The sequence below is a fragment of the Gemmatimonas sp. genome (genome assembly GCF_027531815.1).
Taxonomy (GTDB): domain Bacteria; phylum Gemmatimonadota; class Gemmatimonadetes; order Gemmatimonadales; family Gemmatimonadaceae; genus Gemmatimonas.
In genome coordinates, this window is record NZ_JAPZSK010000002.1 from 57,672 (window position 1) to 173,014 (window position 115,343).

100 protein-coding genes (2 of these 100 cut by a window edge) are annotated in these 115,343 nt (G+C 67.8%); 48 read left to right on the forward strand and 52 right to left on the reverse strand.

What is annotated here, in order from left to right; genetic code table 11:
* The 4 genes in view from dacB to gpmI are tightly spaced (at most 8 nt apart) and all read right to left on the reverse strand, a layout consistent with a single transcriptional unit that may run on beyond the window.
* Positions 1-1,155 carry the 5' portion of a D-alanyl-D-alanine carboxypeptidase/D-alanyl-D-alanine-endopeptidase gene (dacB, locus tag O9271_RS01490; protein ID WP_298265514.1) on the reverse strand. The gene continues 426 nt to the left of window position 1, outside the view, so 1,155 of the gene's 1,581 nt are visible here — the first part of the coding sequence; it begins with the start codon at positions 1,153-1,155; its stop codon lies beyond the left edge, outside the window.
* Positions 1,152-1,580 (reverse strand): 6-carboxytetrahydropterin synthase, encoded by a 429-nt coding sequence (locus O9271_RS01495; RefSeq protein WP_291260749.1) that lies wholly within the window; start codon positions 1,578-1,580, stop codon positions 1,152-1,154. The genes dacB and O9271_RS01495 overlap by 4 nt, the downstream gene beginning before the upstream one ends.
* 6 nt (positions 1,581-1,586) lie before the next feature.
* Positions 1,587-2,294, reverse strand: coding sequence for a hypothetical protein (locus tag O9271_RS01500; protein ID WP_298265516.1), 708 nt, complete (start codon positions 2,292-2,294; stop codon positions 1,587-1,589).
* An 8-nt stretch (positions 2,295-2,302) separates the two neighbouring features.
* Positions 2,303-3,862 (reverse strand): 2,3-bisphosphoglycerate-independent phosphoglycerate mutase, encoded by a 1,560-nt coding sequence (gene gpmI, locus O9271_RS01505; protein ID WP_298265518.1) that lies wholly within the window; start codon positions 3,860-3,862, stop codon positions 2,303-2,305.
* Positions 3,863-3,991: 129 nt separating this feature from the next.
* Here gpmI and O9271_RS01510 point away from each other — a divergent pair, with 129 nt between their 5' ends.
* The 12 genes from O9271_RS01510 (at position 3,992) to O9271_RS01565 (ending at position 16,363) form a co-directional block, all read left to right on the forward strand.
* Positions 3,992-4,651 (forward strand): L,D-transpeptidase, encoded by a 660-nt coding sequence (locus tag O9271_RS01510; RefSeq protein WP_298265520.1) that lies wholly within the window; start codon positions 3,992-3,994, stop codon positions 4,649-4,651.
* Position 4,652: 1 nt separating this feature from the next.
* Positions 4,653-5,546: a L,D-transpeptidase gene (locus O9271_RS01515; RefSeq protein ID WP_298265521.1), complete on the forward strand. Its 894-nt coding sequence runs from the start codon at positions 4,653-4,655 to the stop codon at positions 5,544-5,546.
* A gap of 293 nt (positions 5,547-5,839) precedes the next feature.
* Positions 5,840-6,697, forward strand: a complete 858-nt coding sequence (locus O9271_RS01520; RefSeq protein WP_298265522.1) for a D-Ala-D-Ala carboxypeptidase family metallohydrolase — start codon at positions 5,840-5,842, stop codon at positions 6,695-6,697.
* Between the two features lie 25 nt (positions 6,698-6,722).
* Positions 6,723-7,715: a D-Ala-D-Ala carboxypeptidase family metallohydrolase gene (locus O9271_RS01525; RefSeq protein WP_298265524.1), complete on the forward strand. Its 993-nt coding sequence runs from the start codon at positions 6,723-6,725 to the stop codon at positions 7,713-7,715.
* Positions 7,716-7,754: 39 nt separating this feature from the next.
* Complete coding sequence (locus O9271_RS01530; protein ID WP_298265527.1) at positions 7,755-8,156, forward strand: hypothetical protein; 402 nt, start codon at positions 7,755-7,757, stop codon at positions 8,154-8,156.
* Complete coding sequence (locus O9271_RS01535) at positions 8,153-8,557, forward strand: DUF1232 domain-containing protein (RefSeq protein WP_298265529.1); 405 nt, start codon at positions 8,153-8,155, stop codon at positions 8,555-8,557. Before O9271_RS01530 ends, O9271_RS01535 begins: the two co-directional genes overlap by 4 nt.
* A gap of 94 nt (positions 8,558-8,651) precedes the next feature.
* Positions 8,652-10,127, forward strand: coding sequence for an IMP dehydrogenase (guaB, locus tag O9271_RS01540; RefSeq protein ID WP_298265531.1), 1,476 nt, complete (start codon positions 8,652-8,654; stop codon positions 10,125-10,127).
* Between the two features lie 287 nt (positions 10,128-10,414).
* Positions 10,415-11,983 carry an amino acid permease gene (locus O9271_RS01545; protein WP_298265533.1) on the forward strand — a complete coding sequence of 523 codons (1,569 nt, stop codon included), beginning with the start codon at positions 10,415-10,417 and terminating at the stop codon, positions 11,981-11,983.
* Positions 11,980-13,023 (forward strand): bifunctional oligoribonuclease/PAP phosphatase NrnA, encoded by a 1,044-nt coding sequence (locus tag O9271_RS01550; protein WP_298265534.1) that lies wholly within the window; start codon positions 11,980-11,982, stop codon positions 13,021-13,023. Before O9271_RS01545 ends, O9271_RS01550 begins: the two co-directional genes overlap by 4 nt.
* Before the next feature lie 73 nt (positions 13,024-13,096).
* Complete coding sequence (locus tag O9271_RS01555) at positions 13,097-14,257, forward strand: Mrp/NBP35 family ATP-binding protein (RefSeq protein ID WP_298265536.1); 1,161 nt, start codon at positions 13,097-13,099, stop codon at positions 14,255-14,257.
* A 67-nt stretch (positions 14,258-14,324) separates the two neighbouring features.
* Positions 14,325-15,599, forward strand: coding sequence for an MATE family efflux transporter (locus tag O9271_RS01560; protein ID WP_298265538.1), 1,275 nt, complete (start codon positions 14,325-14,327; stop codon positions 15,597-15,599).
* A gap of 14 nt (positions 15,600-15,613) precedes the next feature.
* Positions 15,614-16,363 carry an SAM-dependent chlorinase/fluorinase gene (locus tag O9271_RS01565; protein ID WP_298265540.1) on the forward strand — a complete coding sequence of 250 codons (750 nt, stop codon included), beginning with the start codon at positions 15,614-15,616 and terminating at the stop codon, positions 16,361-16,363.
* Between the two features lie 242 nt (positions 16,364-16,605).
* On the opposite strand, the gene O9271_RS01570 is transcribed toward O9271_RS01565, so the two are convergent.
* The 3 genes from O9271_RS01570 to O9271_RS01580 form a co-directional block, all read right to left on the reverse strand.
* Positions 16,606-17,334, reverse strand: coding sequence for a hypothetical protein (locus tag O9271_RS01570; RefSeq protein WP_298265542.1), 729 nt, complete (start codon positions 17,332-17,334; stop codon positions 16,606-16,608).
* A gap of 16 nt (positions 17,335-17,350) precedes the next feature.
* Positions 17,351-17,935 carry a hypothetical protein gene (locus O9271_RS01575; protein WP_298265544.1) on the reverse strand — a complete coding sequence of 195 codons (585 nt, stop codon included), beginning with the start codon at positions 17,933-17,935 and terminating at the stop codon, positions 17,351-17,353.
* 130 nt (positions 17,936-18,065) lie between these two features.
* Complete coding sequence (locus tag O9271_RS01580; protein WP_298265546.1) at positions 18,066-18,668, reverse strand: sigma-70 family RNA polymerase sigma factor; 603 nt, start codon at positions 18,666-18,668, stop codon at positions 18,066-18,068.
* A gap of 142 nt (positions 18,669-18,810) precedes the next feature.
* Between O9271_RS01580 and O9271_RS01585 the strand changes: the two genes are divergently transcribed.
* The 6 genes from O9271_RS01585 to O9271_RS01610 are packed head-to-tail and all read left to right on the forward strand — an operon-like array spanning position 18,811 to position 23,865.
* Positions 18,811-19,587, forward strand: a complete 777-nt coding sequence (locus O9271_RS01585) for a ubiquinone/menaquinone biosynthesis methyltransferase (RefSeq protein WP_298265548.1) — start codon at positions 18,811-18,813, stop codon at positions 19,585-19,587.
* A gap of 30 nt (positions 19,588-19,617) precedes the next feature.
* Complete coding sequence (locus O9271_RS01590; RefSeq protein ID WP_298265549.1) at positions 19,618-21,102, forward strand: menaquinone biosynthesis decarboxylase; 1,485 nt, start codon at positions 19,618-19,620, stop codon at positions 21,100-21,102.
* A gap of 7 nt (positions 21,103-21,109) precedes the next feature.
* The gene (locus O9271_RS01595) at positions 21,110-22,069 is read left to right on the forward strand and encodes a UbiA-like polyprenyltransferase (protein ID WP_298265551.1); all 960 of its coding nucleotides are present in this window, start codon (positions 21,110-21,112) and stop codon (positions 22,067-22,069) included.
* Entirely contained in the window at positions 22,066-22,674 is a 609-nt protein-coding gene (locus tag O9271_RS01600; RefSeq protein ID WP_298265553.1) for a flavin prenyltransferase UbiX, read from the forward strand. The genes O9271_RS01595 and O9271_RS01600 overlap by 4 nt, the downstream gene beginning before the upstream one ends.
* A gap of 4 nt (positions 22,675-22,678) precedes the next feature.
* Entirely contained in the window at positions 22,679-23,359 is a 681-nt protein-coding gene (locus tag O9271_RS01605; RefSeq protein WP_298265555.1) for a hypothetical protein, read from the forward strand.
* Between the two features lie 8 nt (positions 23,360-23,367).
* Positions 23,368-23,865, forward strand: a complete 498-nt coding sequence (locus O9271_RS01610) for a metallophosphoesterase family protein (protein WP_298265557.1) — start codon at positions 23,368-23,370, stop codon at positions 23,863-23,865.
* 72 nt (positions 23,866-23,937) lie between these two features.
* Here the strand turns inward: O9271_RS01610 and O9271_RS01615 are convergent, their stop codons facing one another.
* The 3 genes from O9271_RS01615 to purD all read right to left on the reverse strand — a co-directional run bounded on the left by O9271_RS01615 (position 23,938) and on the right by purD (position 27,498).
* Positions 23,938-25,272, reverse strand: coding sequence for a GIY-YIG nuclease family protein (locus tag O9271_RS01615; RefSeq protein WP_298265559.1), 1,335 nt, complete (start codon positions 25,270-25,272; stop codon positions 23,938-23,940).
* The gene (gene mutM / locus O9271_RS01620) at positions 25,199-26,053 is read right to left on the reverse strand and encodes a bifunctional DNA-formamidopyrimidine glycosylase/DNA-(apurinic or apyrimidinic site) lyase (protein ID WP_298265561.1); all 855 of its coding nucleotides are present in this window, start codon (positions 26,051-26,053) and stop codon (positions 25,199-25,201) included. Before mutM ends, O9271_RS01615 begins: the two co-directional genes overlap by 74 nt.
* 164 nt (positions 26,054-26,217) lie before the next feature.
* Positions 26,218-27,498 carry a phosphoribosylamine--glycine ligase gene (purD, locus tag O9271_RS01625; RefSeq protein ID WP_298265563.1) on the reverse strand — a complete coding sequence of 427 codons (1,281 nt, stop codon included), beginning with the start codon at positions 27,496-27,498 and terminating at the stop codon, positions 26,218-26,220.
* 121 nt (positions 27,499-27,619) lie between these two features.
* On the opposite strand from purD, the gene O9271_RS01630 reads away from it, so the two are divergent.
* A complete protein-coding gene (locus O9271_RS01630) occupies positions 27,620-30,850 on the forward strand; it encodes a serine/threonine protein kinase (RefSeq protein ID WP_298265565.1) in 3,231 nt (1,076 codons plus the stop codon).
* 34 nt (positions 30,851-30,884) lie between these two features.
* On the opposite strand, the gene O9271_RS01635 is transcribed toward O9271_RS01630, so the two are convergent.
* From O9271_RS01635 to O9271_RS01645, 3 genes are all read right to left on the reverse strand, one after another.
* Positions 30,885-31,943 (reverse strand): M48 family metallopeptidase, encoded by a 1,059-nt coding sequence (locus tag O9271_RS01635; protein WP_298265567.1) that lies wholly within the window; start codon positions 31,941-31,943, stop codon positions 30,885-30,887.
* Between the two features lie 152 nt (positions 31,944-32,095).
* Positions 32,096-33,265: an aminotransferase class I/II-fold pyridoxal phosphate-dependent enzyme gene (locus O9271_RS01640; protein WP_298265569.1), complete on the reverse strand. Its 1,170-nt coding sequence runs from the start codon at positions 33,263-33,265 to the stop codon at positions 32,096-32,098.
* Between the two features lie 232 nt (positions 33,266-33,497).
* Positions 33,498-34,184, reverse strand: a complete 687-nt coding sequence (locus O9271_RS01645) for a hypothetical protein (RefSeq protein ID WP_298265571.1) — start codon at positions 34,182-34,184, stop codon at positions 33,498-33,500.
* A 199-nt stretch (positions 34,185-34,383) separates the two neighbouring features.
* Between O9271_RS01645 and glmM the strand changes: the two genes are divergently transcribed.
* From glmM to O9271_RS01660, 3 genes are read left to right on the forward strand one after another with little or no spacing between them, the layout of a single operon-like run.
* Positions 34,384-35,748, forward strand: a complete 1,365-nt coding sequence (glmM, locus tag O9271_RS01650) for a phosphoglucosamine mutase (protein ID WP_298265573.1) — start codon at positions 34,384-34,386, stop codon at positions 35,746-35,748.
* 32 nt (positions 35,749-35,780) lie between these two features.
* Complete coding sequence (gene glmS / locus O9271_RS01655) at positions 35,781-37,607, forward strand: glutamine--fructose-6-phosphate transaminase (isomerizing) (RefSeq protein WP_298265575.1); 1,827 nt, start codon at positions 35,781-35,783, stop codon at positions 37,605-37,607.
* Between the two features lie 40 nt (positions 37,608-37,647).
* Positions 37,648-39,294 carry a peptide chain release factor 3 gene (locus O9271_RS01660; RefSeq protein ID WP_298265577.1) on the forward strand — a complete coding sequence of 549 codons (1,647 nt, stop codon included), beginning with the start codon at positions 37,648-37,650 and terminating at the stop codon, positions 39,292-39,294.
* A 290-nt stretch (positions 39,295-39,584) separates the two neighbouring features.
* Here the strand turns inward: O9271_RS01660 and O9271_RS01665 are convergent, their stop codons facing one another.
* On the reverse strand, positions 39,585-41,135 hold the full coding sequence (locus O9271_RS01665) for a hypothetical protein (protein WP_298265579.1): 1,551 nt from the start codon (positions 41,133-41,135) through the stop codon (positions 39,585-39,587).
* A 91-nt stretch (positions 41,136-41,226) separates the two neighbouring features.
* Between O9271_RS01665 and dtd the strand changes: the two genes are divergently transcribed.
* Complete coding sequence (dtd, locus tag O9271_RS01670; protein WP_298265581.1) at positions 41,227-41,706, forward strand: D-aminoacyl-tRNA deacylase; 480 nt, start codon at positions 41,227-41,229, stop codon at positions 41,704-41,706.
* Between the two features lie 96 nt (positions 41,707-41,802).
* On the opposite strand, the gene O9271_RS01675 is transcribed toward dtd, so the two are convergent.
* Complete coding sequence (locus tag O9271_RS01675; protein WP_298265583.1) at positions 41,803-43,005, reverse strand: aminotransferase class I/II-fold pyridoxal phosphate-dependent enzyme; 1,203 nt, start codon at positions 43,003-43,005, stop codon at positions 41,803-41,805.
* 35 nt (positions 43,006-43,040) lie between these two features.
* Here O9271_RS01675 and O9271_RS01680 point away from each other — a divergent pair, with 35 nt between their 5' ends.
* Positions 43,041-43,652 carry a Maf family protein gene (locus O9271_RS01680; RefSeq protein WP_298265585.1) on the forward strand — a complete coding sequence of 204 codons (612 nt, stop codon included), beginning with the start codon at positions 43,041-43,043 and terminating at the stop codon, positions 43,650-43,652.
* 21 nt (positions 43,653-43,673) lie between these two features.
* On the opposite strand, the gene O9271_RS01685 is transcribed toward O9271_RS01680, so the two are convergent.
* From O9271_RS01685 to O9271_RS01700, 4 genes are read right to left on the reverse strand one after another with little or no spacing between them, the layout of a single operon-like run.
* A complete protein-coding gene (locus O9271_RS01685) occupies positions 43,674-44,762 on the reverse strand; it encodes a glycosyltransferase family 9 protein (protein ID WP_298265587.1) in 1,089 nt (362 codons plus the stop codon).
* Between the two features lie 20 nt (positions 44,763-44,782).
* Positions 44,783-45,559 (reverse strand): lipopolysaccharide kinase InaA family protein, encoded by a 777-nt coding sequence (locus O9271_RS01690; RefSeq protein ID WP_298265589.1) that lies wholly within the window; start codon positions 45,557-45,559, stop codon positions 44,783-44,785.
* The gene (locus O9271_RS01695; protein ID WP_298265591.1) at positions 45,556-47,139 is read right to left on the reverse strand and encodes an adenylate/guanylate cyclase domain-containing protein; all 1,584 of its coding nucleotides are present in this window, start codon (positions 47,137-47,139) and stop codon (positions 45,556-45,558) included. The genes O9271_RS01690 and O9271_RS01695 overlap by 4 nt, the downstream gene beginning before the upstream one ends.
* 2 nt (positions 47,140-47,141) lie before the next feature.
* Positions 47,142-48,653 carry a chorismate-binding protein gene (locus O9271_RS01700; protein WP_298265593.1) on the reverse strand — a complete coding sequence of 504 codons (1,512 nt, stop codon included), beginning with the start codon at positions 48,651-48,653 and terminating at the stop codon, positions 47,142-47,144.
* 58 nt (positions 48,654-48,711) lie between these two features.
* Between O9271_RS01700 and O9271_RS01705 the strand changes: the two genes are divergently transcribed.
* Positions 48,712-49,239 (forward strand): NUDIX domain-containing protein, encoded by a 528-nt coding sequence (locus tag O9271_RS01705; RefSeq protein WP_298265595.1) that lies wholly within the window; start codon positions 48,712-48,714, stop codon positions 49,237-49,239.
* Positions 49,240-49,298: 59 nt separating this feature from the next.
* On the opposite strand, the gene O9271_RS01710 is transcribed toward O9271_RS01705, so the two are convergent.
* The 4 genes from O9271_RS01710 to clpX are packed head-to-tail and all read right to left on the reverse strand — an operon-like array spanning position 49,299 to position 54,305.
* Complete coding sequence (locus O9271_RS01710; RefSeq protein WP_298265597.1) at positions 49,299-49,967, reverse strand: hypothetical protein; 669 nt, start codon at positions 49,965-49,967, stop codon at positions 49,299-49,301.
* Positions 49,964-50,617, reverse strand: coding sequence for a ribosome biogenesis GTP-binding protein YihA/YsxC (gene yihA / locus O9271_RS01715; RefSeq protein WP_298265599.1), 654 nt, complete (start codon positions 50,615-50,617; stop codon positions 49,964-49,966). Before yihA ends, O9271_RS01710 begins: the two co-directional genes overlap by 4 nt.
* The gene (gene lon, locus O9271_RS01720) at positions 50,614-53,046 is read right to left on the reverse strand and encodes an endopeptidase La (protein WP_298266280.1); all 2,433 of its coding nucleotides are present in this window, start codon (positions 53,044-53,046) and stop codon (positions 50,614-50,616) included. Before lon ends, yihA begins: the two co-directional genes overlap by 4 nt.
* Positions 53,043-54,305: an ATP-dependent Clp protease ATP-binding subunit ClpX gene (gene clpX / locus O9271_RS01725; RefSeq protein ID WP_298265601.1), complete on the reverse strand. Its 1,263-nt coding sequence runs from the start codon at positions 54,303-54,305 to the stop codon at positions 53,043-53,045. Before clpX ends, lon begins: the two co-directional genes overlap by 4 nt.
* A 263-nt stretch (positions 54,306-54,568) precedes the next feature.
* Between clpX and O9271_RS01730 the strand changes: the two genes are divergently transcribed.
* Both O9271_RS01730 and O9271_RS01735 read left to right on the forward strand, forming a co-directional pair.
* A complete protein-coding gene (locus O9271_RS01730; RefSeq protein WP_298265603.1) occupies positions 54,569-55,327 on the forward strand; it encodes a hypothetical protein in 759 nt (252 codons plus the stop codon).
* On the forward strand, positions 55,324-56,709 hold the full coding sequence (locus tag O9271_RS01735; RefSeq protein WP_298265604.1) for a cytochrome P450: 1,386 nt from the start codon (positions 55,324-55,326) through the stop codon (positions 56,707-56,709). Before O9271_RS01730 ends, O9271_RS01735 begins: the two co-directional genes overlap by 4 nt.
* Before the next feature lie 178 nt (positions 56,710-56,887).
* Here the strand turns inward: O9271_RS01735 and O9271_RS01740 are convergent, their stop codons facing one another.
* From O9271_RS01740 to O9271_RS01775, 8 genes are all read right to left on the reverse strand, one after another.
* Positions 56,888-57,499, reverse strand: a complete 612-nt coding sequence (locus O9271_RS01740; protein WP_291260796.1) for an ATP-dependent Clp protease proteolytic subunit — start codon at positions 57,497-57,499, stop codon at positions 56,888-56,890.
* A 35-nt stretch (positions 57,500-57,534) separates the two neighbouring features.
* Positions 57,535-58,779: a trigger factor gene (tig, locus tag O9271_RS01745; protein WP_298265605.1), complete on the reverse strand. Its 1,245-nt coding sequence runs from the start codon at positions 58,777-58,779 to the stop codon at positions 57,535-57,537.
* 258 nt (positions 58,780-59,037) lie between these two features.
* On the reverse strand, positions 59,038-60,552 hold the full coding sequence (locus O9271_RS01750) for a phytoene desaturase (protein WP_298265606.1): 1,515 nt from the start codon (positions 60,550-60,552) through the stop codon (positions 59,038-59,040).
* A 41-nt stretch (positions 60,553-60,593) separates the two neighbouring features.
* Positions 60,594-60,884 (reverse strand): hypothetical protein, encoded by a 291-nt coding sequence (locus O9271_RS01755; RefSeq protein ID WP_298265607.1) that lies wholly within the window; start codon positions 60,882-60,884, stop codon positions 60,594-60,596.
* A gap of 152 nt (positions 60,885-61,036) precedes the next feature.
* The gene (locus O9271_RS01760; RefSeq protein WP_298265608.1) at positions 61,037-61,999 is read right to left on the reverse strand and encodes a carotenoid biosynthesis protein; all 963 of its coding nucleotides are present in this window, start codon (positions 61,997-61,999) and stop codon (positions 61,037-61,039) included.
* Between the two features lie 12 nt (positions 62,000-62,011).
* Positions 62,012-63,007 (reverse strand): phytoene/squalene synthase family protein, encoded by a 996-nt coding sequence (locus O9271_RS01765; RefSeq protein ID WP_298265609.1) that lies wholly within the window; start codon positions 63,005-63,007, stop codon positions 62,012-62,014.
* 316 nt (positions 63,008-63,323) lie between these two features.
* Positions 63,324-64,583 carry a hypothetical protein gene (locus O9271_RS01770; protein ID WP_298265611.1) on the reverse strand — a complete coding sequence of 420 codons (1,260 nt, stop codon included), beginning with the start codon at positions 64,581-64,583 and terminating at the stop codon, positions 63,324-63,326.
* 13 nt (positions 64,584-64,596) lie between these two features.
* The gene (locus tag O9271_RS01775; RefSeq protein ID WP_298265613.1) at positions 64,597-67,605 is read right to left on the reverse strand and encodes a SusC/RagA family TonB-linked outer membrane protein; all 3,009 of its coding nucleotides are present in this window, start codon (positions 67,603-67,605) and stop codon (positions 64,597-64,599) included.
* A 428-nt stretch (positions 67,606-68,033) separates the two neighbouring features.
* Here O9271_RS01775 and O9271_RS01780 point away from each other — a divergent pair, with 428 nt between their 5' ends.
* The 15 genes from O9271_RS01780 (at position 68,034) to O9271_RS01850 (ending at position 83,330) form a co-directional block, all read left to right on the forward strand.
* The gene (locus O9271_RS01780) at positions 68,034-68,399 is read left to right on the forward strand and encodes an NADH-quinone oxidoreductase subunit A (protein ID WP_291260804.1); all 366 of its coding nucleotides are present in this window, start codon (positions 68,034-68,036) and stop codon (positions 68,397-68,399) included.
* Between the two features lie 3 nt (positions 68,400-68,402).
* On the forward strand, positions 68,403-68,957 hold the full coding sequence (nuoB, locus tag O9271_RS01785; protein WP_298265615.1) for an NADH-quinone oxidoreductase subunit NuoB: 555 nt from the start codon (positions 68,403-68,405) through the stop codon (positions 68,955-68,957).
* Between the two features lies 1 nt (position 68,958).
* Positions 68,959-69,492: an NADH-quinone oxidoreductase subunit C gene (locus tag O9271_RS01790; RefSeq protein WP_298265617.1), complete on the forward strand. Its 534-nt coding sequence runs from the start codon at positions 68,959-68,961 to the stop codon at positions 69,490-69,492.
* Positions 69,476-70,714, forward strand: coding sequence for an NADH-quinone oxidoreductase subunit D (locus O9271_RS01795; RefSeq protein WP_298265619.1), 1,239 nt, complete (start codon positions 69,476-69,478; stop codon positions 70,712-70,714). Before O9271_RS01790 ends, O9271_RS01795 begins: the two co-directional genes overlap by 17 nt.
* Positions 70,711-71,199: an NADH-quinone oxidoreductase subunit NuoE gene (nuoE, locus tag O9271_RS01800; protein WP_298265621.1), complete on the forward strand. Its 489-nt coding sequence runs from the start codon at positions 70,711-70,713 to the stop codon at positions 71,197-71,199. The genes O9271_RS01795 and nuoE overlap by 4 nt, the downstream gene beginning before the upstream one ends.
* Entirely contained in the window at positions 71,196-72,566 is a 1,371-nt protein-coding gene (gene nuoF, locus O9271_RS01805; RefSeq protein WP_298265623.1) for an NADH-quinone oxidoreductase subunit NuoF, read from the forward strand. The genes nuoE and nuoF overlap by 4 nt, the downstream gene beginning before the upstream one ends.
* Positions 72,563-74,098 (forward strand): 2Fe-2S iron-sulfur cluster-binding protein, encoded by a 1,536-nt coding sequence (locus tag O9271_RS01810; protein WP_298265625.1) that lies wholly within the window; start codon positions 72,563-72,565, stop codon positions 74,096-74,098. Before nuoF ends, O9271_RS01810 begins: the two co-directional genes overlap by 4 nt.
* Positions 74,095-75,255 (forward strand): complex I subunit 1 family protein, encoded by a 1,161-nt coding sequence (locus tag O9271_RS01815; protein ID WP_298265627.1) that lies wholly within the window; start codon positions 74,095-74,097, stop codon positions 75,253-75,255. The genes O9271_RS01810 and O9271_RS01815 overlap by 4 nt, the downstream gene beginning before the upstream one ends.
* Positions 75,256-75,260: 5 nt before the next feature.
* A complete protein-coding gene (locus tag O9271_RS01820; RefSeq protein WP_298266281.1) occupies positions 75,261-75,992 on the forward strand; it encodes an NADH-quinone oxidoreductase subunit I in 732 nt (243 codons plus the stop codon).
* Positions 75,993-75,997: 5 nt separating this feature from the next.
* The gene (locus tag O9271_RS01825; RefSeq protein WP_298265629.1) at positions 75,998-76,492 is read left to right on the forward strand and encodes an NADH-quinone oxidoreductase subunit J; all 495 of its coding nucleotides are present in this window, start codon (positions 75,998-76,000) and stop codon (positions 76,490-76,492) included.
* A gap of 2 nt (positions 76,493-76,494) precedes the next feature.
* A complete protein-coding gene (gene nuoK, locus O9271_RS01830) occupies positions 76,495-76,797 on the forward strand; it encodes an NADH-quinone oxidoreductase subunit NuoK (RefSeq protein ID WP_291268461.1) in 303 nt (100 codons plus the stop codon).
* Between the two features lie 6 nt (positions 76,798-76,803).
* On the forward strand, positions 76,804-78,699 hold the full coding sequence (gene nuoL, locus O9271_RS01835) for an NADH-quinone oxidoreductase subunit L (protein ID WP_298265631.1): 1,896 nt from the start codon (positions 76,804-76,806) through the stop codon (positions 78,697-78,699).
* Positions 78,692-80,227: an NADH-quinone oxidoreductase subunit M gene (locus O9271_RS01840; RefSeq protein WP_298265633.1), complete on the forward strand. Its 1,536-nt coding sequence runs from the start codon at positions 78,692-78,694 to the stop codon at positions 80,225-80,227. Before nuoL ends, O9271_RS01840 begins: the two co-directional genes overlap by 8 nt.
* 16 nt (positions 80,228-80,243) lie before the next feature.
* Positions 80,244-81,617, forward strand: a complete 1,374-nt coding sequence (locus O9271_RS01845; protein WP_298265635.1) for an NADH-quinone oxidoreductase subunit N — start codon at positions 80,244-80,246, stop codon at positions 81,615-81,617.
* Positions 81,618-81,689: 72 nt separating this feature from the next.
* The gene (locus O9271_RS01850; RefSeq protein ID WP_298265636.1) at positions 81,690-83,330 is read left to right on the forward strand and encodes an NAD-dependent malic enzyme; all 1,641 of its coding nucleotides are present in this window, start codon (positions 81,690-81,692) and stop codon (positions 83,328-83,330) included.
* Here the strand turns inward: O9271_RS01850 and mobA are convergent.
* From mobA to O9271_RS01930, 16 genes are all read right to left on the reverse strand, one after another.
* A complete protein-coding gene (gene mobA, locus O9271_RS01855; protein WP_298265638.1) occupies positions 83,272-83,919 on the reverse strand; it encodes a molybdenum cofactor guanylyltransferase MobA in 648 nt (215 codons plus the stop codon). The genes O9271_RS01850 and mobA overlap by 59 nt on opposite strands.
* Before the next feature lie 21 nt (positions 83,920-83,940).
* Positions 83,941-84,186: a formate dehydrogenase subunit delta gene (locus O9271_RS01860; protein ID WP_298265640.1), complete on the reverse strand. Its 246-nt coding sequence runs from the start codon at positions 84,184-84,186 to the stop codon at positions 83,941-83,943.
* A complete protein-coding gene (locus O9271_RS01865) occupies positions 84,183-84,974 on the reverse strand; it encodes a formate dehydrogenase accessory sulfurtransferase FdhD (protein ID WP_298265641.1) in 792 nt (263 codons plus the stop codon). The genes O9271_RS01860 and O9271_RS01865 overlap by 4 nt, the downstream gene beginning before the upstream one ends.
* 31 nt (positions 84,975-85,005) lie before the next feature.
* On the reverse strand, positions 85,006-87,717 hold the full coding sequence (gene fdhF, locus O9271_RS01870) for a formate dehydrogenase subunit alpha (protein WP_298265642.1): 2,712 nt from the start codon (positions 87,715-87,717) through the stop codon (positions 85,006-85,008).
* Complete coding sequence (locus O9271_RS01875) at positions 87,714-89,264, reverse strand: formate dehydrogenase beta subunit (RefSeq protein ID WP_298265643.1); 1,551 nt, start codon at positions 89,262-89,264, stop codon at positions 87,714-87,716. The genes fdhF and O9271_RS01875 overlap by 4 nt, the downstream gene beginning before the upstream one ends.
* Positions 89,261-89,758, reverse strand: a complete 498-nt coding sequence (locus O9271_RS01880) for an NAD(P)H-dependent oxidoreductase subunit E (RefSeq protein ID WP_298265645.1) — start codon at positions 89,756-89,758, stop codon at positions 89,261-89,263. Before O9271_RS01880 ends, O9271_RS01875 begins: the two co-directional genes overlap by 4 nt.
* A gap of 58 nt (positions 89,759-89,816) precedes the next feature.
* The gene (locus tag O9271_RS01885) at positions 89,817-90,872 is read right to left on the reverse strand and encodes a 2-oxoacid:ferredoxin oxidoreductase subunit beta (RefSeq protein ID WP_298265647.1); all 1,056 of its coding nucleotides are present in this window, start codon (positions 90,870-90,872) and stop codon (positions 89,817-89,819) included.
* Entirely contained in the window at positions 90,869-92,677 is a 1,809-nt protein-coding gene (locus tag O9271_RS01890) for a 2-oxoacid:acceptor oxidoreductase subunit alpha (RefSeq protein ID WP_298265649.1), read from the reverse strand. The genes O9271_RS01885 and O9271_RS01890 overlap by 4 nt, the downstream gene beginning before the upstream one ends.
* The gene (locus O9271_RS01895) at positions 92,674-94,470 is read right to left on the reverse strand and encodes an FAD-dependent oxidoreductase (RefSeq protein WP_298265651.1); all 1,797 of its coding nucleotides are present in this window, start codon (positions 94,468-94,470) and stop codon (positions 92,674-92,676) included. The genes O9271_RS01890 and O9271_RS01895 overlap by 4 nt, the downstream gene beginning before the upstream one ends.
* A gap of 432 nt (positions 94,471-94,902) precedes the next feature.
* Positions 94,903-95,433 carry a GNAT family N-acetyltransferase gene (locus O9271_RS01900; protein ID WP_298265653.1) on the reverse strand — a complete coding sequence of 177 codons (531 nt, stop codon included), beginning with the start codon at positions 95,431-95,433 and terminating at the stop codon, positions 94,903-94,905.
* Positions 95,434-95,492: 59 nt separating this feature from the next.
* Positions 95,493-97,109, reverse strand: a complete 1,617-nt coding sequence (locus tag O9271_RS01905) for an SDR family oxidoreductase (protein ID WP_298265655.1) — start codon at positions 97,107-97,109, stop codon at positions 95,493-95,495.
* Between the two features lie 13 nt (positions 97,110-97,122).
* Positions 97,123-99,330 carry a prolyl oligopeptidase family serine peptidase gene (locus O9271_RS01910; RefSeq protein WP_298265656.1) on the reverse strand — a complete coding sequence of 736 codons (2,208 nt, stop codon included), beginning with the start codon at positions 99,328-99,330 and terminating at the stop codon, positions 97,123-97,125.
* A gap of 241 nt (positions 99,331-99,571) precedes the next feature.
* Positions 99,572-100,711 carry a serine hydrolase domain-containing protein gene (locus O9271_RS01915; RefSeq protein ID WP_298265657.1) on the reverse strand — a complete coding sequence of 380 codons (1,140 nt, stop codon included), beginning with the start codon at positions 100,709-100,711 and terminating at the stop codon, positions 99,572-99,574.
* Between the two features lie 401 nt (positions 100,712-101,112).
* Complete coding sequence (locus tag O9271_RS01920) at positions 101,113-102,264, reverse strand: patatin-like phospholipase family protein (RefSeq protein ID WP_298265659.1); 1,152 nt, start codon at positions 102,262-102,264, stop codon at positions 101,113-101,115.
* A gap of 311 nt (positions 102,265-102,575) precedes the next feature.
* Positions 102,576-103,778, reverse strand: coding sequence for a DUF1566 domain-containing protein (locus tag O9271_RS01925; protein ID WP_298265661.1), 1,203 nt, complete (start codon positions 103,776-103,778; stop codon positions 102,576-102,578).
* Between the two features lie 162 nt (positions 103,779-103,940).
* A complete protein-coding gene (locus O9271_RS01930) occupies positions 103,941-104,654 on the reverse strand; it encodes a hypothetical protein (RefSeq protein WP_298265663.1) in 714 nt (237 codons plus the stop codon).
* A 296-nt stretch (positions 104,655-104,950) separates the two neighbouring features.
* On the opposite strand from O9271_RS01930, the gene O9271_RS01935 reads away from it, so the two are divergent.
* A complete protein-coding gene (locus O9271_RS01935; RefSeq protein WP_298265665.1) occupies positions 104,951-105,769 on the forward strand; it encodes a hypothetical protein in 819 nt (272 codons plus the stop codon).
* Between the two features lie 40 nt (positions 105,770-105,809).
* On the opposite strand, the gene O9271_RS01940 is transcribed toward O9271_RS01935, so the two are convergent.
* Positions 105,810-108,197 carry a ShlB/FhaC/HecB family hemolysin secretion/activation protein gene (locus O9271_RS01940; protein ID WP_298265667.1) on the reverse strand — a complete coding sequence of 796 codons (2,388 nt, stop codon included), beginning with the start codon at positions 108,195-108,197 and terminating at the stop codon, positions 105,810-105,812.
* Between the two features lie 227 nt (positions 108,198-108,424).
* Here O9271_RS01940 and O9271_RS01945 point away from each other — a divergent pair, with 227 nt between their 5' ends.
* On the forward strand, positions 108,425-108,913 hold the full coding sequence (locus tag O9271_RS01945) for a hypothetical protein (RefSeq protein WP_298265669.1): 489 nt from the start codon (positions 108,425-108,427) through the stop codon (positions 108,911-108,913).
* Positions 108,914-108,977: 64 nt separating this feature from the next.
* Here the strand turns inward: O9271_RS01945 and O9271_RS01950 are convergent, their stop codons facing one another.
* The 4 genes from O9271_RS01950 to O9271_RS01965 form a co-directional block, all read right to left on the reverse strand.
* On the reverse strand, positions 108,978-110,414 hold the full coding sequence (locus tag O9271_RS01950; RefSeq protein ID WP_298265671.1) for a cytochrome c peroxidase: 1,437 nt from the start codon (positions 110,412-110,414) through the stop codon (positions 108,978-108,980).
* Between the two features lie 412 nt (positions 110,415-110,826).
* The gene (locus O9271_RS01955) at positions 110,827-111,246 is read right to left on the reverse strand and encodes a hypothetical protein (protein ID WP_298265673.1); all 420 of its coding nucleotides are present in this window, start codon (positions 111,244-111,246) and stop codon (positions 110,827-110,829) included.
* On the reverse strand, positions 111,243-112,073 hold the full coding sequence (locus tag O9271_RS01960) for an SDR family NAD(P)-dependent oxidoreductase (RefSeq protein WP_298265675.1): 831 nt from the start codon (positions 112,071-112,073) through the stop codon (positions 111,243-111,245). The genes O9271_RS01955 and O9271_RS01960 overlap by 4 nt, the downstream gene beginning before the upstream one ends.
* Complete coding sequence (locus O9271_RS01965) at positions 112,070-112,636, reverse strand: DUF2147 domain-containing protein (RefSeq protein WP_298265677.1); 567 nt, start codon at positions 112,634-112,636, stop codon at positions 112,070-112,072. The genes O9271_RS01960 and O9271_RS01965 overlap by 4 nt, the downstream gene beginning before the upstream one ends.
* A 106-nt stretch (positions 112,637-112,742) precedes the next feature.
* Here O9271_RS01965 and O9271_RS01970 point away from each other — a divergent pair, with 106 nt between their 5' ends.
* The 4 genes from O9271_RS01970 to O9271_RS01985 all read left to right on the forward strand — a co-directional run.
* Positions 112,743-113,315, forward strand: coding sequence for a TetR/AcrR family transcriptional regulator (locus O9271_RS01970; protein ID WP_298265679.1), 573 nt, complete (start codon positions 112,743-112,745; stop codon positions 113,313-113,315).
* A 4-nt stretch (positions 113,316-113,319) separates the two neighbouring features.
* Positions 113,320-113,715 carry a hypothetical protein gene (locus tag O9271_RS01975; protein WP_298265681.1) on the forward strand — a complete coding sequence of 132 codons (396 nt, stop codon included), beginning with the start codon at positions 113,320-113,322 and terminating at the stop codon, positions 113,713-113,715.
* Positions 113,716-113,849: 134 nt separating this feature from the next.
* Positions 113,850-114,581, forward strand: a complete 732-nt coding sequence (locus O9271_RS01980) for a hypothetical protein (RefSeq protein WP_298265683.1) — start codon at positions 113,850-113,852, stop codon at positions 114,579-114,581.
* Between the two features lie 114 nt (positions 114,582-114,695).
* On the forward strand, positions 114,696-115,343 hold the start of the coding sequence (locus O9271_RS01985) for a prolyl oligopeptidase family serine peptidase (protein ID WP_298265684.1). 1,803 nt of this gene lie beyond the right edge of the window; 648 of the gene's 2,451 nt are visible here — the first part of the coding sequence; it begins with the start codon at positions 114,696-114,698; the stop codon falls past the right edge of the window.

A 115,343-nucleotide genomic window follows, 5' to 3' on the forward strand; every position in this document is an offset into this window, starting at 1 on the left:
CTGCGCACTGTCGGCCGACCCGTTGCCCGTCTGCTGCAGGGCCACCGTCCGGAAGAACAGTTCGGCCATCTGGTTCTGCGACGGTTTCTCCATGCGCCGCAGCACGTCGGCAAAGGGCGGCGAGGTGATCACGGCCAGCGTGTCGATGGCCCGCGCCGCGGTGTCGCGCCTGGCCAGCCGCTTCTGCTGCACCGTGATGCCGCGTTCGGCCAGCGACTCGGTGAAGGCCGCCACGAAGGCATCGTTGGGGTGCCGATACGCCACCGTGAATCGCGCGCTGTCGCCAAGCGCGAGCGTCCCCGACACGATCAGCGCCCGTCCGATACTGTCGTACGCCGCCTGCAGGCGCGGCGGGCGGGTGCCGGCGGGGAGCGGTGTGCTGTCGCGTGTCACGGCATCCACCACCACCGACGGATAGCGCCGGGTGGGCGCGGTCTGCACCCGTACCGGAGCACCCACGCGACGACCGGCGTGCACGGTGACGTACAGCTCCCCCTCGTTGTACATCAGCTCGTCGATCGCCGCACTGTAAGCCGCATCGAAATCGTCCCAGGCCCACCCGTAGCCTGTGCTCAGCCCGGGCAGCGCATCACCGACGGGGAGTACGCGTCCGGCAATGCGGCGTACGCCGCGGGCCGAGAGTGCCTCCACGGCCGCGTCGAACGCCGAACTGGCACGACCACCGCGCAGTGCGTCGCTGATGCTCGGATCGCCGCTCCCCTGCAGGTACACATTGCCGTGCCACGTGGAGCCGCGCTGCACGCCGTGCAGCAGCACCGGCGTGCGCCACCGGAAGTCGGGCCCCAGCAGCGTCGTCGCAATCGCGCCGGTCAGCAGCTTCTGGTTGGAGGCCGGCATGAACAACCGGTCGGCATCGTGACTGGCGAGCGTGTCCCCCGACTCGGGGTCGACGATCAGGATGCCCAGGCGGGCGTTGCGCCACATGGGAGCAGCCACGACGGAGTCCACGGTGTAGCGGATCCGGTCGCGCAGGGTGGGGGCCGGCACCGTGGCCACGGGCATCATGTAGGGAGCCACCGGCTCCGGCTGATGCGGCTGGAGCACCGCCTGCGGCGGTCGCGCCTGCGGCGGTCGCGCCGCACAGGCCGTAGTGGCACCGACGCCCAGCGTCACGGCGAGCAGGCGCCGCATCATGCGTCCACCTCGTAGCAGCTGCTCAAGGTGGCATCCTCCGCCAGGTGCACCTTGATCACCCGGGCGGTGGTGTGCGCCAGCGCGGCCTGCACCCGCTCGCAGATGAAGCGCGACAGCAGCTCACCCGTGGGGATCATCTTGCCGTCGGCAAACTCCGGTACATCGAGATTGATGTTGCGATGATCGAACCGGTCGCGCACCTCCCGCTGCAGCACGTGGTCGAGGAAGCCGAGATCCACGAGAAATCCTGTTTCCTCGTCTACCGGACCGGCGACCGTCACATCACACACGTACGTGTGCCCATGGTAGTGCGGGTGGGCACAGGCGCCAAACACCTCGGCGTTCTCCTGGTCGCTCCAGTCGGGGCGACGGTACCGATGGGCGGCGGCGAAGGTCACGCGACGGGTGAGCGACGTGCGGGGCATGCCAAACTACCGGAACAGGGGGAACGTGACACCGGCCGTGAGCGCCCAATTGGCACGCCAGGCTTCGCGTCGGCGGGTGTCGGTGAGAATGCTCGTGGTGTCGGCCGCCTTCACGAAGTAGCGGTCGGGATACTGGTACTGCCAGAGGTAGTTCACGGCATCGATGCGCAGCTGCGGTCCGCGGCGGGGCAGGTACCGCAGGCTGAAGCCGTAGTTGAAGGCGAACTTGGTGCCGAACTGGTAGCCGCCCGTATCGGCGCGGGCGAAGTCGCTGGCCAGTCCCGCGCCCACGTTCACCGACGGCATCAGATGCCGCCACGTCTTGCGTCCCGTGAGCGACACGTCGAGCCCCGCATCGACCAGGTGCGTCGTGGCCCCCGGCGTGGCGATCACGCGCGTGGCGCGCGGGTTGCCGGGTGCCAACACGTTCCGTTCACTCGGCGAGAGCACGTAGCGCGCAAAGAGCGAGGCCGGACCGCCCACGCCGATGTCGTAGCGCAGGCCGGCCAGCCAGCTCGCCACCGGCGCCACGTCGGCCAGATCGCGCTTCACGGCCAGCCAGCCACCCAGCACCGTCGCCGACTGGCCGATCTTGAAGTCTTCATAGGGGCTCTTGTCGGGCAGGTATCCCACCTGCGCCCTCCCCGCGACGGGCAGCATGAAGGCGAGGGCGGCCGCCAGTGCCGCACCGGAACGAAAAGGAAGAACACGCATGGAGCGCATCAGGACGGAGAATCGGAAGGACGGACGCGAAGATCGCGCCCGGTGATGTCGGAAGGCAGGGGAAGCCCGAGCAGCGCCAGCGCCGTGGGCCCCACGTCGCACAGCGCGCCGCCGCTGCGCAGCGGCGCGGTCTCGTCGGGATCGAGGATGACCAGAGGGACCGGATTGGTGGTGTGTGCCGTGTGCGGCTGGTGCGTGTCCGGATCGATCATGAGATCGGCGTTGCCATGATCGGCCGTGATGATGAGCCGCGCGCCACCGGCGGCCGCGGCCTCCAACACCCGACCAAGGCAGGCATCCACGGCTTCCGCGGCCTTGATGGCGGCAGCGAGCGACCCGGTGTGCCCCACCATATCCGTGTTGGCGAAGTTGCACAGCATGAAGTCATGCGTGCGGTGTGCCAGCGCATCACAGAGCACGTCGCACACCGCCCCGGCACTCATCTCCGGCTGCAGGTCGTACGTGGCCACTTTGGGACTCGGCACCACCCGCCGGTCTTCGCCGGGGAGCGGCTGCTCGTGGCCGCCGTTGAAGAAGAACGTCACGTGCGGGTACTTCTCCGTCTCCGCCGTGCGCAGCTGCGTCAGCCCCGCCTTGGCAATCACTTCGCCCACCAGGTTGTTCATCGATTGGGGGCCGAACGCCACCGGAAACGGAAACGTATCGTCGTACTGCGTCATCGTGACGATCTGCACCAGCGGGCGAGACCCCGTGTCGAACCCGTCGAAGTCGGGAAACGCGAGCGCGCGCATGGGCTGGCGCATGCGGTCGCTGCGGAAATTGAAGCTCACGACGGCATCGCCATCCACCATCGGAGCCAGCGCGGCACCGTCCGGCCCCGGCATGACCCACGGCTTCACGAACTCGTCGTGCACCCCCGCCGCATACGAGCGCTCGAGGGCGGCCAGCGCGTCCGGCTCCACCGGGGCCTGGCCACGCACCGCCGCGTCGTACCAGAGCTGCGTGCGCTCCCACCGGTTGTCGCGGTCCATGCCGTAGTAGCGACCGCACACACTGGCCAGCTGCGCCTTGCCCGCGATCGTGGCGAGCGTCTCACGCAGGAAGCCCAGGGCGCTCTGCGGCGGGGTATCGCGTCCGTCGAGCAGGGCGTGCAGCACCACGCGCGGCACCTGCTGCTGCACCGCCAGCTCCACGAGCGCATACAGGTGCGCCTGGAACGCATGCACGCCGCCGTCGCCCAGCAGGCCCAGCAGATGCAGGGTGCCGTGGTTGAAGCGCACATGCGCGCACGCCTGGAGCAGCGCGGGATTCTCGAAGAAGCGGCCGGTGTCGATGGCGCTGCCGATGCGCACCAGATCCTGCATGACCACGCGCCCGGCCCCGAGGTTGAGGTGCCCCACTTCACTGTTGCCCATCTGTCCTTCGGGCAACCCCACCGCCGTTCCCGATGCGGTGAGCAGCGTGCGGGACCCGTGCGACCAGATACGGTCCCAGTTGGGCGTGTCGGCGAGGCAGATCGCGTTCGCCTCACACTCTTCGCGGTACCCCCACCCATCCAAAATGATGAGCGCCACCGCGCGATCTACGCGTGCAGGCATCGGTCTCCGGGATATGCTTCAGGATGACCGCTCAGGCCGCATGCCGGCCGTGGCGGAACGTATGTGGGGCATCGGGGGCCACCGCGCGGGCGGTGGGGTCAGCCGGTGGAATCTAAACCTTGCCGTATCATGCGTGTTCGTCGTCGGACGCTGGTGTTGGTCCTGTCATTGGTGGCGTTGCTCCTCGTGGATGGTTTGCTGCTGCGGCGGCGCGCGCGCTACCGGGAGGAGACGGCGCGGTTGCGGGCCGGTATGTCCGAACTCGAGCAGAAGCGGGCCGACGCCATCATGGCGGCGAATGTCGACAAGGCCACCCTCATGCTCGAACTCATGCGGCGGCAGGCCCGGGGCGACGCCGCTCTCCACCTCGCGGTGAACACCGATTCGGGGTACGTGGCCCTCGACCGGGGGGGCGCACGGCTGCGCACGATGCCCGCCCGCATCGGCCCCGAGCGGCGGGTTGGAAGCGGCGCCGATACGGCGCACGTGGTCATTCCCCGGGGGGTACGCAGCATCGAGCGCCTGCTCGGCGCGTCCGACGCGTGGCCGCTCCCCGACTGGCTCTGGGCCGACCGCGGCCTGCCCCCCGTGGCCAAGCATGCGACGCCTGGGTGGACTGGGACGCACGCGATCGTGACCACAGGGGGAACCCTGCTGTACGCCGTGCCCGGCAGCGGCCCGCTCGCCGACAGCAGTTATGTGATGCCCGGCTCCGTGCGCCTCGACGCCGGCGACTTGCGGGCCATACGCGAGAACCTCACCCCGGGTACCCGGGTGTACTTCTACTGACATGACCCTGCACGCGGTACCCCCGGCGCCCGGCAAGGCCCGGTCACGCGCGCCGCGACGTGGCTGGCGCGGCGCGCCCCTCTGGCTCCTGGCGCTCACCATCCTGGCACTCGGGTTCACCGGCTGGCTGACCGTGGTCACCTTGCGCGCGCGCTTCGAGCGCGACGTGGCGCGGCTGGTGTTCAATGACAATTCCGAGGCGCTCGAACAGATCACCCTGCAGGCCGGCCTCGGCGCCGACAGCCTGCGCGCCGAGCTGGCCGCCACCCCCCAGGCGCCGGCGGACTCCTCGTACATCGTGGTGTCCATCACCGACCGCCGCCTGTGGTACAAGCGCGGCGACAGCGTGCTCTTCACGGCGCCCGTGGCGACCGGCTCGGGGAAGCAGCTGGTCGTGAAGGGCGGCGCCAAGGTCCTGCGCTTCGAAACGCCCCGCGGCCGGCTGGCGGTGCAGCGTCGGGACTCCGCGCCCGCATGGATTCCGCCCGACTGGCACTATCAGGAACAGGCCAACAAGCGACGGCTCGGCCTCACCCAGCTGGTGCGCGGCAAGCCTCTGCCATTACGCGACGGCGGGCAGATCACCGTGAAAGGGAACGATGTCGTGCGCGTGACCCCCGATGGCGCGGTCCGGCCGCTGGCGGCCACGGACGGCCGGGAGATCGTGGCCGATGGCACGATTATCATTCCGCCATTCGGAACAAATCAGCGCAAGTATCCAGACGTGCTCGGCAGCTACCGACTCTATCTGGGGGATGGCTACGCCCTGCACGGCACCAACAACCCGGCGTCGGTGGGGCAGGCGGTGAGCCACGGATGCGTGCGGCTGCGGAACGAAGACATCGCGGCGCTGTACCACCGCGTGGCCGTTGGCACCCCGGTCTTCATCTACTGAAGTCACACGCACTTACAGATGAGATTCCCATAGGCGTTCATCACCGTCGGGTGAACGTGCGGACCAGGGTCGACTATATTTCCCGAACGGGCGCCGGGTCGTCTGCCGTCAGGCAGCCGTGTCCTTGACCGTGCGCCACTACCAAACTCGTGATTCAGACACCTTCCGACGCCCAGGCGTCTTCAGCCAACTCCGCCGTACCGGTCGGGCGGCGCGCACGTACGCGCCGCCGCGGGGCGGTGGTTGTTGCCCTGTCCGTCGCTGCGCTTGCGGTCGTCGTGCGCCCGACCGGCATGTCGGCCACAACGGTACGGGCCCTGACGCCCGACACCCGTGCGGCCGCGCCGCGCACCGCGTCGCTGCCGGGGCTCGACTCCCTCCGTGGCGTGAGTCGCAAGCTTCGGGCCCGATTTCTCGCCCCGCACCGCGCCGCCACCATCCCGGTCCTGCGCCTGCTCTTCGGGGACTCGGCCGCCACGCGGCCTGGGGTGTACGCCGCCAACGATTCAGCGGGCGCGTTTCATTTCATCACCATGCGCCCCTTCGCCGACAAGGTGCGCGGGCGCATTGGTGCCTATCGCATTGGCTTCTTTCCGGCCGAAAGGCGGGCGCGTGGCGGCAGCTACGGCAATCCCGAGGGCTTCCTGGAAGTCACGGCCGGCAATGCCGATACGCCCATTTCCGAGCATTTCCGCCTGCGCGACTTCCTGACCAAGGATCAGACGAGCGTGTGGCCCAAGTACCTCGTGCTGCGCGAGCCGCTCGTGGACAAGCTCGAGCTGGTCTTGCAGGAGCTGCGCACCATGGGCGTGCACGCGGCCACCTTGCGCGTCATGTCCGGCTTCCGCACGCCGCAGTACAACCAGCAGGGCGTGGGTAGCGGCGGGCGGGCCAACGACAGTCGCCACCAGTACGGGGATGCCGCCGACGTGTACGTCGTGAATGGCGCGCGCGACTGGATGAGCGATCTCAATGCCGACGGCCGTGTCGATACGCGCGACGCGCGCCTGCTGGCCCAGGCCGCCGAGCGGGTGGAGCGCGAGCATCCGGAGCTGGTGGGCGGCATTGGCGTGTACAAGGCCACGAGTGCGCATGGCCCGTTCGTGCACATCGATGTGCGTGGGACCCGCGCGCGGTGGGGGGAGCTGTGATAAGCGCCGGGCAGGGAGGCGCGCCATGATACAGCGTCGTACGGCGCTCGTGCTGAGCGGCCTCATTGCCATCACGGCGGCGGTGCTCTATCAGCCGCCCGGTGAGCTCTTTGCCGACTCGTCCGCCGAGAGCTTCCGCCGTGCCGTGCCCCGCGTGGACGTGGGCGCCGCGGCCCGGGGGGCCAGTGGCGAAATCAAGATGCATTTCGTGCGCGCCGGCGAGCGGGTTGCGCTGCCGCTCGAGATCCGCGGGGCGTCGGGGTCGCTCGGGTTCCGGTATCAGTGGGTGGCCGTCGGCAGCGGCGAGTCGGGTGACGTCGTGCGTCCCCTCGAGGGCGACACGCTGCTCGCTCCGCTCACCCCCGGGTTTTACGAGCTCGAGGTCACGCGCCACGGCGTTACGCAACGTCTTGAGGAGCCGCGGCTGGCGGTGATGGTGCCCTTCGAACTCAAGCTGGGGAGCACCCTCAACGGCTACCAGATCGGACGCTACCCCGCCGAGTGGTCGCGCGATGACGCGGCGGAAAAGCCGCTGGGCTTCGCCGAAGTGCACGAGGAACACCTCGACCTGCCGCTCACCAAGCACCTGCGCGTGCGCGACTTCATCACCCACGACCGGCAGACCATGTGGCCGAAGTACGTGGCCGTCGATCCGCGCGTGCTCGACAAGATCGAGCTGGTGCTGCGCGAATTGGCCCGCCGTCGCGGCGAGGAGAGTGCCTCGTTCATGCTGGAAGTGCACAGCGGCTTCCGCACGCCGCTGCACAACGCCGGGGTGGAAGGCTCCGCGCGCGACTCGCGCCACCTGTATGGAGACGCCGCCGATGTGGCCATTGATGCCGACGGCGACGGGCAGCTCACCCTGTTCGATGCGTACCGGGTGGAGCAGGCGGTGGATTGGGTCGAACGGGCGCACCCCGAGCTCGCCGGCGGCCTGGGCGTCTACAGCAGTCGCCGGTATGCCACGCCCTACTGCCACATCGACGCGCGCGGCGAACGGAAACGTTGGCGTGGATGACCACGTAGGGCACGCCACACGGCACGCCACGAGGAGCCCATGAATCCGTACGTTCGCGATCGCATCAATCGCAAGCTCGAGACCCTGTCCGATGAGCGCCTGTATCAGGTGCTCGATTACGTGGAGTTTCTCGAGTCGAAGTACGCGGAGAAGCCCGCCGCGGTCACCAACGTATTCCAGAAATTCACCGACGGCGTGGAAGACACGTTGCGTGCCGGCGGACTCGCGGCCAGTACCGTGACCGAGGCCGTCGGATTCCTCAACAAGGCCATGGGCGTGCTCAACAACGTGGCGCAGACCACGAAAACGGTCGCCACCGACGTGGTCTCCACCGCGCGCACGGTCGCCGATCAGATCGGGGCACCGCCGCCCCCCGGCACCACGACCGGGGCGGCCGCCGCGCCGCCTGCGCCCCCCACTCCAGCGCCCCCCACGTCATGAGCGACTTGCGCGGTCCGCGCACCGGCATGAAGCGCTCCGTCATGCGCGTCGTGCGGCAGATCCCCTCGTATCTTCGGCTGCTGGTCGGGCTGGTGGGGGATCGTCGCGTATCGCGTCTCGACCGCTTCTTCGTCGTCGCGGCACTCGCGTACATCGTGTCGCCGCTCGACTTCATCCCCGACGTGATCCCGTTTCTGGGGCAGGTCGACGACGTCTTCCTGCTCATGACGGCCCTGCAGCGCATGGTGGAGCACGCCGGCCGCGGGGTGCTGCGTGACCATTGGCGGGGCGCACCGGAAGAGCTCGACGATCTCGATGTGGTCCGGGTGCTGCAGGCCGCGGCATTCTTCCTGCCCGTGGGGATGCGCCGGCGGTTGCGGCGCGTGGTCGGCCGCCGCTGACGTCCGGCCGCTGACGCCAGGCCGCTGACGCCAGGCCGCTTTCGGTACGCCGGACGAGACTGGAATCGCCCTCTCCGCCGCTGTAGTTTTGGAGATGGCACCCTCAACTCGCTCCGCTCGTGTTCGCGACGACGTCGCGCTGACCTTCGATGACGTCCTCCTCGCCCCCCGGCACTCGCTCACGCATCCGCGTGAGGTGAGTCTCGTGTCCCGCTTCACGCGAGGCATCGCGCTCAATGTGCCGCTGGTGTCAGCGGCCATGGATACGGTCACCGAAAGCGAAATGGCGATCGCCATGGCCCGCTACGGTGCGATCGGCGTGCTGCACAAGAACATGTCGGTCGACCGGCAGGCGGCCGAGGTCGATCGCGTCAAGCGCAGCGAGAGCGGGATGATCCTCAACCCGATCACGCTCTCCCCCACGGCGTCGCTCCGTGAGGCCGTGGCGCTCATGATGCGCTTCAAGATCTCGGGGGTGCCCATCGTCGATGGATCGGGCAAGCTGGTGGGTATTCTCACCAACCGCGACCTGCAGTTCGAGCGCGATCTCGACCGTCCGCTCGCCGAGGTCATGACCAGCGAGGACCTGGTGACGGCGCCCATGGGGACCGGGCTCGATGAGGCCGAAAAGATTCTGGCCCGTCACCGCATCGAGAAGCTGCCGGTCACCGACGCGCACGGCAACCTGAAGGGGCTGATTACCGTCAAGGACATCCACAAGCGCCGCCAGTACCCCGATGCCAACAAGGATCAGTACGGGCGGCTTCGTGTAGCGGCGGCCATCGGGGCGGGCGGGGATTACCTCGACCGGGCCCGGGCGCTCATCCAGGCGGGCGTGGATGTGCTCATCATCGATACGGCCCACGGGCACAGCGAAGGGGTGCTGCAGGCCACGGCGCGAGTTCGCGAGGCCTTCCCCGATGTGCAGCTCGTTGCGGGCAACGTGGCCACGAAGGCCGGGGCGGCGGCGCTGGTGGATCGTGGCGTGGACGCCGTGAAGGTGGGCGTTGGCCCCGGCTCCATCTGTACCACCCGCGTGGTCACCGGGGTGGGCGTACCGCAAATCGCCGCCATCATGGATGCCGTCGAAGGGGCCGGTGACGTCCCGGTCATTGCCGATGGCGGCATCAAGTACTCGGGGGACATCGTCAAGGCGCTGGCCGCCGGCGCCTCGAGCGTCATGATGGGCAGCATGCTCGCCGGTACCGAGGAAAGCCCGGGGGAATCGTTCCTCCTCGAGGGGCGCCGCTTCAAGATGATTCGCGGCATGGGGTCGCTCTCCGCGATGCAGGATGGCTCCGCCGACCGTTACTTCCAGGATGGGGAAATGTCCCCCAAGAAGTTGGTCCCGGAGGGGATCGAGGGGCGCGTCCCCTACAAGGGCCCGGTAGGCGACGTGCTCTTCCAGATGATCGGGGGGCTGCGCAGCGGGATGGGCTACGTCGGGTGCGGCACCATCGAGGCGTTGCGTACGGAGGCGGAGTTCGTGCGCATCACCACGGCGGGGCTCCGGGAATCGCATCCGCACGATGTGACGATCACGCGAGAGGCGCCGAACTACTCGCTGTAACCGGCACCCGGTACCCGAAACCCATACTCACGACCCGGAACTGATCAGTTCCGGGTTTTGAGTTTGGGTGATGGGTTTCGGGCGCGAGTTCAACCCCACCAGCTCCCTGTACGTAGCCCGGGGGCAACCCAAGTCGCACGCCCTACTGTCCTAATGGCGCGCGCGCATCCACATTTGGCGCCGTACTGTCCCGCCGCACGTTCACCCGCGGCGGGACGGGATGCAGCCGATCCTCCGCGGGCCACCCCACCTCCCTCCCGGCCCGTTCCACCCAGACCACACCGCTGATGGGCATCTGGTCCAAGAAATCGATCACGGCGCTCCGCGCCGAGGCCGCCAGCTCGGAGGGCGGCCTCAAGCGCACGCTCGGCGCGCTCAACCTCACCATGCTTGGGATCGGTGCCATCATCGGCGCCGGCATCTTCGTGCTCACCGGAACGGCGGCGGCCAACTTCGCCGGCCCCGGTGTGTCGCTCTCCTTCGTGCTCGCCGGCCTGGCCTGCCTCTTCGCCGGCCTGTGCTACGCCGAGTTCGCGTCGATGATTCCCATCGCCGGTTCCGCGTACACCTACAGCTACGCCACCATGGGTGAAGGCGTGGCGTGGTTCATCGGCTGGAATCTGGTCCTCGAGTACCTGTTTGCCGCCGCCACGGTGTCGGTGGGGTGGTCGGGCTACTTCAGCGCCATGCTGAACGAAGTGGGCGTGCACATCCCGGCCGCCTTCGCCTCGGCACCGCTCACGGTGGTCAACGGGCATGAAGTCGTTCGCGCCTTCACCTGCGTCGACGGCACCGGCGCCACCCTGATGGACGCGACCACCTCGGCTGCCTTCGTGGTGCGTGAAGCGTGCACCGCGGCCGGCGGCACACCGGTCGAAGGGCTCATCAACCTTCCGGCCGTGCTGCTCATCCTCGCCCTCACGTTCCTGCTGGTGCGTGGCGTGCAGGAATCGGCGACGTTCAACAACATCGTCGTGGCCATCAAGATGGTCATCGTGCTGCTCGTCATCGGCTTCGGCTTCATGTACGTGAACACCGACAACTGGTCGCCGTTCATTCCGGAGATGGTCACCAACCCCGATGGCAGCACGAAGTACGGCATGTCCGGTGTGCTGCGCGCCGCACCGGTGGTGTTCTTCTCCTACATCGGCTTCGACGCCGTCTCCACCGCCGCGCAGGAAGCCAAGAACCCGCAGCGCGACCTGCCCATCGGCATGATCGCGTCGCTGCTCATCTGCACGGTGCTGTACATCCTCATGTCGCTGGTCATGACCGGTCTGGCGCCCTACACGGCGCTGGGCGTGCCGCACCCGGTCTCGGCCGCGCTCGAAGCCGTGCCGCAGCTCAAGTGGCTCGAGTACCTCGTGAACATCGGCGCCGTGGCCGGTCTGTCGTCGGTCGTGCTGGTCATGCTCATGGGGCAGCCGCGCATCTTCTACACCATGTCGCGCGACGGTCTGCTCCCCAAGATCTTTGCCAAGGTGCATCCGGTGTACCAGACGCCGGCCGCCTCCACCTGGATCGTGGGCATCATCGCCATCGTCATCGCCGGCTTCTTCCCCCTCGGCCTGCTCGGTGAGCTGGTGTCGGGTGGCACGCTCGCGGCATTCGCCACGGTGTGCATTGGCGTGTGGGTGCTGCGCGCGCGTTCCCCCGAACTCGAGCGGCCGTTCAAGACGCCGCTGGTGCCCCTGGTGCCCCTGCTCGGGGCCGGTGCCACGATCTACATGATGCTGCAGCTTCCCGGGCTGACCTGGGCCCTGCTTGGCGCGTGGACCGCGATCGGCATGACCACGTATTTCCTGTACGGCATGCGCAACTCCACGATTGGCAAGCAGGAAGCCGGACAGAAATGACCGACGCTGTGGCCGATGGGCTGCTGAGTGCGTCCGAGGCGCGACAGGCGGCGATCCACGAGTGGTTCGCCGCCCTCCGCCCGGGTTCCACCGTGGCTCTGTCCACGCACATCAATGCCGATGGTGACGGGTGCGGCAGCGAAACCGCGCTGGCGAGATTGCTCGCCCAGCGCGGCATTCGCTGCCGCATCGTCAATCCCACCCCGTGGCCGTCCATGTTCGGCTTCCTGCTCGGTGACGATGTGGAGGAGGCGAGTGCACACGGTGCTGCCGCGCTCGCCGACGTCGATGCCCTGGTCGTGCTCGACATCAACGACGTGCGGCGCCTGGGCCAGCTGGCCGATGCGGTGCGGGCGCTCACGGTGCCCATTTCCGTGATCGACCACCATGTGGCCGGCGACGAACCGGTGGGTACGCTGGCGGTCGCTGACACGACGGCCTGTGCAACTGCCGAGCTGGTGTACGACATCGCCGTGACGCTCGGGCTGGAGATCACCCCAGCCATTGCCCAGTCGCTGTACGCCGCCATCCTCACCGACACCGGCAGCTTTCGCTACAGCAACACCTCGCCGCGCGCGCATGGCATCGCCGCGGCGCTGCTGGCCGCTGGGGTGAATCCGGAAGAGATGTACCGGCGCATCTATGCGCAGGTGAGCCTTGGCCGGTTGCAGCTGTTGCGCGAGGCGCTCGGAACGCTGGTCAGCGAGCCCGATCTTGGCCTTTCGCACATTTCGGTGGATGCCGGGGTCACCGAGCGCTACGACGTGACCAGCGAGGAGCTCGACGGCATCGTGGAGCATCCGCGCAGCATTACGGGCACGCGCATGGCGCTTTTCTTCCGCGACCTGGGCTATGGCAAGGTCAAGGTGAGCTTGCGCAGCACCGGCGATGTCGACGTGCAGCGGTTCGCGCGTCGGTACGGCGGTGGTGGTCACCGCAAGGCGTCGGGAGCCATGATGACCGGGTCGCTCGATCAGGTGCGCACCCAGGTGGTGGCCGAGGCACGCGCGTACCTGCGCGGTGAGCTCACGGACGAGTAGCGGCCGCGCAGTTCCGCCGCCGCCCAGGTGGCTCTAGCTTACGGGATCGCAATTCCGAACCCGTTACTTCCCTATGCAGCCACTCATGGAACGGATCACCGGCGCTCTTGCCGCGGTCCGTAATCCGCGTACCGGCGCCGATGTCATGGCCGCCGAGCAAGTGCGCGATATCGCCACCACCCGCGACGGCAAGGTCCGCCTCACGCTGCTGCTGGCCCCGGAAGACGATGCCACGCTCGTGCGTGATGTCCGGCAGGCCATCGAAGCGCTCGAGGGAGTGAGCGATGTACGTGTGGATGTGCGCGATCCCGCCCAGAGCGACCCCACTCCGGCGCGACGTGCGCCGGCGACACCAGCTCCCAACATGAATCAACCCAAGGCTCCCGCCGCGGGCGGCATGGGCCGCGCGCTTCCGGTCATGGATGCGACGCCGCAGAAGGCCCCGCCCAAAGTGCCCGATCCCGTGCAGTATCCCAACCTGGGGCGCATCATCGCCATCTCCTCGGGGAAGGGCGGGGTGGGCAAGAGCACGGTCGCGGTGAACCTCGCCATCTCGCTGGCGAAGGCCGGCAAGCGGGTCGGCATCATGGACGCCGACATCTATGGTCCCAACATGCCCCTCATGCTGGGCGTGGATGCGGCGCCGGCGGTACGCGACGAAAAGATCATCCCGCTCGAAGCGCACGGCATCAAGGTCATCTCGCTGGGCTTCCTCATCGAGAAGGATCAGCCGGCGATCTGGCGCGGCCCCATCGTGATGAAGATCATCACGCAGTTTCTGCGCGACGTGAACTGGGGGCAGCTGGATTACTTCCTCGTGGACATGCCGCCGGGCACCGGTGACGCGCAGCTCTCGCTCGTGCAGGCCACGCAGGTGCACGGTGCCGTGGTCGTGACCACGCCGCAGCAGGTGGCGGTGGGCGACGCCCTGCGCGGCGTGAAGATGTTCGAGCGCACCGCGGTGCCCGTGCTCGGCATCGTCGAGAACATGTCGTACTTCGAGAACCCCGAGACCGGCAAGCCCATCGCGCTCTTCGGTACCGGCGGCGGCGAACGGTTGGCCAAGGAGTGCGACCTGCCGCTGCTGGGGCAGGTGCCCATCGACCCGCGCATTCAGGAGGGCGGCGATACGGGTCGGCCCATCGTGTCGGCCGAACCGGAATCGAAGGCGGCCAAGGCGTTCAGCGCCATTGCCGACCGTGTAATGCAGCGCGTTGCCGAACGCTACGGCTGACGCCACGTCAGCAGAGTCGCCCCGCGGCGAACTCGTCGGCGAACCCCTGTCGCTGACGATTCGCCGCGTGGCGCTTCCGGCCGTCATCGCGAACCTGCTGATGACGGCCTTTCACAACGTCGACACCTTCTGGATCGGGCGCTCGCTCGGGGCGGAATCGCTGGCGGCCGTCACGGGCGCGGTGTTCTGGGTGTGGCTGGTGATCTCCGTGGGGGAGATGGTGAGCATCGGTCTCGACGCCATCGCCGCGCGCCGGCATGGTGAGCGACGGCCACAGGACGCGGCGCGTACGGTGGGCGATGGGTTCGTGCTGGCCTTGCTGCTTGGCGCCGCCATCGCCGTGGCTACGCCGTTCGTGCTCGGCGGACTCTTCGATCTGTTGGGGACCACCGACCGCGTCAGTGCGATTGGCCGGTCGTATCTGGGCATGTACTTCCTTGGCATGCCGCTGATCTTCGGCTTCTTCGCCGTCGATGCGGCCTTTCGCGCCCGGGGCGATACCCGTACGCCGCTCTGGATTCTGGCGGCGACCACGGTGCTGGGACTGGCGCTTGACCCGCTCCTCATTCGCGGCCTCGGTCCGTTTCCGGCGCTTGGGGTACGCGGCGCCGCGTTGGCTACGCTGGTGCCGCGCGGACTCGCGTGCCTTGCCGGGGTGCTCATCCTGCAACGTCGCGGGATGCTGACGTGGGGATGGCCACGTTGGCCGGTGCTGGGCACGATCGTGCGCGTCGGGGCACCCGCTGCGGCAACGGGCGTGGTGTTCAGCTTCATCTACGTGCTGCTCACGCGCATCACCACGCAGTTCGGTACGCCCGCACTGGCTGCACTGGGCCTCGGTTTTCGCATGGAGAGCGTGGTGTACGTGGCCAGTGTCGGCATGGGCGCGGCCGTGGCGGCCATCGTGGGGCAGAGCCTCGGTGCCGGCGATGTTGCGCGTGCCGCGCGCGCCGGGTGGATGTCCACCGCCATCGTGAGTGTGGTGGGGGTGGCCATGGCGGTGGCCAGTCTGCTCTTCGCCGAGGAGTTTGCGGGTATCTTCTCCGACGATCCGGCCGTCATAGCGGAGGCGGCGCGCTATCTGCGCATCTCCGCGTTTTCGCAGCTGTTTCTCGGCGCCGAGGTGGTGCTCGAAAGTGCCATGGCCGGCGCGGGGTGGACGCTGGTGCCGATGCTGCTCAGCACGAGCATTACGGCGCTGCGACTACCGCTGGGCGCGTGGGCGGCCGGCGTGTGGGGTACGTCGGGGCTGTGGTGGACCATTGCCCTCACCGCTGCGGCGCGTGGCGTGCTCATGGTGCTGCTCTGGGGGTCGGGGCGGTGGCGCGGCGTGCGCGTTTAGCGCACGTTTGGCGTATGTCCACGCCGGCCATCACCCTCCTCACCGACTTCGGTACCGCCGACGGCTACGTCGCCGAACTGAAAGGGGTGCTGGTATCGCTGGCGCCCTCGGTGCCCATTGTGGATCTGTCGCACGACATCCCGCCGCAGGACATTGCCTTCGGCAGGCTGACCGTGGCGCGCTACTGGCGGCGCTTCCCGGTGGGGACGGTGCATCTGGTGGTGGTCGATCCCGGTGTGGGCACGGCACGCGCGGCCATCGCGATTGCCAGCGAGGGACGCTATCTCGTGGGTCCCGATAACGGCGTGCTCTCCCCGGCACTCTTTTCGCTCGACGCGCGCGTGGTGCAGCTCCCCGTGGACCCGGCGGCATCGGCGACCTTTCACGGACGCGATGTGTTTGCCCCGGTGGCCGCGCGGCTGGCGCTGGGCGCGTCGTTGGAGGAGCTCGGCGAGTCGTATACGAGCCCCGTGCGCCTGCGCACGCCACCTCCCCATCGCGACGCCCACGGCCTGCTGCACGGCGAGGTGCTCACCATTGATCGCTTCGGCAACATCATTACCAACCTGCTCACGCGCGACAGCAGCGGGATGGTGAAGATCGGCGGTCGCGCCGCCCGGCTCGTGCGCACCTACGGCGAAGCAGCGCGCGGCGAGCTGGTGGCCCTCATCGGGTCGAGCGGCTTTGTGGAGGTGGCGGTGCGGGAGGGGAACGCGGCCGCGGCGCTTGGCATCGAGCGCGGGGCGGCGGTGGTGCTGGGGTGACGGCGTGGGACACTGCGGCGTTCCTGCAGACGGCAGACGGCAGGAAGTACAGTGGGCAGACGGCAGGCATTCGGTAGAACCACACGGCGTCGTGCGCTGCGCGCCGCCGCCGATGCCCCTCCCGCAAAGGAAATCGGGCGCGCCGCGAAGCGGCTGCGCCCGTTTTGTTCTACCGCGTCCCTGCCGCCTGCTCACTGTAGCTCCTGCCGTCTGCCGTCTGCCTTTCGGCAACCACGCCAGACCTACCGCCCACTCGCCCCCGATTGCCCATCGGCCTTGGGCTTCGGCGCCGCCACCACACCCTGCACGGGCGTGGGCGTCTGCCAGCTCACCGGCACCTGCACTTCGTTCACGCCAGTGCTGCTGGACGGGCTCCACGTGCCGGTAAAGCGTTCTCCCGTTTCGGCGTCGAAACGGCTGAACTTGACGCTGAGGTGGGACACCCCGATGCGGCTCTTGACCACGGCGCCCAGCCCCACGGTGGCTACGGCCCAGGTGAAGGCGACCGCCACGAGCCGGGTGATGGCCCCGAGTACCGCAACGTTCGAGGCCAAGGCCGCGCCGAACCACACCAGCGATAGCGTCACCAGCCCAACCGTGAGGCCACGCAGCGCGGCGCTGCGCTCGGAGGTGGCACCGCCACGCCCCGCGATGGCGCGGCCGATGACCATGGCGACGGCGAGGATACCCAATGTGACGGCGCCAGAGAGCGCCAACGCCCAGGCCAACGCGGCTACCGGAATGACCAGAATGCCGATGATGGTGACCGCACAGGCGATGACCAGCACCGCCAGCACAGGCACGGCCAGCAGTTGCGTGAGTACCCCCGCCCAGAAGCTGCCGCTTACATCGCGCGCCGCACTCTTGGCCACGGCCAGCAGCGCCTCCTCGGCAGTCATGAGCACCACCAGCCCGATGATCAGGCCAATGCCGAAGGTCCCGGCGACGGCGGCGAGCGTGGTGGAGAGCATGGCCGGTTCCCGTGCGTCAGCGGGTGCGTGACGACGAGGCGAGCGCCCGGATGCCCACCACGCCCATGCCGGCCGCGGCCACGAATCCACCCAGCGCCACGGCCATGACTTCGGGTGAGCTACCGCGCAGGGCGTCGAGCCCGGGCTGCCCAAGGATGGTTGACGCCAGATCGCTGCCCGCAGCCACCACCTGCTCCCGGAAGCGCTCCAGCCCCAGCTGGGCCAGCAGCAATCCCATGTCGGCCCGGGCCACGGCCCAGGTTGCCCCTGCCGTGGCCAGCCCTGCTCCTACCGCAGCCGCGAGGCCGGCCGCCAGACGGGCCGGACGGCTGGCAGGGATGAACTGTTCCACCGTGCGGGTGGCCGCCGCATGCCACGGCTCGAAGACCTGCACCTGACTCATGACCCGGTCGGCAAACGCCGGCGAGGGGGCGAAGTCGGGGAGGGCGTCGAGCGCCAGCATGATCTCCTGCGCACTGGCCATTTCGGCCTGGCATACCGAACACGAAGCGGCGTGGGCCCGCAACTGGGCCACGCCGAAGCCCTCTTCCCCGTCGAGAAGGAGCTCGATTTCGTCTGGTCTGAGGTGGCGATCGATCATTGAGGTACCTCCATGCGGGGCCTACGGGCAGGAGTGGGACGAGGTTTCAGGGAGATACAGCGGATTTCGGTACAGGGAAGGGCACGCCGGCTGAAGCCCGCCTCATCTGCCGGGAAGTCGGTGGGGCAGGTCACTGACGCAGGGGTTCGAGGGCCTTGCGGAGCTCGTGCCGGGCACGGTGGATGTACGTCTTCACCGTCCCGAGCGGGAGGTCCAGCGTGGCCGCGATTTCCTCGTAGGCGCGCCCCTCCACATGACGCAGCATGATGCAGGCGCGATACTCGGGGCGCAGGGAGGCGATGGCCCGTTCGATGGCCGAGCCCAGCTCTTTCGCCTCCATCTCGTCCAGCGCGCTTTCCTGCTCCGACACCAGCTCCAGCGACGACGCTTCCACCTCCGACGCCGTCGTCGCGTGCGGGCTGCCGTCCATGCTGATCGTGTCCAGCTTGCGCCGCCGCAGGTGATCGATGGCGACGTTGTTGGCGATCTTGAACAGCCAGCTCGAGAACTTGAACTCGGGGCTGTACTTGTCGATGTGATTGAGGACCTTCACGAAGGCGTCCTGCGCCAGGTCCTCGGCGGTTTCCCGGTCGCGCACCATGCGGAAGACGAGAGAAAACACGGGCCGCTCGTAGCGGCGCACGAGTTCGCGAAACGCGAGCTCGCGCCCCTGCTGGGCGAGGCGGACCACATCGGCGTCGGGGAGTGTTCCCAGCTCGTCGGGCATTGGCATGCGCAGGGGCCAAAGCTAGTCCAGCATTCGCGGTGGGACCAGCCACAAGGCCAATGATTCCGGACCGGCCCCTCGTCCCATCGCCGCGCGAAAGCCGCATCCCTGCGCTTGCTCGGCTTGCCTCGTCCCTCGATGTTTCGGGATGCCACGCATTTTGGACGCTTCTTCCGCCGCGTCGAGCCACTCGGGGGATGGCCTGCAGGTCGCCGCCAGCGCCGCCCAGGGCGAAGGGAAGCGCGAGTACGTACAGCGCATGTTCTCCGACATTGCGCCGCGCTACGACCTGCTCAACCACGTACTCTCCCTCAACATCGACAAGCGCTGGCGCAAGCGGGCGCTGCGCGCGCTCGACTGGGATGCGCGTCCTGCCGGCACGTACCTCGACCTGTGCGCCGGCACCCTCGATGTGGGGGCGCTGCTGGTTCGCCAGCCCGGCTTTCAAGGGTTCGTGGCCGGAGCCGACTTCGCGGTGCCCATGCTGCAGCATGGCAAGGGGAAGGCGCCGTATGCGGTGCTCACGCCCGTGGGTGCCGATGCCCTGCAACTGCCCTTCGCTGCAGCCAGCATCGATGGGGCCATCGTGGCCTTCGGCATCCGGAATGTGGCCGATCTCGACGCCGGCCTGCGTGAAGTCCGCAGGGTGCTGCGCCCGGGGGCGCGCTTCGTCATTCTCGAATTCTCCACGCCGCGCTTCGCGCTGGTCCGAGCGGCGTACCTCGCCTACTTCCACCACGTGCTCCCGTTCGTCGGACGCCTCGTCAGTGGACACCGGTCGGCGTATACGTACCTCCCCATGTCGGTGGCGAACTTCCCCACGGAGGAGACGTTGGCCGAGCGCATGCGCGCCGCCGGGTTCTCCACCGTGACGTGGGAGCGACTCACGCTCGGCATCGCGGCCATCCACACGGGCACCGTGTAACCAGCCCGTTCGCGGGCGACTCCTTCACGCATGGCACTCGATACCCTTTCCGAATTCATCGACGCGATCGATCGCATCGGCGAACTGCACCGCATCACCCAGCCTGTGAAGGTGCATCTCGAACTCACCGAAATCGCCGACCGGGTCTCCAAGATGCCGGGGGGCGGCAAGGCGCTGCTCTTCGAGAAGCCGGTGCTGCGCGATGGCACCATCTCGCAGTATCCGGTGGCCATCAACTTGTTCGGCTCCATGAAGCGCATGTCGCTCGCCCTCGGCGTCGAGAACCTCGACGACATTGGCGCGCGCATCACACAGCTCATGGACCTCAAGGTCCCCGACGGGTTCCTCGGCAAGCTGTCGTTGTTGCCACGGCTGCTGGAGGTGTCGAAGTTTCCGCCGCGCGTGAAGGGCGGGTCGCCGTCGTGCCAGGAGATCGTGTGGCAGGGCGACGAGATCGATCTCGACCGGATTCCGGTGCTGCACTGCTGGCCGGAAGACGGTGGCCCGTACATCACCATGACCGCGGTGATCTCCAAGGACCCCGTGCGCGGCATTCGCAATGTGGGCATGTACCGCGTGCAGCAGCTGGGCAAGAAGCATGTGGCCATGCACTGGCAGCGCCACAAGACGGGCGCCGAGCACATGCGGCAGATGGCGGAGCGCGGTGAGAAGATGCCGGTGTGCATCGTGGTGGGGAGCGATCCCGCCAGCATGTTCAGCGCCAGCGCGCCGCTCCCGCCCAACATCGACGAGTTTCTTTTCGCCGGCTTCCTGCGCCGTGATCCGGTGCGGCTCACCAAGGCGGTGACCAACGATCTCGAAGTACCCGCCGATGCGGAGTTCGTGATCGAGGGGTACATCGACCCGGCTGAAGAGCTGGTCGTGGAAGGGCCGTTCGGCGACCACACGGGCTTCTACAGCGAAGCCGACCTGTATCCGCGCGTGCACGTGACGGCGGTGACGATGCGACGCAACGCCGTGTACTCCACGACCATCGTGGGGCGCCCGCCCATGGAAGACTTCTATCTCGGGCACGCCACCGAGCGCATCTTCCTGCCGTTGCTCAAGCTTACCACGCCGGAAGTCGTGGACTACCACATGCCGGCCGAGGGCGGGTTTCACAACCTCGTGTTCGTGAGCATCGACAAGAAGTATCCCGGCCATGCCGACAAGGTGATGCACGCCTTGTGGGGGCAGGGGCTCATGTCGCTGGCCAAGGTGCTGGTGGTGGTGGACAAGGAGATCAATGTGCGCAACCCGGTGGAAGCCTGGTGGGTGGCGCTCAACAACATGGACCCGCAGCGCGACGTGCGCTTCACCATGGGGCCGGTGGACGTGCTCGATCATGCCAGCCGCGCCTTCACGTACGGCAGCAAGATGGGGATCGACGCCACACGCAAATGGCCGGAGGAAGGCTTCACACGGGCGTGGCCCAAGGTAATCGAGATGGACGCGGCCACGAAGCAGGCGGTCGATGCCAAGTGGGCGAGTCTCGGGTTGGGCCCGAGGCCGTGAGCCGCTCGTGAGCACGCCGTCGAACATCGTGCCCCCCAAGGGCGCGCGGGATGGGCAGCTCATGCGCGGGCAGTCGCTTCCCGTGCGTCTGGCCAACTTCGTGAAGCTGCCGCACACCGTGTTCGCGATGCCCTTCTCGCTGGTCGGCGTGATCTTCGCCAGCGTGGTGGCACCGGTAACGCCAGCCATCGTCGGGTGGGTGCTGCTGGCGTTCACGAGCGCGCGCTTCGCCGCCATGGCGTTCAACCGGCTCGTCGACCGTGATGTGGATGCGCTCAACCCGCGCACGGCCATGCGCGAACTGCCGGCCGGCACGCTCACGGTGGGACAGGCGAAGCTGAGTATCGTGGTGAGCAGCACCCTGTTCATTTTCGCCAGCTTCATGCTCAACCCGCTCTGCCTGGCCCTGTCGCCCGTGGCGCTGCTGTGGGTGCTGGGCTACAGCTACACCAAGCGATTCACCCGCTGGTCGCACCTCTGGTTGGGGCTCGGGCTGTCCATTGCCCCGGTGGGTGGCTATCTCGCCGTCACCGGCGCGTGGAGTGAGCCGGTGTGGCTGCTGCTGGTTCTGGCCGCCGCGGTGGTGTGCTGGAGCGGTGGCTTCGACATGATCTATGCCCTGCAGGATGCGGCGTTCGACACCCGGCACGGCCTGCACAGTGTGCCCAGCACGTTCGGGGTGCACCGCGCGGTGGGCATTGCGCGCCTGCTCCACGTGCTGGCCGTAGGCGGCTTCGCCGCCGTGGTGGCGGCGCAGCCGCTTGGCAACGCGACGCCACTCGTGCAGGGCATCCTGTGGGTCGCCGTGGCGGGAATTGCCCTCATGCTGCTGTGGGAGCATCGGCTCGTGAAGGCCGACGACCTGAGTCGCATCGATGCCGCATTCTTCACCATGAACGGACTCATTTCCCTCGGTTTTCTGGCGTTCGTGCTGACCGCCCGCCTCCTGCTGCCGGAGACTCCATGAGCGCCATGTCCGTCCGTCATCCGGTCGTGTTGGCCATTACCGGGGCGTCGGGCGCTCCCTACGCGGTGCGGCTGCTGCAGGCGCTGGTGGCGCTGCGCGTGCCCACGTGGCTCATCGTGTCGAGCCATGGCTGGCGCCTCCTGCAGACGGAGAGCGGCCTTGGCGACCTTGCCGCACTGCGGGCACAGGTGGGGGCCGCGGCATTCGACGCCACGGTCACGGTTTTCGACGACAATGACCGGGGGGCTGCGCCGGCGAGCGGATCGGCGCGCACCAGCGGTATGGTGGTCTGTCCGTGCAGCATGGGTACCGTGAGCGCCATCGCGCACGGTACGTCGCGCTCGCTGGTGGAGCGCGCGGCCGATGTGGCGCTCAAGGAGCGTCGCCCGCTCCTTCTTGTGCCACGGGAGACGCCGCTCTCGCTCATCCACCTGGAGAACCTGACGGCCGTGACGCGTGCCGGCGCCACCGTCATTCCCGCTGCCCCCGGCTTTTATCATCAGCCCACGGCCATCGCCGAGTTGGTGGACTTCATGGTGGCGCGGGTGCTCGACCACCTGCAGCTCGAGCACACGGTGGGCAAGCGCTGGGGTGCGTCATCGTAGCCCCATGACGCTCGATCCGGTCCTCCTCGAGCGGCAGGTCGCGCGTCAGCGACGTGGCGATCGCCGCAACCAGGGCGTCATGCTGCTGTACGCCTGGGTGGCTTTCGGTGCCGTCTCGTTCGTCTTCGCGTCGGTGGCGCGCGTGCCGTTTCCCACCCGGCTGTGGGTCGCGGCACTCGGTGGGGGCATGGGGGCCGTCTTCACCGTTGTCGGTGTGCGGGTCATGCAGGCCGTCAGTGAACGCACCATGATGGCGGTGCTCGAGCCGGGGGGACGCGGCAGAGACACGGTCGTGTACTCCCACGCCGAGGCGCTCGCCGCGCGCGGCGATCTCGAGGGGGCCTCGCAGGCATTCGCGCAGGTGCGCGCCGAACACGGTGATCGCGCCTCGTTGCTGCGGGCCGAAGCCGAGCTGCGGCTGCGTTCCGAGGGAGACCCGTCGCGCGCGCGCGAACTGCTCATGCGGCTGCGCAAGGCCCCCGATGCCACGCGCGCCGACGAGCTGTATGCAACGCACCGCCTCGTGGACCTGTATCTTGGACCGCTGGCCGACGAGGCGCGGGCCATGTCAGAGCTGCGCCGGTTGGCCGAACGCTTTCCCGGGACCCGTGACGCCGAGGGAGCCCGTGCCGAGCTCGAGCGCCGTCGCGCGCTGCGCCAGCATCCTGATTCGCCCTTGTCCTGAGTAACGCCATGAAGCGCGCGACCATCATTGGTCTCATTTCCGATACGCACGGCCTCGTGCGCCCCGAAGTCTTCGAGGCGTTGCAGGGGGTGTCGCAGATCCTCCATGCCGGCGACGTGGGTCCCGCCGATGTCCTCACCGAACTGGCGACCATCGCCCCCGTCCGGGCGGTCTTCGGCAACACCGACGCGCCGGGACGCCCCGACCTGGTGGAGCGCATCGACGACGTGATCGACGGCGTGCGCATCGTGGTGACCCACGGGCACGAGTTGGGCAGCCCCACGCCTCCCAAACTGGTGGGGGCATATCCCACCGCCGACGTGATCGTGTACGGGCACACGCACCAGCAACTGGTCACCAAGGCCGCGCGGCGCGTGGTCGTGAATCCCGGCGCCGCCGGCCCGCGCCGTTTCAAGCTGCAGCCCTGCGTGGCCAAGCTGTACATCTACGAAGGGCAGGCCGATGTGGAGCTGATTCCGTTGGGGATACCGGGAGACGCGGAGTAGGGGAGGCGCGGGGAAGAGACTGACGACTGAAGACTGAAGACTGGAACTACGAACTCCAGACTTCCCCGGACATCACGCGATCTCCGGGGGAGTTTTTCGTTCGTAGTGTGAGTTCGTAGTCGCCAGTGGACCTGCTGTTTGCACATGCATCGCCAGTTTCTCCAGCGCCCCGACCACCGTGTCGGCCACGAGTGCATCGGCGCCGTTGCGACCGCGGAACCACGACTCCACCAGCAGCAGCTCGTCGAGCTGATCCACCATGGCGCCGCTTGGCGGCTGCACGGCATTGATTTCCTGCGCCTGCAGAGCATTCACCGCGTGTGGATCGCCGCAGCGGGCTTCGGCCATGACCCGCCCGTGCCGCACCAGATACAGTCGATCGTCGCCGTCCCGTCCAGGCACCGCGTACACGAAGCTTGGCCGCGTGAGCGCCTCCCGCACACGCGACAGCTGCGCGTCGAACTCCTGCAGCGCGGTGAGCCGGTCACGCAGCCACCCGGCACGTTCGTAGGAGAGCGCCGCGCTGGCCACCGTCATTTCGCGCACGAGGTGCTGGTGCGGCGTATCGTCGCGACCCTCGAGCACCGCTTTGGCACGGGTGAGCTGGGCGCGGTACGCGTATTCGCTTGTGGCACCAATGCACGGCCCGAGGCAGCGTCGGGTTTCGTACCGATGGCACCCGGGCGTACGCTGCAGCGCCGGGTGGGCCTGTTCGAACAGTTCCGCGCTGTCGTTGGTGTGCATGGGGACGCGATCACTGCAGTCACGCAGCCCCAGCGCATCGTTCAGCACGCGCAACGCGTCCTGCAGCGGACGCCGTGAGGCGAAGGGGCCAATGACTTGCGCCACATCGCGCGAGCGCGCGGCGGCGCTGGCCCGCTGAATACGCAACCGCGGCGCCGGTCCCCTGGCGATCGTGATGACCCACCACTTATCGAGCGGTCGCGCCGAGCGCACGTTGTAGCGGGGCAGGTGGGCACGAATGAGGCGCACTTCCCGCAGGAGCGCGGCGAATTCGCTGGGGAGCGGCTCCCATTCGATGCGCGACGTCTCGCGCAGCAGGCGCGCGTGTCGATGCTCGGGCCACGGCAGGCGGAAGTACGACAACAGCCGCGTACGCACCTGCGTACTCTTGCCCACGTACAGCACTTCGCCGTGTGCCCCCCGCATGAGGTACACGCCCGGTTCGTTGCGGGCGCTGTCGCGCACATGCGCCTTGAGACGGGCGACATCGGATTCCGGGGTGCCAACCGCGAGATCCAGCTGGGTGGCGAGAGCGGGGCGCGTGCGGCGCCGGGGGAGCGGGAGGGCGGCGGCAAGCCCGCTGGCCAGCTCAGGACTGACACCCCGGGCAGAAGACCGTGCTGCGTCCGTCCACGGCGTGGGTACCGACCAGGCGCCGTCCACAGCGGCGACAGGGTGCCCCGGCGCGACCGTACGCGGCCAGCTGTTCGACAAACCGTCCCCGTTCACCGCGCGCATCCCGGTAGTCGCGAAAGCTGGTGCCGCGCGCCGCGATGCTGGCCGCCAGTACCGCGCGCAGTTCCGTGCGCAGTCTCGACAGCTCCTGCGCGCTGAGCGTGCACGCTTCGCGTGACGGATCGATTCCGGCGAGCCACAGCGCCTCGTTTGCGTAAATGTTGCCCACCCCGGCGAGCCGCTTCTGGTCCATCAGCGCAATCTTGATGGCCTGACGCGTAACCCGAACACACCCCGAAAATGCAGCGTCGTCGGTCGCGTGGTCAAGGGGTTCGAGCCCAAGCGCTCCGGAGTAGGCAGCAAAACGCGTGCGATCCATGAGGGCCACGGTGCCCAGCCGCCGCACGTCGCGGTAGTGCAGCGACCGCCCGTCCTGCAGCGCGAAGGTCACGCAGGTATAGGCGCGCTCGCTCTCTTCGAGCGAGCCGTCATCCACCACCAGGCCGCCGGTGAAGCGGGGTTGCACCACGATGCGCCACGCCGGCTCGAGCGCCGCGAGTTCGGGGCGCGCGTCGATATCCAGCACGATGAGTTTGGCGCGACGCCAGACACGACGGATGGGCTGACGCACCAACGCCAGCACGAACCCCTCGATGTCGGCTTCACGCAGCACATCGGGGCGGGGCACCGACACCCCGGAAACAACCGCGCCCACGACCATGTCGTGCAGGTCGCGGGCAATCGTTTCGGTTTCGGGGAGTTCGGGCATGGCCGTGGTCTGGGAGGAAACGCGTGAGCACGGAGCTCGCGGAGGGCGGTGAGGGCGTGGAGAACGGCAAGGAACACACACGAAAAAGCAGTGCTCCGTGTCCTCACCGCCCCCTGCGATCTCCGTGTGAACGCGTCCCAGCTGTCCTCTCGCCCACCAGCGGCTCAGCCCACCCGCGACGCTTCGCGCCAGCCGATATCGCGCCGGTACACCGCCCCCTCGAACTCGATGCGCGAGGCCGCGTCGCGCGACGCCTGCTGTGCTTCGGCAAAACTGTCGGCGAGCGCGGTCACGGCGAAGACGCGACCACCGCTCGTGAGCAGGTCGCCGTGGTCGCCGCGCTTCGTACCCGCATGGAACACGCGCACGGAGTCGCTGAAGCTCGGCAGATGCACGGGGAAGCCCGTCTGCGGCGCGTCGGGATAGCCGCCCGATGCCACCACGGTGGTCACGCTGGCACCGCTCCGCCAACAGAACGGTGCCATGCCGCCAATGCGCGCGCCACGTGAAACAGCCAGGATGGGGTCGAGCAGGCTGCTCGTGAGCATGGGTAGGATGGCCTGGGTCTCGGGATCACCGAAACGACAGTTGAACTCCACCACCTTCGGGCCCTCGGGCGTGAGCATCAGCCCCGCGTACAGCAGGCCGGTGAACGGCGTGCCGCGCTTGCGCAGCGCGTGCAGCGTGGGGAGGAAAATGCGCTCCGTCACGTCATCCACGAGCGACGGGGTGGAGAACGAGACGGGGGTATAGGCCCCCATTCCGCCGGTATTCGGCCCCTCGTCCCCTTCCAGCAGGCGCTTGTGGTCCTGCGCACCGATCATGGGCAGCACATCATGACCGTCGGCAATCGCGAAGAGCGAAAGCTCCTCGCCGGTCATGAAGGCCTCCACGAGACACTCGGCGCCCGCCTCGCCGAAGACCCGATCGTCGAGGATGCGATCGATGGCGTCGAACGCCTCGGCCTCCGTCTGGCAGACGATCACGCCCTTGCCCGCCGCCAGACCGCTGGCCTTGATCACCACCGGGGCGCCAAACCGGCTGCGGACAGCCTCCTTCGCCTCGCGTGCGCGGCGATGCGTTTCGGCATGGGCCGTGGGGATCCCGGCGGCCATCATGAGCGCCTTCGTGTCGGCCTTGCTCGTTTCCACCGTCGCGGCGCCCATCGTGGGGCCGAACGCCGGGATGCCGCGCTGCTGCAGGTGGTCTACCACCCCGGCGGCAAGCGGCGCCTCGGGGCCCACCACCACCAGTGTAACCTGCTCCGCCTCCGCCAGTGCGGCGACCTCGCGCGGGTCGTTCGCGTTGACGCGCACCAGCCGCGCGAGTTCCGCGATGCCCGGATTGCCCGGCGCCGCGATCAGCTCGACCGGCGTGTTTTCCCGCGTGAGGGCGTCCGCCAGGGCATGTTCACGGCCGCCCGAGCCGAGGAGGAGGATCTTCATGAACGAGAAATGTAGTCCGGCAGCCCCGACGGTCGAACCACTGCTGGAACGGGCTGCCCGGCAGCTGCCGCGGGGACGTTTGGTGGCGGTCCCTCGCGCCGAACGGTAACATACGCGCGTCGTGTTCATCGTGTCGACCAAGGTCGGCCTCCCGATTCCGCTCCTCGTGGATAATCTGCTCCCCAGGCTCCAGCGCGCTTTCGAGGCTACGCACGTCATTGAGCGGGAGCTCGGCGGCGGTGGCATGTCCCGCACCTACCTTGCAACCGAGCGCGCCCTTGACCGTCACGTGGTGATCAAGGTGTTGGCGCCTGAGTTGTTGGCGGGTGTCAGCGTTGATCGATTCAAGCGGGAGGTGCTGCTTGCTGCCCAGTTGCAGCATCCCCATGTAGTACCGGTGATCGCGTCGGGCGATGCCGAGGGGCTCCCATGGTTCACGATGCCCTTCGTGGACGGCCCTTCGCTCCGTCAGCATCTGGCCAATGGACCGTTGTCGGTATCCGAAACGGTAGCCATCCTCCGGGATGTCGCGCGCGCCCTGTCCTTTGCCCACGGGCGTGGGGTGGTTCACCGCGACATCAAGCCGGACAATGTGCTGTTGTCGGCAGGGAGCGCGACCGTCACCGATTTCGGCATTGCCAAGGCCATCTCGGCGTCGCAGAAGTCTTCCCCGGTCGGCATGACGCTCACCAGAGCCGGCATGTCCGTGGGGACTCCCGCCTACATGGCCCCGGAGCAGGCCGCCGGTGACGCCAGCACCGACCATCGCGCCGATCTCTACGCATTCGGTGCGATGGCGTACGAGATGCTGGTTGGCCGGCCACCTTTTGTCAGCGATTCACCGACGCGTCTGCTGGCCATGCAGATGTCGGAGATGCCCCGGCCCATCGCGCAGTTGCGTCCGGATGTGCCTGCGCCGTTGGCCGAGCTGGTCATGACCTGTCTCGCCAAGGAGCCGGACGCGCGCCCGCGCACGGCCGCCGACCTGTCGCGGACGCTGGAGGGCGTGGTGACGACGGGATTGGCAGCGGCGCCCCCGACGTGGCGCCAGGGCGGCGCCGCGCCGTTCAGTCGCATGCTCTTTCTGTGGGCAGCATTTACCGCCGCGATCCTGTCACTCACCTGGGCGGCCACCCTCACGGTTGGGCTGCCGGCGTGGGCCATGACCGTTGCCGCCGTGCTCATGGCGATCGGGCTGGTCGCCCTGGGCTTCACCGGCTGGGTGCAGCGCGCTGCCACTCGGCAGCTCACCCTCACGCCCACCCTCACACCCGGTGGGAGAGCCGTCCCCATGGGCACGATGGCGACGCTCGCCGTCAAGGCCAGTCCGCATGTCTCGTGGCAGCGGGCGTGGAAGGGGGGCGGCATCGCCGTCGCGACGTTCGTGCTCGGACTCGGCGCCTTCATGACCGCGCGCGCGTATGGGATCGGTCCCATGGGGTCGCTCATCGCCAAGGGGGCGCTCGCGGCGAACGAGAAGCTCATTCTCACCGACTTCAAGAGCCCGGCCAGCGATACGGCCTTGGGGACGACCATTACCGAGGCGCTGCGCGCCGACCTCGCACAGTCCCGCAGTATTCGGGTCCTGTCGCGCGCGAACGTCCGCGATGTGCTGCGACTCATGCGTCGTCCGAACGACACGCCTGTCGATCTGTCACTGGCGCGCGAAGTGGCAACGCGTGACGGCATCAAGGCCATCGTCGATGGCGAAGTGGTGCAGCTGGGCAGCGGCTACGTCGTCGCGGCGCGCTTGCTCACCACGCAGACGGGAGAGGAGCTCGGGGCATTTCGTGAAACGGCGAGCAACCCGGACGACCTGTTGTCGGCCGTGGAACGACTGTCGAGAGCCCTGCGCGAACGGATCGGCGAGTCGTTCAAGGACATCCGGGCGGCGGCGCCACTGGAGCGCGTCACCACGTCGAACGTGGAAGCGCTCAAGCTGTACGTGCGGGGTATGCGTGCCATCGAGGAACGCAACGACTTCGCCACCGGGGCGCCCCTGCTGGAGGAGGCGATCCGGCTCGACACCGGCTTTGCCATGGCCTATCGCAAGTATGCCGTATCGCTGAACAATCAACGTTCGGCGGACGTGGCCAAGGTCCAGCGTCTGCTGACCAAGGCGTACGAGCTGCGCGACCGTCTGAGCGAATCCGAACGGCTGCTGACCGAGGCGTCGTACTTTTCCACCGGTCCCCGGCAGGACAACCGCCAGGCCATTGCGGCCCTCGAGGCACTGGCCCAGCGGGATTCCGGCTATTTCCCGGCCTTCAACAATCTGGGCGTCCAGTTCGTCGAGATCGGGGATTTCAAGGCCGCGGAACGCAGTTATCGGCACGCGCTCTCCGTCGAGCCGAGCGTCCTCATCGGATGGACGAATCTGGCGGCTGTCCTCGGCGGCACCGGGCAGTTCGACGCCCTCCGGCAGCTCGCCGATTCGGCGGCCCGTGTGCTGGGGGCCGACTCGGATGTGCCCGCGCGCATGCGGCTGCAGCGCTTCGTCCACCCGGAGGAGGCGCCGGCCCTCGAACGGGAGGCGCGCGCCATTCTGGCGCGGTATCCGGATCGCCTCATTGTGCGCATCCAGGCCAACGGGGCGTTGGCCAGCAGTCTGCTCCGTCAGGGTCGCCTTCGTGAACAGGAGCGTACCACAGCCGCATCCGACAGCGCCGTACGCGCACAGGGACAAACCCTCGAGCCGCTGCGGCGGTCGCTGCAACAGGCCGAACGGCGGGCGGTGCTCATGGGCGACACCGTCGGGGGCCGCCGCGCAGCCCGCGAGGCGCTCAGGCTCTTTGACTGGCGGGCCCTGCCTGATGCCGATCGCGACTATGGCAGCTGGGCCATCGCGCTCACGCACATCGGACTGGTCGAGGAAGCCGAAGAAATGGTTGCCCTGCTCGGCAAACGCTTCGAACGAGGGAACGCGCGGGGCGACGGGCGTATCCTGGCACTGGTGCGCGGGGAGTTGGCCTTGCGGACGGGGCGCACAACCGAGGGGATGCGCCTGCTGCGGGAGGCCATGACCAGCTACCCGGAATGGGGCGTTGCGGCATACGGTCTACCCGTAGGACTCGCCCTGGCCTCGGGGCAGCAACCTGACAGTGCCATTACGATGTTGGAGCAGTATCTCGCGTCGACGTTGCCGGCCCACACGCGCGGGTCAGGCCCGTTGTTCGACGCCGTGGTACTCGAGCGCCTCGGCGCCCTGTACGAAGACAAGGGGAACAAGGCACTGGCCCTGCGGAACTACGAAACGCTGCTGGCCTTGTGGAAAAACGCGGACCCCGAGCTGCAGCCCGTCGTGCGCGACGTGCGCGCGCGCGTGGAGCGCCTGCGTCGGGGGACGGGGTGAACGCCTGGTGTGCCAATCGAGGTGGTTCTCCGCCTCAGTGCGCCGGCGGCTCACTCGGTGGCGGCGGTGGCGGTGGCGAACTCGGCCCAGCCCCCGGCGCCGCATCACCCATGCTCGCCGCGGCCTTGAAGGCATCGCGGAAGGCATCGGCAGCGCGATTGATCACGCCCCCCATCGCGTCGGCGGCTTCCTTGGCCTTCTCCTTGTAGTAATCGCTCGCGTCGCGCAGATCGTCGCGGAACGGCCGCTCGGCCTCACTGCCGCGGCGGATGTAATCGCCGCCAAGGATTGCGCCGTACGCGCCCGACTGCTGCCACCGGTTGAGTTCACCGGCACGCACCGTGTGAAACGGATGCTCGCGGAGCGCCGTGTTGAGTGCCTTGAGCACGCTGTCCCACGCCGACCCCCCCATCTGGTACTCCTCGGCCTGCGCGAGATATGCGTCGAGGTCGATTGAGTCCCCGTCGGCCTTGCCGCCAGCCAGCTTGAGAAAGGTCATGAGACTGCTGCGGGGGTCTTGTGTCCCCAGCATGCCGGCGCGATCGGCGCTGAGCTCCGAGGTGCGATACCACTCGAGCAGCGCCAGCTGAAAGGGCAGGAGCGCAATGCTGGCCAGCAAGGGGAGCGCACTCATGCCGAAGAAGAGCACGATGAGCGCAATGGTCCGGTACGTGGTGCGACCGGTCATGATGTGTCCGAGCTGCTGCGCCAGCACGAAGCGTTGCTCATCGGGGGAGAGCAGCTCGAGGGTGCCCGAACTGATCACGATGAACGGCTGCTCGAACCCTACGGCACCAGCGTTCGCAATGGGGGTTTGCGCCACGTACAGCTGCGGGGCCGGCTGGCCGGCGGCGGGCCAGTCGAGCGCGTGCAGCACCTCGAGGTACCGCGCGTGCAGGGCCGGGCGCTGAGTCGGCCCCACGAGGACTGCATCGCCGAGAAACAGGTTGCGCACCCCGCGCTCGCCAAAGGCGCCGGCGATCTTGCGCACGACCTCGTCGAACCCGGGGAGCGCCCGCAGGGCGCGTAACGCCGCCCGATCGGCGGGATGCTCCCAGGTCACGGAGCTGATCTGCGTGAGTTGGATGGCCATGGGGGACCGTACGGGACTGAGCCCAGAAAGGTTGCAGGGACGCTGAGAACCAAAGGCCGGAACTGGGAACCAGAAACTCCCCCGGGCAGCGCGTGATTCCCGGGGGAGTTTCTGGTCTTCCGTACGAGTTCTCAGGCGTCAAGCCGAACTGCTCAGATCCCCACCAGCGCCTGCTCGAGGTCGGCGATCAGGTCCTCGGCGTCCTCGATGCCGCAGCTCAGCCGCACCATCCCCTCGGTGAGCCCCATGGCGTCCTTCACCTCGGCGGGGACGGAGCCGTGGGTCATGGTGTAGGGGTGATTGGTGAGGCTCTCCACCCCGCCCAGGGACTCGGCCAGCGAAAAGACGCGCACCTTCTCCAGGAACGACCGGGCCTGGTCCTTGGAGCCCAGGTCGAGGGTCATCATGCCGCCGAACGCCGACATCTGCCTCTTCGCCAGGTCGTGATGCGGGTGACTGGGGAGCCCTGGGTAAATCACTCGCTCGTGTCCGAGACGGCCGGCCAGATAGTCCGCGATGGCGCGCCCATTGAGGTCGTGCTGCTTCATGCGCAACGGCAGGGTCTTCGTACCGCGCAACGCGAGCCAGGCGTCGAACGGCCCCGGCACGGCTCCGGCCGCATTGAGGATGAACTGCAAGCGGTCGGCCAGCTCGTCCTCAAGAACGACGGCGAGCCCGCCGATCATATCAGAATGACCGTTGATGTACTTCGTGGTCGAATGCCAGACGATGTTGGCGCCGAGTTCGAGGGGCCGCTGGTAGATCGGGGTGGCGAAGGTGTTGTCGACGATCAGCAGGGCCTGGTGACGCTTGGCGATCTCGCTCATGGCGCGCAGATCGGTGAGCCGCATGAGCGGGTTCGTGGGCGTCTCCACGAGCAGCGCGCGTGTGGCGGGCGTCATGGCGTCATCGACGCGCTGAGGCTCACTCGTGTCCACGTACGTGAACGACAGCCCCATATGCCGCAGAATTCGATCGAAGAGACGGAAGGTGCCGCCGTAGACATTTTCGGCGCACACAATGTGGTCGCCGGCCCGGAACAGCTTCATGATCGAATCGAGGCATCCCATGCCGCTGCCGAACGCGAAGCCGTGGGTGCCCCCTTCGAGGGTGGCCACGTTCCGCTCCAGCGCCTGGCGCGTCGGGTTCTTGCCGCGGGCGTATTCGTACCCCTTGTTGACGCCGATGCTCTCCTGCACGTAGGTGGAGGTGAGATAAAGCGGGGTCATGATGGCACCCGACACTGGGTCGGGGCGCTGGCCGGCGTGAATGGCACGAGTGGCGAGGCCACCCGTCAGGTCTTCGTCGAAAATGCGCGTCATGGGCTCCGGATCGTCCGTGGGGAGATGGAGCGGGAAGCTAGTGCCACGGCATCCGGCCGGCGAGCGCCCGGCGCCCGGCGCGCCGTCCGGCTGCCCGAGCGCGCAGCGGCGCCGCCTTCCCTGGTACAATGGCCGCGTTTTCCCAGGGACCCCAAGCCCGCCGCGTGATGCGCGGTGTCCACCCAGCCTGAAACGCCGCCGCTCCGGTTGTTGCAGGTGCTTGCCGTGTCATCTACGCCACACCGTCACCGGCGTGCTCGAGGGGAATCGTGGCCCCCGCCAGTAACGGGGCCAGCAGCGCCGCCACGAGCACCGACGGATCGTGCAGCGCGGTGCCCGGTGCGGCCGGACCCCCCTGCATGCCCCGGCGCGCCGAACCGACGCCACGTGCCTGCAGGAGCAGGTCGCCATGAGACCGCAGTACGCCGGTGACCGCTTCCACGTAACAGAGCTCCGTGGAACCGGCACTCTCCTCACCCTCCTGTACCCCGACCAGCTCCAGCGCGAAGTGGGAGCCAAGGTCAACGGTGACCGTCTGTGCCTCCACGTGCAGGTGGGCCGCGCGCGGTACCTGGTCGAGCAGCACCCGTGGGACATGTGAGGGGAGGTGCGCAGCCAGCGCGACGGTGGTGAAGACCGCGCCGACATTATGGGTCGCACAGAGCGCGGCGAGTGTGTTGCCGGGCAACGCCGGATCGAGTCCCACCAAGGCACGTCCGTCACTGGCCGCGAACGCCACCACCCACTGGTGCGGCTGCTCGAGCAGAGCCGCGGCGTGTTTCCCCGCCAGCAGGCGCACGAGGCGTGCGGAGCGTTGGAGCAGGGTGAGGCCGGCGGCCGTGAGGGCGTTGGCGGAGTGCTCACCGACGCGACCGCCAGCCGCCGCAAGCGCATAAGGAAGCAAGGCCAGTGGATTCATGCCTCGCAGCATAACGTGTTGCGCCGCCGCGTGCGCCCCGGGGCCAGCGGTGTAACGACCCGGTGCGCCGCTCGTCATAACCGCGGAAGGCGAACGGCAGGAGCCGTAACGGCCCAGTTGGTTTACCGCCTCGCAGGTCCCTAGCTTTACCGATTGCGACTGAACGGGGCGCGCCCCAAAGACCCGCTCGAGGAGCGACATGGCGTTCGATGGCTTGATGGTGAGTGTATCCGGCGTGCGTGGCCGGGTCGGTGAGGCACTGACACCCGAGGTGGTCGCCACCTTCGCGGCGGCTTTCGGGGCGTGGGCATCACGCCACGGCAACCGCCGTGTGGTGGTGGGGCGCGATAGTCGCGTGTCCGGACCCATGTTCACGCGCATCGTGCATGGCGCCCTCGAATCGGTCGGCTGTACCGTCATCGATATCGGTATGGTGCCCACCCCCACCATTCAGCTCGCGGTGGAACACCATCATGCCGCCGGGGGCCTTGGCATTACCGCCAGCCACAATCCCATTGAGTGGAACGCGCTCAAATTCATCGGACCCTCGGGCTTGTTCCTTTCGGCGGCCGAAGGAGCCGAAATGCGCGCGCTGCTCGACACCGGCATCCCCCGCGCCACCTGGGACCAGCTCGGGACCATCGAGCAGGATGATGAGGCCATTGCCCGTCACATCGCGCAGCTCCTGGCACTGCCGTGGCTCGACGTGGAGGGCATTCGCGCGCGCCGCTTCCGGGTCGCACTCGACTGCTGTCACGGTGCGGGCAGCGCCATCATGCCGCAGCTCCTCACGGAGCTCGGGTGCGAGGTGTATGCCATCAACATGGATGCCGACGGACGCTTTCATCGGCCCCCGGAACCGGTGGCCGAGAACCTCGGCGAGCTCGAAGCGCTCGTCAAGGCAACGCAGGCGCATGTGGGCTTCGCGACGGACCCCGATGTGGATCGGCTCGCCCTCGTGCTCGATGACGGTCGGGCGCCCGGCGAGGACTATACGCTGGCCTTCGCCGCACGCACGGTGCTGCGCCATCGTCCGGGACCGGTGGTGACGAACCTCTCCACCAGCAAGGTGGTCTCCGATGTCGCTGCCGAAATGGGCGTTCCGTTCCATTTTGCCAAGGTGGGCGAGGTGAACGTGGCCTTGGCGATGCGAGATGCCGGGGCCACCATTGGTGGCGAGGGCAACGGCGGCGTCATTCTCCCCGAGATGCACCTGGGGCGTGACGCACCGGTGGGCGCGGCACTCATGTTGCAGCTCATGCACGAGGAGAATCGGCCGCTTTCCGAACTCGTGGCGGCGCGCCCGCGCTACGTGATCGTGAAGGACAAGCTGGATCGACCGGATGCGGCGCTCGACGCCGTGTACGACGCGCTGCGCGGGGCTTTCCCCGATGCGAGCGCGGATACGCAGGATGGACTGCGCCTCGACTGGGCGGATCGCTGGGTGCACCTGCGGCCCTCCGGCACCGAACCCATCGTGCGCGTCATTGCCGAAGCGCCGTCGGACCGTGATGCCCGGGCGCTCATTGCTCAGGCGCGCGCGCCGCTCGCTGCCCTGGCGTGAGACGATTACCTGTTTCCCTGACCTGAACGCCCATGTGTGGAATCGTAGGATACGTTGGTGATCGTGTGGCCACGCCCATGCTGATCGAAGGACTGAAGCGGCTCGAGTATCGCGGCTATGACTCGGCCGGCGTGGCGATCATGAACGGCAAGGGCGTGGAAACCCGCCGAGCCGCCGGCAAGATCGCGCGTCTCGAGTCGGTCATCGCGGCCAATCCGCCGCACGGGACGTTGGGCATCGCGCATACCCGCTGGGCCACGCATGGGCCGCCAACGGAAACGAACGCGCATCCGCACGTGAGCCAGAACGGCAAGATCGCCGTGGTGCACAACGGCATCATCGAGAACGCTACGGTCCTCAAGGCCGGGCTCGAAGCGCGCGGCTACGTCTTCAAGTCCGACACCGACACGGAAGTGCTCGCGCATCTCATCGAAACCGCCTACGCCGGCAATCTCGAGGCCGCGGTCATCGAAGCGCTGCGCCAGGTCGACGGGACCTACGGCATTGCCGTCCTCAGCAGTGACGAGAAGGACAAGATGGTGGCGGCCCGCAAGGGCAGTCCACTGCTCGTCGGTATCGGAGAAGGCGAGAACTTCATTGCGTCCGATGCCTCGGCCATTCTCTCGCACACGCGGCACGTCGTGTATCTCGATGATGGCGACGTCGCGGTCGTGACAAAGGATGGCTACAGGGTGCTCGATCTTGATTCCGTGATCCGGGAGAAGCCGGTCACCCGCATCGAATGGGACCTCGCGCAGATCGAGCGCGGCGGCTATCCGCACTTCATGCTCAAGGAGATCTTCGAGCAGCCCACCACGGTGGAGAACACCATGCGCGGGCGCCTCATTCTCGAGGAAGGCTTCTCCAAGCTTGGCGGGCTCAACATCTCCAAGGAAGACCTGCTCGCCGTCGACAACATCATCATCACCGCCTGCGGCACCAGCTGGCACTCGGCGCTCATTGGCGAGATGATGATCGAGGAGCTGTGCCGCATTCCCGTCGAGGTGGAGTACGCGTCGGAGTTCCGCTATCGCAACCCGATCGTCACGCCGCGCACGCTCTGCATCGTCATCTCGCAGTCGGGGGAGACGGCTGACACGCTGGCCGCCATGCGCGAGGCCAAGCGCCGCGGCGCCCGCACGCTGGGATTGGTGAACGTGGTGGGTTCCACCATCGCCCGTGAGGACGACGGCGGCATCTACCTGCACGCCGGTCCCGAGATCGGCGTGGCCAGCACCAAGGCCTTCACCAGCCAGGTGGTGGCGCTGGCGCTCTTCACCCTCAAGCTCGCGCGCCTGCGCGACCTGAGCGTGGCGCGTGGTCGCGAGATCGCCCAGGCGCTGGCCAACCTGCCGGCGCAGATCCAGAGCATTCTCGATCGGGCCGAGGAGATCGAGGCGCTGGCCGAGGAGTTCAAGCGTGCCTCGAACTTCCTGTACCTCGGCCGGGGCTACAACTTCCCGGCGGCGTTGGAAGGGGCGCTCAAGCTCAAGGAAATCTCGTATATCCATGCCGAGGGGTACCCGGCGGCCGAGATGAAGCACGGCCCCATTGCCCTCATCGACGAGATGATGCCGGTGGTGTGCATCGCGCCGCACGACGCGGTCTTCGACAAGATCACGTCGAACATTCAGGAGGTGAAGGCGCGCAAGGGGAAGGTCATCGCCATCACCACGCGCGACGAGCCCAGCCTGGCCGGCAAGATCGACTACGATTTCCGCATCCCGGAGACGGTCGACCTGCTGACCCCCATCCTGGCGAGCGTTCCCCTGCAGCTGCTGGCGTACTACATCGCCGTGAAGCGCGGGTGCAACGTGGATCAGCCGCGCAACCTGGCCAAGTCGGTGACGGTGGAGTAGGCGACCGGCTGCCGTTTGCCCCCCTCACTATCTTAGGAGGATGTCCGACAGCACCCCCGACATCGTCTCCACGGAAGCCGCTGCCACAGCGCCGCTCGATCATTCCCGCCTCGAGCGGGAGATCGCCCGCCGTCGCACGTTCGCGATCATTTCGCACCCCGACGCCGGCAAGACCACCCTCACCGAGAAGCTGCTCCTGTACGGTGGGGCCATCCACCTTGCGGGTTCGGTGAAGGCGCGGCGCGCCACGCGGCACGCGACGTCGGACTGGATGAAGCTCGAACAGGAGCGCGGCATCTCCGTCACCAGTTCGGTGCTCCAGTTCGAGTTCCTCGGGTATCAGCTCAACCTGCTCGACACGCCGGGGCACGAGGACTTCTCCGAGGACACCTACCGCACGCTCGTGGCCGCCGACAGCGCCATCATGCTGCTCGACAATCGCCGCGGGGTGGAAGAACGCACACGGCAGCTGTTCGACGTGTGCAAGATGCGGCGGACGCCCATCTTCACGCTGGTGAACAAGTGCGACCGTCATGGTGAGGACCCGCTCAAGCTCATCCAGGATGTCGAGGCGGATCTTGGCATCGACTGCTACGCGGCCACGTGGCCGGTGTTCGAGAATGACGTGTTCGTGGGCGTATACGATCGGCTCAAGCGCGAGGTGCACCTGTTTGAGCGCAGCGGTGATCGTGGTGCCACGCGGGCCGACGATACCATCGTGAGTATCGACGATCCCGCGCTGCTCGACGCGATGGGCGAGAGCGCGTTCGATCGCCTCATGCAGGACATCGAGCTGCTCGACGCCGCGGGACACGAGTACGAGCATGCCCGGGTCATCGATGGCTCGCTTACCCCCGTGTTTTTCGGATCGGCACTCACCAACTTCGGCATCGAGCCCTTCCTGCGCGAGTTCCTCGAGCTGGCGCCGTCACCCGGGCCACGGGAGTCGAGCGTGGGCCCCATCGATCCGGCGCAGGAGGACTTCACCGGGTTCGTCTTCAAGATCCAGGCGAACATGGACCCGAAGCACCGCGATCGGGTGGCCTTCCTGCGCGTGGTCAGTGGGCACTTCGAAGCCAACATGCAGGTGCTGCACCAGCGCTCGGGCAAGCCCGTTCGCCTCGCGGCCCCGCAGCAGTTCATGGCGCGCGACCGTGTGGCCATCGAGGAGGCGTGGCCGGGCGACGTGATCGGCGTCATGGATCGTGGCAACCTGCGCATCGGCGACACGCTGGGCGGCGACGGCAAGATGGAGTTTCAGGGCATTCCGCGATTCGCGCCGGAGCACTTTGCGCGCGCCATGCCGGCCGACCCCATGAAGCGCAAGCAGTTCGACCAGGGGCTGCGTCAGCTCACCGAGGAAGGCGCCGCGCAGGTGTTCTACGCGGAGACCAGCGCCGGTTCACAGCCCATTGTGGGGGCCGTGGGACAGCTGCAGTTCGATGTCATGGCGTTCCGCCTCGAGTACGAGTATTCAGCGCCCTGCAAGTTCGAAAAGATGAGCTACCGTTGGCCGCGATGGCTCACCGGTCCCAAGGCCGATGTCGAGCGCGTGGCGACCGGCCTCGGGCGCATGAAGGTGTACGATCACAAGGGTGCGATCGTCGTGCTTTTCCAGGATCAATGGGCGCTGCGGCGCGCGCTGCAGCATGAGACGGCGGTGCAGTTTCATGAGACGGCGCCCTGAGGGGCTGGTGTCGTTTGGCGTGGAGCTGGTTCAACGGCAGACGGCAGACGACAGGAGCTTCAGGTCGCAGACGGGAGGAATGCGGTAGAACGACACGGCAGCGTGCGCTGCGCGCTGCTGCCGATATCCCGACCGCAAAGGAAATCGGGGGCGCCGCGTAGCGGTCGCCCCCGAGTCATCTCTCCGCACTCCTGCGTGCTGCGTGCTGTGGTTCCTGCCGTCTGCCGTCAGCAGTTCGCGCCGTCAGCAGTTCGCGCCGTCAGCTTCCAGCAGCCGGCCGTTCGCGCCCCTCACTTGCCGATCGTGTCGATCTGCCGCCCCACGTGCCCAATCACGAAGCCGCCGTCTTCCGTGCTGGCGAAGTAGATGCGCAGGCAGGTGGCCGGGTTGCTCCCCTTGCGCAGCTGATCGGCGCACTCGACTTCGCGCTCGCCATCACGGAACACGTAGGGCGTCTTGCGCGACGGATCGCTGGGACCGGGTGAGTAGTCCACGCCCAGATCGGCAAAGACTTCTCCCAGGGGACGACCGAGGGCACGGTCCTGCCGGCGGCGCCCCACTTCGCCGAGCGCCTTCAGGTACGACCACGCCGTGTCGGGATCGGGGAACTCCGATTCCTTCGACGACGTGATCGCCGAGGGGAGAATGCGGATGGCGTCGCCGTACAGCGCCTGCGTACGCTCCACCGCCTCCAGCACCGACTGCGGCGCATCGCTGGCTTGCTTCGCGATGGGCTGGCGCTCCTTGTGAGCGGCGAGCGTCGTGCGCAAGGCACGCGCCGAGGCACGTTCCTGTTCGAGCTGCTGCCGCGTCTCGGAGAGTCGCTCCCGGGTGCGACTCAACTCCCCTTCGGCGGCACGGACCGCCTCTTCGAGCTGGCGCACGATGCCGATCAGCTGTCCCTTGTCCATCTCGACCCCGGACTCCGCGGCCGCCAACGCCTCGGTGGCATCGGGACGCGCACCGTAGGACGCCGCGCGCAAGTCCCGCAGCGTGTCGGCGATGACGGGATCGGAGAAGGGGCGCTGCACCGACACCTCGGCCAGTCGCTGCACGAGGCGACGACGTTCGCCCGGAAGGGCCAGCGCCCGGGCCAACACGAGCGGATGCTGAAACGGATCCGATTCGAGTGTGAAGCCGGGCAGGTACGCGCGTGCCGAACCGAGAAAGACCGAGCGCGCATGGCCCCCCACCGCGTCGGAGAGCGCGAAGGTGTCGGAGTGGCGCAGCTGGAAGCACAACCCCAGCCCGAACATCTCGGCGGCGAACTGTTCGGGAGGCAGCACGTAGCCACCGTCCGGCAATTCGGTGAGCAACAGCACCGGCATGGTGCGCGCCGGATCACAGAGCACGAAGCGCACGAAGGCGTCGAGCGTGCCTGCCTCGAGCTGCGTGGGGACGCGCTGCAACGGCCCGTCGTTCGAGACCAGGGTGAACGCTGCGTCGAGCTCACTCAGCAGGCGCGGCGGGCGCACTGGCGGGGGCGCGCCGTTCGGCGCACCACCTTCCGTGCCCACGCGAATGTTCACCTGCCGCTGCTGGGCGCCCGAGGCCGACGTGGTGACCACGTAGGTCACATGCGTGGACCACTGCAGCGAACGGTCGAGAGGATCGGGCGCGTGCACCACGATGTCGGCCAGCGCCGATCCCTCGTGCCGATACGGCGCCCAGCGGAGAATGCGCCCACCGTCGAGCGTGTGATTCGAGGGCGTGTCCCAACTGAGCCGCTGGCCCTGATCCAACCCCAGCCACGCGACACATGCGGCAAGGAAGGCCGAGTCGGCATCGGTCGCCGCATGGCGCGGCGTCAAATCGAAATGAAGCGCAAGACGTGGGTGCACGGGTCTGTTGATTTGCATCGACTCGATGGTCAGGCGGCGCGTGTTCGTCCAGCGGCTTTCGCGACGCGACCAGGGAGCCAATCTTGTTGCTATGCGAATACTGCTCCAACGCGTAAAACGCGCCGAAGTCCGCATTCGTGAGGGATCGGACGGAGGGCCGCGCGAGCGACTCGCCGGGCGAATCGACGGCGGGTACCTGCTGCTGGTCGGCTTCACGCACTCGGACACCGATCGCGAGATCGAGTGGATGACCGAGAAGATTCTGACGTTGCGTCTGTTTCCAGACCACGAACAGAAACTTAACCGTGACATTGGCGAACAGGGCGGGGCCCTGTTGGTCGTGTCACAGTTCACGCTCTACGGCGACACCCGCAAAGGGCGCCGACCCAGCTTTGTGGATGCGGCAAAGCCAGACCTTGCCATACCACTATATAACCGGTTCGTAATGCGATTGAAACAGCGGGGGCTGCAGGTGGCCACCGGCGAGTTCGGAGCCATGATGGACGTCGAGCTGGTCAACGACGGCCCCGTCACGTTCTGGCTGGAACGGGAGGCCAGCTCTGCCAGCTGACGTTATCCGGTACCGACCTCGGCTATATCCTACACTCTGAACTGCGGCATGCACAGGCCGCAGTGGCAAGAAGCGATTCTCGTTAAGCCGAGGGGCTCAGTCGGCGAGCGCCTGCTCCAGATCGTCGATGATGTCGGCGACATGTTCGAGCCCCACGCTGATGCGAATGAGCCCATCGGTGATCGCCACCGCCGCGCGTTCCGCACTCGTGAGCTTGCTGTGTGTCGTGGATGCCGGGTGTGTGACGATCGTCCGGGTGTCCCCGAGATTGGCCGAATGCGAGGCCAGGCGCAGGCGGTCGAGAAACCGGCCGCTCCGTGACAGGCCACCAGACAGCTCAAGGACCACGATACCCCCGCCCTGCGTCATCTGCCGCTGCGCCAGCGCATGCTGCGGGTGTGACGGCAGGAACGGGTAGCGCACCGCCTGCACGGCGGGATGGCCTTCGAAGTGACGGGCCACGGTCAGCGCGTTGCTGCAGTGCCGGTCCATCCGCACCGCCAGCGTCTCCAGCGACTTGGACAGCATCCAGGCATTGAATGCGCTCATGGCTGGCCCGGTGTGCCGGGCAAAGAACCGGCAGTCGGCCATGTACGACCGATCGCCCACGATCACGCCGCCCAGCGCGCGCCCCTGTCCGTCCATGTACTTGGTCGCCGAGTGGATCACCGCCGTGGCCCCGAACGCGAGGGGCTGCTGCAGATACGGCGTGGCGAAGCAGTTGTCGACCACGAGGGGAATCCCGTGCGCCCGCGCGAGCGATCCCAGCCACGCGAGGTCCACCAGCTCGAGTCCCGGGTTCGACGGTGTCTCCACGTAGATGAGCTTCGTGGTGGGGCGCAGCAGTCGTTCCCAACTGGCCGGATCGGCGATGTCGGCGTAGTCGCTCGTCACCCCCCACTTGGGAAAGACACGCGTGAACAGCTGGTGTGTGCTGCCGAAGATGGCGCGGGCCGACAGGACATGATCGCCGCTCGCGACCTGGGAGGCGATCGCCGTGAACACGGCTGACATCCCCGAGGCGGTGGCTACCCCGTCCTCGCCTCCCTCCATCAGGCACACCTTGTTCACGAACTCGTCGGTGTTCGGATTGGCATACCGGCTGTAGATGTTGCCGCTCACCTCCTCCGCAAACAGCGCGCGCGCATGCTCGGCATCGTCGAAGCGGAAGCTCGAGGTGAGGTACAGCGGCACCGAGTGTTCGCGCGCCGGCGTCACCGGTGCCTGCGCACGAATGGCCTGCGTTTCGAAGTGGGCAGCCGCCGGGCTGCCGAAACTGCTCGAGGAGGTCTCGGACATGGCGAGGGGGAAGAGAGGTGCGGTAAACTTACCGCATGACTTCGCCAATCCGGACGCCCGTACACGTCATCCTGGCATCGCAATCCCCGCGCCGACGGGAACTGCTGTCGCAGATCGGCATCGTCCACGACGTTCGGCCAGCCGATATCGACGAGACCGTGTGGCCCGGCGAGGCGCCGGTGGCGCACGCGGAGCGACTGGCCTGCACGAAGGCGCACACCCTGGCGCTCCGGCACCCCGACGCCGTGGTCATCGGGAGCGACACCATCGTGGTCATCGAGGGCGCCATCCTGGGGAAGCCAGCGAACGCCACCGAGGCGGTGGCCATGCTCGAGCGTCTGTCAGGGCGCGAGCATACGGTGGTCACCGCCGTGGCCGTGGCGCACGAGGGGCGGACCCTCTCGGGGGTCGAGGCCGTGACCGTGCGCTTCCGCACGCTCACGCGCCAGCAGATCGCGCAGTACGTCGCCACCGGCGAACCCATGGACAAGGCCGGCGCCTATGGCATTCAGGGCTTCGGCGCCACGCTGGTCGAACGCATTCACGGCGACTACTTCGCCGTCATGGGACTGCCGCTGGGTCGCCTCGTGGGGCTCATTCGCGAGCTCGGCTACGAGTACGCGTTCGGGCCGGTGTGTGCGGCATAGGCCACGGTCACCACGGGCGGTTCACCCCCGGCGCAGGCCGCGCGCCTCCAGCGCGGCGAGCCGCGTTTCGCGATAGCGCGCCTGCCACAGGACCAGCTTCGCGGCCACATCCTCGACGGTGATGCGCTCCACGCGCCCCTGGCGATACGTCATGTCGATGGGGTAGTTCTCGCCCGGATCACCATAGGCGTCGATCATGAGGTCGTGCGCATGATCGTACGGGCCCACCCGCTTGGGGTTGGTATACCCGAGCAGTGAAACGACCGGCGTGCGCAACGCCACGGCCAGGTGCAGCGGACCGGTATCCGGCGACAACGCCACCGCTGCACCATCGAGGATGGCTGCCAGCCGGCGCAGGCCGCTGCCCAACGCCGAGTGGGCCATGGGGGCCTCGCGCAGGATCACCGCTTCTGCTGCCACTTCGCGCGGCGATCGCCCACCCACCAGCACGGGCTGGAGCCCGTACTCGTACCACAGCAGGCGGCACACGGCCGCCCACCGATCGGGCAACCAGTCCTTGGCGGGCTTGCTGGTGGCCACCACGATGGGTGCAATCGGGCGATCGAACCGCGAGAGGAAGTCGCGCTGCCAGCGCTGCTCCTCCTCGTTCCAGGGGCCGAGCGTCCACGACGGTGTGCCGTGCGGAACGCCCAGCGCGTCGAGAAACTCGAAGTACTGCCCCTGCACGTGCTGGCCGGCATGTGGCGCGATGCGGTGCGTGGTGAAGAGCCAGTTGGCATCTCGCGCCCGCGCCCGATCGAAGCCAAGCTTGACTGGCGCGCGCGTGAAGCCGGTAATCAGCCCCGCCTTGAAGTACACCTGCAGCGCCAGCACCACATCGAACGCGCGGGTCGCCAGCGCCGCGCGCGTGTCGAGGAACGCCCGCCATCCGCGCGATCGGTCGAAGAGCACGATGTCATCCACGAGCGGGTGCCCGCGAACGAGCGTGGCGGGACCGGGCTGCAGGACCCACGTGATGCGCGCCTGGGGCGCCTGAGCCTTCAGCGCGTGAATCACCGGCATCACGTGCACGGCGTCACCGACGGCGCTCATCATGACGATGCCGATGCGGTCGAGCCGCACCGGGGGGAGCGGGGGAGTGGTCGGCATGGCCGGAGTGGGGGGCACCGTCACGCTGCCTCCGCCGGCGTGCAGGCGAGCGCCGCCGTCGCAAACGCGGCAATGCGCTGCTCGGCCAGCTCACAGCCGAACTGGTGCTTCCACTTGCGCAGCGAGCGAACGAGTCGGGCCACGTTGCGTTCCATCGTTCGGCGCACGGACGTCGCGCCGATCATCACCACATCCACGTCAATCACCATCGCGCACGCCGCGGAACCGGGCGGTGTTTCGAGCAGGATGTTCTTCACGTTGAGGTCGGGGTGCAGGACGCGGTGCCGCGCAAGCAAGGCAAGCAGATCGAGCGTGGCGGCGAGCGCCGCGTCGCAGTCGATGGCCGGGGCCAGGCCGGCGAGCACCATGCCCAGGTCGGCGGTGTCGCTCACGTAGCGCGTCACCACATCGACCCGAGCCAACCCCATGGCGGCGTCGTACAGCGCGAAGCCCACGACGTCGGTGGTGGGAATGCCCAGGTCACGCAGGCGGCGTGAATTCGCCATCTCCACGGGCGCGCGGGTCGGACGCCGGAACACGTCCTGGGTCAGCGGCGACAGGAGCCCCCCGTGCCAGGCATGCCGCACCACCACGCTGGGCCCATCGGGGGGCAGCGGTGCCACGTACACGGGGGCACGTCCGCGCAACGCCCGCGGTTGCGGTTGGGACGCGGCCCACTCGTAGAGGGTGCCGTGCTGCTCGACGAGCGACACGAGCGGTGCCAGCCACGGCGGCGACGCATGCACCGTGGCGCGCTGTGAGGGGACCACGCCGACCGCCACGCTGTCCACGGTCATCGGGCGAACTCCACCTGCCAGACGGGGCTGTCGCTGCTGGTGCGCCGCAGCACGCGCAGGTCGTCACGCGAGCGGCAGTGCACCGGCAGGGTACGCGAGCGACTGACATGCTCCACAACGGGTTCGCTCACGAGCACCTCGTCGGCCTGCGCCAGACTGCACAACCGGCTCGCCACATTGACGGTATCGCCGATGAGCGTGAACTCGAGGCGTCGGGGGGACCCGATGTTGCCCACAAAGGCGTCACCATGATGGATGCCGATGCCGATGTGCAGCTCGGGGCGGCCTTCCTCGCGCCAGCGGGCATTCAGTGCCTCCAAGGCACCCTGCATGTCGAATGCGGCCGCCACGGCGCCGTCGATATCGTCGTCACGCGCCTCCGGCGCACCCCAATAGGCCATGATGGCATCGCCAATGAACTTGTCGAGCGCGCCGCCATGGCGGAATACGCATTCGACCATCACCGTGAAGTACTCGTTCAGCTGGTTGGCCATGTGCATGGGCGGCAACGACTCCGCAATGGCGGTGAAGCCGCGGATGTCGCTGAACATGACCACCACGGGTAAACGGGTGCCTCCGGGCTCCACCTGGTGGGTCGTGGCGGCGATCCGTTCGGCAATCTGCGGCGTGAAGTACCGCTCGAAATTCTCGCGCACCCGCGTAGCGCGCGTCAGCTGTTCCGCGGCGGTTTCGCGCTCGACCGCGGCGGCGGCGATGGCCGCGAACGCCACCAGCAGGGCCAGGTCGTCGTCATCGAACACCGCCCGGTCACGCAGGTGATCCACATACAGCACCCCGATCGTGGCTCGGTGTTCGCCAATGAGTGGCGCGGCCATCGCCGACTTGACTGACTGCTGCAGCACCGACTCGCCGGCCGTGCGCGCATCGCTGGAGGCGTCGTTGGTGAGCAACGCCACCTGCCGCTCGGCGACGCCGTGCGCAATCGCGCGCGGTACCGGCCGCGGTATGGCCCCGCGCCGATCACGGGACACCTTCGTCTCGAGTTGGCCGTCGCTGGCCGACAGCAGAATGGCCACGCGGTCGGCGTCGAACGTGTCGAAGAGCTCCGAGGCGATGGCCTCGAGCAGCCCGTCGAGGGCACCGAAGGCGCCCAGACGTTGCGCGATGCGCACCAGCTGCGTGAGCCGCTGCGTGGCCCGCTCGGCCCCTTCGGTATCGCGCGCCACATCGGCCAGCGCCTGATCCCGCGATGGGACCACGCGCTCGCGAAGCCGCGTGGTGCCGGGGTCGGATGACGACACGGCCGGTGTGGCGCGGACCGGGGTAGGCGCGGCCGCGGCCAGCGTAAAGGCCACCGTGCCGAAGGCGATGCGGTCTCCGGGACGCAACAGCCCGCGCGTGATGCGGGCGTTGTTGATCCAGGTGCCATTGCGGGAGCCGAAGTCCGTGACATGCACCAGAGGCTCACGGGCATCGACGCGCAGCTCGGCGTGCCGTCGTGACACGGCCGGGTCGAGAATGGGCAGGTCGCTGACGGGGTCGCGCCCCACCACCAGCGCCTGATGCCCGGCGAGCGAAAAACGGCGGTCACCCGCGACCGACTGCAGTATGAGAGGCATGGTCAGGGCGGCGACGCCGCACGGGCGCGTCCGATGGCGGTGAGCATCGCCCGGGCCTTGTTCTCGGTCTCGTCCCACTCCTTCTCGGGCACGGAATCGTGCACGATTCCGGCGCCCGCCTGTACCGACGCCACCCCGTCGGCGATCACACAGGTGCGAATGGTGATGGCGAGGTCCATGCGCGTATCGCCGGCGCCGATCACCCCCAGCGCGCCGGCATAGGCGCCGCGCCGCTCCGGTTCGAGCTCGTCAATGATCTGCATGGCGCGCACCTTCGGCGCCCCGGTCATGGTGCCAGCCGGGAACACGGCGCGGAAGGCATCGAGCGCGCTTGCCTCGGGGGGCAACTGCCCCTCCACCTGGCTCACGATGTGAAACACGTGCGAGTATTGCTCGATGACCATGAGGTCGGTCACCTCCACCGTGCCGTAGCGCGCGAGGCGCCCCACGTCGTTCCGGCCCAGGTCGACGAGCATCACATGTTCGGCGCGCTCCTTTTCGTCGTGCCGGAGCTCATCGGCGAGGGCGCGGTCTTCCGCCTCGGTACGGCCGCGCGGCCGCGTCCCGGCGATGGGGCGCACCGTAACCTTGCCATCGGCAACGCGCACCATCATCTCCGGCGAACTGCCAACCAGTTCCAGCCCATCCAGCTGGAGGTGAAACATGTACGGGCTGGGATTGAGCGCGCGCAGCGCGCGATACAGCGTGATGGGGTCGAAGTCGAGGGGCACGTCCATGCGCCGCGCCAGCAGCGCCTGGAAGACGTCACCCGCGAGAATGTATTGCTTGATCCGGTCCACATCGCGCAGGAAGTCCGCCCGCGCATAGGTGGAGCGCCCGACCGCCGGTGCGGCCTCCTCGTGCAGCGCCAGCGCCGGCAGCGCCTCCGGGCCCTGCAGACGGCTCGTGGTTTCCTCGAGCGTGTGCATCGCGCGTGCGTGCCGTTGCGCCAGCAGCGCATCGCTCGCACCGGCGGGGACCGGCACCGACACGATCACGCGCGCCTGTCCCCGCCAGTTGTCGATGACCACCAGCGCGTCGGTGAACACGAAGCAGGCATCGGGATACTCGAGTGCCCGGCGCGGCGCACGGGGCAGGTGCTCGATGTGCCGTACGGTGTCATAGCTGAAGAAGCCGAACGCGCCGCTCCACAGCTCGCCAAGTTCGGGCGCGGACACCGGGTTCATGGCGCGCACGATGTCCCGCAGGTCGCCCAGCGGATCCTGCGGCGAGCGGGCCCCATGCCAGCCCTGCTCGGCGCTCCAGTCGTGCACGATGCCATCCTTGAGACGCCACGCACCACGCGGCTCCGTGCCCAGGTACGTATAGCGCGACCACGCTTGGCCGCGCGTGACGGCTGACTCGAGCAAGAACGCGAACGGGCCGCGGCGCAGCTTCGCAAACGCGGACACGGGCGTGCAGAGGTCGAGCAGGCAGTCGCGCCACACCGGCACGAGGCCACCGGTTGCCGTGCAGGCGGCGGCACGTGCACGGAAATCATCAAAGCTGGTCATCACCACAAAGTTCGCCGCGACGCTCGCCGTGGGGAAGCCGATCGCCTAGCATTCGCGCATGGCAGAGAACACTACGCCGCAGGACGCGCTCCAGGATGCCCAACCCGCGGGGACCCGCGTCGATGTGCGGGTGGTAGATGTGGTGGTGTTGAGTCCTGCACCGGAGGGCAGCACTGATCGGTGGCGCGTGCTGGCCATGCGCCGTGCGGCCGGTACCCGGTGCACGGGGGCGTGGGAGATCGTGCACGGGCGCATTGAGCGAGGCGAGCGTCCTGCCGACGCGGCCCGCCGCGAGGTGCACGAGGAAACCGGCCTGTCCCCCGCGCGACTCTACAGCATTACCGTGAACCCCTTCTATCTGCATGCGTACGACACCGTGCAGTTGGCGGTCGTGTTTGCCGCCGTGGTGGAGCCGAACCGGCCCGTCGCAACCGGCGCCGAGCACGACGCGTGGGCGTGGCTTACACCGGCCGAGGCGTACGAGCGGCTGGCGTGGCCACGGGAGCATCAGGCCGTGCAGTACACGCTCCACCTGCTGCGCCACGGGGACGCCGGGCCGGTGGACGACGTGCTGCGGGTCCCGTAGTCGCTACCGGGCGGTCAGCGCTTGAGCGGCCAGCGCTTGAACGGTCTGCGCTTGAGCGGTCAGCGCTTGGGTGCTACCCGGGACCGTACCAGCGCCCGCTCACGCTCCACCCGCTGCAGAATCGTGTTCCAGTCGGTCACACTGGGCACGCTTTCCAGCTGGGCCGTCACGGGCTGATTGAGATCGATCTGCCCGTCGAACACCAGCAGCGCCGACTGGACCTCGCGTTGCTTCAGTCGGTACTCGCCGAACCCTGGCGTGAGCGGCACGATGTCCAGCGGACGGAAATCCCGACCGGTGTTGGAGATGATGAATTCCTGCGGGGAGAAGCGGGTCTCGCCCTGCTCGAGCGCGAAAAAGCTCACGTACCAGATGGAGTACGACGGGAGGCGATTGCGCTCCTTCACCGCCAGCAGCGCCTGCGCCTTGCTGGCCTGCAGCTCTCGCAGTGATCGGTAGGAATCGGGAGAGAGCAACCGGATGAATCGCTCGTCCAGCGGAATGGCGCGGATCTGCAGGCCGTTTGCGGGCGACGACTTGAGCGCGATGTCGTCCTGCCGCAGCGTGCCGTACCCGGCAGGCACCCAGTTCGGATCGAGCGTGTCTCCGGAGACGCCCGCCTGACCGGCGGGCGGCACCTGCGCCGCCGCGGGCCCGGCACTCGCACAGGCCGAGAGCGCCACGCAGGCCAGCAGTGCCAGAGCGGGCCGCCGTACGGGGTGGGTCATGGCGCCTCCTTCCAGTGTGGCATGGCGAGCAACGCCATGAGCGCGGACGCCAGGTCGTCGCGCCCCTGTCCGGTCTGCGCACTGAAGGGCACGATCTGATCGGGATCGAGCCCGAGCTGCCGCGCCAGCTCCTGAATGCGCGGGGCCACCTCGGCGCGCCGCAACTTGTCCACCTTGGTCACGGCGAAGATGGTGGGCACCCCCAGCTCCGCCAGGAAGTCGAGCATGACCATGTCGTCGTCCGTGGGATCGTGGCGCACATCGAGCAGTTGCACCACGCCCCACAGCTTCGGGCTGTCGGTCAGGTACCCTTCAATGAGCGGGCGCCATTCGGCCTTGCGTTCCTTGCTGATGCGCGCGTAGCCGTACCCCGGCAGGTCGGCCAGGACGAACTGCCGGTTCACGTCGAAGAAATGGATCTCGCGGGTGCGCCCCGGCGTGTTGCTCACGCGCGCGAAAGCCTTGCGCTTCATGAGCTTGTTCAGCAGCGACGACTTGCCCACGTTGGAGCGCCCCACGAAGGCTACTTCGGGATACGAGGGATCCGGGCGCCATCCGTCGCGCTTCGACATGGGCCCCAGGTATTCGAGGTGCCGGATCACCAGAGGATCGGCCGCTGCTCCCGTGGCGGGCGCCGCGTCCTCGCTCATGCCACGACCTCGTCGCCCGTCGCCATGATTACGCGCTCCTCGTGCAGGGCCGGGACCGCCCCCCGCAGGGCGAGGGTGAGCACCTCATCCATGGACTTCACCGGGTGCCAGATGACGCCGTTGCGCACGTCCTCCGGCAGCTCCGCCAGATCCTTGTTGTTGCCGGCCGGCACGATCACATGCGCGATGCGGTGCCGGTGCGCCGCCACCCCCTTCTCCCGCACGCCGCCAATGGGCAGGACCCGCCCGCGCAACGTGATCTCGCCCGTCATGGCGACATCGCCACGCACGGGAATCCCCGTGAGCGCGCTCGTCAGTGCCGTAGCCAGCGCAATCCCCGCCGACGGGCCGTCCTTGGGTGTGGCACCCGCCGGCAGATGCACGTGGATGTCGCGCGTACGATGGAAATCGGGGGAGAGTCCCAGCGCTCCCGCTCGCCCGCGCACAAAGCTCAGCGCCGCTGCGGCCGACTCCTTGATGACATCGCCCAGCGTGCCGGTAAGCTGCAGCCGGCCGCGGCCGGGAACCACGCTCACTTCGATCTCCAGCAGTTCACCCCCCGTGCTCGTGTACGCGAGGCCGCTGGCCACGCCGACCTGATCACGCAGTTCCAGGTCGTCGTCGCCATGCTGCGGCGTGCCCAGCATCTCCCGAAGCTGCGCGCTGGTGATCTTTACCGTACCACGGCCGTTCCAGTCGCGACGCGCCAGCTTGCGTGCGAGACGGGCAATACGGCGTTCGAGATCGCGCACCCCGGCTTCGCGGGTGTACTGCCGGATGATCGTCGGCAGCACGTCGTCGGCAAGCGCGACCCGCTCGGCCGGGACGCCATTCGCCACCAGCTGCTTGGGCACCAAGAACCGCTTCGCAATCGCCAGCTTCTCCTGCTCGAGGTAGCCGGGCAGGCGAATGATCTCCATGCGATCCCGCAGCGCCTCGGGGATGCTGGACAGCGAGTTCGCGGTGGTCACGAAGAGCACCTGCGACAGGTCGTAGTCCACCTCGAGGAAGTGATCGTTGAACGCGTGGTTCTGTTCCGGATCGAGCACCTCGAGCAGCGCCGCGGCCGGGTCACCCCGCCAGTCGGCGCCCAGCTTGTCGATTTCGTCCAGCAGGATGACCGGATTCACGCTCTCCGCGCGGCGCATGGCCTGCAGGATACGCCCAGGCATGGACCCGATGTACGTGCGGCGATGGCCGCGGATCTCTGCCTCGTCGCGCACACCGCCGAGGGCCATGCGTACGAACTTGCGGCCGAGCGCGTGCGCGATGGACCGCCCCAGCGACGTCTTGCCTACGCCGGGCGGCCCGACGAGGCAGAGGATGGGCCCGGCGAGTTTCCCGACACGCGCCAAGACGGCGATGTGGTCGAGGATGCGTTCCTTGACTTCGGTGAGACCATGGTGGTCTCCCTCGAGTGAGGCCTGCGCCTGCGCCAGGTCGGTCGTGTCGACCGTGCGTACTTCCCAGGGAAGCGCCAGGACCCAATCGAGCCACCCGCGCGCCACGGCCGCATCCGGGCTGGTCGGGGAGCTGCGCTTCAGTCGGCGCAGCTCGCGCTGCGCGCGCGCGGCCACGGCTTCGGGAAGTCCCCGTGCCGCCAGCTGCCGCGCCAGCTCCTCGAACTCGTCCCCTTCCTCCTGCCCGAGCTCCTTGTGAATGGCGCGGAGCTGCTCCTGGAGGAAGAACTCGCGCTGGTTCTGGAAGAGCGATCCGCGGACCTGGTCGTCGATCTTCCGCTCGAGCTTGAGCAGTTCGAGTTCGGCGCCCAGCATCTCCACCAGCTGTCCGGCCAGGTCGGCGAGACTGCCGGCCCCCAGCAGCGCCTGACGCTGCTCAATGGGAATCTGCAGATGCGCCGCAATACCGTAGGCAATGCGTTCTTCGTCATCGAGACCCTGCAGCAGCCCGATCACTTCAGGCGGCAACCGGCGCTGCAGCCCCGTGTACTCCTCAAACAGGGCCAGCGCGTGGCGAATGCGCGCGTGCGTGGTCTCGCCGCCAGTCCGGCTGGCGCTCCGGCTCTTCTTGAGCGGCATGGCCTCCACGCGCGCCTCGAGCATGGTGCCGGCCTTGAGCCCCTTGGTGCGGGTCATGGCCTTGACCGAGCTGTAGCGCGTCACCTTGACCCGTTCGAACCCATCGACCAGGATGCGGGTGGTGCCGTTGGCCACGCGGGAGGCCTGCTGCACGCGTGCGCGCACGCCAATGCGATACAGGTCGCTGCCCGCGGGCACGTTCACGTCGGCGTTGCGCTGGGTAACCAGCAGGAGTTCCCGATTCCCCTCGAGCGCCGCGGTCACGGCCGCGAGCGAGGCGTCGCGCCCGATCAGGAGGGGCATGGCCACGTGGGGGAACAACACCACGTCGCGAAGCGGAAGGACCGGCAGCTTGGGGCCGCCGGTCCTCGAAGTGCGTTGCGTGCTCAGGCTTCCTTCTTCTGCCGCTTGGGCGCGATTTCGAGGAGGGGCGGGGCGCCGCTCGAGACGGCGTTTTCGGTCACCCGGACCTCCACGACGTCGTCGCGTGTCGGCAGTTCGAACATGGTGTCGAGGAGCGTTTCCTCGAGGATGGCGCGCAGTCCACGGGCACCCGTGCCGCGCTTCAGGGCCTTCTGGGCCACGGCGCGCAGCGCCGTCTCCTCGAAGGTGATCTTCACGTCTTCGAGATCGAAGAGACGCTGGTACTGCTTGGTGAGGGCGTTCTTGGGCTCCTTGAGGATGCTGACCAGCGCCTCCTCGTCGAGCGCCTCCAGGGGTACGCACACCGGCAGGCGGCCCACCAGTTCGGGGATGATGCCGAAGCGCAGCAGGTCGTCGGGCTCGACTTCCGCAAAGGGCGTCTTGGGGGTGGTCTGCTTGATGGACACCACCTTGCTGTCGCCCTTCTTGCTGTCGAAGCCCAACTGGCGCTTGCCCGTCCGTGACTCGATGATCTTCTCGAGCCCGTCGAACGCGCCACCGCAGATGAACAGGATGTCCTTGGTGTTGATCTGGATGTATTCCTGCTGCGGATGCTTGCGACCGCCCTGCGGCGGCACGCTGGCCACGGTGCCCTCGAGGATCTTGAGCAGCGCCTGCTGCACGCCTTCGCCCGACACGTCGCGCGTGATGCTCGGGTTCTCCGACTTGCGCGCGATCTTGTCGATCTCGTCGATGTACACGATGCCGCGCTCGCACTCGGCCACGTTGAAGTCGCCGGCCTGCAGCAGCCGCACCAGAATGTTCTCCACGTCCTCACCCACGTACCCCGCCTCGGTGAGCGTGGTGGCGTCGGCAATGGTGAACGGTACGTCGAGGATGCGCGCCAGCGTCTGCGCGAGCAGCGTCTTGCCGGTGCCGGTGGGGCCGATGAGCAGAATGTTCGACTTGTCCAGCTCGACGTCGTCTTCCCGCGCCGTGCCCGCGGCATTGATGCGCTTGTAGTGGTTGTACACCGCCACCGACAGCGCCTTCTTGGCCTGCTCCTGCCCGATCACGTACTGATCGAGGATGTTCTTGATTTCACGCGGGGTGGGCACCTGCGTGATCGATTCGGCAACCTCGCGCTCCTCGTCCTCTGCCAGAATCTCGTTGCAGAGGGCGATGCACTCGTTGCAGATGTACACCGACGGGCCCGAAATGAACTTCCGGACGGCGTCCTTGGACTTTCCGCAGAAAGAGCAGCGCAGATGCTTGTCGTGGGACATAACGATCCGGTACGGTGGGCAAGTCGGGGACGAAATCCCCGCCCGGCAGAGAAAAACAGTGCGCGGCGGCCAGCGCCGCACAACTGAGAGAGTTAACCCCCTGAGACAGGCAGGGTCAAGCGAAACGCCGTGGTGGGAAGTGTCGGCACCCTCCCGCGAAATCCCAACCGGCGCCAACTTCCAGCAGAATCCGCCGGACAGCAGGCGGCTGGACCGCTTCCCCCGCTGATACCCCCGTTCCCGTCACAGGTACCCACGCGCCCATGTGGCCCTTCGAAGGCTTCCTGTTCGTTCACATCGCCTGCGGGGCGGTGGGGCTGGTCCTGTTCTGGATCCCCACACTCGGGCGCAAGGGAAGCCAGACCCACCGGAAGGTGGGGCACTGGTACGCCCGTCTGATGCTGGTCACGGCCAGCATGGCGATCGGCATGTCCATCACCACCCTGCTCGATCCGCTCACCACGCACCCCAAGCAGGTCGCGCTCGCCTGGCCGCAGTCCCGTATCGAGGGGATCTTCGGCTGGATGATGCTGTACCTCGCCATCCTCACCATCCAGCTCGTCTGGCACGGCGTGGCGACGATTCGCAACAAGAAGGATCACCCGGCCAACCGGCACCCGCTGAATGTGGCGCTCAACGTGCTCACGATCGTGGCGGCACTCTACTGCGCCTATCGCGGATGGCTCATCGACGAAGGACTCATGGAGGCGTTCGCCATCGTGGGGGTGGCCTCGGGGCTCACGAACCTCTGGTTCATCTACAGCGCCGCGCCCAGCCGGATCCTGTACCAGCTGGAGCACGTAAAGGCCATCGTGGGGTCGGGAATCTCCGTGTACACGGCGTTCATGGCCTTCGGCTTCGTGCGCCTCAATCCCGGTCACGCACTCAATCCCAAAATGTGGGCCATTCCGCTGGCCGTGGGGCTGGTCATCATCATCTACCATCAGGCGCGCATCCGGCTGGCCTTCTACCGCACGCGACGGGGCCCAGGGGCATCACAGCCTGCCGGAGCGGAGGCGTGACGGGCACCGCCACGCTCTGGCGTCCCCCCGCCCCAACCCCCCGGCCACCGGTCCCGTCGCTGCTGCGCCTCCTCTGGCGCCGCGAGAAGGACCTGCTGAGCCTCCTCCCCGACCTCGCCTATCGCGAGATGATCACGCCGCTCGGCTACACGCGGCGGGGGATTCTGCTCGTCAACGACCCGGTCTGGGTGTCGCGCATCCTCACCGATCACGACACCTTCCCCAAGAACGACCTGTTCGTGGAAGCGCTCGAGGATCTGGTGGGCAACTCCATGTTCGTCACGAGCGGCGACACCTGGCGCCGACAGCGCAAAATGGTGGATCCGGCGTTCTCGCACATGCGGATCAACCGGGCCTTCGAGTTCATGGCGGCCGCCGTGGACGATTACGAGCAGCGCCTCACGGCGCAGGCCCGCAGTGGGGAGACCTTCTCCCTCGACGCGGCCATGAGCCACCTCACCGCCGACGTCATCACGCGCACGATCTTCTCCGTCCCGCTGGAAGGGCAGACCTCACACGACGTGTTCGAGGACTTCATGCGCTTCGAACGACAGGTGGGGAGCATCGACATCAAGCGCCTGCTCTGGGACAAGCCGTGGTCGCCGGTCACGCAGCCCGAACCGGTGCGGCAGGCATGCGCCCGCATTCGCATGCACCTGGGGACCATGCTGGATGCGCGTCTGCAGCACCCCGAGTACGACGACATTGCCGGGGCCATTCTGGAGGCGCGCGACAGCGACACCGGCGCCCCGTTCACGCGCGAAGAGCTCATCGACCAGCTCGGCGTGTTCTTTCTCGCCGGCCACGAAACCACAGCCAGTTCGCTCACCTGGGCGTTCTTCATCCTGTCCCAGCGCCCCGACGTGGTCGCGCGCATTCGTGACGAGGTGCACGCCGTGGCGGGCGACGGCCCGGTGCTGCTCGAGCACACGAAGCGATTGCCCTACGTGCGCAACTTCTTCCGCGAGGTGCTGCGACTCTATCCGCCCATCACCTTCCTGCCGCGCGTGGCGGGCAAGGACACGGAGATTGCGGGGCGACGGGTGCCGCGGGGAACCATGCTCATGATTGCGCCCTGGTCGATTCACCGCCACGTGACGCTGTGGAAGGATCCGGCGCTGTTCGATCCCGACCGGTTTCTCCCCGAGCGCGAGGCCGAGCAGGTGCCCGGCAGCTACCTGCCATTCGGCGCCGGACCGCGCATCTGCGTGGGGGCGGCGTTCGCCACCATCGAGACGGCGCTCATCATTGCGCGGCTGGTGCGGCGCTTCGATTTCGAGGCGCTGCAGCCGGAGACGGTGCGGCCCTACGCGCGGCTCACCACGCGGCCGGCGGTGGAGATCATGATGCGGGTGCGTTCGCAGGCCCTGGAGACGCGCTGACACGGAGCTCGCCGAGGTCGGTAAGGGCACGGAGAAGCGCGAAACCCATGGGAAGGCAAAAAGAGGAAGGGCCGGTTGCTGGCCCTTCCTCTTCCTGTTCGTTGGCAGTGCTCCGTGACCTCACCAGCCTCCGCGAGCTCCGTGTGAACGCGTTCCCAAGGAGCCGGAGGCGCCCACCTCACTTGGCGGCGACAAGCTCCGCCTGGTGCTGAATGACGTTGTCCACCAGACCATACACGCGAGCGTCTTCGGCGCTCATGAAGCGATCGCGGTCGGTGTCGCGCTCGATCTGCTCGATCGGGCGGCCGGAGTGCTTGGCCATGAGTTCGTTCATCTTGCTGCGGAGATAGAGGATCTCCTTGGCCTGGATTTCGATGTCCGAGGCCGAGCCGCCGCCGCCGTTCTGTGACGGCTGGTGGATCATGATGCGGCTGTGCGGCAGCGCGCTGCGGTGGCCGGCCGCGCCGGCGCAGAGCAGGAACGCGCCCATCGAGGCGGCCATGCCCATGCACGTGGTGTGCACCGGCGCCTTGATGAACTGCATGGTGTCGTACATCGCCAAGCCGGCGGAAACGGACCCGCCCGGCGAGTTGATGTACAGGTGGATGGGCTTCTCGGGGTTGTCGGCCTCGAGAAAGAGCATCTGCGCGATGATGATGTTCGCGACGTCGTCGTTGATCGGCGACCCCAGGAACACGATGCGGTCCATCAACAGGCGCGAGAAGATGTCATACGTGCGCTCGCCACGGCTCGAGCGCTCGATGATGTACGGCATGTAGATCGATGCCATCACGTTCTCCATTCAGGTGACTACAAGACGGCGGCTCACGCCGTCGTCACGGGATTCTTCTCGAGCAGCCAGGTGAACACCTTCTCCTCGGTGATCTCGCGCTCGATCTCCTGCAGGCGCCCCTGCTTCTGGAGCTGCGCGTACACCTGACCGGGATCGGCGTTCCGCGCCTTCGCCAACTCTTCCACGCGCGCGTCGACCTCGGAGGCGCTGGCGGCGATCGACTCACGCTCGGCGATCGTATCCACGATCAGGTCGCGACGCACCTGATTCTCCGCCATCGGATAGAACTCCTTGGCGAACGTCTGCTTCTGCGCGTCGGGGACCCCGTACATCTGCATGTACCCCTCGACGAGCTGCATGACCCACGCCTTGGGCACATCGAACGGGTTGGTGTCCACGATCTGCCGGATGAGCTGCCCACGCACGTCGGCCTCGGCCTCGCGGCGCGCATGCTCGCCCATGTCGGTCCGCACCGTCGAACGCAGCGCGTCGACGGTGTCGAAGTCTCCGACCTCGCGGGCGAACGCATCGTCGAGTGCCGGCAGCGCCTTGCGCTTGACGTCCTTGACCACCACGCGCACGACCTTGGAGACGCCGCGCTGCGTCTCATCCGGGAAGTCGTCGGGCCAGCGCACCGACTTCTCTGCCGTGGCGCCCGGCGCGGTTTCCATGATGAGCTCCTCGATGCCGGCGATCGCCTGACCGCCCCCCAGCACGAGCCGGTACTCCTTCCCCTCGGGCAGCGATCCGTCGGCCTCGGCGGTGGAGAGCAGGACGGTGACCATGTCCCCATCGGCCGCCTTATCCTCCACCGGCGACCACTCCGCCTTCTGTTCACGCAAGCGCTCGATCTGCTCTTCGACGAGTTCGTCGCTCACGGCTGATTCGGTCCGCGTGAGCGTGTACCCCTCGAGCTTCTCCAGCGTCAGTTCCGGGCGCACTTCGCAGTGCAGCTCGAACTCCAGCGGCTGTCCCGGAACGGCCTTGAGATCGTGCACATGCGGTTGGGCCGCCAGCTTCAAGCCCTCTCGCTCAATGGCCTCGCGGAACGCCTCGTTGATCACGAGTTCGATGGCTTCCTGGCGCACCGCCTCGGGGAACTTCTTGCGCACCATGGACGGCGGAGCCTTGCCCGGGCGGAAGCCCGGAAGGCGGACCTGCGTCGCGTACTTGCGCGCCGCCTGGTCCTCATAGGAGGCCACGGTATCGGCCGGCACCGTGATCTGCAGGCGCCGGGAGACGCCAGCGGTCTCGGTCGGAGTGATGGTGATGTTCATCCTGGAAAATCTAGCTTGGGATTCGGGGAGACTGGAGGGGGAGACCCGAGAATTGAGCCGGAGAGTTGAGACGCACAGGGCGAGAATTGAGCCCGGATCGCAGTGAGGTGGAGGGTTCTAGCGGTGAGAGTTGAGGACCGACGCTCAGTGCTCACCGCTCACCCGCGCAACTCTCACCGCGATCCGGGCTCATGTCTCCGCCTCAGCCTCTCAACTCCGCCAGCTGGCCCTGACGTCTCAGTGCTCAGGCGGGTGGGGTCAGACCGGCGCCAGCGTCGGCGCCGGCTCTTTCGCTCCCTTGCGCGCCGGGGCGCCCCCGATCAACTCCGCCACGATCTTGCCCGAGGCGATGACCCCGGGGAGGCCGGCACCCGGGTGCGTGCCCGCGCCACAGAAGTACAGGTTGGGGATGTCCTTGCTCTGGTTGTGCGGCCGCATGTACGCCGACTGTGTCAGCACCGGCTGCGGACCGAAGGCACTCCCCAGGTAGCTGTTGAGCGTGTTCTCGAAGTACCGCGGATCGATGCGCCGTTCGGTGACAATGTGCTGCTGCAGGTCGGGGAGATACCGATCCTCAAGATACTGCATGATCTTGTCGCGATAGCGCTGCCCGACCGCTTCCCAGTCGGTGCCGCTGCCCAGATGCGGCACCGGCGAGAGCACGTACCAGCAGTCGTGCCCCGGCGGCGCAAGCGAGGGATCGGTGGCGGTGGGGCGGTGCAGGTACAGCGAGAAGTCGTCGGACAGGATCTTGCGCTCGAAAATGTCCTCGAGCAGCGCCTTGTAGCGCGGACCCATGATGATCTCGTGGTGCGCCGTGCCGGGGTACTGCTTGTTGGTGCCGAAGTAGATCACGAACAGCGACATGGAGTGCTGCAGCTTCTCCACCTTGCGATTCGGCACACTGGGGCGCTTCTCGGGCGCGATGAGCGTGCGATAGGCCTGCACCAGATCGCCGTTGCACACCACGGCGTCCGCGCGCAGCTGCTGCCCGTTCTTGAGGCGCACACCCGTGGTGCGGCGGTTGTCGCCCACGAGGATTTCATCCACCTCGCTGTTGAGCCGCAGCTCGCCGCCCAGGTCTTCGAAGGCCTGGATGAGCGCGCGCACGAGTGCGCCCGTGCCGCCCATGGCGAAGAGCACCCCCCACTGCTGCTCGAGCTTGTGGATGAGCGCATACACGCTCGATGAGCGATACGGATTGCCACCCACGAGCAGCGGGTGGAACGAGAAGACCTGCCGCAGCCGCTCGTCCTTGATGTACTTCTCGGCGAATCCGGCCACGGAGCGGTCGGCGCGCGTACGCACGAGATCGGGGATTGCCGACACCATGGAGCCGATGGTGAGGAACGGCTTGTCAATGAGCGGCATGCCGACGTTGAAAATCTCCCACGACTTTTCGCGGAAGCGGCGGTAGCCCTCCACGTCGCTGGGCGAAAAGGCCTCGACCTGACGGAAGATGTCGTCCTTGCTGCCGTTGTAGTGGAAGACGCTGCCGTCCTCGAACCGGATGTTGTAGAACGGATCGAGCAGGACGAGCTTGATATAGTCTTCGGTCCTGCGGCCGGTCAGGGCGAACAGCTCGTCGAGCACCCACGGTGCCGTGACGATGGTCGGGCCCCCATCGAACGTGAACCCGTCCTGCTCGAACACGTATGCGCGGCCACCCGGTTTGTCGAGCTTCTCGACGATGGTGACCTCGTGTCCCTGGGCCTGCAGACGGATTGCGGCGGCGATGCCGCCGAAGCCACTGCCAATGACGACGATGCGCATGGATCGGAAAGCTGGAGGATCGGGACGCCGCTGATGCGTGTTCAGCGACGCAGCAGGACGGCAATGTGCCAGAGGTGAATGACCATGGCCGACAGCATGGCAATGGCGAACCCCTCGGGCGACGGGTCAGGACGCCGGTGGAAGATCATGGCTGCAACGAGCGAACCCCCCGCTCCGAGAAACGACACGATCCGGGCAACATTGGGCTTCCCCAATGCGGAGTCGGGCGTGCGCCGCTGCCAGATCACCAACACCAGCGCCTCGAACACGATGAGAACGAGGATGCCGATCGGCAGGGCATCAGAGTCGAAAATGGGAACGAGGCGATCCATGTCGCAGTCGAGTAGGCTAACGCGGCAGCGGCGCGCGGTGTGCCCGGGAAACCCCTATGGCTGCGGCCGCCTTGCGTCAAATGTAGGGGAAAAGGAAACGGCCGGGCGGGTGGCCCGGCCGTTTCGCCCTTCGGGAGTGTGGGGAGCCTCGGTCAGCGCGTACCGAGCGCGCCATCGCGAGCCGGCTGCAGCGGGGTGGTCCCCAGACTCGTCAGCGGCGCCGGATCATTGCGCAGCGCCGCCCAGAGCGGGATGACCATGGCGATGGTGCCGAGTACGCCGGCCGGCACCATGTCCCAGCGGAAACAGATCGCGATGGGCAGCAGGCCGTTGATGGCGTACAAGGCGATCGGCAGGCGGTGCGGTGCCACCTTGGCCACCCACTCCGACGGCGGCACGAAGGCAAGCATGACCCGCGCCACCAGGATACCGGTGAGCAGCCACCCGAGCCAATTGGTGATGGGCATGCCGAAGAAGATGGGATTGCCGATCCACTGCTCGAACTGCGAGCGGTTGGACAGGTCCCCGATCTCCCAGAACCAGTGGTTCGTCTTCGCCATGGCCGGGTCCATGGACACGTCCCACAGCGTGAGCACCACGCCGCCCACCAGTGACCACCACCACTTGGAGACGTTGTCGTCCGTCCCCTTGAGGAAGCGGCCGCAAATCGCGAGCGACGCGACGAGCATGTAGAACCACGACGTCGGGATGTTGAACGGCACCTTGCCGCCGATCTTGTATCCCAATTGGCTGCTGTACTCGTACGCGCCGAACGGATAATCCCACCGCGTGCCCACGTACTCCGACGTGAGCGCCAGGATGAAGGCCACGAGGAAGGTGATCACCGCTTTGCGCGTCCCCACGGCCCACGCGAGGAAGGCGAGGCCGGAGATGGCTCCCAGCGTGACCGTGGTGGCGCCGCCGTAGGTGAAGCCCATGGCCATCACCTTCTGGTTCTGCGGCGTCTGCAACCACTCCGGATATGGGGGCAGCAGGAACGTGGCAAAGGCGAACGCGGAAAACGCACTGAAAAACAGATGCCCCAGCAGGGTGATCGACGCGATCTTGAAGAGCGTCGACTTCGTACTGTCCTGTTGGTCTGTGTACAGGGTCATGCGAACTGCACCTCAGGCAAGACGGACAAGTGCATCGGCGTTGGACGATGCCGTGTTGGGTTCCCACACGATGCGCGGGCCATGGCCCAGCGCGGACAGATCGGGCGTGGGGGCGCGGTACCGCCACGCGTTCCAGAGTATGCCCACGCGCGCGAGTCGACCAATGCGGGCTCGCGACGAGATGGTGTCGTATCCCTGGGCTTCGATGGCGGACAGGATGCCGGCGTAGCCCGTCGCGCAAGCAGCCGCGCACCGCTGGGCGTCGGCATCGAGCAGGGCAATGCCGGGCATGGCCGCCGCGTACAACGCGCGCGCCCGGCTGACCTCGAAGGCCATGAGCTTGGCCCACGACGCATGGCGCGCCAATGCGGGATCGCGCGCCAGCACATCCTGCGCCGTCAGCCCGAAGCGCGCCATATCCTCAGCCGGCAGGTAGCAGCGCCCGCGTCCCGCATCCTCACCCACATCCCGCAGGATGTTGGTGAGCTGCATGGCGGTACCCAGCGTGCGCGCATACTGGATGGCCTTGACCCGCATCGCCGGACCAGCCGGCACACCAAAGACGTAGGTGCACATCTCACCCACCGAACTCGCCACCCCTTCGCAATACTGCTCGAGCTCGGGCCACGTTTCGTATGTGTGCGCCTCGAGATCGCGACCCACGCCATCGAGCAGCTCGAAGAGGGGGGCGGGGGACACCTCGTACGCTCGCGTCACCCACGCCATTTCACGGAAGATGGGACCCGACGGGCGCCCATCGAGCGCGGCCTGCAACTGCTCACGGTACGCGTCGAGCTGCAGGCGCAGCGCCACGAGATTGCCGTGATCGGCCTGATCCACGAGGTCGTCGGCGACGCGGCAGAAGGCGTACAGCGCGTACGCCGCACGGCGCTTTTCCAATGGCAGCAGCTTGCTGGCCAGCGAGAAGGTGCGCGCATGCGCCATCGTGATGCGCGCGCACTCCGCCGCATCGGTGTGCGCATTGCTGCGCGTGGCGGGTGCGATCATGCCACCGAACTCGGAAGACGCCGAGGTTTCATCGAAGCGATGTCAGGCAGGGATGACGAAGATGGCACAGGCTGGCCCGGAAACCGCAGTGATCCCCGGCACGAGCTTAACGCAGGACGGGACAACGGGTTCCTGCCCCCCACGGGGGGCGAAAACGCGACGGCTCCGGGGATGATAATGAACCTGTGACCGCTTGGTCCAACTGTCAACTGATTCTTACAGCGCCAGTGTCACGGATAATTGACAGGGTGGCCGACAAAAGGGGGAGGAGCCGCGATGGCCCCTCCCCCCTTTACACGTCCCGCATGCCGGCGACTCAGGTGCGCATGTTGGGGTTGTTGTCACGCTCAACGAACGGAATCGGATAACAGGTGTCCGTTCCCGTGTTGCCGATGCCGGGCTTGAAGTACGGCTGTCCGGTCGCCGTCACGCCCGCCGTGGCCGCCGGGTCGCGGCGGAAGTCGGCCACGCGCTTGCCTTCGAGATAGAAGTCATAGCCGCGCTGCGTGAACAGCTCGCGCTTCACGCTCGCCGCGTCCTGCGGACCGCTGTAGGGCACCAGGCCGGCTGCCGCCCGGCGGGCGTTGATCAGCGTCAGCTGGGTGGTCACGTCCCCCGACGCCTCGGCCGCGATGTAGTCGGCTTCCAGCTTGCTCGCGAGGCGGATGGGCGCCGCATAGCCGGGGAACTTGAACTGCTGGTGGAAACCACCCGGCACGGGATCCTGGGGCTGCGCCGTGGGCGCGGGCGTACCGCCCTGCACACGGTACGGCACGCGCGGATCGTTCGTGCGCCAGAACGGGGCCACGCTGATCGACCCACGGTCGAAGCTGAAGAACCACAGGTCGTTCGACAGGCGGGCCCGGTTACCCGGGTCGTCGGTGTAGCGCATGGTGAACTCAAAGCCGGCCGGCACCGCCGCGGCATCCGCCGCCGCCCCGGCGTTGTCCCGGCGCTGCAGGCGCGCGCGAGCACGGCCTACGAGGGCCAGGTTCGCCAGCGACGCACCTTCCGCCGTTCCGTTGGCGCGCCCCACCTCGATGCCGCGGGTGAGCCAGAACGACGCCGAATCGAGCATCTGATTCGTGTTGAGTTCCGGCCCCGACGAGAAGCTGCCGGTGCAGAAATCGCTGGCCATCTGCAGCATGGCGAAGCCGCGGAACGTGGCCGCACGCGCCACGCTGATGTTGGTGTTCGGGTTCGGCAGCGCGAGGTCGAGCACCTGCTTGGCCGAGGCGATGGCGCGAGACAGCGGCGCCCACACGTCACCGTTGAGCGACCCGTTGAGTGGCGTGATGTTGCGAACGCCGAACTCGTTGCGCGTGGGGAACGTGTCGGACACGTTCGCCTCGCCGCTGAACCAGGCGCCGTACATCGCGAGCAGCCCGAACATGTCGACGAAATTCTGCTGCGCCGACAGCGCCAGGGTGTTGCCGCTCGACACCGGGTCCACCGTGGAGGCGTCGATGACGTTGGGATTGGTCACGGTGACGAACTCGTCACCGCAGGCGGTCGCGCCGAGGGCGAGTACCGCACCCGCCGCCGTGCGCGAAACCGCGCGGACGATCTTCTTCATGGGATGGTTGCGGTCAGAAGTTGAGATTGAAACGGAGCACCGAGCGGCGCGGCAGCGGCGCCGTGAGGAAGTCTTCGCGCGCGAAGGCACCCGTCTGCGCGTTCACTTCCGGATCGGCCCCCGAGAAGTCGCTCCACAGGCGCACGTTCTGGAACGCCAGCGTCACCGAGGCACCCTGCACGCGCTTGCCCAGCTTGTCCATCAGAAAGCGCGGCACATCGTACGTGGCGGACAGTTCGCGCAGGCGCACGAAGTCGCCACGCTCGATGTAGGGCTCGCGAGCGTCGTTCACCGGCACCGCCGACCCGTTGGCTTCCGACACGAACGGGCCGAACCGGCGCAGCCGCTCTTCGGCCGGCAGGGCCGTGGGGTCGAGGCGCAGGTTCGAACGCACCAGCTGCGTCTCGCGGAAGAAGCGCGTGTTGTTGTACACCACGAAGTCACGCTTCGCGTCCAGCAGCGCGGCGATGCGCAGATTCTTGAAGAGCGTCAGGGTGTTCGTGATGTTCCACTCGAGCGTCGGGAACAGGTTGCCCACCGGCTCGAGCGTATCGCTCACGACCACGCGGTTGGCCGCGGCGTCGACCGAGCGCACGCGCTTGGCCACCATCACGCCGAGCTGCTGCCCCTTGAGGGCGCGACCCACGCCACCAAGCGCGAAGGGCGAGATGCCACCGAGGCTCGTCAGCTCGTTGCGCAGCGTGTTGGCCGCACCACGCACATCCCAGCGCACGTTGCGCTTGTTCACCGCCGTCACGTTGACCGCGACTTCCACACCCTGGTTCAGCACCGAGCCGAGATTCGCCAGCGGGTTGGCGTTGAAGCCAAGCGACGGCGGAATCGGACGGGCGATGATCAGATCCTGCGTGGTCTTGCGGAAGAACGTGACTTCCGTCGACACCTTGTTGTCGAAGAAGCCGGCATCGAGCCCCGCTTCGAACTCCGTACCCCGCTCGGGCTTGAGGTCGGCGTTGCCGGGGTTGCCGAGCACGGCACCGGCGAGCGTCGTGCCGGTGATGTTGTACGACGCCGCGGCCAGCGTGGTGAGCGCGTCACCCGGGTTCGGCGAGCGACCCGTGGTGCCGTACGCGGCGCGGAGACGCAGCGTGTTCACGAAGCGGGTCAGGGGGGAGAAGAACCCTTCTTCGCTGATCGCCCACGAACCGCCGATCTTGGGGAGCACGAAGCTCGGCGCCTGGTCACCGAACGACGAGTTGCGGTCGATGCGCACACCCACCTGCAGGAAGCGCTTGTTCTGGTTGCCGATCTGCAGCTGGCCGAGGTAGCCGTACTGACGCTGCTCCGTGAAGCCGCCACCGCCCGTGGTCTGCGACGCCGAGCCGATCGAGTTGTTCGCGTTGGTCACGAAGCCGATGCCGGTGGCGTTCAGATTCGTGTTGCGGGTCGAGATGACCTGGAGGCCGAACGAGAGGTTCGTTTCCCAGTCGCTCCCCCACTGCTTCTTCATGTTGCCCAGGTAGTCGAACGTGTAGCGCTCGGCGCCGCGCGACGTTTGGGCGTTGCTGCCACCGTCGGTCAGACCGCCATACCAGAGGCTGTCGTTGCGCGGGAAGAAGCTGGTCTGCAGGTCGTTCGCGAAGTCGAGACCGCCGGTGAACCGGTTGGTGAACCAGTCGGTGGGCGCGTAGTTGGCCGTGATGCTCGACGTGACGCGCTTGGAGAGCAGCTGGCGATACACCGAGTTGATGGCGTTGAACTGGCGGTTGGAGAACCAGCCGTTGTTCGACAGCCCGGCGTTCGGCCCGTCATTGCGGGTGGCGGGGCTGCCCAGCAGGGCGCCGCCGATCCAGCCGAAGATGTTGTTGTCGTTGTCCGGAAGGCGCGTGGCCGTTTGCACGAGGCCAAGACCGATGTCGAAGTTGAGCTTCGAGTTGGCGATATAGTTGGCGTTCGTGCGGAGGTTGTAGCGGTTGAAGCTTTCGTTGGGGAGCGTGCCCGACGAGTTGTCCGACCCGTAGTTGAGGGCAAAGCCGTAGTTCTGGCCGCCACCCCGGATGCCGTAGTTCACGAGCCGCTCCGTGCCGTCGCGGAAGGCGCCGACGCGCTCGAGCGGGTTGTCGCTCACCAAGTCACCAACCGCGCGACCGCGGCAGAGCGGGTTGGTGCTCGTGGGGGCCACGGTCGCCGCCGTGCAATTGGCGTAGTTGTCGGGGATGTCCCAGTACGACACGCTCGACGTGCCCTGCTCGGCGCGCAGCGTCTGCTGGAAGCTGCCCGAACCCGCCTTGCCCTTCTTGGTGATGATCTGGATCACGCCGGCTGAGGCGTCGGCACCGTAGAGCGTCGCCGCCGCGGGGCCCTTCACCACCTCGATGCTTTCGATTTCATCGGGGTTGAGGTCGTTGAAGCGGTCGTAGGCCTGCCCCGACTGCCCGGACCCGATGATGCCTTCGTTCACGCGCACGCCATCGATGAAGACAAGCGGCTGGTTCGACAGGTTGATCGAGGAAGCACCACGGATGCGGATCTGCGTGGCCGTGCCCTTCGTGCCCGACTGCGAGCTGAGCGCCACACCGGGCACGCGCGACTGCAGCAGGTTGGCCACGTTCGTGACGGGCGCGTCCTTGATGATGTCCGCCGCCGTAACGGAGGCGACGAGCGCCGACTGCGCCTTGCGCTCCTGGTTGCCGGCGGTGCCGGTCACGACCACTTCGGACAGGTTGATGGCCGACGTGGACATCTCGAAGTTGAGACTGGTCGTCGTGCCGGCGGTGACGGTGGCTGTCTGCGTGACCGACTTGTAGCCGATGCGCAGGGCGGCGACGCTGACGCTACCCGCCCGAACGTTCAGCAGGCGGTACTCACCATCCTTGTTGGTGGGAGCGGCCAGCATGGTTCCTACGAGAGAAATCCGAACATCCGAAATTGGCAGCTTGGTGGCGGCGTCGATCACCTTGCCGCTGATGGTACCGGTGGGCGCCTGCTGCGCGCCCAACGATCCCGCCAGGACCAGGGAGGTTACCGCTGCTGCCCAACGGGTAATGCTCAACCGATGGGACATCAACTTCTCCAGAGAGTGGAACAGAGGAGGAGGGCCCCGCAGCGAAACGGGCGGGGCGAGGAGGGGAACGCGCCGTGAGCGACGACGGGCCGGTTGGGGGGCCAGTCGCGCCGACACGGGACGAAGATAGATGCTAACCGATAAGTTCTCAAAGAGTAGACAGCGGGCGCGGATCGGCCCATCCAACGTCTGGCCTGGCAGGGCTGAATGGTGTGAGGCAACCGGCCACGGTTGCGTATGTTCCTGTGTCTGGAACGGCGGGGCCTCGATGGTGATGGCGCCTTGACGGGGGCTGGTACCGGGGTTCACGTTCGCGGATCCGGCAAGGTGTGTGGATCAGCCTGCCGGATGCTCCCCGCCGGGGGCAGCGTCGTGCCCAGTCCCGCCCCCCAGTCTCCACACAGGCTGCACTCCCCAGTGCCTGCTCGATGACGCCGTATCTCACATTTCTGCTCTATCTGACCGCCATTGTCGGCTTTGTCGGCCTGGCGCTGTCGTTGAACGCTCTGCTGGGCCCCAAACCGGCAGGCACGTCCACCAAGCTGGAGCCCTTCGAGTGCGGCGCCACGCCCGTGGATGTCATCAATGTGAAGGCCGTCCCCATCAAGTATTACGCGGTGGCCATCGCGTTCCTGCTGTTCGACCTCGAAACCATGTTCCTGTTCATCTGGGCCCTCGGAGCACGCCCGCTCTCCGGGTTCATGGTGTTCACGTTCTTCCTGTTTGCCGCACTGCTGGTGCTCTGCCTGCTGTACGTCTACAAGGCGCGCATCCTCGAAGCGGTGACGGAGTAGGCGATGTACGGCAAGCGACTTCCCATTCTCGACGGCACGGGTGCCGCGGCCTCCGCCGGCACGGGCGTCGAGGCGCACAGCAAGCCCGCCACCTTCGAGTACCTCACCACCCGCAAGGACGAACTGGTCGGCTGGGCGCGCAAGTTCTCGCTCTTTCCGTACCCCTTCGTCACGGCCTGCTGTGCCATGGAGTTCATGGCCGTCAGCGCATCCAATTACGACACGGACCGCTTCGGTGCCGCACTGCCGCGCTTCTCCCCGCGGCAGGCCGACCTGCTCATGGTCGTCGGTACCGTGACGCAGAAGCAGGCTCCCATTCTGCTCAAGGTCTACGAGCAGATGTGCGAACCCAAGTGGGTCATGGCCTTCGGCGTCTGCGCGAGCACGGGGGGCTTCTATCAGAACTACGCGTCGCTCCCCGGCATCGACCGCATCATTCCCGTGGACATCTACGTGCCGGGGTGTCCGCCTCGTCCCGAGATGGTCATCGACGGCATCATGCGCCTGCAGGAAAAGATCGCGCAGGGGCGACATCCCATCATCAACGACCGATTCTGACGTGACCGCCCCACTCTTCGACCGGCTGCGCGAGCAGCTTTCCCCCGGCGAAGCGGGGTCGGGAGGACAGGTCAGTGCTGAGACCCCCGTCGTCTGCCTCGGGGTGCAGCACAAGGTCCTCGTCTTCGCCCTCACCCCCGATCAGCTGCTGCCGATGGCGCGTCGACTCCGCGACGAGTTCGGCTTCGATCTCTTCCTTGATGTGACCGCGGTGGACTGGCCTGGCGCGCCGCTCCGCTTCGAGGTGGTCTGGCATTTCTACTCGACCGCCGCGCACGTGCGCGTGCGCCTCAAGGCGCGCGTGCCCGACCCGGACCCCACCGTGGATTCGCTCACGCCGCTCTATGGCGCCGCCGGCTACATGGAGCGCGAGTGCCACGATATGTACGGGATCGTCTTCCGGGGGAACCCGGACTTGCGCCCGATCCTGCTGTACGAAGGCTTCGTCGGTCATCCGCTGCGCAAGGACTACCCGAAGCAGAAGGAGCAGCCGCTCGTGCCGTATCTTCCTCCGCAGGGTGCCCTTGTCCGCTGACCCCGTGCTCCGCCCGCCCATTGCGAACCCGGTGCATCCGGTGTTCGCGGCCAGTCGCGACGACACCACCGTGGTCAGCATCGGCCCGTCGCACCCCGCCACGCACGGTACGGTGCAGATCATCGCCGAGATGGATGCGGAAAAGGTGGTGCGTACCGACGTGCACTGTGGCTATCTCCACCGCGGATTCGAGAAGGAGTGCGAGGATCACACCTGGCACAACCTCATGCCGTACGTGGACCGGCTGAACTACTGCTCGGCGCTGATCAACAACTTCGCGTATTGCGACGCGGTCGAGCAGCTCATGGGCATCGAGATCACGCCCCGCACCAAGTACCTGCGCACGCTGCTCGCCGAGTACAGCCGCGTGGCCGACCACCTCACGTGCGTGGCGGCCCAGCTCATGGAGCTGGGCGCCATGACCGGGTTTCTGTACCTGGTCACCGCCCGCGACAGCATGTATGAGCATCTCGCGGCGCTCACCGGCGCGCGGGTCACCTATTCGTACGGTCGCATAGGTGGACTGGCCTTCGACGTGCCCCCGGGCTGGTTCCGGCGGCTCGAGGAGATCCTCGCGGACTACGAGCGGTACGTGGGCATGGTGCACGGCCTCGTCGACCGCAATCGCATCTTCATCGACCGCATGCGCAACGTGGGCGTCATCGACACGGCGCGCGCCGTTCATTGGGGGTTCACCGGACCCATCCTGCGCAGCACCGGCGCCCCGCGTGACCTGCGCAAGGACACGCCGTACCTGGCGTACGGAGAACTCGATTTCGACGTGCCCGTGGGGATCAAGGGCGACAACTACGACCGGTACTACGTGCGCATGCGCGAGATGGACGAGTCGGTGTACATGATGCGCCAGCTGCTCGACATGATCCCCGAGGGGCCCATCATGGTCGATGACCGCCGCTGCGTGTTTCCCGAGAAGGAACTCGTGTACACGGAGATCGAGTCGCTCATCAATCACTTCAAGCTCGTCATGGAAGGGCCCGTCGTGCCGGCCGGCGACATCTACGTGGCCCACGAAGGGGCCAACGGTGAGCTCGGCTTCTACTGCGTCAGCAACGGCGAGGGCCAGCCGTACAAGGTGCATGTGCGCGCCCCCAGTTTCGTCCACATGGGGGGGGTGCACACCATACTCGATGGGTACCAGTTGGCCGACATCGTGACCACCTTCGGGTCGGTCAACATGATTGGCGGCGAGTGCGATCGATGACCGACCCCATGAAGAACATTCAGCATCTGATCCCCGAGTTCGAGCGCTGGAAGGAACGCTACCCCGCCGGGTTCGAGGGGTCGCTCACCATTCCCTGCCTGCGACGCATTCAGGAGGAACGCGGCTACATCGCCGACAGCGATATCGACGAACTGGTGGCGTACCTCGGCGTGCCCCGCACGCAGGTCGATGAAGTCCTCGGCTTCTACACCATGTTCACTCGGACGCCGCTGGGCACCCACCACCTGCAGGTGTGCCACAACGCCTCCTGTTCGCTGCGTGGGGCTGAGGGGCTCATCAGCTACCTGTGCGGTCGGCTGGGCATCCGGCCCGGCGAAACGACGCCGGACGGCCGGTTCACCCTGTCCACGGCGGAGTGTCTCGCCTCCTGCGGCACGGCGCCCATGATGATGGTGAACGAGGGCTACCACGAGGATCTCACGCCGGCCAAGGTCGACGCTCTGCTCGAGGAGCTGGCCCGGTGAGTGACGCCTATCCCTCGCCCACGCTCTCCGGGCGGAAGTTCTTCATGAACTTCCCGGTCACCGACACATCGCACGACCTGGCGGCCTATCGCGTGCGCGGCGGCTACCAGGCCCTCGAGAAGGTACTGCGCGAGCTGCAGCCCGCCGACGTCATCAAGGAAGTGAGCGCGGCCGGCCTGCTGGGGCACGGTGGCGCCGCCTTCCCCGCCGGACGCAAGTGGGGCGTCATTCGCCCCGATGATGGCGAACCGCACTACGTGTGCATGAACGCCGATGAGGGCGAGCCCGGGACCTTCAAGGATCGCTGGCTGCTGGAGTGCGTGCCGCACATGTCGCTCGAGGGGCTCATCCTCGCGTCGTATGCCATCGGCGGACGCCACGCGTTCATCTACATTCGCGGGGAGTTTGATCTCGCGTGGCGACGCATTCAGGGGGCTGTCGATGAAGCGTACGCCGCCGGGCTGCTGGGGAAGAACATTCTCGGGACGTCGTACTCGCTCGATGTGGTGGTGTACCGCGGCGCGGGGTCGTACGTGTGCGGTGAGGCATCCGCCATGCTCGCCTCGCTCGAGGGGAAGAAGGGCTGGCCGCGCAACCGGCCGCCACGGCTCACGGTGAAGGGGCTGTACCAGAAACCCACTGTGGTGAACAACGTCGAGACGCTGGCCAACGTGCCGGTCATCATGAGCCTCGGTGCCGAAGACTTCCGGCGCACGGGTACGCCCAAGAGTCCGGGCACGCAGATGATCTCCATCTCGGGGCACATCGTGCGGCCGGGGGTATACGAGGTCGAGTACGGATACTCGTGGGAGCGGTTTCTCTTCGAGGACTGCGGCGGCATGCTCGGCGGGCGCGAACTCAAGTGCGTGATCCCCGGTGGGGTCTCCACCAAGATCCTCAATCGCGACGAGATTCGGGGCGTCACGCTCGACCACAACAGCGCCGTGGCAGCCGGTTCGCAGCTGGGGTCCGGCGGCATGATCGCCGTGGCGGAGGGCACATGCATGGTGCGTCTGGCGCGCGTCATCCAGCGCTTCTACCACCACGAATCCTGCGGGCAGTGCACCCCGTGTCGTGAGGGGATGGGGTGGATGGAGCGGGTGCTCGACCGCATCGTGCGCGGCGAGGGACGACTCGACGATATCGACCGGCTGTATCACATCTCCAATGCGAACGATGGCACCACCATCTGCAGCCTGGGCGATTCCGCCGGCTACGCCTGTACCGCCATCCTCGATCACTATCGCGAGGAGTTCGAGTACTACATCAAGAACGGCCACTCCATGATGGGCGGGGTGCTCGCCATCGACGACCCGTTCGCCGGTGCGGTGCCCACGCCGCTTCACGCCACTGCGGGGGCACGATGAGCCACGCCGACCGCAAGCGCGGCAACAACGAGCCGGTGGACACCGGCAAGACGATCGCGTTCAGCATCAACGGCGTTCCGTGCACGGCGTTCAAGGGCGAGACCGTGATTCAGGCGGCACGGCGCGCGGGCATGGACATCCCGCACTTCTGCTGGCACCCGGATCTCTCGGTGCCGGGCAACTGCCGCATCTGCATGGTGGAGGTCGAACAGGACAAGGGCGACCCCTGGTTCGACATCGGCTGCAACATGCCGGTGACCGAGGGGATGCGGGTACTCACCGAATCCGACACGGTGAAGAAACTGCGTCGTGAAACGATGCAGTTCATCACCCTCAATCATCCGGTGGACTGCGGTATCTGCAACAAGGCTGGCGAGTGCATCCTGCAGGACTACCACTACGAGCACAACGGGCGCGCCTCGCTCTCCATCGACCGCAAGAACCACGCAACCAAGTTCTACCCGTTGTCCGACCGCATCATGCTGGACAACGAGCGGTGCATCATGTGCACGCGCTGCGTGCGCTTTACGCACGAGGTCTCGGAGTCGCACGCCCTCGCCGCCGTCCATCGCGGTGATCACGCGCTCATCCGCCCCGCGGAGGATGCGAACTTCAACGAGGACGCCTACTCCGACAATGTGATCGACATCTGTCCGGTGGGCGCCTTGCTGTCGCGGCAGAACCTCGATCATGCGCGTGTGTGGTATACCAGGGCCACACCGAGCGTCTGTCCGGGGTGCTCACGCGGGTGCAGCATCAACATCTGGCATCGCAAGCCCGAGTGGGCGCTCAAGGCGCTCGACCCGCAGCTCAATACGCGCATCGAGCGCGTGACCCCGCTGGAGAATCCGGCGGTGAACGATATGTGGATCTGCAACAAGGGACGTGACCTGGCGCAGCTCTTCGAGCGACCGCGTGCCATGCAGGCGCTGGTGCAGGGCATGCCGGTGGAACTGGACGTCGCCATCGACCGCGCCTCAGCGCTCCTGCGCGGCGCGCGCCGTGTCGTAGCCTTGGTCTCGAGTTGGGGATCCAACGAGGAACTCGCCGCTTTCCATGGTGCTTTCGCCGATCGGCTCGGCGCGTCGATGGGGGCGTACGCGAAGCCCGATCAGCTGCCGCTCCCGGGCGAAGTGCTCGAGGATGCGCTGCTCATCAAGGCCGACAAGAATCCCAATCTCACGGCCGCGACGGCCCGCTTCCCGCTGTTGCCCGCCGACGCGGCGGCGGCGCTCACGGACAGCGACGTGGTGCTCGTGTGGGGCGAAGGGGTGGCGGACGACGTGCTGCCGCCCGGCGCCACGGTCATCCGACTCGACGGCTATGCCTTCGCGCACAATGCCACCGCCCACGTGTTCATTCCGCTCAGCATTCAGACGGAGCGCAGCGGTCACTACACCAATTTTGCCGGCACGGTGACCCCGTTCACGGCCTGCTTCCCCCCCAAGGCACCGGTGGCGCACGCCGAGCAGCTCTTCGCGCGTCTGGCCGGTCACCCGGCGCCGCGCGCGCTGGCCGGAGCCGGCGCATGAGCGGCACCGGGATGCTCCCCGATCTGGTGGTGACGCTGGTCTTCATCGGCTATGCGATGGTGATGCTGCTCAGCTTCGGCGGGCTGCTCACCTGGGTGGAACGCAAGCAGTCGGCGGTGATGGCGGACCGGGTGGGGGCCAATCGCGCCTACATCCGCATCCCGTTCACCAACGTGAAGCTGGTGTGGCTGGGGCTGTTCCATGGCATGGCTGACGGTCTCAAGATGCTGCTCAAGGAGAACTTCAAGCCGCGGACACACGATGCGGTGGGCTACTTCCTGGCGCCCTTCCTCGTGTTCACGCCGGTGCTGCTGGTCTTCGCGGTGATCCCGTTTGGCGGTACGGTGGTGCCGGGGCAACTCATTCCGGCGCTCTCCTCGTGGTTCGGGGACCGCGCCTACCCCATGCAGATCGCCAATCTCGATGCGGGGCTGCTGGTGGTGTTTGCCTTCAGCAGCCTCGGCATCATCGGCGCCATGCTTGCCGGCTGGGCCTCCGACAACAAGTTCTCGCTGCTGGGGGGGCTGCGGGCGGGGTCGCAGATGATCAGCTACGAGCTCGTCATGGGGCTGACGGTACTGGGACTCATCCTGGTGTACGGTACCGTGAACCTCGGCGACATCGTGCGCCAGCAGTCGGGCACCATCGGCGGCGTTCTACCGGCATGGGGTATCGTCTACCAGCCCTTCGCGGCGTTCCTCTTCCTCACGGCGGCCATCGCCGAGAACAAGCGCATTCCGTTCGATCTCCCCGAAGCCGAGTCCGAGCTCATCGCCGGCTACTTCACCGAGTACAGCGCGATGAAGCTCGGGCTCTTCATGTTCTCGGAGTTCATCCAGATCGCCGTGGTGGGCGCCCTGTTCGCCACGCTGTTTCTGGGCGGCTACAACCTGCCGTTCATGACCGACGCCGGGTTCTCGTTGCCGTGGGGCACCGAGATCGCGCTCAGCCAGGCGGTACGGGTTCCGCTGCAGCTCGTCACCTTCCTCGGCAAGGTCGCGCTGCTGTGCGTCATCCAGATCCAGATTCGCTGGACGCTGCCGCGGTTCCGGTACGATCAGATGCTTGGCCTGTCGTGGAAGATGTTGCTGCCGCTGTCGCTGGCGAATCTCGCCGTGACCGTGGTGTGGATGTGGCTCGCCGGAGGTGGCCAGTGAATCCGATGCTGAAGGACCCTGTGGTGTCACCGCCCGCCGCCGGGGTCACGGGCGTGGCGTTCGGCGACAACGAACGGCTGGCGGCGCAGAAGGCGACGCGAGAGCGGCCGTCGCCGGCGTCCCCGCCGGCGGTACGCAAGGCGCCCGTGCGCTACGCGCGCAAGCAGTACTGGAACGAGCCGACGATGACCTGGTGGGAGAAGGCGTATCTCCCGGAGGTGCTGCGTGGACTGGCCATTACCACCGGAATCTTTCTGCGGAACATGGGAAAGTGGCTGACCGGTCGAAAGGGCGCGGTCACGACCTACTATCCCGAAGAGAAGCGCGTCGATTTCGCGCCGCGGAACCGAGGCAAGCACATTCTCACGCAGCGCCCTGACGGATCGCCGCAGTGCATCGCGTGCAACATGTGCGCCACCGTGTGTCCGGCCAAGGTAATCGAGATCGAGGCCGGTTTCGATCCCAACGATCCCGCGCACCCCAAGTACCCGGTGCGCTTCGAGATCGACTACTCGCGCTGCGTGTTTTGCGGCATGTGCGTGGAGGCGTGCCCGGAGGATGCCATCCGCATGCAGGAGGATGTGCCCGATCTCGTGTCGGACAACCGTTACGAGATGTGGATGACGATGGATGAGATGCTGACCTGGAGGCCGCAGCAGGACGTGGCGAAACCCTATCCGCCCAAGCCCGTGCCGTTGACACTCGGGGAAAGCGTGAAGCGAGGACGCGGACAATAGACGCCGTGGCCCTTGCCCTGTTCGGGCTCGTCTCGTTGGGGGCGGCGGCGTCGATGTTGTTCCTGCGCGAACCGATGCGCGTGGCGCTCGCCCTCATTACGTCCATGACGGCGCTCGGCGCCGTGTACGGACTCATGGGTGTCCACTTCATCGCGGCCTTCCAGGTGCTCATCTACGTCGGCGCGGTGATGGTGTTCATGGTGTACGTCATCATGCTGCTTGAGGTCAAGGAAGCGCCCGGCAGCAGGCGCTTCTCGTCGCTGGCCGTCCCGGGCGCCGTGGTGGGTGTCCTGCTGGCTGCGGCGCTTGGCGTGGTCATGCTGCGTGGCGTCAGCGCGGCCTCGCCGGCGCGAGGCGGCGAAACGTTCAACCTCGTGCAGTTCTCCTCGGTCTTCTTGTCGCAGTACTGGCTGGTGTTCGAACTCACCACGGTGTTTCTCGTGGGAGCCATCGTGGCCGCCCTCGCGGTGGTGAATGTCAGTCGTCGGCGACAGGGGTGAGCATGGACCAGTCGTCGTTTCTCCTCGCCATTGCCGGCGGATTGTTCACGATCGGGCTGCTCGGGGTCGTGATTCGTCGCAATGCGCTGGTGATGCTCATGTGCATGGAACTCATGCTCAACGGCGTCAACCTGACCCTCGTGACCTTCTCGCAGCAGCGCGGCGATGCCGCGGGCGCGGTCATGGTGTTTCTCACTTTCGTGGTCGCCACCGCCGAGGTGGCCCTCGCCATTCCCATCGTGTTGCTGCTGGTGAAACACGCCCGGTCGCTCGACGTGGACCGCTACTCCGAGCTCAAGGGCTAGCCGCGCATGACCAACCCGTTGGCGCTCATCGCGCTCCTCCCCCTCCTGGGTTTCCTGCTCAACGGCACCTTCGCCACCGCCCTCGGCGGCAACCGCTTTTCCCACAAGATTGCTGCCGCCATCGGGTGTGCCATGCCGATCGCGGCCTTTGCCCTCACCATCCAGGCCTTCCTCACGCTGCAGGGCGGAGGCTACGAGCCCCTGGTGGCACCGCTCTACCGCTGGGCGCTGGTGGGCGATCACCATTTCGACATCACGTTCTACTTCGATCGTCTGTCGGCGATCATGACGCTCGTCGTCACGGGTGTGGGATCGGTCATCCACATCTATTCCACGGGTTACATGCACGACGACAAGAGCTTCGGGCGCTTCATGGCGTACCTGAATCTCTTCCTGTTCTTCATGCTGCTGCTGGTCCTCGGGCGTTCCCTGCTGGTGCTGTTCGTCGGGTGGGAGGGCGTTGGCCTCGCGTCCTATCTGCTCATCGGGTTCTGGTTCGACGAAGCGGCGAATGCCGCGGCCGGTCGCAAGGCGTTCATCACCAATCGCATCGGCGACGCCGGCTTCCTGCTTGGCATGTTCCTGCTGTATCGCGCCTTCGGCACGCTCGACATGGACACCATCACCATGGCGTTGGCGGCGGGGCAGGGGGCCATGGTGCCGGTGGGGCTCGTGGGGCTCTTTCTGTTCATCGGCGCCACCGGCAAGTCGGCCCAGATTCCACTGTACGTGTGGCTTCCGGACGCCATGGCCGGCCCCACACCCGTCTCGGCGCTCATTCACGCCGCCACGATGGTCACGGCCGGGGTCTACCTCGTGGCCCGCATGTCGGGGCTGTACCTGATGGCCCCCGATGTCTCGCAGCTCATGGCGGTGGTCGGCGTGCTCACGGCGTTCTTTGCCGCCACGATCGCTCTGGTACAGACCGACATCAAGAAGGTGCTCGCCTACTCCACCGTGTCGCAGCTGGGCTTCATGTTCGTGGCCCTCGGGGTCGGGGCATACGGCGTGGCCATCTTCCACGTGGTCACGCACGCCTTCTTCAAGGCCTGCCTCTTTCTCGGGGCCGGTAGCGTCATTCATGCCCTCGGTGGCGAACAGGACATCCGCAAGATGGGCGGTCTGCGCACGCGCATCCCGATCACCTTCTGGACGTTCCTCATCGCTACCGCCGCCATAGCCGGCGTTCCGGGGCTCGCCGGGTTCTTCTCCAAGGATGAAATCCTCTGGTTTGCCCTGGCGAGCAAGCGCGGTGGTGCGCCGTGGCTGTGGGGCATGGGCGCTGTCACAGCGTTTCTTACCGCATTCTACATGACCCGCCTGCTGTGGCTCACCTTCTTCGGCGCGTCACGCATGAGCCATGAGGTGGAGCATCACGTTCATGAATCGCCCCTGTCCATGACGGGCGTGCTGGGCGTGCTCGCGCTGCTGTCGATCGGGGGCGGCTACATCGGCATCCCCCACTTCCTCGAGCCCATCATTCCCCTCCCGCCCGTCGCGGCCTCGCTGGCGCAGTACCACACCCCGCTGCTGTACGGATCCGCCGTGATTGCCTTTGCCGGCGTCGGGCTGGCGGTCTGGCTGTACGGCGGGCCGGCGTCTCGCGCGGACCGGCTGGCCCGCAGCGCCGGGCCCGTGTACCGGGTGCTCGAGGGCAAGTACTTCGTCGATGAACTCTACGCTGCTCTATTCGTGCGACCGCTCGCGTGGGTGTCCGAACATGTCTTCCTGCGGATTGGCGACCGGATGATCATTGACGGCACACTCAATGGGCTCGCCGCGTTCGCCCAGCGATCCGCGGGGTGGTTGGGGCGCGTCCAAACCGGAAGCCTGCAGCTGTACGCGCTGCTGGTGATGCTGGGCATGGTGGGCGCCCTGCTCTGGAGCTGGCGTCATGTCTGATGCCGTGCTGCTCAACCTGGTGCTCGTCCTGCCGGTCGTGGGCGCGGCGCTACTGACGCTGGTGCGCCGCAACGCCGAGGCCGTGCGCGTCACCACCACGGCCATCATGACCGTGCAGTTCGCGCTGGCGGCCGTGCTGTACCTGCATTTCGACGGCACGATGGCCGGCCTTCAGGCCGGGACGAGCATCCCGTGGATTCCGCAGTGGGGGGTCTCGTACGCCGTGGGGCTCGACGGGGTCAACATTCTGCTCGTGCTGCTCACGGCGTTTCTCGGCCCGCTTGTCGTTCTCGGTGCCTGGACCGCCATCAAGAAGGACGTGGCACTGTTCCACGTGAATGTGCTGCTGCTGCAGTTCGCCATGATGGGAGCCTTCCTGGCGCAGGATCTCTTCCTGTTCTATCTGTTCTGGGAAGCGATGCTCATCCCCATGTTCCTCATCATTGGGATCTGGGGTGGTGCCCGGCGCAGTTACGCCACGGTGAAGTTCGTGCTGTACACGGCCTTCGGCTCCATCCTCATGCTGGCGGCGGTGATTTACCTCGTGTGGTCGCTGCAGCAGGCCGGGGCCGCGCCTTCCTTTGCCTTCGCCGATCTGGTGCAGGCGCGTCTGCCGCTCGAGGTGCAGACCACGTTGCTCGCTGCGTTCGCGCTCAGCTTCGCGATCAAGGTGCCCATGGTGCCGCTTCACACCTGGTTGCCAGACGCGCACGTCGAGGCGCCCACGCCCGGCTCGGTGATCCTCGCCGGCGTGCTGCTCAAGATGGGCACGTACGGCTTCATGAAGCTCGGCTTCCCGCTGTTCCCTGACGCCACGCGGGTGTTCACGCCGGTGCTCATGACACTCTCCGTGGTGAGCATCGTGTACGGCGCGTGTCTGGCGCTCGTGCAGCAGGACATCAAGAAGATCATTGCCTACTCGTCCATCAGTCACCTGGGGTATGTGATGCTCGGGCTGCTCAGCCTCGATTTGGCGGGTATTCAAGGCGCGGTGGTGCAGATGGTGAGTCACGGGCTGGTGGCTGCCGGCCTCTTCCTGCTCGTGGGCATGATCTACGAGCGTGGCCACACGCGGGAACTCTCCGCCTACGGTGGTCTGGCGCGACAGCTGCCGGTGTTCGGCGTCTTCTTCATCATCTTCACGCTGGCGTCGGTGGGGCTCCCCACCACCAGCGGGTTTACCGGCGAGTTCCTGGTGCTGCTGGGGGCCTTCACGGCGGCCTGGCCGCAGCATCTCGACGGCAACAACCTGCCGCTCGTGCTGTCCATGACGGCCGTGACCGGCGTCGTGCTTGGTGCGCTCTACATGCTGCGCTTCGCCCTCACCTTCGTCTTCGGTCCGGTGAAGGCACCGCACGGCGAACTCGCCGCGCTCACACTGCGCGAGAAGACCGTCCTCGGCATCCTCACGGTCGCGGTCTTCGCGCTTGGACTCTTCCCCGACGGACCGCTGCGCAAGACTGAGCTGGCCGCGCGGACCTTCCAGCAACTGGTCTCCACCTCCCGCCTGCCCGCCGATGCCCGGTAGTGAGGCGCTTCGTGCCATGCTCCCCGAGCACCTGCTGCTCGGCGGGCTTGTTCTGCTCATCGTGGTGTCCATGGTGCGCGGCGCGCGCACCCTTGCGCGGCCATTGGCCATTGGCGCAGTTGGTGCTGCCGCGGCGGCCGCGTTCTGGCTTGCGGCATCGGGGCTCACATCCGAACCCTTCCCCGGGCACTTTCTCGTTTCGCCGGTCGTGCTGGTCATCAAGGGCGCCCTCCTGGCCCTCGCGCTCCCGGTGCTGCTCATGGGGCGGTACGACTTCGCCGATGACAACGCAGGGGCCGTGGAGTTTCCCATGCTCCTGGTGGCCTCGCTGTACGGGCTGAGTCTGCTGCCGTCGGCGACGAGCTTTCTGGTGCTCTTCCTCGGATTGGAGATGATGTCCATTCCGGTGTATGCGCTCATCGTGTTGGCATTCCGCCGCCCGCAGTCGGCCGAATCGGCACTTAAGTATCTGGTGCTCAGTGGTGCGGCCACGGCCACGCTGCTCATGGGGCTGTCGCTGGTCTACGGGGCCACGGGCGCCATGTCGCTGTCGGCGTTTGCGCTGGCGGCCGGCCAGACCGATCTGCTGGCCAAAACTGGCGTCGTGCTCGTGCTGCTGGCCCTGTTCCTCAAGGCCGCCGTCGTCCCGTTTCATGCATGGGCACCGGACACGTACGAAGGCGCGAGCGTGACCGTGACCGCCTACATGGCGACGCTGTCCAAGGCCGCAGTGCTGCTGGTCGCGGTGCAGCTCTTCGCCGGCGTTGAGGTGGGCGGTGCCCTCGTCGACGTGCTGGCCGTACTGCCGCTGCTATCCATCGTGTGGGGCAACATTGCGGCCATTCGGCAAGGCAACCTGCGGCGCATGATTGCCTACTCGTCCATCGCGCACGCGGGATACCTCTTCTATGCGTTCCTGGGCAACAGCGAGGGGCGGCTCGAGGCCGTGACGTTCTATCTGGTCGTGTATGCGGCCGCCAACCTGCTCGCGTTTGCCGTCCTGCCCCCGGCCGCGGACGATGCCGCGCGTGACCAGATGGAAACGCTCGACGGGCTTTTTCATCGCAATCCGTGGGCCGCATCGCTGATGGCCGTGGCCATGCTGTCACTGGCAGGGCTGCCGCCGTTCCCGGGCTTCACGGCCAAGTTCCTCATCTTCAAGTCGGTCGTGGCCGCCGGCTACAGCACGTACGCGGTGCTGGGTCTCGTGGGCAGCTTCCTCGGCCTCTATTTCTACCTGCGCGTCATCCAGCGCATGTTCATGCTGCCCAGCACGGCCCCCGCTTCACCCGCAGACGGTGCGTTCGGCCCGCGAACCGCCGGCGTGCTCTGTCTCGCGGCCACGGCGCTGTTCATGATCGCGCCGGGCTGGGTTCTCGATCGCCTCTGAGCCCTCACGCCCCCTCGCTGCGTCGAGCGGGCGTCCGCATGGTTCTTCACCACCGATCTTCCGGCACTCCCCGTGACCGAACTTCCAGCTGTCAAGCGCGGCGCCGCGCTGCTCAACGACCCCGAGCTCAACAAGGGAACGGCCTTTACCGAAGCCGAGCGTTCAGCGCTTGGTCTGCGTGGGTTGCTGCCGCCCCGCGTCATGACGCAGCACGAACAGCTCGAGCGCTTCCTCCCCGGTGTACGCTCGCGCCCCACGCCGCTCGATCAGTACGCGTATCTCGTCGGCCTGCACGATCGCAACGTCACCCTGTTCTACCGCCTCGTGATGGATCATCTCGAGGAGATGATGCCCATCCTGTACACCCCGACCGTGGGGCAGGCCTGTCAGGAGTTCGGCCGCATCTTCCGCAGGAGTCGAGGCCTGTTCGTCACTGCCGACGACGCGGGCCGGGTGCGTGAGGTGCTGGCCAATTGGCCGCACGACGACGTGCGCATGATCGTGGTGACCGATGGCGAACGCATTCTTGGTCTTGGTGATCTCGGTGCCAACGGCATGGGCATTCCCATTGGCAAGCTCACGCTCTACACCGCGTGCGCCGGCGTGCCGCCCAAACAGTGCCTGCCCATCACCATCGACGTGGGCACCGACAACACACACTTGCGCGAGAGCGCGTCGTACATGGGACTCCGCCAGCCGCGGTTGCGCGGCGCCGCGTATGATGCGCTGCTCGACGAGTTCGTGGAGGCGGTGCAGGAGCGGTTTCCACAAGTCTGCCTGCAGTTCGAGGACTTCGGTAACCACAATGCGTTCACGCTGCTCGACAAGTGGCGTGACCGCATGTGCACCTTCAACGACGACATCCAGGGAACGGCCTCGGTCACCCTGGCCGGCCTCTACTCGGCGGCGCGCATTACCGGCACGCCGATCACCGACATGCGTCTCCTCTTTCTCGGCGCGGGCGAGGCGGGCATCGGCATTGGCGACCTCGTGGTCGAAGCCATGACGGAAGAGGGGATCTCGTCGGCCGATGCGCACAGCCGGTGCTGGTTCATGGATTCGAAGGGGCTGGTGGTGAAGTCGCGCACCGATCTTGCCGTGCACAAGCAGCCGTACGCGCACGACCATCCGCCGGTGGCGTCGTTCCTCGAGGCGGTGGAGACGATCAAGCCGCATGCCATCATCGGTGTGTCGGGCATGCCGGGCACCTTCACGGCGCCGGTGCTCGCCGCCATGGCGCGACACCACGCGCGTCCCATCGTGATGGCACTCTCCAACCCCACCTCGAAGGCCGAATGCACCGCCCGTGAGGCCTACGCCACCACGGACGGACGCGCCATCTTTGCCAGTGGCAGCCCGTTCGCTCCGGTGACCCACAAGGGACGCACCCACGTGCCAGGGCAGGGGAACAACGCCTACATCTTCCCGGGCGTGGGCCTTGGCGTCATCGTGGCTGACTCGTCTCGCGTCACCGACGAAATGTTCGCGGCTGCCGCACGCACGCTCGCCTCCACCGTGACCGAGGATGACCTCGCGATGGGGCGCATCTATCCGAGCTTGTCGCGTATTCGTGAGGTGTCACACGCCATTGCCGTGGAAGTGGCGCGTCTGGCGTACGAGCGCGGATTGGCCAGGGCCCCCATGCCGGAGAACCTCAGCGAAGCCGTGTCGGCGGCCATGTATCAGCCGGTCTATCCGGTGTACGCCGAGTAGCGCTGCCTTCCGCGTGGAGTCGGGCCAGCTCGTCGAGCGTGTTCACATTGCGGAAGCTGGCCGACAGCTCGGGCGTCGGGAGCTCCTGAACCCGCAACGTCGTCCGCCAGGCGAGCATCGATCGGTGGCCGGCCGCGAGTTGCGCGTGAATCGTCGTGCAACAGCTGGTTCGTACGAGCAGAAAGAGATGTTGCGCTTGCGCGCCGTCGTGAGGAAAGGCGCCGTCGTGCTGCGGGCGCAGGGAGGCGGCAAGACGGCGCACGAGTGTGCGATCGAGTAACGGGGCATCGCCAGGGCAGCAGAAGATCCACGGCGTGCGGACGTGGGCAGCCGCACTGCCGAGTCCCCCCAGCGGCCCCAGCCCCTCGCAGGTATCGCGCACCACGTCGTGCCCGAACGCCGCATAGCGGTCGCGTTCGTGGTTGGCGCTGATGATCACCCGCCCCACCTGTGGTGCCAGACGATCGCGCACGTGCTGAACGAGCGGCAGGCCGTGCAGCAGCTGCAGGGGTTTCTCGAGCCCACCCATGCGCCGGGCACTCCCGCCGCAGAGGATGACTCCCGTGATGTCGCCCGCCGCTATTGGCATCGGCTGCGCTTCCGCCACCGGCTAGCCGTCGTCCCGCCCGGTGGGCCTGAGCTGTGCGGCCGCCTTGATGACCAGTGGATGGAGCGGCACCGCCGACGGCAGCAACCCATTCACCACCACCAGCAGGTCCTTCCGCATGGACGGAGGCCAGAACTTCACCAGATGCTCGCGTATGCCCTCCACCGCATCGTCCTCGGGGTACACCGCAAAGAACTGCGCGATCTGGTTGGCCATGCGCACGATCTCCTCATCCTGCATGCGACTCATGCCTCCTGGTGGGACGCGGGCGCCAGACGGATCACGCGCAGGGCGTCGCCACGCCAGTTGGCGCACGCCAGCGGGAGGGCCAGCGCCGACGCCCAGTGCAGTGCCATGGTCGTGGGAGCACTCACGGTCGCGAGCAGCTGCGCATTGGTGACACTGCTCTTGTACACCAGTTCGTAGCTGCATCGACTGCTCATCACGATGAAGCCTTCATCGGCAAGCGAGCCACATGCGGCCAGGGCGCCCACCAGCTTGTCGAGCGCGTTGTGGCGCCCCACATCTTCGCGCACCAGCGTGATGCTGCCGGCCATGTCGCACCATGCCGCCGCGTGCACACTACGCGTGGTGCGGTTGAGCGGCTGGTGCGCAGGCAGCGCGTTCAGCGCGCGGGCCACGGCGCGGTCGTCGACGGCGCGCCGCGAGCGCGCGACGGCCGCGCCGCGCGCCTGCAACTGCGCCAGGGACTCCATGCCGCATACGCCGCACGCACTATTGCCGAGGACCGTACGCGCCCCCAGCCGTTCCTGACGCAGCGCCTCCGGTGTCACCGCCACGTTCACCAGCGTCTCGCCCAGCCAGGTACGCACCTCCACATGCTGGATGGACTGTGCGTTGTCGATCACTTGTTCGGTGAGCAGCAGCCCGCGCGCCAGATCGTCGAGGTCGGCCGGCGTGGCCAGCGTGATCGTGAAGGGGGTGCCATTCACCGCAATCTGCACCGGCGCTTCCACCGCCAGCATCCAGGCCGCAGAGGAGGTGTGCCCATGCGCGTCGGTGCTGGTGGCCGTCACGGCAGCGTGCCCTGCCGCGTCGGGTGGCCGTTCAGTCAACGGGGTGCACCTCGACGGCCGTGACCTTGTACTCGGGACAGTTGGTGGCCCAGTCGGAATACTCCGTGGTCACCACATTGGCGGCATTGTCGGGATGGTGGAAGGTGGTGTACACCACGCCCTCCGGCACCCGATCACTGACGCGAGCATGCAGGGTGATGCCGCCCTTGCGGCTCTGGAGCAGCACGCCATCGCCATCGCCAATACCGCGAACCTCCGCATCGTGCGGGTGAATCTCCAGCACGTCTTCCTGATGCCATACCGTGTTGGCCGTACGTCGCGTGGCGGTGCCCACGTTGTACTGCGACAGGATGCGCCCGGTGGTGAGCAACAGTGGGTACCGGCGGGTGGAGCGTTCGTCGGTGGGCACGTACTGGGTCACGAGGAAACGTCCCCGACCGCGCACGAACTGCTCCTCGTGCATGATGCGGGTACCCAGCGGTCGGTCGGCCGTGCAGGGCCACTGCACACTGCCGACTTGGTCGAGGTAGGCGAACGACACGCCGGAGAAGGTGGGCGTGAGCGCGGCGATTTCGTCCATGATGGCCGCGGCCGAATCGTAGTGCATGGGGTAACCCATGGCCGTCGACAATCGGCACACGGCCTCCCACTCGGCCAGCCCGGTACGCGGCGGCGTGACCGGTCGCACGCGGTTGATGCGACGCTCGGCGTTGGTGAACGTCCCGTCCTTCTCCAGGAAGGCCGTACCCGGCAGGAAGACGTGGGCGTACTTGGCCGTTTCGTTGAGAAAGAGGTCCTGCACGACCACGCACTCCATGGCGCTGAGCGCGGCGGTCACGTGTCTCGTATTGGGGTCCGACTGGGCGAGGTCTTCACCCTGGATGAACATGCCGCGGAACTGACCGGTAAGCGCCAGCGCCAGCATGTTGGGAATGCGCAGCCCCGGCTCCGGGTCGAGCGCCACGTGCCATGCCTGCTCGAAGAGATGCCGCGTTGCGTCGTCGGAGATGTGCCGGTACCCCGGCAGTTCGTGCGGGAACGAGCCCATGTCACAGGAGCCCTGCACGTTGTTCTGCCCGCGCAACGGGTTCACGCCGGTCCCGTCACGGCCGATCTGTCCCGCCACCATGGCCAGATTGGCGATGCCCAGCACCATGGTGCTACCCTGGCTGTGCTCCGTCACACCGAGACCATAGTAGATGGCCGCGTTGCCACCGGTAGCGTAGAGGCGGGCGGCGGCGCGGACTTCCGCTGCGGGAACGCCGGTGCACGCTGCGGTGGCTTCCGGCGATTGCTCCGGCTGGGCGATGAAGGCCTTCCACTGCTCGAACGAGCGCGCATCGCAGCGGGCGTCCACGAAGGCGCTGTCGACCAGCCCTTCGGTGACGATGACGTGAGCCATGGCGTTGATGACTGCCACGTTGGTGCCTGGCCGCAACTGCAGATGATGCGCCGCGCGGATGTGCGGTGAACGCACCAGGTCGATGCGACGCGGGTCAATGACGATGAGCTTGGCCCCCTGCCGCAGGCGACGCTTGAGCCGCGAGCCGAAGACAGGGTGGGCATCGGTGGGGTTGGCGCCGATCACCACGATCACATCGGCGTGAGCCACCGACTTGAAGTCCTGTGTGCCGGCTGCCGTGCCGAAGGTCTGCTTGAGCCCGTACCCGGTGGGCGAGTGGCACACTCGCGCACAGGTATCGATGTTGTTCGTGCCGAAGGCGGCGCGGATCATCTTCTGCACCACGTACACTTCTTCGTTGGTGCACCGTGAGCTGGAGACGCCGCCAATGGCGTCCCGCCCATACCGTCGTTGGAGCTCCGTGAACTTCCCGGCGGTGAAGGCGATGGCCTCGTCCCACGACACCTCACGCCATGCGTCGGTGATCTGCTCCCGAATCATGGGTCGCAGGATGCGGTCATGGTGCGTGGCGTAGCCCCACGCAAACCGCCCCTTCACGCACGAGTGCCCCTCATTGGCACCGCCGTCGGCCGAGGGGACCATGCGCACCACCTCGTTCCCCTTGAGCTGTGCCTCGAACGAGCAGCCCACGCCGCAGTAGGCACAGGTGGTCTTGACCGTGCGCTCCGGCTGGCCGGCGTCCACGACGGTTTTTTCGATGAGCGTGGCGGTGGGGCACGCCTGCACGCAGGCGCCACAGGAAACGCACTCGCTGGCCAGAAACCCCTCGTCGATCCCCGCCGTGACCTTCGACGCGAACCCGCGGTCGGTGATGCTGAGCGCGAACGTACCCTGAATTTCGTCGCACGCCCGTACGCACCGCGAGCACACGATGCACTTCGCCGGGTCGAAGGTGAAATAGGGATTGCTCTCGTCCTTCACGGCGGCGAGATGGTTGGCGCCGTCCATGCCATAGCGGACTTCGCGCAGCCCTACAGCTCCCGCCATGTCCTGCAGCTCGCAGTCACCGTTGGCGGCGCACGTGAGGCAGTCGAGCGGGTGATCGGAGATGTACAACTCCATCACGTTGCGCCGAATGCGGGCCACCTGCGGCGTCTGCGTGCGCACGACCATGCCCGACTCCACGGGCGTCGTGCATGATGCCGGAAGGCCGCGGCGTCCCTCCACCTGTACGATGCACAGGCGGCAGGAGCCGAACGACGTCAGGGAGTCGGTGGCGCACAGTTTGGCGATGTCCACGCCAACCGTTCGCGCGGCCTGCATGATGCTCGTCCCCGCGGGAACCGATGCCGCCATGCCATCGATGATAAGTTCGATCATTGTCCGGTCCCTCCAACAGGAGTGAGCAGATCGCCTGCGAAATGGGTCATCACGCTGCGTACGGGCAGGGGGGTGAGCCCGCCAAGGGCGCACAGCGAACCGAACTCCATGGTTTCGCAGAGCTCCTCGAGCAGCTGCCACTGCCGACGGCTCTCTTCGCGCCGCCGCAGGCGCTGAATGACCTCTACCCCGCGGGTAGAGCCGATGCGACACGGGGTGCACTTGCCGCACGACTCGTGCGCACAGAACGCCATGGCGAACTCCGCCTGCTCGGCCATGTCCACCGTGTCGTCAAAGCAGACGATGCCGCCGTGCCCCAGCATGGCGCCCACGGCCGAGAACGACTCGTAGGCGAGTGGCGTCTCCCAGAGATGCTCGGGAAGGTAGGCACCGAGCGGCCCCCCCACCTGGATGGCGCGCAGTGGTCGCCCGCTCAGCGATCCGCCGCCGAACTCGTCGAGCACGGAGCGCAGTGATCGGCCGAACGGGAGTTCCACCAGCCCGCCGCACCTGATGTTGCCGGCCAGCTGAAAGGGCATGGTACCGGTCGAGCGGTCGAGACCGAGGGCGGCGTAGCGTGCGCCGCCGGCGGCCAGCACGTCGGTCGCTGCAGCCAGGGTGAGCACGTTGTTGATGACGGTGGGACGGCCGAAGAGCCCACGCATGGCCGGCAGCGGCGGCTTGGCGCGCACGACGCCGCGCTTTCCCTCGAGGCTCTCCAGCAGGGCTGTCTCCTCGCCGCAGATGTACGCGCCCGCGCCCACACGCACCTCCACGTCGAAGCGCGGTCCGATGCCCAGCACGTGTGTTCCCAGCAGTCCGGCAGCGTAGGCGCGGGCAACAGCCTCACGCAGGACGGTGATGGCCCACGGATACTCGGACCGCAGGTAGACGTAGCCACGCTCGGCACCCACCGCGAGTCCGGCGATGATCATGCCTTCGAGGAGCTGGTACGGATCGGCCTCGATGAGCAGCCGGTCCGCGAAGGTACCGGAATCGCCCTCGTCGGCGTTGCACACGATGTACTTGGTGGTGTCGGTAGCCTGACGCACCGTGTTCCACTTGATGCCTGCCGGGAACGCAGCTCCGCCACGGCCCCGCAACCCGGAGGTGGTTATGTCGGCCACGATCTCCGCGGCGGACAGCGTGAGCGCCCGCCGGACGCCCGCCAACCCGCCGTGCTGCTCGTAGTCAGCCAGCGAGAGCGGGTCGATGACGCCAGCGCGACGGAACGTGATGCGTTGCTGCGCGGCAAACCACGGGTGTGACTCGACGGTACCCAGGCACCGGTCATGGGCCAGGTTGACCTGACCATGAACAAACAGGGTGTCCACCTCATTGGGCATCACATTGCCAAACCCCACGCGCCCCGCGGTGGTCTCGACCTCCACCAGGGGCTCCAGCCAGGCCGCTCCGCGCGATCCATTGCGCACGATCGTGAGATCGAGCCCCATGCGCTCGCCGTACACGGCGATGGCGTGTGCCACGTCATCGGCGCCCATCGAGCGGGCGGCCGTGTCGTTGGGGATGAACACACGGGTGCTCATGAGCGAGACCGGTCGATGGCGCGCAGCTCCAGCAGGGTATCGAAGCGGCTGGGCGAAACCCGGCCATGCACCGCGTCCTTCACGCGGATTGACGGGCCGAGTGCGCAATTGCCCAGGCAGTAGACCGCCTCCAGATGATGCGTGCCATCGGCCGTGCTGCTGCCGAGCGGGACGCCCAATCGCTGTTCGGCGTGAGCGGCGAGTGCACGGGCGCCCACTGCCTGACACGCCTCCGCCATACACAGCTGGACGACGGTGTCGCCCACCGGGGCCTCGCGGAAGTCACCGTAGAACGTCACCACGCCGTATACGTCGGCGCGGGACAGGTTGAATGCGTGGGCGGCAAAGCGCATCGCGGCAGGCGACACATGGCCGAGCCGTTCCTGCACGCGGTGCAGGAACGGGAGGAGTTGGTCCGCCTGGGGAGGGAGGTCGGCGATGAGTTCGTCGAGACAGGCGAGCTCGTCGGCGTCCGGCATGGGGGGGTGGGACATGCACACCGATGTGGGCGCGGAGCCGGGGTGGAGGGCTCCGCGCCGGGGGGAAGGAACCTTAGCGGTACCGATCCATGAGCTTGTCGAGGGCGCTCTTGCCAGGGCAGAGCTTCTCGAAGGGCAGGTCAACCAGCGGCGTCTGCGGTGTGCGCAGATAGTCGTGCATATCGCGGCCGTTCTCGTCCACGAAGAGCAGCCCCGTGGCGATTTCGCCGCGCGCCTGACAGGCGCGCACGTGCGCGTACGCCGACTCGCGGTTGGTGGGATCGTACTCGGCGGCCGTCGAGCGCAGTCGCACCGCGGCCCCGTCGTGCATCACGACCGTGCGCACTTCCTCGTCGGTGTCAGCCACGGTGATCTCGCGCTGCAGCGGGACGAAGTCGGCATGCACCGCTTCCACCTCGTGCTCACGGGTGAACGCATAGCTCTTGGTGGAGCCCTCATGGTCGTTGAAGCTCACGCACGGTGAGATCACGTCGATGATCGCAAACCCCTTGTGGGCCAGCCCCGCCTTGATGATGGGCACCAGCTGCTTCTTGTCCCCCGAGAACGACCGCGCCACGAACGTGGCGCCCAGCGTGAGCGCCAGGAGCACCGGGTCGATGGGCGACTGCTCGTTGGCTTCGCCCTTCTTGCTCTTCGACCCCACGTCGGCGGAGGCGGAGAACTGCCCCTTGGTGAGTCCGTACACGCCGTTGTTCTCCAGCATGTACAGCATGTTCACGTTGCGCCGGATGGCGTGGGACAGCTGGCCGAGGCCGATGGACAGGGAGTCCCCGTCGCCGGAAACGCCGATGTAGGTGAGCCCGCGGTTGGCCGCGGAGGCTCCCGACGTGACCGACGGCATGCGACCGTGCACGGAGTTGAAGCCGTGCGACTGCTTCATGAAGTACGCGGTGGTCTTCGATGAGCAGCCGATGCCGCTCATCTTGCCCACGCGGTGCGGTTCGAGGTTGAGCTCCCACCCCGCCTGCACGATGGCCGCCGTGACGGAGTCGTGGCCGCACCCCGCGCACAGGGTGGACATGGCGCCTTCGTAGTCACGGATGGTGAGGCCGAGGTCGTTGGTGCGCGAGCTCGGGTGTCGAACCGGTGGCTTGGCAATGGAGGTCATGCAGTCACCTTGGCCGGGCTGGAGACGTGAGCCTGCACGGCGTCCACCACGACCTTGGCCGTGAGGGGCATGCCGCCGTAATCGAGAATGGAGTGCATGGCATCGCGAGGAATGCCGAGTTCGATGGCGAGCAGCGAGCGCAGCTGTGCGTCGCGGTTCTGCTCGATCACGAAATTCCGCTCGTGGCGATCGAAGAAGTCCTTCACCTCGGCGCCGAACGGGAACGCGCGGATGCGCATGATATCCACGATGATCCCTTGCGCGCGCAGCCTGTCGGCCGCCTCACGTACGGCGGCGTCGCAGCCGCCAATGGTGACCAGTCCGATCTCTGCCCCCTCCTGCAGCGTGTACACCGGCTTGGGCATTACCGTGGCCGCGTACGCGAACTTGCGCTTGAGGCGGTCTACCAGTTCCTGGTAGGCGTCGGAATCCTCGGTGTAGGCTGCATGCTTGTCATGGCCGGAGCCGCGCACGAAGTAAGCCCCCTTGCCCCCCACGCCGGGGAGCGTGCGCGCCGCAATGCCGTCGCCGTCCACGTCGAGGTAGCGGGAGAACTTCTGGACCTTCTCCAGCGCCGCTGCATCCAGCACCTTGCCGCGATCCGGGCGGTAGTGCTCGTCCCAGGTGAACCGCTTCACCATCCAGTCGTTCATGCCGATGTCGAGGTCGGTGGCCACGAAGACGGGTGTCTGGAAGCGCTCCGCGATGTCGAAGCTCTGCACCGACAGCTCGAACGCCTCGCCGGGGTTGGCGGGAAACAGAATGAGGTGCTTGGTATCGCCGTGCGACGCGTACGCGAGCGACATGAGGTCGGCCTGCTGCGTGCGCGTGGGCATGCCGGTGGCCGGCCCGCACCGCTGGATGTCGAAGAAGACGGCCGGAATGTCGGTGTAGTACGCCAGTCCGATGAACTCCTGCATGAGCGAAATGCCCGGCCCCGACGTGTTCGTGAAGGCCCGCGCACCTGCCCAGCCGGCGCCAATGATGATGCCGGCGGCCGACAGCTCGTCTTCGGCCTGCAGAATGGCGTAGTTGTGCGCGCCGGTTTCCGGATCCACCCGGAACTTCTCACAGAACGCCTTGAACTGCTCCATGAGCGCGGTCGCCGGCGTGATGGGGTACCACGCGCCCACCGTGGCACCGGCGTAGACGGCGCCCAGCGCGCATGCGGTGTTGCCGTCGATGAGGATGGAGTCGCCCGTGGCGTCCATCTTCTCCAGATGAAACGGGAGCGGACAGGCGAAGTTGGCCTTCGCGTAGTCGTAGCCCAGGCGGATGGCCTTGTGGTTGCTGTCGAGCAGCTTGGGCTTCTTGCCGTACTTCTCCGCCAGCATGCCGCTCACGACGTCCATGTCAATGTTGAGCAGGGCGGCGAGCGAGCCGGCGTAGACGATGTTGCGCAGCAGGGTGCGGTCGCGATCCCCCTGGAAGTTCTCCACGCACATCTTGCCGAAGGGGATGCCGAGGATGGTAATCCCCTCGCGCACCAGGTCGGGTTCGAGCGGCCAGGACGAGTCGTACACCAGGTAGCCACCTGGGCGCACCGTGGCCACATCCTTGGCATAGGTGGCCGGGTTGAGTGCTACCACCAGGTCCACCTCGCTGGGCCGTGCGGTGTAGCCGTCCTTGCTGACGCGGATCTCATACCACGTGGGCAGCCCCTGGATGTTGGACGGGAAGATGTTCTTCCCCGTGACCGGGATCCCCATGCGGAAGATGGCCTGCATGAGCAACCCGTTGGCACTGGCGGAACCGGTGCCGTTCACGGTGCCCATCTTGAACGAAAAGTCGTTGGTGCCGCTCATATGCTGGCTACTCCGGCGAGCATGCCCGCCACCGGCTTCTTGAGGTCGAATACGCGCATGTCCCAGGCCGCCGTGGGGCAGCGTTCGGCACAGAGGCCGCAATGGAGGCAGACATCCTCGTCCTTCACCATGATGCGCTTGGTTTGCGGCAGCGATTCCGAGACGTAGATGTCCTGCGAGAGGTTGAGCGCCGGCGCCGACAGTCGCTGACGCAGCTCGTCGACGGGCGTCCCGTTGGTGGTGATGGTCAGACAGTTGGTGGGGCAGATGTCCACGCAGGCGTCGCACTCGATGCACTGCGAGGCCGTGAAGTGCGTCTGGATGTCGCAGTTGAGACAGCGCCCCACCTCCGACACGATCTGTTCCGGGGTGAAGCCCAGCTCCACCTCCGTCACGAGATCCTTGAAGCGCTTCGTGAGATCCTCGTGCTGCATCTTGGCGCGCTTCGCCGTTTCGTAGTCGTTGTCGTACGCCCACGAATGCATGCCCATCTTGGCGCTCACGAGCGACATGCCGTACGGCGGCCGATCCGCCACCGGGTCGCGCCCCTGACAGGCGAGGTCCATGGAAATGGCAGCCGCGTGGCCATGCGCCACGGCCCAGATGATGTTTTCCGGGCCCCAGGCGGCGTCGCCCCCGAAGAACACCTTGGGGTGGGTGCTCTGATGCGTGGACTTGTTCACGATGGGCATCCCCTTCGCGTCGAAGTCCACGCCGATGTCACGCTCGATGAACTCGAAGGCGTTGTCCTGCCCGATGGCCAGGATGACCTGGTCGCAGGGGATGATGGTGGTGCCCACCACCGTGCTGGACTGCCTGCCGGTGGCATCCTCGGTCCACTGCAGGATCTCGAATTCCATTCCGACCAGCGTGCCGTTCTCGATCACCATGCGCTTGGGTGCGTGGTTCTCGATGATCTCCACCAGCTCTTCCTCGGCGTCCTCGAGCTCCCACGGCGAGGCCTTGAAGTGCTTGCGGCCGCGGCGCGCCACCACCTTCACGTCGGTGGCACCGAGCCGCTTGGAGGTGCGGCAGCAGTCCATGGCCGTGTTGCCCACGCCAATGATGATCACCCGCGGGCCCATCTGCTCGATGTGCTTGAAGTGCACGTTGGCCAGGAAGTCGATGCCGATGTGCACCTGCGACGGCGCCTCCCAGCGCCCGGGAATGTCGAGTTCCTTCCCCTTGGGGGCGCCCGATCCCACGAACACGGCGTCGTACCCCTCGTCCAGCAGCGCCTGCAGGCTCGTCACCGGCGTGCCGTAGCGCATGTCCGCGCCCATGTCGATGATGTAGCCGCACTCCTCATCGAGCACGTTCGCGGGGAGCCGGAACGACGGGATGTTGATGCGCATGAGGCCGCCAGGCGTCACGTTTCTCTCGAAGATCGTGACGTCGTACCCCAGCGGCAGCAGATCGTTGGCCACCGTAAGCGACGCGGGGCCGGCCCCGATGAGCGCCACCCGCTTGCCGTTCTTCACCTCCGGTGCCTTGGGGAGGAACGGAGTGATGTCGTCGCGGTGATCGGCGGCCACGCGCTTGAGGCGGCAGATCGCCACCGGCTTCTCCTCAACCCGGCTCCGGCGACAGGCCGGTTCACACGGGCGGTCGCACACGCGTCCCAGAATGCCGGGAAACACGTTGGACTCGCGATTGAGGAGATAGCTCTCGGTGTACCGCCCCTGCGCGATGAGGCGGATGTAGCCGGGCACGTTGGTGTGGGCCGGACAGGCCCATTGGCAATCGACGACCTTGTGGTAGTACTGCGGGTCGTTGACGTTGGTCACTGCCATGTGGCGATGCTCCTGGGGAGGGATAAGCTGGCAATCGCTAGCATGGCTCAGGGACCACACAACGGCAAGCAGGGAGGCCCTGAAATTCACGCCGCCGATCGATGGACGTTCCTCCCACCGTCAGAGGGAAACGACGCCGAGGCCGTTTGATGGGATCGTGGTGGGGCTGGGCGGGCTGGGGAGCGCCGCCCAGGACCCCGTTTCCCCTCTGCGGCGCCGTGCCGTTGCCCCTGGCGCGGCCTCGGGCAGGGGCTTGACGAGCCGCTGCTCCACGTGACTGGCGGCCTCATCGTGGGGACGGCCGGTGGCGCGGCGTTCGCAGGAAGCCTCAGGCGCTGCCAGGTGCACGACCTGCCGCACGCGCTCCTCGACGCCCGGGCGCTGCCCGCGTGGGCCCCGGCCTGGCGCCTCCCGTGCGCCGTCGTGTGGCGGTTACCCCCGGGTGGCTGCCGTGAGTGCGTCGGGCGACGACCACGCCACGCGATATTCCGGGAGCCAGCGACCGTCAGCCGCGGCGCGATCGGTCCGTTCCACCTCGCGTCCACCCACCCGCTGGTAGAACCCACGGGCGGCAACGTTGTCGGCGAAGACCCACAGGTGCACACCAACGTCGGGCGTGTGCACCGCCGTCCAGCCGCCTACGGTGTGCAGCAGGCGGCGTCCGAGCCCGTGCCCCTGATGCGCGGCCTGCACGTGCAGGTTGTCGACGAGGGTGCCCCACTGCGCATCCTCGCGCGGGCGCACGAAGACGAACCCCGCCGGTACGTCCTGCACGAAGGCAATCCACCCGAGGCTGCCGTCGGCCACCGACAGCTTCGTGGTCCACACCGAGCGACGCTCGCCTTCCAGATCGCTGTCGAGATAGGCGTGCGTGAGAATTTCCCGGTAGGCACGTCGCCAACTGGCGGCGTGCAGCGCCGCCACCGTGCTGGCGTCCTCCGCCTGCATGGCGCGGATGCGCACCGCCGGTGCGTCCGCGGCCCTGTGGGTATCCGGTGTCTGCATCGGGGCTGCGTCTGTCGCTACCAGTCGGTGGGCGCGTAATCCTTGAGGAACTGCCCCCATTGATGACGGCCCGTGGCGACGCCGTCGATGATGGGGTCGACGATGCGGGCGGCACCGTCCACGATGTCGAGCGGTGGGTGAAACCGGTGGTTCTCCACCTTGCGCTGTGCGATCTCGGCCACGTCCTCGTCGGTGATCCAGCCGGTATCCACACTGTTCATGTGGATGCCGTCCTGCTGATAGTCGGCTGCCGACGTGCGGGTCATCATGTTGAGCGCCGCTTTCGCCATGTTCGTGTGCGGGTGCCGCGTCGTCTTGTTGTGGCGATAGAACTGTCCCTCCATGGCCGAGACGTTGACGATGTGCTTGTCGCGGTTGTCCGTGCGGAGCATGAGGGGCTTGAGCCGCGCGTTGAGCAGGAACGGCGCGACCGCATTCACCAGTTGCACCTCGAGCAGCTCCACGCTGGGCACCTCGTCCAGCAGCAGGCGCCACGAATTGCGCGAACGCCGGTCGATCTGCTGCAGGTCCTGGTCGAGCTGTCCCGCAGGAAAGAGCTGCGCCGACGCGTCATGATCCTCGGGGAGCAGCGGTACCTGCGACAGCGCCGCCGCCTGCGTGAGTCCCAACGCCTCGAGCGCCCCCGTTTCCGCCGGGCCGACCGCGCGCAGCGACGTCCCCTGAGACGGCGAGGAGGCACGCAGCTCCTCGTACCGCTGCAGGACGCGTCGCGCCGCGGGCGGGAGCGTATGCGCCGACGCCTGTTCGTGCTGCATCATGTGGGCGTAAAACGCCGGGGGGCGTCGAACCGTCTGACACGCGTTGTTCACGATGAAGTCGAGTCGGGCTTCCGACTGCAGCAGCTGCGCGCAGAACGTTTCCACGCTCGGCGTGTGGCGCAAGTCGAGTCCGAAGATTTCGAGGCGGTCCCGCCATACCTCGAAGTCCGGCTCCTGCGCGTAGCGCATGGCGGAATCCCGCGGGAATCGCGTGGTGACCAGCAGCCGTGCGCCGCACCGGAGCAGCTTGAGACCGGCCTGATAGCCGATCTTCACGCGGCCCCCGGTCAGCAGGGCGGTGCGCCCGCTCAGGTCCACCAGCTCCGTGCGCTTGTGATAGTTGAAATCGGCGCACGCGGTGCACATCTGGTCGTAGAAGTGATGGACCGTGACGAACTTCTGCTTGCAGATGTAGCAGTGCTGCGGCACGACGGTTTCCGGGGGCGACACCGCTGTGCCCCCGCGTGGCTCCACCGCGTCGTCGTCAGCCCCGCCCGGCGCGATCGAGGAGGTGCCGGCGCCGGCCTCGCCCAGCAGATACACGTTGGGTGTCGTGAACACCGGTCGCCGACGCAACACGCGGATGCCCGTGTCCTGCAGTCGTTCTTCGTCACGCCGCGCCGCGGCGAGCTTCCGCTCGCGCGCGGTCGCCTTCACCATCGATCGTCGGGCACGGGCATCGGGCTGGAAGACGTTGGCCACGGCCTCGTCGAAGCGGCGTCGGTCCTCCTGCGCGGCGAGCAGCAGCAGGCTGCGATCGGCCACCACCTGCTCCAGCAGCAGGGTGGCCTTTCGCAAGTCATCAAGGAACTGCTGGGCAACATCGGGAGCGTGTGGGGCGCGTGCCTGGGTCATGCGTCAAGCATAGTCACGGCAGGGTCGGCGCGCTCTTGAGGTGCTTGGCGTACCACGCCAGCAGCCGCTCATGGAAGTCGGTCCAGTCGTCCAGCGACGACAGCGGGGTGCCGTGCCCCCCCTGGCTGTAGGTGACCCAGGTGACCGGCTTGTTGAGGCGGCGAAGCGCGTAGTACATCTCGCGCGTGTTGAGCGCCGGCACGTTGGCGTCGAGCTCACCGGTCATCAGCAGCAGGGGCGTCGTGATGCGGTCGGCAAACATCACCGCCGAATGCGCCACGTACTTCTGCGGCTGCTGCCAGAGCGTGGCGCCGAGGCGGTCCTGGCTCTTCTCCGCCGCGTGCACGTTGCGCACGCCAAGGCGGGGCGAATCGGTGTAGAAGCTGATCATGTCCACCTTGCCGCTGATGTTCACGGCCGCCTTGAACCGATTGGTTTGCGTGATCAGCAGGTTGGTGGCGTAGCCACCGTAGCTGGTGCCGTGCACGCCCAGCCGGGTGCTGTCGGCCACGCCCATCTCGATGAGCTTGTTGGCGGCGGCGGTCACCCCCTTGACCCAGGCTTCGCCGGGGTAGCCAATGTCGAAGCGCACCGACGGCTTCACCACCACGTAGCCGTGCGCATTGAGCAGATTCGCCATGGCGTCCCAGGTATCGGCGAAGAAGTCCTCGTAGATGATGAAAATGGTGGGATACGGGCGCCCCGTGGTGAAGCCGGCGGGGTAGTGCACCACCCCGTATTCGGTGCGGCCATCGGCGTCGAGATAGCTGAGCAGCTCCGTACGTCCCAGGGCGCGCGCAGCGAGGGTGGGGTTGGCGTCGGTCAGGCGGGTGAGCGCCGTGTACGGCGCGTGCAGCGCCCACAGGTCGAACGGCCGGTTGCCGTCACCACCGCTCACGATGGCGGTACTGCCATCGGCCGACATGGTGAACGGTGCGAGATTGCGTGAGTCGGCCAGGAGCGTGTCCGCCTGCAGGGTGGCGCGATCCACGCGCACGATGGCGCGTTGCCACGCCGTTTTCGATTGCAGGGCGAAGAGCAGCTGCTGGCCATTGGCCACGGCACCAATGAACTGCGCCCGTGGCAGCGAGGGGAGGGAATCGACGGCGCGCAGCACCAGACGACGCGCGCGCGTGACCGGGTCCAGCAGCCAGAGTCCTTCCACGTTGCTGGCAAGCAGCGCCGGCGCGTCCCCTTCGATCCAGCTCACGGGAGTGAAGCGTTCGCGCTGCCGACGGGCCCGCGCGTCGGCGGTGGTATCGCCGCGGGCCGTCGTGTCGCCGGCCAGTCGCGTGCGCGCACTGTCGCCCACCGTGCCCACCCACAGCTGGTCGTCGCGGGTGTAGGCGTGCCGGCGGCCGTCGCGCGCCCACACCAGCCGGATGTTGCGGAGCGCCGGAAAGATCACGGTTTCCGCGCCCCCGGCCACGTCCCGCGCCATGAGCCGCAGGTCGGTCCCGCCGATTACGTCGTAGTCGGTCCTGCGCGTGATGTCATCGGCGTACACGATCGTGCGGCCGTCGCGGGTCACCGCCCACTGCGGGCGCATCGCCTCGGCCAGCACGTCGGTGGAGCTGCCCGTACGGCGGTCGATTGCCACCACCGATTCCATGCTGCCGAGGCGCTGCAGCCCGTTCCAGGCAAGGAAGGGCTCCTCACTCGATTGCACGATGCGCGGGCCCGTGGTGAGGCGCGCGAACTCTGCTTTGGCGGTGCCCCGCCACGCCGTGCTGCGCAGGGAGAGATACAGCCGGCGCCCGTCGCTGCTCCATTGCAGGCGGCTGCGCTCGAAGGCATAGCGATTGGCCGGAAGCCGCAGCGCCGTTTGCCGGCGCGTGGCCCGGTCGATGAGCAGCACCTCGAATCGGTCGTCGGCCGCCGGGTCGCTGGCATGCACCAGCACCGCCAGGGTGCTGCCATCGGGGGTCCAGGCGCTGCCGGCGATGACGCGCGGGGTGGGGAAGAGGGGCGATCGCTCCCCGGTGCGGGTATCCACGATGAACGATTCGCGCCGCGCGGGCGCAACGTAGGTGGGATCGCCGAAGCTGCGGTTGTAGTCGATCCCGAGACTGGTGCGCGGTCGGGTCATGGTGGCCACCAGCCAGCGCCCATCCTCGGACAGGGCCCCGGCCGACGTGGCGCGCACGTCGAGCAGGTCGGTGAGCGCGAGGGGGGCGGGTTGGGCGACGAGGGGGGCAGCGAGCGCGGAAACGCCGGACACGCCAGCACTCAACGCGAGGGCCCACGAAGTGAGTCTTTGGATGGGGAGCATGGTGGCGATCCTACGGTGCGGCGTCTGGCCCCGCAACGACCGGACGTCACCTGGCACGCTGGCCGTGCGCAGGGCATACCGTTCTCACGCCGCGTGTGCGGGCGCGGGACGGTGGGCCGAGCCCTCGTGACCCGCGCCCGGCCGCACAGCGGCAAGCGGCGGCGGGCAGCAAACCGTCAGCGAACCGTCGTCACGGTGACGCCACCGTGGCTGCCACGCCTACCAGCGCGCCGGCGATGAGGGTCACCGGTGCCGGGTTCTCGTTCGCGATCAACACCACCGTAAATCGCCGCGTCGTGTCGAACGCGGCCACCGACGAAAAGCCGCGGATCTCCCCGGTGTGCGACCACACGGGGCGTCCGACGAGCTGCCGACGCACGATGCCCAACCCGTACCCCTCGGGTCCCGCCGTGGTCATCATGGCGGCGAGCGACGCAGGGCCCACCAGCCGACCGGTCAGCAGGCTCTGCCACCAGCGCGCCAGTGCCTCCGGTGTGGAGAAGTACGCGCCGGCCGCCCACGCGGCGCTATACGTGGACACCCGGGTGGCCATCACGTTGTTCACTCCGCCTGTCCAGCCACCCGGCAGTGGGCCCGTGGGTGTTTCGTACTGATCGAGGAACGGGGCGGTCACCCCGATCGGTGCCAGCAGGGCTTCGCGCACGAGCTGGTGCAACGGGCGACCGCCAACGGCTTCGGCCACCAGTCCCGCCAGCTGGTAGTTGGTGTTGGCGTAGCTCCACCCCGCTCCCCGCTGGAAGAGCGGCGGGCGCAGCAGCCCGAGCAGCCGTTGCGGGGTCCAGCGCGCGTTTACGTCGGCGAGGATGGAATCGCGGTAGCCGGGTGCATCGGTGACGTCGAAGACGCCGCTGGTGTGATTGAGCAGCTGACGCACGGTAATGGCGGGGTCCACGTGCCGGATGGGCGGGAGCCAGCGGCCAATGGAATCGTCCAGCGACAGGCGTCCCTGTTCGGCGAGACGGACCAGCAGGGTGGCCGTAATGCTCTTGGTGATGCTGCCAATGCCGAGCCGCATGGCGGTATCCATGGGCACACCGGGGACGGAGAAACCGGCCACGCCCCGCCAGATGCGCCCGTCGGCGAGGACCACGGCCGCCGACGCCCCGCGCAAGGGGACGGCCCGCACGGCACTGTCGAGTGTGCGTTGCAGCTGGGCCATCCAGATGGCGTCACCGGTGCCGGCCGGAGGGGTAGGCACCGACGGTGCCGCCGCCGCCGCCGTCGGCGCTGCCTCGGAACACGCAATGGGCCCGAGGCCGGCGGCCACCAGCAGCGCGCCCATTACCAGGGGAAAGGAACGAGCAGGCATGGGGCCGGACTCCGAAGCAGGAAGGGAATGGCGACGCGCTGCGACACCGTGCGCGCTGCCGTACCCTGAGACAGACGTGCCAGGGACAAGCGCGTTAACTGGAGCGGGCACTGTCGTTCACCCGCCGTTCACCCTTGGCGCGATGCGTTACGGCCCCGGCTTGCCGGAGCCGACATGGGCCCTGTCCCGTATCGCGACGGCACGTTGGGGCAACGTCGCCACGCACGGGACCGCGCGCCACCGCGCGCTCCGGCGGTCTTCCCTTTCACGTGCCCCTGCCCGCGGGACCCCTGGGCAACCGCTGACGCAAGGCCAGGACGCGGCGACCGGCAGCCCTCCTCGCTACCTGCATGCCCGGGACATCTGGGCGGTCCCTGATGGACGCGCCACGGGTCGCACCGCTAAGCCGGTGCCGGCACCCCGATGCCCCCGCGTGGCCCCCGCTCGAGGAACGCCTGAATGCGCTCCCACTGGTGGTGGACATCCTCCTCGCCCAGCTCGATCAGGCGTCGCAAGTAGTCCTGCTGGAACATGACGAGCGACAGGATGTCGGGGCTGGCGGTCTTGCGGGTGCCCAGCCCGCGGGTGAGGAAGCGGAACACCCGCGGCAGGCGCGGTTCGTAATCACCGGCGAGGCGCCCGAGGTCGCGTGATGGGCGCAGGACCAGCATGTCCACCACCCGCAGCCCGTGACGATGCTCGGGGGGCAGTCGTTCGACGAGCCGGTTGGTGCGCTGCAGCCGCAGGACGTCCTGATCGATGAGGTCGAGAAACACCGCGTTGTACAGCACGCCCAGCACCTGCGCCGGCGGCGGATAGCCGGACACCTGCGGCTGGGCCGCCTCGGTGCCGCTGCGATCGTAGCGTGTGGCAATGGTGATGATGCGCGAGGCGCCGAGGTGCAGCGCCGGCGAGAGCGGGGACGTGAGGCGAATGCCGCCGTCGCCGAACCACTCGTTCCCCACGCGCGTGGCCGGGAAGAGCAGCGGCAGCGCCGTGGAGGCGAGCACATGATCGACCTGCAGGTGTGTCTGCTCACTGCGCCGCTGCGGGCGTTCCCAGAGGGCGATGTCGCGCCCCTGCACCCAGGTCACGCTCTGTGACGTCGTGTAGCTGGTGCCGCAGAGCGCGAGGGCCCGCAGCCGCCCGCGGTCGAGGTTGTGCGCAATGCCGGGCAGCGTACCATCCGGGTTGCGTTCCAGGACCCGCTCGAGGAATTCGCGCAGCGGGGCGGTGTCGACCATCCCCTGAAATTGCTCGGGGTGCCCCTGCCCGCCGGCGACCAGCCGGAAACCGCTGCGCATCACGTTGGCGGCGAGCGACGACGCATCCACGCGAAACACCTGATCGGGGGTGAGCGACAACCAGTGCTGCACCAGCGCGTCCATCGCCTCGGCGAACGTGCCGCGGTGGGCCGCCAGATGGGTGGCATTCACCGCCCCGGCCGACACCCCAACGAGGATGGGCACCTGGAGCGTCGGGTAGCGGGCCGCGATGGCATGGAGGACCCCCACCTGGTACGCGCCGCGCGCGCCGCCCCCGCCGAGGACCATGCCGAGATCAGATGTGACAGGCGCCGGAGGAAGCATAGGGGCGGGGAGGGAGTGGTTGGGCACACGGCGTTGTCCGCGCAACGCGGTAACATAACTGCGCCGTGTTGGCCCGTGACACGCAACCTCGCTCGGCGTGCGGAACACGACCGGAACTGCCCCGGCGTTGATGGAGGCTCCCAGCGTGGTGAGACGTGAGCGCATGATCAACGCCGCCCGGACGGGTTGGAAGCCACGCAAGCCATGTTCGCCGGACATTCAGGAGCGGGCTGTTCGGATCGCGCCGAAGATGCGGGCGGTGGCACCGCTGCCGCCTACCCCCGCACGCACCGCACGAAGTTGGTGATGCGCACCTCGTCGCCCTGCGGCCCGAAGCCCCGCGGGAATTGCGCCGGATTCCCGCGCTTGAAGTCGGCGCGCTGCGCACCGGCGCCATGCACGTCGATCAGTTGGACGAGCCCCGAGCCGGGGGGCATCTCCATCCAGCCGAGGGCGCGCCCGAATGCGAAGTAGACGGCCTTGCCATACCGGTCGTCGGACGGCCCATCGGCGATCGTGGTCCCGCTCCAGTAGTACGACTCCATCGAGCTGGCGCGCAGCGGCGGTGCGAGGGCGGCCGTGCCGGTGACGGTCGGCGCTCGGGTGTAATCCACGATGGTGTGCAACTCCTTCGCGTTCGGCAGGCGCCATCCGGTCTGCCCCCCCACGTCCAGCGCGGCGCAGTACGCCAGGGCGTCCCGCCAATTCCGTGGTGTCCCGTCATCGACTTGCTGCCAGGTCAAGCCCGTGGTGGCATCCCGCACCGTACCGTTGCCCTGATCGATATAGCGGTTCTCGCCGTAGGCGGGTCCGCGCACATAGCGGACGCGCATCAACTGCGGAACGCGACCGTTGCTTCCGGGCTCGAAGCGCGGATACCCCTTGATGCGCCCGTCCGCGAAGTTGACGCCGAACACCGTGGCGTCGTTGTTCATGGTGGTGGCCACGTAGGCGGTGGCGGACCACAGCTGAACGTCGAAGAACCGCTCCCCGGTGGCGTAGGCGAACGCGAAGCGCGTGGTGTCGAGAAACGGCACTGACGTCGCGGCGACCGTGGAGAAGTAGCCGCGACCGAAATCGATGAGCGTATACAGCTCCTTGATGGTGGGCACGCGCCAATCGGTCTGGCCGGCGGTCCGCAGCGCCGCGGCGCGCATCCTGGCCTCGTCCCAGCTGAGTGGGCCGGACACCGCCCGGGTCCAGATGAGGCCAGTGACGAGATCCGTGACCGTGCTGTCGGCGTTCGCTTGCAGCGAGAGCGCCCGCCTATCGGCGTTGCCGTCCTGCCCGAAGAACGGTTGGCCAGCAGACGGGCAGGGGATTGGCGACACCTCGTTGAAGCAGGCGAGCTGGCCGGTGCCTGGTACCTTCCGTGCCGCCGCGGCCGGGGGCTCGGTGGGAACCGTTCGTCCGGAGCCAACGCAGGCCAACAGACCCATCATCGTGAACGCGGCGATCGGGGCATGGCTACGGAACATGGGAGTTCTCCGTTGACGGGACAAACAAGGGGCCGTGGCCGCCCAGCTCATGGCGAGTGGCGACCAGCATCGCCTGCAACGCCTTGCGGTCGCCGCGCGGTACGCTGGCCTGCAATTCACGCTCCACCCTGCGCCGACCCGGCGGGTGTCGCAGGGTCGGGGCTAGCGGGCGGTCGACGTGAGCGTGACCGCGACGCGCTGCAGGTAGATGCGGCTCAGGGATTCGAAGCCCGAGTCCATGCCCACCAGCAGCCAGGCCGTGCCCTGCTGGTCCGCGGTCACGGTGACGGAGGACGCGTTCGGCGAGGCGAGCTGCTTGGTCTCCCACCGCCGGGGTCCGCAGTTCGGTACTGTATTGCCGATCGTTCCCAGAGGGCCGCCCTGCGGCCCCCCGGCCGACTGGTTCCCTCGCTGCAGGTTCACCCGGTATTCGCGGCCGTCGAAGACGGTGCGTGGCTCCCCCGTCGCGGCGCCGACAATGAGCCAGACGCTCTCCCCGGGCGAGCCCCCAACGCCCGCGCAGCCCGTGGGCACGTCGGTGGCGAAGGCCACGGTGGCCGTGACCCGATACGTTGCCCCCGGGGCGAGGTCCGACACCCGCGTCGTGGCATAGAGGAAGAGATCATCACTGCGGTTGGTGCCGCTGAGCAACAGGCCGCTCCCCGTCAACGGCGCCGGGAGCGGCCGCGCCTCGCCAATCACATCGGTCGGGGCCGTGGCCGGCGCGTAGTCTGCCTGCCCAATGGTCCAGCCGGCGATGCCTTGCCCGAAGTCGAATGTCCGTGTGGTGATGCCCGGGACCGATACGGGGGCATCAGCTCGGCAGCTGGCAAGCGCGAGCACGGCCGTGAGCGAAACAGCGGAGCGCCATGTCATGGGTGCGGGTCCCGTGGTGTCATCGATGCACCTCTAACTTAACGTTTCCAATTTCCTTCGCGTCCGACAGTCGAGTATGATCGCGTCGAACACGAACGAGTGAGATCATGAGCGAATGTGGATGGCGCAGCCGGCGGCGCACGCACCTGTGGACTGTCCTGCTGGCGGCATGTGGTGGCACCGTGTCCCCGGGGCTGACGGAGCCTCCGACCGGACCCACGGGACCGACTGGCCCTACGCCACCGACGCGTGCCGTCGCGTGCGGGGGGGTGGGGGGCCCGATCCGCTCCGCGGCGGTGACGGTCACCGAACGCGGCACCGGGGCTTCACTCCCGGCGCGGGCGTTTGCGCCGGCCCCGGCGCTGCTGACCGGGCCCTGTCCGATCGTGTCCCTGCTGCCGGGCGGCGGCGCCGATATCACGAGCGTGAGCTGGGCCGCCGAGCGGCTGGCGGCAAGCGGGTACGTGGTCGTGGTGACGCTGCCGTCGTCGGGCGCCAGCACGGCGGCCTACCACTCGGCGGCCGTCAGCGGCATCGACTTCCTCCTATCCACGGCCAATCCGTATCGCGCAGACAGCGACACGGGCCGAGTCGGCGTCGCGGGCTGGTCGCTCGGCGCGCGAAGCCTGACGCGCACGCAGGAGGAGGACGCGCGGGTCGACGCGCTGGTGGCGTGGGACAACCTGGCCGTTCGTGAGTCGGGGGACGAGGGGTCGCCAGCGTGCACGTTCACCGGCACGGCGGTCCGCACGCCGCGGGTACCGGCGCTGGGGCAGGCGTCGGAGACGTGTCCCGGCGAGGCGCCCGACGTCAAACTGCGGGCCTTCGAGCACTGGCGCGCCGCCGGTGTGGCCACGATGCAGGTGGTCTTCCGGGACGCGACGCACTTCTGGTGGGGCGGCCCCGGCACCGAGACGCAGCGCGCGCTCAGCCACGCGTACACGCGCGCGTGGTTCGATCGGTGGCTCAAGGGCGATTCGACGATGACGGCGGCGTTGCTGGGCCCCACGGTGCCCTTCATGGGCACCTCAGCGGCGAGCGTTCTCAGCCCGCGCTTCCGGTCGGCGGCGGCGTTCGACGGACGGCGGTGTACCGACGTGCGCCTCGGTTGCTGAGTGGCGGGTTCGCGGCGACTTCGGGTGGCGCCGGGCCGCCTCAGAAGCGGATGGGCGCGTAGAGGTTGACCTGCCACCGGGAGGCCGGTTCGAGCGCGCGCGCCGCGTCGAGGCGAATGGGGAGACCGAACATCCCCACGCCGCCCCCCACGCTGAGCCGCGCGCCGTCGCTTCGCGACAGATCGCGGCGCGCGCCGGCCCAGCCGGCGTCGGCGAAGAGGCCCGGCTGCCACCAGCCGGTCCGCGCCCAGGTGAGCTCGGCGCGTGACATCCAGTACGCCTCGCCGCGCAGCGAGCCGGCGCGCACCCCTCGCACGGTCTGCCACCCGCCGAGGTTCCACAGTCGGTGCGTGGGGAGGCCGCCGGAGCTGGTGCCGCCGCTTACGGTGGTGGTGACCCGCACCCGGCCGGGCAGCGCCCGCTGCAGCGACAGGTCCGCCGCCGCCCGCACGTAGCGCCACGTCCCGGCCACCCCCTCCAGACGCCACGCCGATCCGAGGCGCCAGCCCTCCTCCTCGGCGCCCCGCGCCGCGAGCAGCCGCAGCGACCCGCCGAAGGCACGACCCGCCAGGTGGGGCAGCGTGTCCCCCACCCCGCGGTCGAAGGTGCGCGACCGGTTCACGAGCCACGGCAGGGAGAGCGCCGCTTGGGTGCCCACCCCCTCCTGCCATTCGCCGAAAAGGCGCGTCTCGAGCCGCAGCGCCCCCGCGCCGCGGCCGCTGTAGCGACGGGTGAGCTCGCCCCCCGCCGCGCGGTAGTAGAACTGCTCGTCGAGCGCGCGCACGATACTCTGCAGCGACGCGGCCGCCCCGAACGCCAGCCCGTAGTCGTCGGCCTGCACGAGGCGGCGGTAGCCCGTCACCGTGAGGTCGCCACCGCCGTTGGTGCGCGTCGCGAGCAGTTCGCCGTTGACCTGCTGGTCGCCCAGCGACCCGCGCGCATTGGCCTCCCAGCTCCACCCGGCACCCAGCTGCTGGCGCAGCGCCGCCCCCACCGAGAGCGCCTCCACCCGGTTGTAGCGCAGGTATTCGAGTCCCGTATGCCACGTGATCCGCTGGGGGGCGAAGGCCGCCTGCACATCGAGCCCCAGCGCCTCGCGGGTGGCCTCATCCATGGTGCTGGCGTACACCGGCGCACGCTCGGCAAAGAGCCCACTCCCGAACTCCGGCGCGTTGGCCAGTTTCACCGAATCGCATGGCACCGCGACGCGTGTGGTCAGCCGCGTGCCGAGGCGGGTCGAGGTCAGGTAGCGCACCCCGGTTGCCTGACAGTCTGCATTGCGCTGCGCCGTCGCGCGGGCGCTGTATTGTGCCCAGGCACTGTCGAGCATCACGCGGCGGGCGTCCCATGCCGCCGTGTCGTCGCGCGTGCGGAGCGCACGCCGGTCACGCCAGAGCTGTCGCCAGAGGCCATCCAGCGAGTCGAACGAGGCCCGCAGCGCGAGATTGGCCGCAGGGATGGTGGGCACGTCTGCCACGGCATTCACATCGGTGTACCGGAACCCCTGCTCGATGGTGACCGCCAGCTGCAGCGGCCCGGCCTTCACGGAGCCATCTACCCGACGCACCCGCGGCAGCCAAAACCGGTTTTCGTACAGCCCGTACTCGAGCGTGACCGCCTGCAGCTCACCCTTGAGCGGCTGCGCCAGGAACTTGAGGTACCAGGGCGGCCCCTGCTCCCCGGCGACCAGCGTGTTGTCCACCTCGGTCCACACATCGTAAGGCACCGACAGGCGATAGACGGCGCGCACCAGCTGCACGCGTTCGGTGTCGAACCAGTAGGAGCCGACCGACAGATTCCACCGGGGCTGCCGCGGCCGCGTGCGCAGTTCGCGCAGCACGAGACGGCGGGTGTCGGGGAGCGTGATGACCGCGCTGTCCCCGAGCGCGAAGGTGTAGTAGCTCTCGCTGCCCACCGCGAGCGGGTGCACGAGGTCGGTGGTATCGGCCTGCGCCTCGCCGCCGCTGGACGCGGGGGCGCCGGTTGGCGAGGGGAGCCAGAGCGCATCCATGCCGGGATACCAGGGAATTGGCGCGAGCTGATCGCCCACCGGATTCGGCAGCGCGACGCGGCTGTTCTGCACCCCCCGACGCCCCAGCAGGGCCAGGTGGGCCCCGTCGCGCCGCGACCAGCTGACCTGCCCCACGGTTTCCCGGCGCCCGAGGAGCCGCTCGCGCCCGCCGGCGCCCGCACTGCCCCCCACGCTCCCCCCCAGGGTGAGGCGCTCGTACGACGTGGCACGGTAGGCGTTGAGCGTGGAATCAACGCGCAGGCGTTCCGCGCGGGCGCGGGCCACGAACGAGCGCGTTGCCGCATCGGGGTAGGCCGACGCACGCTCCGCCTCGGTGGGCGGACGGTGACGCAACCGCGGCGGCTGCGTGACGGCGTCCTGTGACGCCAGCACCAGAAGGAGGGCGGTGGTCCACATGCGACCGCCTTACGACTCGGGGGCCGGGCAGGTTTCGTCGGGCGCGTGGCCACGACTCCCCAAGGGCCGGGTCGCTCGTGGTCCGGCGCCGTGGGCCACCTCGGCGTCCGCGAGAAGACCGGCTCGGCGCATGTCGTGCGTGGAACAGCGCGCAGCCGGCGCCCCCAGCCCTCTCCACCTGCTTCGGCAACTGCCGCAACAGCACGCCGGCCACGTTCGCGAGCGTCGTGACGCGGCTCGACGACACGCTGCTGCTCGTCGCCAACACCGTGACCGCGAGTGCGGACGACAACGTGCGCTGGGTACGCGAGGCGATCGACGCGGATGCCGTCGTGCCGATGCTCGAGCTCGCCAATGAGCCCTCTGTGGCACAATCTGGTGCGGAGGCCGGCGGCGTCCGGCGCTATCTGCTGGTCGTGGGATTGGTGTTTCCCGCGCTCGTGATGGCCTTGACCCCCGACGTGGGCTTCACCGCGCCGCCCACCGGGCGGCTGCTCTTCTGGACGCTGCAAACTGGGGTCGGGCTGCTGGTCCTCCCGTCCGTGCTGCACGGGATCACGCGCCTGCTGGGCGCGACCCGCGTTTCGAGTTGGGTTCTGGTCGTGCTGACCGGTTTGCTCGGCTCCATCCCGCTTGCTCCCGTTTACTGGACGATCGGCGAGGGCAAACAGGGTGGCGAACAGGCCGGTGACGCGCGAAGTCATGACGATCGATGACCGAAGATGGGGGAACGGTGTGCCATCGCGGCATGCCGTCGCGGTCTGCGAAACTCGGCGACCGCTACCGCCCGGGGAACGGCGATACGAAGCGCGGATCGGCGAGGAAGGTCTCGTCGGTGAGCGTGTGGAGAAAGGCGATCAACGCCTCACGCTCGGCGGCGGTGAGCCCGAGCCGGACCGGCTGCCTGCCAGGGCCCAGCAGGCGCTGGTCGGTATTCGGTCCCGCTCGCACCCCGCTGTCGTAGAACGCCACCACCTCCTCCAGCGTACGGAAGCGCCCATCGTGCATGTACGGTGGACGCACGGCGACGTTCCGCAACGAAGGGGACTTGAAGCGCCCCCGTCCTGCGCCGGAGTCGGCTGGTTGCGCGTCCAGACCATTGTTGGCTGGCGCCACCATCACATGCGTCGCCTGCCCGTGGCAGCGCCCGCACCCGGCCCGCCCGGAGAACAGCTGCTGCCCCAGCTGCTCCTGCGCGGTGAGTCCTCCCGCCGGCACGGCGCGGTCGAACCGGGAATTGGTGGGCACCAGCGCGCGAACGAACTGCGCCAACGCCCGCGCGATCCGGTCGCTGGTTATCTCGGACGAGCCGAAAGCGGCCTCGAAGAGTGGCCCGTAGAAGGGGGTCACCCGCAGCTTGGGGATCAGGTCGTCCAGCCGCATGCCCATTTCGTTGTCGTCCTGAATGGGGAGCAGCACCTGCGCTTCAAGGCTTGGCGCCCGTTCGTCCCAGAAGAACCGGCCATTGGGATAGATGCGGGCATTGGCGAGCGCCATGCTGTGGCGTGCCGTGCGCCGTCCGAAGATGCCGCGGCTGAACTGCGCCGTATCGGAGAAACCGAAGGCCGGCAGGTGGCAGGAGGCACAGGCCACCTGGTCGTTGACCGAGAGGCGGCGATCGTGGAACAGCACGCGCCCCAGGGTGGCCCCGGCGTCGGTGATCGGGTTGTTGGCGGGGGTGTTGTCGCCCACCAGCGTGCCGGGGGCGTTTGGCGGCAGCTGGCGGATGTGCGCCGGCAATGTCAGTCGCGCGTCGGCATACGCCAGCGCCGTGGTCGGGAGGCCGGGCGCGGTGAGCCCCGCCGCGAAGGCCACCACTACCACGGTATCCGTGGCCGTGCGCCCCTGCGCGTCGCGCACCTCGATGGCCGCGCGAATCGTCCCCGGCTGCGGTGGGGCGCCCACCAGCCGTGTTTCGACCAGGGACAACCCGTTGGCGTCGGTCAGGAACCGCGCGGTGTAGGTGACAGGCGCGGTGCCGCCGCTGAACGTGGTGCCGCCCTGCGTCACGTCGTGGCTGACGGTCATGCCCACGGTGGCGGCCACCGGGACGTTGGCCCGCTGGCGCACCGGGGCCGTTGCGGCGGGCGGGACCGCCGGGTCGTCGGCGGGGCGCGGCGGTGCCGACGGCGCACCCGCGTCCTGGCAGCTCGCCAGCAGTGGAAGCAGGAGGAGGAGCGGGCGCCACAGCGGGCGCCACAGCGGGCCGAGCTCCATGCGCACGAAACGATGGCCGGATCGACGCCAAGGGGCAGCGGTGCGGACGGAGTGGTTGGCGTTGGAGCAGCGACGCACCGGACCTCCAGCAAGAGCGACTGACCCGCGCGGCAGGGGCGTCTGCTGAGCGGGGCATTCACGACGATGTCTTTGGGGAAACACGGCAGCGCGCCGGTCCCCCACTACGCCCGGGCGGCGCCCGGCCGGCTCCGCACTCTGCGGCGTGGCCGACGCGCGCGCAGCCGGTCTGGCGCCAGCTCACTGCCGCGCGCACCTCCTCGGCACTCCGCACATGCACCACGCTGGCGCCGGCGGCTGGCCCGGCCTCCGCATGGCGAACGGGGCAGGGGGAAACGGGAACCCCGCCCGCTCACGCTACCGCCAGGGCCGCCGCTGCGCGGTTCGTCGCCCGTTACGGGTCGCCCCGCCGCAGCAAGCCAACTCCGGTGAGCAGCACCGTGGTGACGAGGGACCCCGCCCCCAGCCACAACAGCGATGCGAAGGTTGGGTGGAAGGCGAGCCCGAAGAAGCCGCCCGACAGCAGCACCGCCCCCGCCACCGCGAGCACGCGAGCGGCCCAGCGGGCGCCCTCGGGGAGGGTCGCCGAGTCCAGCAGCCCCTGCAGGACAAGGGAGAGGAGGACCAGGACCCCGGCGTGGGCGTGCCCTGCGCGGAACAGCGCCTGCTGCGTCGGCGTCAGCTCGAAGCCCGGGGGCAATCCGTGGGCACTGCCGGTCACGATGCCCAGCAGGGTGAGGCCGCCGTAGACGATGGTCGGGACGGTGAGCAGCGTGAGGCCCGCCATGAGGCGGGCGGGACGGGAGAGGGTCATGGGAGGCGTCCGGTTGGGGATTGTGTGGCCCTGGTGCCGACCGGCGCGAGCAGCGCCGCGCTGATGCGGGCCGTGAGAGCACGGGGCGAGAAGCGGGCCGACTGCGCCATGAGCTGGTTCAGCCGGCCGACGATCCGCGTCGGGCCGCGCGACTCGAGCGCCGCCAGCGCCGCGTCGACCACGTCGGCGACGGTGAGCAACCGACGGAAGACCGCCGTGGAACGGACGCCGGGTCCGGCCGCATCGAGGAACGGCGTCTCGACGGGGCCGGGACAGAGCGCCGCCACGTGCAGCCCGCGCCCGTGGTACTCCGCCCAGAGGGCCTCCGAGAGCGACAGCACATACGCCTTGGTCGCACCATAGGCCGCCATGAACGGGGCCGGCTGAAAGGCCACCGTCGACGCGATGTTGAGCACCGTGCCCCGACGGGCGAGCAGGGCGGGGACGAACTGGTGGGTCAGCTCCGTGAGCGCCACGACATTCACCTGGAGCATGTCGCTCACGTGGGCGGGGGCCTCGGTCTCGAAGCCCCCGTGGAACCCGAAGCCCGCGTTGTTCACCAGCAGGTCCACCGGCAGGGCGAGGCGCTCGACGTCGTCGAACAGGCGTCGGGCCGCCCCTGGGGCCGCGAGGTCGGCCGGCACCACCGTGGCGCGGCCGCCGGCCGCCTCGATGCGGCCGCGCAGGGCCTCGAGGCGCGGCACCGAACGCGCCGTGAGCAGGACGTGCGTGCCCTGGGCGGCCAGCGCAGCGGCGAGTGCTTCGCCAATGCCCGACGACGCGCCGGTCAGCAGGGCGACGCGAGGGCGCGGATGGCGGGGGCTCATGGTGCGCGCCGCCAGGTCTGGGTGCGGCCGAGCAGGGAGATGCCGATGAAGCCGCGGACCTGCAGGGTACGGCCGTCCGGGCTCGGGGTGAGCTTAATGCGATACGTCTTGCCGTTGTCGGGATCGAGGAGTTCGCCGCCGCCCCACGTGTCGCCGGCGCGGCGTACGTTGCGAATGATTTCGAGGCCGGTGACTGGCTGGTTGCGCCGGTCACCGGGGCACTTGTCGCAGAGGCTCTCGGGTTCCCCCGGCACGAGGGAGCCGCGGATGATGCCAGTCAGGACGCCGTTGCGCTCGACGATCTCGACGATGCCGCGCGGCTTGCCCGTGTCTTCATCGACCGTGTGCCAGGTGCCCACGGGGGTGGCGGAGGCCTGGGCGTGCAGTGGGGCGGACAGGGCGGCGAGCAGGGCGGCGGGGGCCGCGGCGAGCGTGGCGACGAACAGGCGCGGGAGCAGGCGCGGGAGCAGGCGCGGGAGCAGGCGCGGGAGCAGGCGCGGGAACAGGCGCGGGAACAGGCGCGGGAACAGGCGCGGGAGCAGGCGGAAGACGGTACGGCGCATGGCGAGAGCCTCGAAGTGGAAGGTAGACAACGTCACCTGACAGTGTCATGTGACAATGTCTACTTCGCAGGGTTGACAATGTCAAGCCCCCTCGGCATGCTTCGAGATGACCGCCGACCTCAAGCAGCGCGTCCTCGACGCCAGCGTGCAGTTGATCGACGACGCCGGGCTGACCGGCCTGTCCATGCGCGAGGTCGCCCGGCGCGCCGGCGTGAGCCACCAGGCGCCCTACCACCACTTCGCGGACAAGGCCTCCATCGTCGCGGCGCTGGTCGAGCGCGGCTTCACCTTGCTCGCTGAACGGATGGAGGCGGCGGAGCGCACGGGCCCCCCCGCCCAGCGGATGCGGCGCGTGGGGCGCGCCTACGTGGACTTCGCCCTCGAGCAGCCGGTGTACTTCCGGCTCATGTTCCGCCCCGAACTCTCGGACCCTGCGCGCTTTCCGGCGGCCGACGCCGCGGGCGGCCGAGCCTTTGCCGTGCTTGAGCGCCTCGTGGGCGACCTCGCCGGGCCACGGGCCAGCCGCTCACGAAAGGACGCGCTGCTCTCCATGCATTGGTCGCTCGTTCACGGACTGGCCACCTTGTTGCTCGACGGGCCGCTGGCGGCGGAACTCGGGCAAGGCGTCGCCCGGGGACGCCACGTGGACGACGTGCTGACGCTCTTCCTCGCACGGTGAACCGGTGACCCTCACTCCCGCCGACTCCCTGACGATGTTGGGTGTCCTCGCGACGGCGGTCCTGCTCCTCCTCGGCCCCTCCGTAGCCGTTTGGCGCGCCCGCCTCGCACCGGGGGGCGGATGGCGCCGCTGGTCCGCCCTGCTGGTGCGGCTCATCGCACCGGCCGCGCTGGCGTACCTCCTCGTGGTGACGGCCTGGCTCCCCGCGTACAACGGACAGTGCGGCGGCTGGTTGGGCGAGACCCAACCGTGCCTCGGTTTCGGTCAATACGCGCGCGAAGCGCTGTACTGGGCGGCGATGAGCATGGGGCTGCCGGCCCTGTTCGGTCTGTTTCTGGGCATCGCTGTCCTCTTGCTCCGCCTCCTGCGCCGCCGCGGCGCCGGGCCAGCGTCCCGGTAAACACCTTCGGCGGCGCGGTCGCGACGGCGCCACGGCATTGCGCCGACGCGTTTCCACCGCGAGGATGATGGGCGCGCGCGCCACGTCTGGTCGCCCACCCCTGTTCACCAAGCGCTCGAGACCGGTCTCCACCCATGCCCCTCCCCGTAGCCTTCCGGCGTATCGCCTCCCCCATCGCCCCGCTCGGTGCCGCCCTCGCGCTGCTCGCCGCCGGCTGTTCCGACGACCCCGCAGCGCCACCCCCCGTTGTCACGGTCCAGGCCGCCCCAGCCACGCTGTCCGTGCTTCCCGGCGGGACCGGGCAGGCGACCGTGACCGTGAGCCGCAGCGCCCCGTCGGCGGGCACCGTCACCCTCGACGCGGCAGCGCTTCCGGCAGGCGTCACTGCGGCCTTCGCCCCCGCAGTGCTCGCGGCAAGTCAGACCACCAGTACCCTCACCTTCACGGTGGCGGCCGGCGCGACGGCCGGACAGTTCCCGGTCACGGTCCGAGCGACAAGCGCCACGGCCACCGCCGGGAGCGCCACCATTCCGCTGACCGTCCTGCCGCCGGCGACCCTCGGGCTTGCGGCCACCGTGCCAACCGCGGCGATCGCGGGCCTGGCCACGGTCGCCGGCACCTCGAGCGTCGTCACGATCACGCGCAGCACCGGCTATTCGGCGCCGGTGGATCTCACGGTGCTGAACGCGCCGGCCGGCTGGACCATCGCGGTGGCCCCGACGACGGTCCCGACCGGGGCGACCACGGCATCGGTGACCATCAGCATCCCCGCCCGCACGGCCGCAGGGAGCTACACCTTCACCGTGCGCGGACGGGCGGCCGGTGCGCCGGACGCGACGGTCGTCATCACCCAAGCCGTGAACTGACGCCGCTACAGGTACCGCCACGGGGCGCCACGCCGAGTTATGATAGGGCGCGGCGAGGCCGGTGGTGCTTCGGCCGTGAACGGTCGCGTTTCCCTCTCCAGGACGGATGCCGCCATGTCCTCTCTCGTCTTGCTCAGCCGCCTCCTTCGCGTGACCGCCGGTGGCGGTGTCGCCGGATTGCTGGTGTGGCCCGCGCTTGCTCTCGCCCAATATCAGCAGCCGCCCGCGCCGATCTCGCAGATTCTGGATCAGCCGGCCACCCCAGCCGTGCTGTTGAGTCCCGACCGCACCACGCTGGCCGTGTTGTCGTGGCCGGGCCTTCCCTCCATCCGCACGGTCGCGGGCGTCGAGTACCGCCTCGCCGGACGACGGTTCGACCCGGCGACCAGTGGCCCCTCGCGCGGCACCGGTTACACGGGGCTGGCCCTGCAGTCGGTCGCCGGTGGAGCGGCGCGCCCCATCGCCATGCCCCTCCCGGCGGGCGCGACGATGGGCGACGTGATGTGGTCGCCAGACGGCCGGCGCCTCGCGTTCACCATGACGGCTGACTCGACGATCACGCTGTGGACCGCCGACGTCGCGACGGCGAACGCCACGCGCGTGACCGGGCAGCGGCTCAATGCGGTCCTCGGCCGGCCCTGCACGTGGGTGAGCGGGGAGCGGCTGGCGTGCACCTTCGTGCCGATCAGTCGCGGGGCGCAACCGCAGGCGCCCACCACGCCCGATGGCCCCATCGTGCAGGAAGCGCTGAGTGGTCGGGCC

What these genes read in the sequence shown, in the direction of transcription:
- O9271_RS01495 (WP_291260749.1), bottom strand. Translation starts at nt 1,580, where the DNA reads ATGCCCCGCACGTCGCTCACCCGTCGCGTGACCTTCGCCGCCGCCCAT.
- O9271_RS01500 (WP_298265516.1), bottom strand. Translation starts at nt 2,294, where the DNA reads ATGCGTGTTCTTCCTTTTCGTTCCGGTGCGGCACTGGCGGCCGCCCTC.
- gpmI (WP_298265518.1), bottom strand. Translation starts at nt 3,862, where the DNA reads ATGCCTGCACGCGTAGATCGCGCGGTGGCGCTCATCATTTTGGATGGG.
- O9271_RS01510 (WP_298265520.1), top strand. Translation starts at nt 3,992, where the DNA reads ATGCGTGTTCGTCGTCGGACGCTGGTGTTGGTCCTGTCATTGGTGGCG.
- O9271_RS01515 (WP_298265521.1), top strand. Translation starts at nt 4,653, where the DNA reads ATGACCCTGCACGCGGTACCCCCGGCGCCCGGCAAGGCCCGGTCACGC.
- O9271_RS01520 (WP_298265522.1), top strand. Translation starts at nt 5,840, where the DNA reads ATGTCGGCCACAACGGTACGGGCCCTGACGCCCGACACCCGTGCGGCC.
- O9271_RS01525 (WP_298265524.1), top strand. Translation starts at nt 6,723, where the DNA reads ATGATACAGCGTCGTACGGCGCTCGTGCTGAGCGGCCTCATTGCCATC.
- O9271_RS01530 (WP_298265527.1), top strand. Translation starts at nt 7,755, where the DNA reads ATGAATCCGTACGTTCGCGATCGCATCAATCGCAAGCTCGAGACCCTG.
- O9271_RS01535 (WP_298265529.1), top strand. Translation starts at nt 8,153, where the DNA reads ATGAGCGACTTGCGCGGTCCGCGCACCGGCATGAAGCGCTCCGTCATG.
- guaB (WP_298265531.1), top strand. Translation starts at nt 8,652, where the DNA reads ATGGCACCCTCAACTCGCTCCGCTCGTGTTCGCGACGACGTCGCGCTG.
- O9271_RS01545 (WP_298265533.1), top strand. Translation starts at nt 10,415, where the DNA reads ATGGGCATCTGGTCCAAGAAATCGATCACGGCGCTCCGCGCCGAGGCC.
- O9271_RS01550 (WP_298265534.1), top strand. Translation starts at nt 11,980, where the DNA reads ATGACCGACGCTGTGGCCGATGGGCTGCTGAGTGCGTCCGAGGCGCGA.
- O9271_RS01555 (WP_298265536.1), top strand. Translation starts at nt 13,097, where the DNA reads ATGCAGCCACTCATGGAACGGATCACCGGCGCTCTTGCCGCGGTCCGT.
- O9271_RS01565 (WP_298265540.1), top strand. Translation starts at nt 15,614, where the DNA reads ATGTCCACGCCGGCCATCACCCTCCTCACCGACTTCGGTACCGCCGAC.
- O9271_RS01570 (WP_298265542.1), bottom strand. Translation starts at nt 17,334, where the DNA reads ATGCTCTCCACCACGCTCGCCGCCGTCGCCGGGACCTTCGGCATTGGC.
- O9271_RS01575 (WP_298265544.1), bottom strand. Translation starts at nt 17,935, where the DNA reads ATGATCGATCGCCACCTCAGACCAGACGAAATCGAGCTCCTTCTCGAC.
- O9271_RS01580 (WP_298265546.1), bottom strand. Translation starts at nt 18,668, where the DNA reads ATGCCAATGCCCGACGAGCTGGGAACACTCCCCGACGCCGATGTGGTC.
- O9271_RS01585 (WP_298265548.1), top strand. Translation starts at nt 18,811, where the DNA reads ATGCCACGCATTTTGGACGCTTCTTCCGCCGCGTCGAGCCACTCGGGG.
- O9271_RS01590 (WP_298265549.1), top strand. Translation starts at nt 19,618, where the DNA reads ATGGCACTCGATACCCTTTCCGAATTCATCGACGCGATCGATCGCATC.
- O9271_RS01600 (WP_298265553.1), top strand. Translation starts at nt 22,066, where the DNA reads ATGAGCGCCATGTCCGTCCGTCATCCGGTCGTGTTGGCCATTACCGGG.
- O9271_RS01605 (WP_298265555.1), top strand. Translation starts at nt 22,679, where the DNA reads ATGACGCTCGATCCGGTCCTCCTCGAGCGGCAGGTCGCGCGTCAGCGA.
- O9271_RS01610 (WP_298265557.1), top strand. Translation starts at nt 23,368, where the DNA reads ATGAAGCGCGCGACCATCATTGGTCTCATTTCCGATACGCACGGCCTC.
- mutM (WP_298265561.1), bottom strand. Translation starts at nt 26,053, where the DNA reads ATGCCCGAACTCCCCGAAACCGAAACGATTGCCCGCGACCTGCACGAC.
- purD (WP_298265563.1), bottom strand. Translation starts at nt 27,498, where the DNA reads ATGAAGATCCTCCTCCTCGGCTCGGGCGGCCGTGAACATGCCCTGGCG.
- O9271_RS01635 (WP_298265567.1), bottom strand. Translation starts at nt 31,943, where the DNA reads ATGGCCATCCAACTCACGCAGATCAGCTCCGTGACCTGGGAGCATCCC.
- O9271_RS01640 (WP_298265569.1), bottom strand. Translation starts at nt 33,265, where the DNA reads ATGACGCGCATTTTCGACGAAGACCTGACGGGTGGCCTCGCCACTCGT.
- O9271_RS01645 (WP_298265571.1), bottom strand. Translation starts at nt 34,184, where the DNA reads ATGAATCCACTGGCCTTGCTTCCTTATGCGCTTGCGGCGGCTGGCGGT.
- glmM (WP_298265573.1), top strand. Translation starts at nt 34,384, where the DNA reads ATGGCGTTCGATGGCTTGATGGTGAGTGTATCCGGCGTGCGTGGCCGG.
- glmS (WP_298265575.1), top strand. Translation starts at nt 35,781, where the DNA reads ATGTGTGGAATCGTAGGATACGTTGGTGATCGTGTGGCCACGCCCATG.
- O9271_RS01660 (WP_298265577.1), top strand. Translation starts at nt 37,648, where the DNA reads ATGTCCGACAGCACCCCCGACATCGTCTCCACGGAAGCCGCTGCCACA.
- dtd (WP_298265581.1), top strand. Translation starts at nt 41,227, where the DNA reads ATGCGAATACTGCTCCAACGCGTAAAACGCGCCGAAGTCCGCATTCGT.
- O9271_RS01675 (WP_298265583.1), bottom strand. Translation starts at nt 43,005, where the DNA reads ATGTCCGAGACCTCCTCGAGCAGTTTCGGCAGCCCGGCGGCTGCCCAC.
- O9271_RS01680 (WP_298265585.1), top strand. Translation starts at nt 43,041, where the DNA reads ATGACTTCGCCAATCCGGACGCCCGTACACGTCATCCTGGCATCGCAA.
- O9271_RS01685 (WP_298265587.1), bottom strand. Translation starts at nt 44,762, where the DNA reads ATGCCGACCACTCCCCCGCTCCCCCCGGTGCGGCTCGACCGCATCGGC.
- O9271_RS01690 (WP_298265589.1), bottom strand. Translation starts at nt 45,559, where the DNA reads ATGACCGTGGACAGCGTGGCGGTCGGCGTGGTCCCCTCACAGCGCGCC.
- O9271_RS01695 (WP_298265591.1), bottom strand. Translation starts at nt 47,139, where the DNA reads ATGCCTCTCATACTGCAGTCGGTCGCGGGTGACCGCCGTTTTTCGCTC.
- O9271_RS01700 (WP_298265593.1), bottom strand. Translation starts at nt 48,653, where the DNA reads ATGACCAGCTTTGATGATTTCCGTGCACGTGCCGCCGCCTGCACGGCA.
- O9271_RS01705 (WP_298265595.1), top strand. Translation starts at nt 48,712, where the DNA reads ATGGCAGAGAACACTACGCCGCAGGACGCGCTCCAGGATGCCCAACCC.
- O9271_RS01710 (WP_298265597.1), bottom strand. Translation starts at nt 49,967, where the DNA reads ATGACCCACCCCGTACGGCGGCCCGCTCTGGCACTGCTGGCCTGCGTG.
- yihA (WP_298265599.1), bottom strand. Translation starts at nt 50,617, where the DNA reads ATGAGCGAGGACGCGGCGCCCGCCACGGGAGCAGCGGCCGATCCTCTG.
- clpX (WP_298265601.1), bottom strand. Translation starts at nt 54,305, where the DNA reads ATGTCCCACGACAAGCATCTGCGCTGCTCTTTCTGCGGAAAGTCCAAG.
- O9271_RS01730 (WP_298265603.1), top strand. Translation starts at nt 54,569, where the DNA reads ATGTGGCCCTTCGAAGGCTTCCTGTTCGTTCACATCGCCTGCGGGGCG.
- O9271_RS01740 (WP_291260796.1), bottom strand. Translation starts at nt 57,499, where the DNA reads ATGGCATCGATCTACATGCCGTACATCATCGAGCGCTCGAGCCGTGGC.
- tig (WP_298265605.1), bottom strand. Translation starts at nt 58,779, where the DNA reads ATGAACATCACCATCACTCCGACCGAGACCGCTGGCGTCTCCCGGCGC.
- O9271_RS01750 (WP_298265606.1), bottom strand. Translation starts at nt 60,552, where the DNA reads ATGCGCATCGTCGTCATTGGCAGTGGCTTCGGCGGCATCGCCGCCGCA.
- O9271_RS01755 (WP_298265607.1), bottom strand. Translation starts at nt 60,884, where the DNA reads ATGGATCGCCTCGTTCCCATTTTCGACTCTGATGCCCTGCCGATCGGC.
- O9271_RS01760 (WP_298265608.1), bottom strand. Translation starts at nt 61,999, where the DNA reads ATGACCCTGTACACAGACCAACAGGACAGTACGAAGTCGACGCTCTTC.
- O9271_RS01765 (WP_298265609.1), bottom strand. Translation starts at nt 63,007, where the DNA reads ATGATCGCACCCGCCACGCGCAGCAATGCGCACACCGATGCGGCGGAG.
- O9271_RS01770 (WP_298265611.1), bottom strand. Translation starts at nt 64,583, where the DNA reads ATGAAGAAGATCGTCCGCGCGGTTTCGCGCACGGCGGCGGGTGCGGTA.
- O9271_RS01775 (WP_298265613.1), bottom strand. Translation starts at nt 67,605, where the DNA reads ATGTCCCATCGGTTGAGCATTACCCGTTGGGCAGCAGCGGTAACCTCC.
- O9271_RS01780 (WP_291260804.1), top strand. Translation starts at nt 68,034, where the DNA reads ATGACGCCGTATCTCACATTTCTGCTCTATCTGACCGCCATTGTCGGC.
- nuoB (WP_298265615.1), top strand. Translation starts at nt 68,403, where the DNA reads ATGTACGGCAAGCGACTTCCCATTCTCGACGGCACGGGTGCCGCGGCC.
- nuoE (WP_298265621.1), top strand. Translation starts at nt 70,711, where the DNA reads ATGACCGACCCCATGAAGAACATTCAGCATCTGATCCCCGAGTTCGAG.
- O9271_RS01810 (WP_298265625.1), top strand. Translation starts at nt 72,563, where the DNA reads ATGAGCCACGCCGACCGCAAGCGCGGCAACAACGAGCCGGTGGACACC.
- O9271_RS01815 (WP_298265627.1), top strand. Translation starts at nt 74,095, where the DNA reads ATGAGCGGCACCGGGATGCTCCCCGATCTGGTGGTGACGCTGGTCTTC.
- O9271_RS01820 (WP_298266281.1), top strand. Translation starts at nt 75,261, where the DNA reads ATGCTGAAGGACCCTGTGGTGTCACCGCCCGCCGCCGGGGTCACGGGC.
- nuoK (WP_291268461.1), top strand. Translation starts at nt 76,495, where the DNA reads ATGGACCAGTCGTCGTTTCTCCTCGCCATTGCCGGCGGATTGTTCACG.
- nuoL (WP_298265631.1), top strand. Translation starts at nt 76,804, where the DNA reads ATGACCAACCCGTTGGCGCTCATCGCGCTCCTCCCCCTCCTGGGTTTC.
- O9271_RS01840 (WP_298265633.1), top strand. Translation starts at nt 78,692, where the DNA reads ATGTCTGATGCCGTGCTGCTCAACCTGGTGCTCGTCCTGCCGGTCGTG.
- O9271_RS01845 (WP_298265635.1), top strand. Translation starts at nt 80,244, where the DNA reads ATGCTCCCCGAGCACCTGCTGCTCGGCGGGCTTGTTCTGCTCATCGTG.
- mobA (WP_298265638.1), bottom strand. Translation starts at nt 83,919, where the DNA reads ATGCCAATAGCGGCGGGCGACATCACGGGAGTCATCCTCTGCGGCGGG.
- O9271_RS01860 (WP_298265640.1), bottom strand. Translation starts at nt 84,186, where the DNA reads ATGAGTCGCATGCAGGATGAGGAGATCGTGCGCATGGCCAACCAGATC.
- fdhF (WP_298265642.1), bottom strand. Translation starts at nt 87,717, where the DNA reads ATGATCGAACTTATCATCGATGGCATGGCGGCATCGGTTCCCGCGGGG.
- O9271_RS01875 (WP_298265643.1), bottom strand. Translation starts at nt 89,264, where the DNA reads ATGAGCACCCGTGTGTTCATCCCCAACGACACGGCCGCCCGCTCGATG.
- O9271_RS01880 (WP_298265645.1), bottom strand. Translation starts at nt 89,758, where the DNA reads ATGTCCCACCCCCCCATGCCGGACGCCGACGAGCTCGCCTGTCTCGAC.
- O9271_RS01885 (WP_298265647.1), bottom strand. Translation starts at nt 90,872, where the DNA reads ATGACCTCCATTGCCAAGCCACCGGTTCGACACCCGAGCTCGCGCACC.
- O9271_RS01890 (WP_298265649.1), bottom strand. Translation starts at nt 92,677, where the DNA reads ATGAGCGGCACCAACGACTTTTCGTTCAAGATGGGCACCGTGAACGGC.
- O9271_RS01895 (WP_298265651.1), bottom strand. Translation starts at nt 94,470, where the DNA reads ATGGCAGTGACCAACGTCAACGACCCGCAGTACTACCACAAGGTCGTC.
- O9271_RS01905 (WP_298265655.1), bottom strand. Translation starts at nt 97,109, where the DNA reads ATGACCCAGGCACGCGCCCCACACGCTCCCGATGTTGCCCAGCAGTTC.
- O9271_RS01915 (WP_298265657.1), bottom strand. Translation starts at nt 100,711, where the DNA reads ATGCCTGCTCGTTCCTTTCCCCTGGTAATGGGCGCGCTGCTGGTGGCC.
- O9271_RS01920 (WP_298265659.1), bottom strand. Translation starts at nt 102,264, where the DNA reads ATGGTCCTCGGCGGGGGCGGCGCGCGCGGCGCGTACCAGGTGGGGGTC.
- O9271_RS01925 (WP_298265661.1), bottom strand. Translation starts at nt 103,778, where the DNA reads ATGTTCCGTAGCCATGCCCCGATCGCCGCGTTCACGATGATGGGTCTG.
- O9271_RS01930 (WP_298265663.1), bottom strand. Translation starts at nt 104,654, where the DNA reads ATGACATGGCGCTCCGCTGTTTCGCTCACGGCCGTGCTCGCGCTTGCC.
- O9271_RS01940 (WP_298265667.1), bottom strand. Translation starts at nt 108,197, where the DNA reads ATGTGGACCACCGCCCTCCTTCTGGTGCTGGCGTCACAGGACGCCGTC.
- O9271_RS01950 (WP_298265671.1), bottom strand. Translation starts at nt 110,414, where the DNA reads ATGGAGCTCGGCCCGCTGTGGCGCCCGCTGTGGCGCCCGCTCCTCCTC.
- O9271_RS01955 (WP_298265673.1), bottom strand. Translation starts at nt 111,246, where the DNA reads ATGACCCTCTCCCGTCCCGCCCGCCTCATGGCGGGCCTCACGCTGCTC.
- O9271_RS01960 (WP_298265675.1), bottom strand. Translation starts at nt 112,073, where the DNA reads ATGAGCCCCCGCCATCCGCGCCCTCGCGTCGCCCTGCTGACCGGCGCG.
- O9271_RS01965 (WP_298265677.1), bottom strand. Translation starts at nt 112,636, where the DNA reads ATGCGCCGTACCGTCTTCCGCCTGCTCCCGCGCCTGTTCCCGCGCCTG.
- O9271_RS01970 (WP_298265679.1), top strand. Translation starts at nt 112,743, where the DNA reads ATGACCGCCGACCTCAAGCAGCGCGTCCTCGACGCCAGCGTGCAGTTG.
- O9271_RS01980 (WP_298265683.1), top strand. Translation starts at nt 113,850, where the DNA reads ATGCCCCTCCCCGTAGCCTTCCGGCGTATCGCCTCCCCCATCGCCCCG.